Below are 115,343 nucleotides of genomic sequence, written 5' to 3'. Positions count from 1 at the left end.
GGCTGCGGGAGATCGACGAGCAGTACCGCGGGCACGTGCGCACGATCGCCTCCAATGTGCACGAGGTGGAGACCACGGTGCGCGAGGCCGATCTGGTGATCGGCGCGGTGCTGGTGCCGGGCGCGAAGGCGCCGACGCTGGTGCCCAATGAGCTGGTGGCACAGATGAAGCCGGGTTCGGTGCTGGTGGACATCGCCATCGATCAGGGCGGCTGCTTCGCCGACTCCCGCCCCACCACCCACGCCGAGCCGACCTACCGGGTGCACGATTCGGTGTTCTACTGCGTGGCCAACATGCCGGGCGCGGTGCCCAACACCTCGACGGTCGCGCTGACCAACGCCACCCTGCCCTACGTGCTGGAGCTGGCCGACAAGGGCTGGCGGGCGGCGGTCGAGGCCGACGCGGGGCTGGCCGCGGGCCTGAGCACCCACGCGGGCAAACTCCTCGCCGAATCGGTGGCGGCCGCACACGGCTACCCGCTCGGGCGCCTGGTCGCCGCCTAGGCCTGCGCGAGCGTGGTGCGCGGGCGCAGGTGCTCGAAGATCAGGATGGTCTCGGTGAACGACACCGCCGGGTGCGCGCTGAGATGCTCGAGCACGAAGCCGCGCAACTCGTCGGTGTCGGCGGTGGCGACGTGGATCAGATAGTCGTCGCCGCCGGCGATGAAGTAGACGTTGAGCACCTCGGGCAGCACCGACAGCTGCTGCCCGAACTCGGCCAGGTGCTTGCGCGAATTGCTTTGCAGCCGAACCGAAATCATCGCCTGTAGACCGCGCCCCAGGGCGGCCGGGTCGATCTCGGCGTGGAACCCGCGGATCACCCCGCGCTCGACCAGTGACCGCACCCGGCCCAGGCAGGTCGAGGGCGCGATCCCGGCCGCCGCCGCCAGCGCGTTGTTGGTGATCCGGCCGTCGCGCGCGAGATGGTCCAGCAGGACCCGATCGATCTCATCGATCGGCACCGGCGGGCGCGGCCGAGCGGGCGCGGACGGTAAGCCCGCCGCAGCCATCGCGCCGCGCCGCCGCTCCGTCTTGCCGTGTTCGCTCACGACGGTCACGCTACCGAAAAAGATTCGCCGATATGCGCGGACCTCGAATCATCGTCCGCAGAGGTCAGTCGATCCGATAGATATGCGCTATCGACGGCCTGCGGGGGTCGATCGTTCCGTCGCCCGGGACCCGGCAAACGGGTTAGGATCGGCGCGTGGACGACACCTACCGGCACACTGTCACGCCGCCCCCGGTCTGCTGACCGGGCGCATTCGCTGAGCTGACCCACGCCGATCTCCGGCGTCGTTTTCGTGCGCCCGTTTCGAATCCAATCCCTTTCGGAATTCGAGGACGGAAGTGCACGACTGTGTCCGATGATGTCTGTTCGATCGCTGAATTCACCCCTCGGTTCGGGGGCGCCGTGCCGATCCTGAGCGCGGCGGTCCTGTGGGGGACGACCGGTACCGCCAGTTGGCTGGCCCCGCCGAACGCGCCGTCGGCGGCCGTCGGCTGCTCCGGTCTGGTGCTGGGCGGGCTGTTGCTTTTCCTGGCCGGCCACCGCGGCGCGTTGCGGCGTCCACCCGCCGGATCGCCGCTCGTCCCGAACCGGCGACGGGGCGGGGCCGGTCCGGCGTATGCGCGCGGGGAGTGGCGGTTGCTGCTGCTCGGTGCGGTGGCCGTGGCCGGGTACCCGGTCACCTTCTATCCGGCGGTGGCACGCACGGGTGTCGCCGTCGCGACGGTCGTGGCACTGTGCAGCGCACCGGTTTTCGCCGGCGCGCTGGCCTGGGTGACCGGCCGGTCCCGGCCGTCGGCGCGCTGGGCGATCGCTACCGGCGCGGCGGTACTCGGCTGTGCCGCACTGGTTCTGGGGCCGATGCTGACCGGCGGCCCGGCCACCATCGATCCGTTCGGCCTCGCCCTCGCCGCGCTGGCCGGATTCACCTACGTGGTCTACTCGCTGATCGGCGGCGACCTCATCGTGCGCGGCCATCGGCCGGACAGCGTGCTGGGCGTGATGTTCGGCGTCGCGGCGCTGCTGGTGCTACCGGTGGTCCTGGCCGGCGACACCGCCTGGCTCGGCAGCGCGCGCGGCGCGGCGGTGGCGCTGCACCTGGCGGTGTTCACCACCTTCCTCGCCTATCTGCTGTTCGGCCAGGGTCTGCGCCACACCGGCGTGGCCGTGGCCACCACGCTGACCCTCGCCGAGCCCGCCGTCGCGGCGGTGCTCGGCGTCACGGTCGTGGGCGAACGCCTGCCGCTCGTCTCCTGGTGCGGCCTGGCGATTCTCGCCTCCGGACTGGTGCTGCTCAGTCTTTCGCCAGGGCGTCGCTAGCCGGTTCGGGGCCGGTCTGCTCGAGCTTGGAGTGGGTGCGCGAGTACCCGATGTAGACGACAAGGCCGACCACCAGCCAGGCCCCGAACCGCAGCCAGGTCTCGGCGGGCAGCGAGAGCATCAGCCACACCGAGGCGATCACGCCGATGATCGGGATCACCGGCATCAGCGGCAGCCGGAAGGTGCGCGGCGCGTCCGGCCGGCTGCGCCGCAGCACGATCACGGCGATGCACACCACCACGAACGCCATCAGGATGCCGATATTGGTGAGCTCGGCGACGACGTTGATCGGCAGCAGGCCCGCCAGGATCGCCGAGCCGATGCCGACGATCCAGGTGACGCGCGTCGGAACCTTGCGCTCCGGATGGGTTTTCGCGAACCACGCGGGCAGCAGGCCGTCGCGGCTCATGGCGAACCACACGCGGGTGACGCCGAGCATGAAGGTCAGCACCACGGTGATGATGCCGACGATCGCGCCGATCGCGATGATGTTCGCGACCCCGGGCATGCCGACGGCCTTGAACGCGGAGGAGAAGCCGCTCTCCGGGTCGATCTCGGTGTATTTCTGCATGCTGGTCAGCACGAGGGTCGCCAGCACGTACAGCACCATGGCGATCGCCAGCGAGTAGATGATCGCCTTGGGCAGGTGCTTCTTGCCGTCGACGGACTCCTCGGCGGCGGTGCTCATCGCGTCGTACCCGAAGACCGCGAAGAAAACCGTTGCGGCGCCGGTGAATACGGCCGCGGTGCCGAAGGGGAAGTACGGGGTGTAGTTGGCGCTGTCGATATGGAAGACGCCGAGCACGATGATCAGCAGCACGAGCGCCACCTTGATGCCCACGGCCACCGTCTCGAACCGGCCCACGCTGCGGATGCCGCGCGAGAGCAGCCACGCGGTGCCCAGGCAGAACAGCACGGCGAACACGTCGACCACGCGCCCGTCGCCGGTGCCCTGCGCGCCCAGCATCCAGGTGGGCAGGTCGATGTCGACCTGCTCGAGCAGGAACTTGAAGTACCCGGAGACGCCGATCGCGACCACCGCCGCCACCGCGACGTACTCCAGCAGCAGGTCCCAGCCGATGAACCAGCCGCCGATCTCACCCAGCGCCACATACCCGTAGGTGTAGGCGGAGCCGGCCTTGGGGATCATGCCCGCGAACTCGGCGTAGCAGAGCGCCGCCGCGGCGCTGGCGAGCCCGGCGATCAGGAACGAGATCAGCACCGCGGGCCCGGTCACCGAGTGCGCGACCGACCCGGCCAGCGCGAAGATGCCCGCGCCGATGATGCCGCCGACGCCGATCGCCGTCAGCTGCCAGAGACCGAGGTGTTTGGCGAGCCGCTCGTCGGCGGGTATCTCGTCCTCGACTTCGTGAATAGGCTTGCGGCGCAACATCTGACGGCGCATCTCCGCGTTGAACATGCGACTTCCTTTCCTCGCTGCGCCCGCCCGGGCCAGGTGTACGGCCCGAGCGGACGGCAGTACAGCGTGTGAGCTGAGCTCAGCTAAACCGACCGGCGGGTGTGGCGGGCGGGGAATCGGCGAAATTTCCGGGGGCCAGGGCGCGCAGGAAGAACGTCAGGTTGGCCGGTCGTTCGGCCAGCCTGCGCATGAAGTAGCCGTACCACTGGTCGCCGTAGGGCAGGTAGACCCGCACGCGGTGCCCGGCCTCGGCCAGCCGCCGCTGCTCCGGGTCCCGGATGCCGTAGAGCATCTGGAACTCGAACTCCCCGGCCGCGCGACCATGGTCCTGAGCGGCCTGGATCATGCGGGGATCGTGCGTGGCGACCATGGGGTAGCCGGGGCCGTCCAGCAGGATCTTCAGGCAGCGCAGATAGGACGCGTCGACCTCGGCCCGGTCCTGGAAGGCGACCGACGGCGGCTCCCGGTAGGCCCCCTTGCACAGCCGGATGCGCGAATCCGACAGTTCCCGGCAGTCGGTCTCGGTGCGCTTCAGATACGCCTGCAGCACCGTGCCGAGATCCGGGAAATCACCGCGCAGTGCCCGCACGATCGACAGCGTCGAGTCGGTGGTGGTGTGGTCCTCCGCGTCGATGGTGACGGCGACCCCGAGCGCGCTCGCGGCCGCGCAGATCGCACGGGCGTGCTCGAGGGCGACCCGGTGGCCGTCGCGCGGCAGCGCCTGGCCCAGGGCCGACAGTTTCAGCGACACCTCCAGCGGCTGCCCGGGACCGTCGAAGCTCGCGCGCAGGCGGCCCAGCTCCGCCAGCAACGCCAGGTAGTGCTCGACGGTCGAGCGGGCCCGGCCCAGGTCGGTGGTGTCCTCGCCGAGGTAGTCGATGCTGATCCGGCGACCCGAGAGCAGCAGCGGCGTGGCGGCCGCGATTGCCTGGGCCTCGGTGTCGCCCGCGACGAATCGCCGCACCAGCCGCCGGGTCGAGGACATCCGCCGCACGGTGCGTTCCAGTCGCGGGGAGCGGGCGGCCGCCAGCATGGCGGGCCGCAGGATTCCGGCGGCCATCACGACTCCTGGTGCGGGTAGCGGTGTTCGGCGGGCGGGACGAAGGTCTCCTTGATGGTGCGCGCGGAGGTCCAGCGCAGCAGGTTCAGCGGCGACCCGGCCTTGTCGTTGGTGCCCGAGGCCCGCGAACCGCCGAAGGGCTGCTGGCCGACGACCGCGCCGGTGGGCTTGTCGTTGATGTAGAAGTTGCCCGCGGCGAAGCGCAGCGCGTCGGTGGCGCGGGCGACCGCCGCCCGGTCGTCGGCGATGATCGAGCCGGTCAGCCCGTAGTTCGCGCCGCGGTCGACCAATTCCAGTGCGGCGTCGAAGGATCCGGCGACCGAGTCGTCGTAGACGTGCACGGCCAGGATCGGCCCGAAGTACTCGGTGTGGAACGCTTCGTCGCCGGGGTCGTCGCCGAGCAGCACCGTCGGTTCGACGAAATAGCCGACGCTGTCGTCGGCCTTGCCGCCGGCCGCGATCGTCAGGCCCGCGGTCGCCTTGGCGCGTTCCAGCGCGCCGGCATTGCGGTCGTAGGCGCGCCGATCGATCAGCGCCCCACCGAAATTCGTGAAATCGGTGACGTCGCCGTACCGCAGCTCCGCGACTCGCTCGATCAGCTCCGCGCCCATCCGCGCCCACACCGATTTCGGGATGAACGCGCGCGAGGCGGCCGAGCACTTCTGGCCCTGATAGTCGAAGGCGCCGCGGATCAGCGCGGTGGTCAGCACCCGCGGGTCGGCCGAGCTGTGCGCGATCACGAAATCCTTGCCGCCGGTCTCGCCGACGAGGCGCGGATAGCCGTGGTACTCGGTGAGATTCGCCGCGACCGAGCGCCAGAGATGCTGGAACGTCTTGGTGGACCCGGTGAAATGCACACCGGCCAGCCGCGGGTCGGCGAGCACCACGTCCGAAACCTTCGGTCCCGCACCGTGTACCAGGTTGATCACCCCCGGCGGCAGCCCGGCCGCCTCCAGCAGGCGCATCGTCCAGTAGGCCGCGACCGACTGGGTCAGCGCGGGTTTCCAGATCACCGTGTTGCCCATCAGCGCGGGCGCGGTCGGCAGATTGGCCGCGATCGCGGTGAAGTTGAACGGCGTGACCGCGTAGACGAAGCCCTCCAGCGGCCGATAGTCCAGCCGATTCCAGACGCCCGGCACCGAGATCGGCTGCTGGGCCAGGATGTCGCGCGCGAAGCCGACATTGAAGCGCCAGAAGTCGACCAGCTCGCAGGGCGCGTCGATCTCGGCCTGATAGGCCGTCTTGGACTGGCCCAGCATGGTGGCCGCGGCGATGGTTTCGCGCCACGGGCCGGCGAGCAGGTCGGCGGCGCGCAGGAAGATCGCGGCGCGATCCTCGAACGACAGCGCGCGCCACTCGGGCGCGGCCGCGGTCGCGGCGTCCACGGCGGCGCGGACATCGCGGGCCTTGGCCGCGGTGACGGTGCCGAGCACCGCCGCGTGCCGGTGCGGCTGCACCACGTCGATCACCGGTCCGTCGGTGCGCCGGTGCACGCCGCCGATCACATTGTTCACCTCGGTGCGTTCGGCGCCGAGTTCGTCGAGTTTCGCCCGCAGCCGGGCCCGTTCGGGGCTGCCCGGGGCGAAGGTGCCCACCGGTTCGTTGGCCGGCGGGGGAGTGGTCGCGATGGCGTCCATGAATACCTCCTGGATAGCGCGGTAGCACTGGTGGGCAGTCAACTCCGCGAACGGCTGCGAAGGATCGGCCGATCGGATAAAGATGGGAGTCGACTGTTGTCCGATCGGCCGAAGGTTGGCGCTGCCATGCGTGTCCTGCTCGACGGCGAGACCGACCTGTTCGGCTTGGCCCAGTTGGTGGCCCAGCACGCCGGCGGCATGGTCTCCATCGAGGATCCGGAATCCCACGTGCTGGCCTATTCGGCCTCCGACGAGGCCGCCGATCCGCTGCGGATCCGCTCCATCCTGGGCCGGGAGGGGCCCCGGGAATACCTGCGGGTGCTGCGCGAATGGGGTGTGTTCGACCGGCTGCACGGGGCCGACGAGGTCATCGATGTGCCCGCGCATCCGGAGCTGGACATCAAGCGGCGCTTGGTGATCAGCATCCGGCAGCCCGCGTCCGACACCGCCGTCGCACCCCGGCACCTGGGCTCGATCTGGTTGCAGCAGGGCGACCGGCCGTTCGCCGCGGACGCGCCCGAGGTCTTGCGCGGCGCGTCCGCGATCGCCGCGCGGATCATTTCGCGCGTGCTGGACGCGCCGTCGACCGAGGCGCTGATGGTGCAGCGCCTGTTCGGGGTGCGTGGGGAGGGTGTCGACATTCCGTCCGTCGCGGGAGCGTTGAATATTCCGGTGGGCGGGCCGGTGGCGGTGCTCGGCTTCGCCCCGAACCGGGAACTCGCGGAGCGTCGCCGCCCGTCCGGCGACACCGTCGGCGGCCTGATCCGCCTGCACGCCAGCGCGTTTCGGCGCGACGCCGTGACCATGGTCTTTCACTCGCGGGTCTATGTCCTGCTGCCCGGATTCCGATCGGAGAAGGCGGTGACCGGCTGGGCCGGGCAGGTGGTGGAGCGCTTCGAGGGCGAGCAGTCGATGCCGTTGCACGCGGCGATCGCGATCCCGGTCGCCGACCTCGGCGCGGTGGCGGCGGCGCGCGGCGAGGTGGACCGCGTGCTGGACAGCGCGCCGCCGCACCCGGGCACGGGCCGGGTCACCACCCTGGCCGAATCGCGGACGGCGGTGCTGCTCGGCGAGATTCTCGATCTGCTCGGCGCGCGCCCCGAACTACGTGACCCCCGGCTGACGGCCCTGGCCGAGCACGACAGCGCGCACGCGGCGAACCTGGTGGGCAGCGTCGAGGCGTATCTGCGCGCGCACGGCGACGTCCGCACCGCGGCGCAGGCGCTGCGGGTGCATCCGAATACGTTGCGCTACCGCATCCGTCGCGTCGAACACCTCACCGGCATGAGCCTGGCCGAACCCTCGGATCGGCTGCTGCTGGAACTGCAACTGGCCCTGGGCCGCCGCGAAAACCGTTGAGCGAAACCAGCGGACGCGCTATTGCGCGGCCTGCACGCCCCGCCCCTGCTCCCCGCGCCTGGCCAGCCAGGCGCGGGCGACACCGCGTCCGCCGACCCACAGGCGCTCGGCCTTGCCGACCCGGGCGCGATGGCCGAAGATCTCGAAATCGCGGTCTTCGATCACCTCCAGGATGCGGGCGTAGAGGGCCGAGGCGGTGGCGACGCACGGGCGCGATCGTGGTGCCAGGGTGTCGATTCCGGCCTGGGCCCGGTCGTAGATCGCGCGGGTGCGCGCGTGCTGTTCGGCCAGGGCGGCGCGCACGCGCGGCTCGGTGCGGCCCTCCCGGCTGCACCAGGACAGCAGTTCGCGGTCGACGCCGTGCGCGGCGAGTTCGTCGGCGGGCAGGTAGACGCGGTCGCGGGCCAGGTCTTCGTCGACGTCGCGCAGGAAGTTGGTGAGCTGGAACGCTTTTCCCAGCGCGGCCGCGTACGGCGCGGCTTCGGCGGCGGGTGCGGCGGTGCCGAGGATGGGGAGCAGTTGCAGTCCGATGACTTCGGCCGAACCGTAGACGTAGTGGTCCAGCGCGTCGCGGTCCGGGTAGTCGGTGACCGACAGATCCATGCGCATCGAGGTGAGGAACGCCTCGAACAGCGCGCGCGGAATCCGGTAGCGCTCGACGGTGTGGAGCGTCGCGGCGAGCACCGAATCGCCGCCGGTGTCGCCGGCCTCGAATTGCGCGGCCAGCATGGCCAGGCGCGCGCCGCGCTCGGCGACGCTCAGCGCCGGGTCGAAGCCGTCCAGGATGTCGTCGGCGCGCCGGGCGAAGCCGTAGAGGGCGTGCACGGCGGGGCGCTGATCGGGCGCGAGCAAGCGGGTCGCGAGGAAGAAGGTCTTGCCGTGGCGCGCGTTGAGTTCCCGGCATTCGCGATAGGAGGCTTGCAGGGCGGGGTCATCGATGCCCGCCGCGGCGAGTTCGGCGCGCGTCATCGGACCTGCCGTTCGGTCGCGGCGGGGGCGACGCGCCGGGGGCCGGTGATCCGGTCCGCGGCCAGCCGGCCGGAGATCAGCACCGGCGGGATGCCGACGCCGGGAATCGTGGATCCGCCCGCCAGCACCGCGTTGCCGACGCCGCGCACCAGATTGTTCGGCCGGAACGGGCCGGTCTGGACGAAGGTGTGGGCCAGCGCGAACGGACTGCCCGCCAGCATGCCTTGGCGGGCCCAGTCGGCGGGCGTCACCAGCCGCAGCAACTCGGCGCCGCGCAGCGCGTCGGGGCCGAGCCTGCGCCGCGCGGTGTCCAGGATCTGCGCGGCGTAGGCCGGACCCTGTGCGTCCCAATCGATGTCGCCGCGCGCCAGGTTCGGGGCGGGCGCGAGCAGATAGAGCAGGTCGCGTCCGGGCGGGGCGAGGGTGGGATCGGCGGCGGTCGGGCGGGTGAGCAGCAGCGAGGGATCGCTCATGACCTGCCCGCGATCGATGATCTCGCGGAAGACCGTCTGCCAGGCCGCGCCGAACAGCAGGGAGTGGTGCGGCAGCTCGCTGCCGCGCTCGCAGCTCAGGTGCAGGATGACCGCCGAGGGCGCGGGACGCACCGGCACCGGCCGCCGCGAGCGCCGGCCCAGCAGCTCCTGGCTGCGACGCAGCTCGGTGGTCAGAACGACGGCGTCGCAGGCGATCTCCTCGCCCTGCTCGGTACGCACCGCGTGCACGCGCCCACCGGAATTGACCAATTCCGACACCGCCGCGCCGTACCGGAAACGCACACCGGCCGATTCGGCGGCCGCCGCCATCGCGTCCGGGACCGCCCGCATTCCGCCGCGCGGGAAGTAGACCCCGGCCATCGTGTCCATGTAGGCGATCACGGCGTAGGCCGCCCGCGCGTGCTGCGGGGCGACGCCGGCGTAGAGCGACTGAAAGGTGAAGACGCGCCGCAGGTCCGGATCGGTGATGAACTGGGCGACCTTGCGGTCCCACGCGCGGAAACCGCCCAGCGCGATCAGCCGCGCCAGCGCGGGGGTGAGCAGCGAGAACGGCGAATCGAAGTTCGCGCCGATGAACTGCTCGTTCTCCGCCGCGTAGAGGTCGGTCAGCCAGGCGCGCAGGCGGCGATAGCCCTCCGCCTGGGCCGCACCCGCGAAATCGCCGACCCGCCTGGTCATCTCGTCGGCGTCGCTGTGGACCTCGAGGGTGCGGCCGTCGGCGAAGCGGGCCTGGTAGGCGGGCGCCACCGGGAGCAGCTCGAGCCGGTCGGCGGTCCGTTCGCCGACGGCGGCGAACGCCTCGTCGAGCAGGTCGGGCATGGTCAGCACGGTGGGCCCGGTGTCGATGCGGTATCCGTCGATGTCCAGGCGCCCCATCCGGCCGCCGGGCGTGCTCTCCCGCTCGACCACGGTGACCGACCGTCCCCGGCCCGCCAGGTGCAGGGCCGCGGACAAACCGGCCAATCCGGCACCCACCACCACGACATGATCGGTGCGGCCTGTCGTCGTGCGCATCAGTTCTCCCTCGTCACAGCTGTCGTGCGGTGCACAGCAGCGCCATATGTTCCAGTGCCGCACGGCGATCCGGTGGCAGGCCGGGTAGGTCCAGGGCCGCGATCGCCTCGGCGACCCGTTCGGCGATCATCGACTCGACGTGGTCGGGCGCGCCGGTGGCGGCGATCAGTTCGCGGCAGTGCGCGATGGCGGCGGCGTCCAGTTCCGGCTGTGTCGTCAACTCCGTGAGCCGGTCGCGGGTCGCGGGATCGGCCAGGTCGAACGCGGCGACCACCACGCTGGTCGCCTTGTGCTGGCCCAGGTCGCTGTCCTCGGGCTTGCCGGTGACCGTGGCCGAGCCGAAGATGCCCAGCAGGTCGTCGCGCAGTTGGAAGGCCTCGCCGACCAGGCTGCCGTAGCGGCCGAGCCCGGCGATGGTTTCGGCCGGGCAATCCGCCAGTGCGGCACCGATTTCCAGTGGTCGGCGCACCGTGTAGTTGCCCGATTTCGCCCGCGCGATTTCCAGCACCGTGTCCATGGTGGGCAGGTCGCGGGTGTCGTTGGTGAGATCGGCGAGCTGGCCCGCCGCCAGTTCGATGCGCATCCGGTCGTAGGGGGGCCAGAGCCGGGCCAGCGCCGCGGCCGCGACACCGCTCTCGCGCAGCATCTGCTCGGCCCACACCAGGCACATGTCACCGAGCAGGGTCGCCGCCGAGGCCCCGAAGCGGCTCGCCGATCCGGAGCGCCCGTTCTCGCGGTGCCGGGTGGACAGGCGCAGGTGCGCGGCGGCCTGGCCGCGGCGCAGCAGGCCGTCGTCCATCACGTCGTCCTGCAGCAGCGCGAACGCGTGCAGCAGTTCCAGGCTCGCGCAGGCCCGCAGCGCCGCCGCGTCCGGTTGCTCGCCGCACAGCCACCCCAGATACATGAAGGTGGAGCGCAGGCACTTGCCGCCCAGCGCGTATTGGCGCAGGACCTCGTCCGCGCCGGCGGCCGCCAGGTCCGCGCGGTGCGCCCGGTCCAGGAATCGCGCCACCTCGTCGAGGACCTGAGCGCGCAAATCCTCGTGCCAGCGGGCGAAATCGCGGGCGCCGGGCAGCCCGGCGGGTGTGTGCGGTGGTCCGAGCGAATCGAAAAGCGCTGTGCTCACGAGGTTCTCCGTTTCGGCCGGGCAATGTGCTGCACTCCGGACAGCGGTGGCGGTGCCCGTACCCACTCTACGGTAAACGATGCAGAAACGATGCACCATCGGAGCGGCGTCGGCGAGCGATTCTCGGCTCGACCGAGAAACCTGCGCCGAGATGCATCATTAGTGCACCGTTTGCGTGGTAGCGTCGATACACGCGGGCCGCGGGTCCGCGGCCGAGGGCGCGCCGAGCGGGAGACAGGTCATGACTTCGATTCGATACCCGCGGCGGCGGGGTTTGGCCGCATCCGCGTCCGTGTGATGACCGTCACCGGAGACAGCGATCCCGAGGGCCTCACCGAGTACACCGTGGGGGCGGTGGCGCAACGCCTGGGCATTCCGGTCGGCACGCTGCGCAGCTGGAACCGGCGCTACGGAATCGGTCCGACACAGCGCAATCCGGGGCGGCACCGGTACTACACGGTGCGCGATATCGACGAGGTCAGCCGCATGCTGGAGCTGATCCGGGCCGGGGCGGCTCCGGCCGGCGCGGCCCGGGCGGCGCGAGCGGCCCGCCGGCCCGCGCCCGTGCCCGGCGATGTCGCGGCGGTGGTCGCCGCCGCCGAGGCGATGAGCGTCGCCGGGCTGACCGAGCTGATCTCCACCCATGTCACGCACTACGGCGTCGCCGACACCTGGAACCGCCTGTGCCGTCCCGCTTTCGAGCACATCGTGCAACGCCAGGGTGACGGCGGCAGCTACGTCGAGGTCGAGCACCTGCTCTCCTGGGCCGTGACGACCAGCCTGCACCGCGCCAGCCCCGTGCTGGCCCGCCCGGACGAGCGGCCCGGCATCGTGCTGGCCTGCACCGAGGGCGAGCAGCATGTGCTCCCGCTGGAGGCTTTGCGGGCGGCGCTGGCCGAACGTGGTTGTCCCGCACTGTTCCTGGGCGCTTCGGTGCCGTGCGAGGCGCTGGTGCACGCGCTCGCGCGGCGGCGGCACCCGTCCCGGGTGGTGCTGTGGTCGCAGGCGGCGGCCACCGCGTCGCGGGCGACCGTGCTGGCCGCCGCGCCGTTCGGGGCCGACGTGCTGCTCGCCGGACCGGGCTGGAGCGGTGACCCCGCGTTCGCCGATCAGCGGCATCTGGCCTCGCTGGACGAGGCGCTCGAGGTGCTCGCGCCGGAATGATGCATCGTTTCTGCATCGGTTTAGGGCTAGGCTGGTCGCAGCCAACCAGGAGGAAGCCTCATGCCCCGGATCCGACTTCGCCCCCGTGTCACCGCCCCGGTCCTGCTCACCGTCGCCGCCGCCCTCGCCTCGGTCGCCCCGGCCGCGGCCGCGCCGCCCGCGCCCGTGCCGCGCCTGGAGCTGGCGCGCTATCTGGGTACCTGGCACCAGCTCGCCGCGGTGCCGCAGCCGTTCAACCTCGACTGCGCCCGGGACACGCGCGCCGAATACGCGCTGGACCCCGCGGGCGACGTCTCGGTGTTCAACAGCTGCACCACCTGGAGCGGAGGCCGCAACGAGATTCGCGGCACCGCGACGGTGAACGACCAGGACACGCTCGCGCAGCTGCACGTCAGTTTTCCGGGCGTCCCCACCCAGGATTCGCGCTACGGCGCGACCAACTACATCGTCACCGCGCTCGGCGACGAGTACTCCTGGGCGGTGGTGACCGACCCGCTGCGGCTGTCCGGCTTCGTGCTGTCGCGGACCCCGCGGCTCGACCCCGCGCAGTGGGGCGAGGTGCGCGCCGCCATCGCCCGCGCGGGCGGCAACGACTGCCTGTATCTGACCTCGCCGACCACCGGCGGACTGGATACCGTCGCCCCGCTCTGCACCACCTGAGCTGACCGCCGCCCGGCCTCAGCGGCCGGGCGGCTCGGTGGCCTCGCGCCCGAACAGATGCGCGAGCGCCGCCTCGAGATCCGGTGTGCGGAAACGATGCCCGGCGTCGGCGAGCCGCTCCGGCGCTATCCGCTGACTGGCGGTGGCGAGTTCGCGCGCGCCCTGGCTGCCGAGCAACAGCGCCGGGCCGAACGCGGGCACCGGCAGCAGCGCCGGGCGATGCAGGGTGCCGGCCAGGACGCGGGTGTATTCGGCATTGCGCACCGGGTGTGGAGCGACGGCGTTCACCGGGCCGGACAGCGAATCATCCCACAGCGCACGGTGATACACCTCGATCAGATCGTCGATCCCGATCCAGGACAACCACTGCCGGCCGTCGCCGATCCGGCCGCCGAGGCCGAGCGCGAACAGCGGGCGCAGCAGCCGCAGCGTGCCGCCCCGGGGTGACTGCACGACTCCGGTGCGGACCCGCACCACCCGGGTTCCGGCCTCGGCGGCGGGGCGGGTGGCGTCCTCCCAGCCCGCGACCACGTCGGCGAGGAAGCCGTCGCCGCGTGCGCTGGTCTCGGTGAGCAGTTCGTCGGCGCGGTCGTAGCCGTAATAGCCGATGGCGGAGGCGGAGACGAACGTGCGCAGCCCGGTGCGCGCCGCGAGTTCGGCCAGCGCGCGGGTGGGCGCGAGGCGGCTGTCGGTGATTTCGCGCCGGTGCTGCTCGGTGAACCGGCCGGCGATCGACGCGCCCGCCAGGTGGACCACGGCGTCGACGCCGTCGAGCAGATCGGGGGCGGGGTGGGCCGGATCCCACTGCCGCTCGTTCTCGGCGCGCGGGCGGTGCCGGACCAGCCGCAGCACGGTGTGCCCGCCGGTGCTCAGGAAGGCCGACAGGGCCGAGCCGACGAGACCCGAGGCGCCGGTGATCGCGATCGTCGCGTTCGTCCAGCCGTGCCGCGCGGCCAGCTGGTGCGCGGCCAGATCGGCGGCGAGCTGGCGGTAGCGGTAGGCGAAGGTGGCGTCGAGCAGGGCGGCGGGGACCGGGGTTTCGACCCGGTCGATGACGCGGGTGTGCTGGTCGTCCACCGCTTCGAATTCGTGGGTGTGCCGCCAGCGCATAGCCACCGCCGCGGGCAGCAAGGCCAGGCCGTCGCGCGCGACCTCGTCGGCGAAGCGGTGCGGTGGATCGAAGGCCCGCCGGTCGTGCCGGGCGACCCAGCGCAAGCCGCCGGGCAGCCGCAGCACGGCGCGGCCGTCGGCCAGCGAATCCGCCTCCCGCACCAGCGACATCGGCTGCCACGGCGGGGAGAGCCGGGTGAAGGCGCCCGGCCGGGCGAACCAGTCGAAGACCTCGGGCAGGGGTGCGGAAACGATGCTCGAACGTTCGATGCCCATGCCCCGAGCGTAGTCCGTCGAAGGGCCGGATGCGTCGTTCATGCATCGTTTGTCTGTCCGGGTGTCCCGCAAATGTCGCGTTCGCCCTTACCCGGGCAGTGGCGGGTCCGCGGGGGTGAGGCCCGCGGCTTTCGCGGCGGCGGCGAGCACGTCCTCGATCATGGCCGGGGTGAGGCGGCCGGTGAAGGTGTTCTGCTGGCTGACGTGGTAGCAGCCGAAGACGTGCAGCGGCGCGCGGTCGGCGGACCTGGGGGACAACGTGATCCGGACACCGTGGCCGAATTTCGGGCGCGGCCGGGGAATGGCCCAGCCCGCCGCATCGAGCACCGGCAGCAGCGCCTGCCAGCCGAAGCCGCCGAGGACCACGATCGAGCGCACCATGGGCGCGAGCAGATCGAGTTCGGTGTCGAGCCAGTGTCGGCAGCGGTCGCGTTCCTCCGGCAGTGGCTTGTTGTCCGGGGGTGCGCAGTGCACGGGCGCGGTGACGCGCGCGCCGAGCAGCCGCAAGCCGTCGTCGCGGTGCACCGCCGTCGGCTGATTCGCCAGCCCCACCGCGTGCATGGCGGCGTAGAGCACGTCGCCGCTGCGGTCGCCGGTGAACATGCGGCCGGTGCGATTGCCGCCGTGCGCGGCGGGCGCCAGCCCGACGATCAGCAGCCGGGCGTCGTCCGGCCCGAAGCCGGGAACGGGCCGCCCCCAATAGGTTTCGTCGCGGAAGGCGGCGCGCTTGTCCCGGGCGACCTGCTCCCGCCAGGCCACCAACCGCGGGCAGGCGCGGCACTCGGCGACGGCGGCATCCAGTTCGCTGATGGTTCGGCACATCCCCCGACTCAACCACGAGGCTGCGACATCGCGCAGCAGGTAGTTAGCCAAATGTTAGCCATCTGTCGGTCGGGGTACGGCATAGTGGGCATCGACCGCCGTCACGCCAGGAAACGGAGCTGAGATGCCGGAGCCGGACTACGCCGAACTGGACCAGCGTGCCGCCGCGGTGGCCGAGCAGGTGGTGCGCTGGCGGCGGCACCTGCACCAGCACCCGGAGCTGTCGAATCGGGAAAGCGCGACGGCGGCGCTCATCGCCGAGCACCTGCGATCGCTGGGGTTGGACGAGGTGCGCACGGGGATCGCCGGGCACGGCGTGGTGGGTGTGCTGCGCGGTGGCGCGGCGGGGGATCGGGTCGTCGCGCTGCGCGCGGACATCGATGCGCTGCCGGTGCCGGATCGGTGCGGAGCGGATTTCGCCTCGACCGTGGTCGACGAGAACTACCCCGGCGGTCCGTTCCCGGTCTCGCACGCCTGCGGGCACGACTGCCACACCGCGATGCTGCTGGGCGCGGCCACGGTGCTCGCCGGGGTCCGCGAAAGCCTGCCGGGCACCGTGCTTTTCGTCTTCCAGCCCGCCGAGGAGGGGCCGCCGGTGGACGAGCGGGGCGGCGCCGCGCAGATGCTGGCCGAGGGCGCGCTCGACGACCCGGAGCCGACGATGGCGTTCGGCTTCCACGTCACGCCCTATCCGAAGGGCTACATCGGCTATCGCGTGGGCAATCAATTCGGGGCGTCGTGCCTGGTGAAGATCGAGATCACTGGTCAGCAGGTGCACGGGTCGACGCCGTGGATGGGCATCGATCCGATGCCGCCCGCCGGGGCGGTGCTCACCGGCATCGGCCAGTTGTACCGGCAGATCAACGCTTTCGATCCGGTGACGGTCAGCATCGGCCACGTCGAGGACGTCGGCCGGTTCAACATCATCGGGCAGACGGTCACGCTCTGGGGCACCATCCGCTGCGCCGTCGAAGCCGACATGGCGGAGGTGCGGCAGCGGGTCGAGACGCTGGCCACCCATACCGCGCAGGCCTACAACTGTTCGGCCACCGTCGAATTCCTGCAGGATGTGCCCGCCGTGCACAACTCGGCCGCGTGGGTGACGGCCGGGCTGCCCACCTTCCGGCGGGTCGCCGGCGCGGAGCGGGTGCTGGAGACCGCGCCGACGCTGGGCTACGACGATGTCTCGGAGTTCGTCGGCAAGTACGGCGGGCTGTACGTCACCCTCGGCGTGCAGGACGCGGAGATCGGGCCGCAGGGGATGCCGCGCCCGGCGCCCGGCGGGCGCGGCATGGCGATGAACCACAATCCGGCTTTCTACGCCGACGACGACACCCTGGTGGTCGGCGTGCGGCTGCACGCCCATGTCGCCGTCGATCACCTCGCCGGGCGGCTCACGCCGCACGAGTGAAACGTGTTCTAGACAAAAATGCCGAACTGTCTTACCGTGACGACATGTCGTCAGGGTTGTCCAGCAGCGTCCGGTTCGAATTGCGGTCGGGGGTGACCTGGCGGGACCCGTGGCCGATGTATGCCGCTCTGCGCGACCACGATCCGGTGCACCACGTGGTCCCCGACGACGATCCGGGGTCCGACTACTTCGTGCTTTCGCGGTATGCGGACGTCTACGAGGCCGCGCGCGACTGCGCGACGTACTCCTCCGCCTCGGGCCTCACCGTCGACTATCGCGACCTGGAAAAGGTCGGGCTCGGCGAGAATCGGCCGTTCGTCTTCACCGATCCGCCCGAGCACACCGAGTTCCGCAAGCACGTGGCCAAAGGGTTCACGCCCCGGCAGGTGAGCGCCGTCGAACCGGCCGTGCGCGAGTTCGTGATCGAGCGGGTCGAGCGGCTGCGCGCCGCGGGCGGCGGCGATATCGTCACCGAGCTGTTCAAGCCGCTGCCGAGCATGGTGGTCGCGCACTATCTCGGTGTGCCCGAACAGGATCGGTCCAACTTCGACAGCTGGACCGAGTCGATCGTCGCCGCCTCGGCGCAAGGCAATGTCGCCGACGCGCAGGCGGCGGTCGGCGAGCTGCTGGGCTACTTCACCGGGCTGATCGAGCGCCGCCGCGCCGAACCAGGCGACGACACCGTCTCCCATCTCGTGGCCGCGGGCATGGGCGCGGACGGCGACTTCGCCGGCATCCTCGCCATCCTCGGTTTCGCCTTCACCATGATCACCGGCGGCAACGACACCACCACCGGAAACCTCGGCGGCGCAGTGCAATTGCTGCACCAGCGGCCCGATCAACGTCGCCTGCTCCTGGACGACCCGAGCCTGATCCCGGACGCCGTCGAGGAATTCCTGCGGCTCACCTCACCCGCCCAAGGGCTCGCGCGCACCGTGCGGCGCGACGTCGAACTGCACGACACGATCATTCCCGCCGGGCGGCGCGTGCTGCTGCTGTACGCCTCGGCCAATCGCGACGAACGCGAATTCGGCCCCGACGCGGGCGAACTCGACGTCCGGCGCCGGCCGCGCCAGATCCTGACCTTCAGCCACGGCAATCATCACTGCCTCGGCGCGGCCGCCGCGCGGCTGCAAGCCCGGGTGGCACTGGAGGAACTGCTGGCCCGATGCCCGGATTTCAGCGTCGATCTCGACGGGGTGCGTTGGTCGGAAGGCAATTACGTGCGCTGGCCCACGAACGTGCCGTTCCAGGTGCGGGGGTGAGCGCGGCCGTCGTCGAGGGAGAATGCGGGTTCCGGACATGAGCGGAAGAGTGGTGCGGCGGTGACGAGTTGGCTGCGGGACGAGCGGACCGACGCGGCGGTCGAGCGAATACTCGACGCGGCGGGCCATCTGTTCGCCGAACGCGGTGTCGCCGAAACCGGCATGGCGGAGGTCGCCCGGGCGGCGGGGTGCTCGCGGGCGACCGTCTACCGGTACTTCGACAACCGGCAGGCGCTACGGCAGGCGTTCGTGCACCGCGAGGCGCGCCGTCTCGGGGCCGCGGTCACCGAGCAGGTCGCGGCGGTGGCGGATCCGGCGGAACGGATCGTCGCCGCCATGCTCGCGGCCGTGCACGCGGTGCGCGCCGATCCGCTGCTGATCGCCTGGTTCACGCCGGCCAACGCCGGTTTCGCCGGCGATATCGGCCAGTCCTCCGCGGTCATCGAAGCCATGGCAGGCCACTTCCTCGGCGCACACGGCGCGGAGCCCCCACCGCTGGCCCGCTGGCTCACCCGCGTGATCGTCTCGCTGCTCACCGTTCCCGGCCGCGATGCCGACGAGGAACGCGCGATGCTCGAGGAGTTCGTCGCGCCGCTGCTCAGCCGGGTTTAGGTGATTCGGGCGGGTTACCGCCGGGGTGAACCGGACTGCGGCTGCGGCGCCTCTGTCGGTCGGGTGTAGGCCGTTGGGGCGGGTGGCTGCCGCCCCTGCGGCTTCCGCCAGGGTGATGCCTGCGCTGCGGCGCCTCTGTCGGTCGGGTGTAGGCCGTTCGGCAGGGTGGCTGCCGCCCCGCGGCTTCCGCGAGTCGCACTGAATCTGCCGCGAGCTCGATCCGTCAGCTGTTCGGAGGCGGCGGCTCGGCTGTGGGCGCGGACTGTCGGCCGTTCCGTGGGCGCCCGGTTTGCCTCGGCCGGTCAGCGTGCGGGTTGGCCGGGGGCTGGTGCGCGTCGGGATTCGCGCCGACGAGGACGGCGACGACCTGGCGCAGGCGGTCGACATCGCCGCGGATGCCGGCGGCGCGGTCGTTGTAGAGGAAGGCTTCGGCGAGGCGGACCAGGGAGTAGGCCAGCAGGGGGCGTTCCAGGGGTGGCTGGTAGCCGTCTTCGGCTTCGACGCGGGCGATCAGGTCTTCCACGGCGGCGATGGCTCTCGTCTGGACCGGGCCGTCACCCGCGGTGATGATGCGCAGGCCGGAGAGCGGCTCGTTCTCGAAATAGCGGCGGAAGGGTTCGTTGTCGGATTCCCAGCGGGCGACGCGGTCGAAGACTTCGAGCACGCGTTGCGCGCCGTGGCTGCGGCAGCGCGCGTCGGCCCGCGCGATCAAGCCCTCGTATTCTTGGACCAGCATGGCGCCCAGCAGGCCGTCGCGGGAACCGAACCAGCGGTAGATGGAGGCGCGGCTCAGGCCCAGTTCGGCGGCGATCGCCTGAACGTCGACGCGCTCGCCGGCCAGGAAGGCTCGGCGAGTCAGGTTGAGGACCTGCTCGCGGGTCGCGGATGCCGGACGGCCGGGCGAACGAGTGGACGGGGGGTTGCGCACCGGGTGAATAATACAGCTCGTAACGTATGTCTCGAACGACGCCCATTCACGTCAGGAGTCTCTATGACCCGCACAGCCATTGTCACCGGATCCGCGCGCGGTATCGGCGCGGCCACCGCGCGCCGGCTCGCCGCCGACGGTTTCGCGGTCGCGATCCTGGATCTCGACGAATCCGCATGCAAGCCCGTGGTCTCCGACATCGAGGCCGCCGGCGGCAAAGCCCTCGCCGTCGGCGTCGACGTCTCCGACGAGCAGTCGGTCGAGGTGGCCGTGCAGCGGGTCGCGAGCGAACTCGGCGCGCCCACCGTGCTGGTGAACAACGCGGGCATCCTGCGCGACAACCTGCTGTTCAAAATGTCTGCGCTGGACTGGGATTCGGTGCTCAATGTGCACCTGCGCGGCTCGTTCCTGATGAGCCGCGCCACCCAGAAGTACATGACCGAGGCCAAGTGGGGCCGCATCGTGAACCTGTCCAGCACCTCGGCGCTGGGCAACCGCGGCCAGGCCAACTACTCGGCGGCCAAGGCCGGTCTGCAGGGCTTCACCAAGACCCTCGCGATCGAGCTGGGCAAGTTCGGCGTCACCGTGAACGCGATCGCGCCCGGCTTCATCCAGACCGATATGACCGCCGCCACCGCCGAGCGGGTCGGCGTGCCGTTCGACCAGTTCATCGCCGGGGCCGCGAGCCAGATCCCGGTGCAGCGCGTGGGCCAGCCCGAGGACATCGCCAACACGGTGTCGTTCTTCGTGGGTGAGGCGGCCGGATTCGTCTCCGGCCAGGTCATCTACGTCGCCGGCGGACCGACCTGCTGACGCCATGCGAAGCTTCGACGGTATCGCCGAGCTGGAGCAGGCGGCGGGCACGCACCTGGGCTACAGCGAATGGCACACCATTACCCAGGAACAAGTGAATCTGTTCGCCGAGGCGACCGGCGACCACCAGTGGATCCACGTCGATCCGGTGCGGGCCGCCGAGGGGCCCTTCGGAACCACCATCGCGCACGGGTATCTGACATTGTCGCTGCTGCCGATGCTGGTCGCGGAGGTCTATCGGATCGACGGTCTGAAGATGGCCGTCAACTACGGCTCCGACAAGGTCCGGTTCCCGGCTGCGGTCCCGGTGGGCAGCCGGGTGCGCGCAGGCGTGGAACTGCTCGCGATCGAGCGCAAATCCGCCGGCGCACAGGTCTCGACGCGGGTCATCATCGAGATCGAGGGTGGCGCGAAACCGGCGTGCGTCGCGCAGCCGATCGCGGTGCTGATGGACTGAGCGCCCTGTGCTCGGCCGAGTCTCGGCCGGGCGCCGGTGCGACGATCCTGCCTGGCATCGCGCCGGTGCGTTCGCGAACAGTGATTCGTGGTCGCCCCGGCGCGATGCAGCGGCCGGAGCCTTGGTGACGGCGCGGCCGCGGCGGCCCCTCGCAACAGCTAACGGCTGGCGCCGACACGCTCGGCGTGGCCCGTGCCGGAACCACGCGGTGGTCAGCGGTGCCGCCGTGCTCGGCGCGGGCCCGCTGCCGGGACCACATAAGCCGCTGTCGGGACCACGCAGGTTGCTGGGACCACGCGGGGCTCTGGGGAATCACGCAGGCTGCTGTTGGGACGGCGCGTGCCGCTGTCGAGACCGCGCAAGCTGCTGTCGGGACCACGCGGGCTGCTGGGACCACGCGGGGCTCTGGGGAATCACGCAGGCTGCTGTTGGGACGGCGCGTGCCGCTGTCGAGACCACACAGGCTGCTGTCGGGACCACGCGGGCTGCTGGGACCACGCGGGGCTCTGGGGAATCACGCAGGCTGCTGCTGGGACGACGCTGCCGCTGTCGAGGCCACGCTGGACGCGCTGCGGCGAACAACCGTCTCGGCGCATGCCCAGCGGCTAGCATCAGGCGCACTGGATCAGCCGACGCAGCTCCATCGAGGTGCGCTGGCACCGCGCGACGAGGGACTCCGCCATGAGTGACCGGATCATCGACATACCCGCTCGGATCGGCCTGCTCGCGGCCGCCTGCGCCGCCGCCTCGGCGGTCGCGCTGCTGGCCGCGCCGAGTGCGGGTGCGACCGCGACGGGCGTCCGGGTGCTGCCCGACATCAACTTCGGCTCCTCGACCAACTACGGCACCGGGTGCAGTTACACGGTCCAGGCGTTCGTGACCGATCCGGTCGCCCCGGTCCAGTTCTACGACAACGGGATTCCGTTGCGCACGCTGCGCCCGTCCGGCGGCACCGTCCTGCTGAACTGGGTCCCCGCGACCCCGGGCGTGCACACGATCAGCGTCGTGCAGGCCCCGGACGATGTCGTCACCGCCGTCGTCGACGTGCGAGTCGGCACGGGCACCCACCTCGGCTACGCCTGCATCGTCTCCGGCGGCTGAGGCTAGCGCGGGCTCGCCGCCATCGCGTCGCGGACCGAAGTCTCTTCGCGCCCGAGGAATTTCGGGTCCGGTTCGGTCGCCATCTCCCACACCGCTTTGGTCGAGGCGATCTGGTCGCGCACCCAGCACTTGATCCACACGCCCTCGTGCGGCTGGCTGTGATCGGCCACCGCGTCGGTTTCGATTCCGGCCGCCCGGCACAGCGCCACCGTGCGCGGCACGCTGAAATCCTGGGTGACGGCGATGGCCCGGCGCACGCCGAAGATCTTGTAGGCCCGGGTGCAGGACTGGTAGGTGTCGAATCCGGCGTAGTCCAGCGCGATCTTGGCCGCTGGTACGCCCTTGCGCACCAGATACCGGCGCATGGCCTCCGGCTCGTCGTAGGTGCGCCTGCCGTTGTCCCCGGTCAGCAGAATCGCTTTCACCTTGCCGGTCTCCAGCAGCCGCTGGCCGATATCGAGCCGGGCCGCCAGGTACGGCGAGGGCTCGCCGTCGTCGTAGACCTGCGCGCCGAACACGATCGCCACATCGGTCGCGGGCACCGCCCCGGCGGTGTATTCGTGGCCGCCGGCCCGGAAGCGCACCCAGCCGATCGAAGCGAGCACGGTCAGCGCGCCGACCAGCACGACGATCGCCGACCATCGCAGTACTGCGCGCGGCTTGAGCTTTCCCTGCACCGCGCGTGGCTTGAGCTTTCCCTGCACCGCGCGTGGCTTGAGCTTTCCCTGCACCGCGCTCGGCTTGAGCTTTCGCAGCACCCCGCGCGGCTCGAGTTTTTCCTGCACCGCGCGTGGCTCGAGTTTTCGCAGCACCCCGCGCGGCTTGAGCTTTCCCAGCACCCCGCGCGGCTTGATCTCTTTCAACCCCACCCCGCAATAGTGCCCGAAGTTCGCGCCAGGCCGTCGTTTTCGGAAGTGCGGACAGCCCGCAGCGGCTGGTGCGGGCTGTCAGCGACTTCGGTGCTCGGGCGCTCGGGTGCTCAGACGCTCGGGACGAGACTCGCGAGCGCGTCGGCGGTGGCGGGGTGCCGCGCCAGCAGGGCGGTCAGCGCCGGATCGGCGGCGGGCCCCACCGTGGCCCAGGAACCCGGGTGCCCCAGCAACTCGGCCAGCGCGTCGCAGGTGTCGGGATGCGCGCGCAGCAGATCGCCGACCGGGCCGCCGGCAGCCACCGGCAGCGCCGCGACCGGCTTCGGCCCAGCGAGCCACGGCGGCACCCACGCGTCGATCGCGGGCAGCGTCGCCGGGAAGGTCCGGCCCGCCTCCCGGGTGAGCGCCGGGATGAGCTCGGCGGCTTGGCCTTTCAGCGTGGTGATCAGCTTCGGCAGCCAGGGCAGCAGCACGGCGTCGGGCAGTCGGCCGAACGCCTTGGACAGCACCTCCACGATGAACGGTTTCAAGGTCGGCACCGGATCCATGGCCTGGATGAACCCGGTCAGATAGTTCGGGAACGCCGGGACGACCAGGGGATTGGCCAGCATGTCGTCGCAGCGCGTCCGCAACTCGGCCAGTGTGAGCAAGCCCAGCTGGTAGCGCGTGGCCCAGAGCAGCGCCACCTTGGCCGGCGCCTCCGGATGCGACTGCAGCACGGCGAGTTCGAGCTGGGTGTGATCACAGCCCAGCGAGAGCGCCAGATTCTCCATGCCGAAGAGGAACCCGAGCATCGCCGCCACCGGCCGGACACCGGTGTCCTCGTCGGCGAAGGCCGTCGGCAGCAGGGTGCAGTAGTGCGCGTAGCCCGCCGTGACGAACCTGCCGCACCACTCCGGCAGACCGGCGTCGGTGGCGCGGAAGTAGTTGAGCAGCAACCGGATCCGGCGCAGCACCTCGGGCGCGTCGTCGACCGAACGTTCCGTGGCGAGCAACTCCACCGCGCGGGCGCCGAGTTCGTCGGCCAGCCGCGTCGAATCCAGATACAGCAGCGCGTCCGTCACCGCGGCGAGCGCCACCGCCGCGGTGGCGTCGGGATCTGCGACGGCGCGGCGCAGGCGCTGCTCCAGCACCTGCTCGAGCGTGACGCCCTCGTACCCGATCTGGACCAGATCGCGCTGATACTTGCCGATCGCGAGATCCCAGGATTCCTGGATCGAGCGCTCACCGAGCGCCCGCGCGCCCATGATCGGCCGGACCGCCTCGGCGGGCATGAGCCGGCGCAGAATCCACAGCAGGTCCGAGCAAGGTTGCAGATGCTGGTCGGTCTGCAGGTCGAGCAGGCAGCGCTGCACGGTGCGCTTGTTCAGATCCAGCCCGAGCGGCGCGAGCCGGTCCAGCACGTCCTGGGCCAGCGGCGGCAGCGCCGCGTAGCCGACCTGGCCGATCCGGTCGCCGCCGAGCAGGATCTCGCAGAGCCGGCGCACATCGCGCCGGCCCGGCGTGTGGTCCTTCTCGATACACGTGATGGCCGCGTCCTGGAAGTCGTACGGCGTCGGGCGAGCCCGATTACGCATGCCCGCCAGCAGGATCGAGGTCTCGAAGATGGCGATCGCGTCGGCCGTCGAGGCCAGGTAGCCGTTGCGCCGGGCCAGCCGGACGATGTCGACCGACCATTCCAGCAGTTCGGCCTCGTCCAGATTGTCCAGGCGCGGGGGACTGGACAGGAATCCGGAGAGCTTGTCGGTCTCGCCCGCGGGCGTGGCCGCGGGTAGCGGTTTCACCTTGCCACGCCGCGCGGGTGACTTGGCCTGCCCGTTCAGCTGGAACGGGCTGATCCCGTTGCGGCGCAGCCCCTTCGACCAGGTCGCCGCCGCGATCGACACCGAGCCCGCCGCCAGCCCGAACTGCGCCTCGATCGCGGAGTGGCTGGACGGGATCAGACCGTACTGCCAGACCGTGGCCGAGCGCGGACTGATCTCGAACGGCGCCCGCGATGCCAGCCCGAACTGCTCGACCCGGCTGGCAGCATGGAACGCGCCGCAGATGTAGAGGCACGCCGCCGGATCGGCGCCGGAGGCGGCGAGGTGCTCGCGCATGCGGGTCCACATGTAGCGTTCCCGATCCTCGTCGCGGTCCAGATCGCCGCGCCGCAGCCGGCGGAACAGGCTGCCGATCAACACCATCACCTGGCGGTAGGTGTCGTAATCGGCGCCGGCCAGCGGCTGTTCGACGTACTGATCCCACCACTCCGACCAGTGCCGGACCTTGCCGTGGTGCAGCAGGTGCTCTTCCAGTTCGGCGAAATGCGGGCGCATGTCACCGATTTCGATACCCACGGCGTCGCCGTGCAGTCCGGATTCCTCGTCCTCGACGGCGCTGGCCTCGGCCGGCTCGGCGGGCGTCCACTGGAAGACGTGATCGGTGGACCGATCCACCAGCACCAGCTCCACACCCGGCGTGTCGAGCGCGTAGGCGATGGCCTGGTACTCGGCCGAGGCCTCGGTGATCGGGGCGACCACCGACAGCGGCGCCCACTGCTTGGGGAATCCGTCCACCTCACCGGCCCAAGCCTGCACCGCCACCGGCAGCTTGCAGTTGCGCAGCTCGTCCAGGATCGGCCGCAGATCCTCGCACAGCTCCAGATAGATGACCCTGGGCTGCTTTTCGCGCAACCGGCGCGCCATCGCCAGCGCGGAGGCGGGTGAGTGGTGGCACACCGGGAAGATCTCCAGCTCCTCGCGCAGTGCGCGGTCGACATCGTCGACGATGCCGGTGAGGATGTCGGCGACCGGGGCGCCGGCCCCGGCGAACCGGGTCGCGGCGGAAGTGAGCTGGTCGCGGAGCGCGTCGAAGGGTGCGGTCACGAGAGCCTCGCGATCGCGTCCCGGCCGCCCTCGAGGAACTGCGTCCAGTCGCCGCCGCCGTTCTTGGAGCGCGGTTCGACCACGCCGTGCCAGAACTTGTTGAGAATGGCCAGATCCTCCGGCGCCCGCCGCGCCAGCGAGCCGACCAGCGAACTCGCCAGGGTGTTGGCCCGCAGCGTGCTGTCGCCGAAGAACTGGCTGTGCAGGATGGCGTCCTCGAGCACGCCGATCTGCTCGGCGGTGGACAGCGCCGACTCGAGTTTCTCGTCGTCGCTGCCGGCGGCCGCGGCCGCCGCGCGCAGGTCGGCGAAGGAATCCAGCAGGATGTCGAGCAGGGTGGGCGGCACCTCCAGCTCGATCTGATGCCGGCGCAGCAGTTCGGCGGTGCGGAATCGCACGATCTCGGCCTCGCTGCGCTTGTTCGTCACCACCGGGACGCGGACGAAGTTGAAGCGCCGCTTGAGCGCCGAGGACAGATCGTTCACACCGCGGTCCCGGCTGTTGGCTGTCGCGATGATGGAGAAGCCGGGCTTGGCGAAGACGATGTTGTCGTCGTCGAGTTCGGGAATGGAGACGTACTTCTCGGACAGGATCGAGATCAGCGCGTCCTGCACGTCGCTGGTGGAGCGGGTGAGCTCCTCGAAGCGCCCGATGACGCCGTGCTCCATCGCGGTCATGATCGGCGAGGGGATCATCGACTCGCGGGACTGGCCCTTGGCGATGACCATCGAGATATTCCACGAGTACTTGATGTGGTCCTCGGTAGTGCCGGCGGTGCCCTGCACGACCAGCGTGGAATTGCGGCTGATCGCCGCGGCGAGCAGTTCGGCCAGCCAGCTCTTGCCGGTGCCCGGATCGCCGATCAGCAGCAGGCCGCGATCCGAGGCCAGGGTGACGATGCTGCGCTCGACGAAACCGCGGTCGCCGAACCACTTCTGATCGACCTGGCGGTCCAGGCCGTCGGAGCGTTCGGAGCCGAGAATGAACAGCCGCACCATCTTCGGGCTCAGCCGCCACGCGAACGGCTTGGGGCCGTCGTCGATGGATTCCAGCCAGTCCAGTTCGTCGGCGTATTTGACTTCGGCGGGGGCGCGCAAGGTGTCGGACATGAGTGGTCTCCTAGTCGAGAAAGTTCTTGAGTTCGTGGACGAGTTTCTGGATGCGGCCCGAAATGACCGGGGTGCCCATGGCTTTGAAGCGCTCCCGGAACCACGGGTTGACGCTCTGGTGGCCGGAGCTGTTGACCGAGCCGACCGGGATGAACTTCACCCCGTTGCGGTGCACGGCCTGCATGGATTCGAACAGCGGCTGGGAGCGGTCGAACTCGTAGAAATCCGAGATCCAGACCAGCACGGTGTTCTTCGGGTCGGCGATCTTGGGCTGGGCCATCGCCATCGCGACCGGGCCGTCGTTGCCGCCGCCGAGTTTGGTGCGCAGCAGCACCTCGAAGGGATCGTGCACCCACGGCGTGAGATCGATGGCGCGGGTGTCGTAGGCGATGAGGTGCACGTCCACCTTCGGCAGCCCGGCGAAGATGGACGCCAGGATGGTGCAGTTCACCATCGAGTCGGTCATCGAGCCGGATTGGTCGACGACCACGATCATCCGCGCGGGCGTGGTGCGTTTGGCGGTCTGCCGGTAGAACAGCCGGTCGACGTAGAGGCGCTCGTCGTTCGGGTTCCAGTTGGGCAGGTTCTTCCAGATGGTGCGATCGATGTCGAGATTGCGCAGGATGCGTTTGGGTGGCACCGAGCGGTCCAGTGTGCCGGCGCTGGTCTGCTGGACCTGGGTGCGCAGCACCTCGGCGACCTGCTCGACGTAGCGCCGGATCAGCAGCTTGGCATTGGCCAGCGCGACGCCCGACAGATTGGCCTTGTCGCGCAGCAGCTGCTCGATCAGCGACATGCTCGGCGTGAGCTGCGCGGCCAGGCTCGGATCGGCGAGCACCTCGCGCAACCGCATCCGGGAGACCAGGTCACCCTCCAAACCCGCCAGCACCGTGCGCAATTCGCCGTTGCCCTCGTCGCTGAGCAGGCGCCGCAGATAGCCCGCGTCACGTTGCCAGCAGGCCAGCTGGGTGGCGCTGACATTGCCCGAGCCGGTCGCGAACACGTTGAGCAGGAGCTTGGACACCAGCGCGGCGCTGCGCACCTCCTCGGTGCCGACGGCGCTCGCGGCCTCTTCGCCCGGAAGCTCGGCCAGCGGGGCCGGTGGCGCTTCGTGCGTGGCGGGCGACTCGGACGCGGCGATCAGCGGAGGCGCGCCGGACTCCGGCGCGGCCGTGCCGCCCCCGGGCGACGCGGCTGGCTCGGCCGCGCTCGTGGCCGCGGTGGTACTCGGCTCCTCGGCCGCGCGCACGGCCTCGCCCAGCGACTCGAACTCGGCCTCCAGGTCCGGAAAGCGTTGCACGACAGTGTCGATCGAGACGCCGGGATCGAGCAGCGCGGCCGGTAGGCCGTGCTCGCCGACGATGGCGACGCTCGACGATTCGAGCGCTGCCTGCGGCTCGTTGTCGAAGATGCCCGCCAGCAGACGCCAGTAGAGGATCTGCCGCTGGGTCTCGGCGGCATCGGGTGCGCCCGGCGCCCGCCCGCTGCCCGCGGCATCGATGGAGGATGTCATTTGCGCAGCAGCCGTCCCGCTCGTTCCCGCAGCACCGTGACGGAATCACCCGATTTCGCCTGCGCCTTGACCACTTTCGGGTCGGTGGGCCCGCAAGCCCAGTCCCCGGCGTGTGCGTCGGTGACGACGCCCTTGACCGCCTTGCGCACCGCCAGCGGGCGCAGCGTCCAGTGCCCGGCCTCCCAGCGCAGCAGCCCCAGGCAGGCCGCCGAGCCGGTGAGCAGGCCCGGCGTGAGCGGACCCGAGCTCGGCAGCCGGTCGAGTTCGAGCGACAGCCGGTGACCGTCGAGTTCGAGCGCGCCGTCCTTGACCCGGTAGCCCTCCAGCAGGACCGGCTCGGCCAGATGCACCGGGTCGCGATCGAGCGGGGCGGCGGCGGAGCCGGTGGCCGCGGCGAGCTGAATGCGCGCGGTGGCGAACGGATCCGCGGCGCTGCCGAGGACGGCCCGCTCGTCCTGCCAGAGCAGATCGCCGCCCGCGGTGAGCGTCAGGTCGGTGACCTCGAGGGCGCGGTGTTCGGCGAGAGCCTGCAGCAACCGCGGGTGCGCGCCGAGCAGCTGCCAGATCGCCGGGCCGACGATGGTGTCGACCTTGGCGGCGGACACGCTGACCCGGACCCGGTGCACCGCGCCCCCGGCCGCCTCGAGCACTCCGTGCACCTGGGCCTGAACCGCCGTGCCGTGCTCGTGCAGATCGACGCCGAGGATCAACAGCCGCCCGGAAACCGGGGTGCCGACCACGGTTTCGGGGCCCCGCCAGGACAGCAGCAGCGCACGGGCCCACAGATCGGCCCAGCGCTTGGCCGGTACCCGGGCCATGGTCGCGACCGGACAGGACGCGCCCAGCTCGGCCGCGAGACCATCCAGCAGCACCGCGAGCCGGCGCTGCGCGGGCTCGGCCCAGAGCGCCTCGATGGTCTTGTCGGCCGCGGCGACCAGATCGTGGTCGACCCCGCGCCAGCCGGTGATCGCGAGTTCTTGCAGCCAGGAACGGCAGCCCGCCATCAGATTTCCCGGCTCGGTCGCGCCGGCGGCGCCGGCGACCCACTCGGCTCTGGGCCGCCCGAGGGCGCTGTCGACCTGCGCCGCGAGCGCGTCGTGCGCCGCGCCCAGCAGCGCCGCGCGGCCGGCGGCCAGCGCCGATAGCTCCTCCGGCCCGATCGAGCCGGTGCCGAGCTTGTCGACCGCGGCGGCCACCGGTGCGGCCAGCGGCGAACCGCCTACGGCGCCGGCCAATGCGGCGAGGGCGGCGGCCTGCTCGTCGCCGATGCGGGCGAAGCCGTGCACCAGGGCGGCGTCGAAGCCCGCTATCACCTCGAGCGCCTCGGGGACACCCGCCGGCTGGGCGAGGAGTTGCGCCAGTTGAGTCGCGAGCATCAGCGCGCCACCCCCGTGGCGGGGAACCACTGCAGCTCCGGAATCGGTGCGGCGCTGCCGGGCAGCTCCAGATAGGCCAGGTGGCGCAGGAAGCGGCTGAACACGGCCGCCGCCGGCGCGGGTTCGCGGGCACCGCGCAGCGCGGCCGTCAGCTCGCGGGCGGTAGCGGCCTCGACCCGCAGGAAACCCGCGACCCGGGCCACCCCGTATTGCAGGACCGCCTCGGCGATCAGCGCGTCGATGTGCTTGCACTGCCAGCCGCCGTTCAACCCGCCGCAGGGACGGTTGTTGTTGGTGCTGCAGCTGAGCCCGTGCGTCGCGGCCGAGATCGAGGACACGTAGACCCGTGCGATATCGGAGCCGCTGGACACCACGCCCTGCAACCGGCCCTCGGCCATTTCGACGAAGGGCACCTTCGCCAGCTTGCGCGGCGCGACGGTGGGCAACACACGCACCACCGCCGCTCGCTCCCACTCAGACTCGTCCATCCCCGGCCCTCCCGTTGCTTGTCATGGAGATCAATTTACGCCTGGGCACCGACAAGTTCGGGCGCCGGGAAACGTCTACCTATCTGGTCGTTTGGCTTGTCCGACAGAATGATTCGAGTTGTCGGAGGCTGCTGCTACGGTCCGCGCGGGGCGGGCTGCGCGGGACGCGGCAGAGGTATGTGAGCACCCGCCCGCCGGCGATCCCGGAGAACTTCCGGCAAATCGTGCGCGTCGGCGGCGTGCGGACCGCCCGGCGTGCTATCGAGGACGGATGACCCCGACGCGCTCCTCATACGATGTCGTGATCGTCGGCGGCGGCCACAACGGTCTCGTCGCCGCCGCCTACCTGGCCCGCGCCGGGCGCTCGGTGCTGGTGCTGGAGCAGGAGCCCACCACGGGTGGTGCGGCCGTCTCGGCGCGCCCGTTCCCGGGCGTCGAGGCGCGGCTGTCGCGGTACTCGTACCTGGTGAGTCTGCTGCCGCGCGAGATCATTCGCGACCTGGGCCTGCGCTTCGAGGTCCGGCGGCGGCGGATCTCCTCCTACACGCCGGTCGGCGCGGGCGGCCTGCTGGTCGACACCGGGTCCGACGAGCGCACCCGCGCCAGCTTCGCCCGCCTCACCGGCTCGGATCGGGATCATCGCGCGTGGCAGCGGTTCTACGCGAGCACCGGCCGGATGGCCGAGCGGGTCTTCCCGACGCTGACCCAGCCGCTGCCCACCCGCGCCGAACTGGCCCGCCGGATCGACGATCCGGCGCTGTGGGAGGCGATCTTCGAGCGTCCCCTCGGGGAGACCATCGAGGCCACCTTCACCGATGACACGGTGCGCGGCGTGGTGCTCACCGACGCGCTGATCGGCACCTTCACCCATGCCCACGACCCGTCGCTGCTGCAGAACCGCTGCTTCCTCTACCACGTCATCGGCGGCGGCACCGGCGACTGGGACGTGCCGATCGGCGGTATGGGCGCGCTGACCGACGCGCTGGCGAGCGCGGCGCGTTCCGCGGGCGCCGAGATCGTCACCGGATGCGCGGTGTCGGCGATCGAGACCGATGACACCACCACCGAAGTGCGGCACGAGCGCGGCGTCACCGGCGCCGGGCACGTGCTGGTGAACGCCGCGCCGTACGTGCTGAGTCGCCTGCTCGGGGAGCCCGAGCCGGTGAAACCCGAAGGCGCGCAACTGAAAGTGAACATGGTGCTGACCCGCCTGCCGCGCCTGCGCGACACCGGTGTGGACCCGCGCGACGCTTTCGCGGGCACCTTCCACATCGCCGAGTCCTACACCCAGCTGGAGCAGGCCTACCGGGAGGCCGCGGCCGGTCGGATCCCCGCCGCGCCACCCTCGGAAATCTATTGCCATACCCTGACGGATCCGTCCATCCTGTCCCCGGACGCGGCGGCGGCGGGCATGCACACGCTGACGCTGTTCGGATTGCACACGCCCGCAAGGCTGTTCGCCGTCGATCCGGAGCGCGCCAAAGACGCCGCCGCGAAAGCAACTCTCGCGCAACTGGATACGGTCCTGGCCGAACCCATCGCCGACTGCCTGGCGCTGGACGCCACCGGCAAACCCTGCCTGGAGGTCAAGTCCCCGGTCGATCTGGAACGCGATATCGGCCTGCCCGGCGGGCACATCTTCCATCGCGATCTCGCGTTCCCGTGCACCGAGCGGGAACCGGACGGCCCCGCCGGGCGCTGGGGCGTCGGCACCGGCCACAAGACCGTATTCCTCTGTGGCGCAGGCGCGGTGCGCGGTGGCGGCGTCAGCGGGATCGGGGGGCACAACGCGGCCATGGCGGTGCTCGAGTCCTAGTTCCGGGGCGACCGTTCTGAACTTTTTCCGGGATTCCCCGGCAACCCCGCATCGGATCGCCCACAGTCCGCGAAACCGGGTCCCGGGGGCCGCCGATCGGCAGTACAGTCACCGCGACGCAACTCTTCCTTTCTCCCGGGAGCCGGCATGGCCAACAAGCGCAAAGATCTGATTCGCACCGATATTCCGCACTCGGCACGGATCTGGAACTACTGGCTGGGCGGCCGGGACAACTACGAGGTCGATCGGATCGTCGGCGAGTCCTCGGTGCAGGGTTATCCGGACATCAAGACGATGGCGGTTCAATCGCGGCAGTTCCTGATCCGCTCGGTGCGCTACCTGGCGGCCGAGGCCGGGATCCGGCAGTTCATCGATATCGGCACCGGCCTGCCCACGATGGAGAACACGCACGAGGCCGCGCAGGCGGTCGCGCCGTCGTCCAAGATCGTTTATGTGGACAACGATCCGCTGGTGCTCGCGCACGCCCGGGCGCTGCTGGTGAACACGACCGACGAGGGCGTCACCACCTATATCGAGGCCGACTTCAACGAGCCGGAAACGATCATCGCCGACGCCCGCAACGTGCTGAACTTCAAGGAGCCCATCGCGGTGCTGTTCATGGGCGTGCTCGGCCACGCGCCCACCGACGACGACGCACGCCGCATCATCCGGACCATGATGGACGCGGTCGTCCCCGGCAGCTACCTCGCGCACAACGACGGCAGCGACGACGACGAGGGCTATGTGCGGCTCTGCCACAACTACGCCAAAACCGGTGGCGTCCCCTACCACCCGCGTTCGTCGAAGGTGATCGCCAGCTACTACGAGGGGCTGGAGCTGGTCGAGCCGGGGATCGTTCCGTTGAACTACTGGCGCACCGACGAGGAGGCCCAGGGCGTCCGGCCCGGCTCGGTGTGGGGCGGCGTCGGCCGGAAGCCCTGAACCTGCACACGATCTCCACATCCGCGCCCGCCGATCCGCACAGCCGCTTCCTAGGGTTTCGCCCATGGACAGAGTGCAGGTCGGCGCCGGGATCTCCGGTGATTTCACGCGGTGGACAAGCGAGTTCGAGGCCAAGGTGCGCGCGCGTGCCGCCGCCGGTGATCCCGATTGGGCGCGCGGGGCCCGGCTGCATCCCGCGGTGGTGCGCAGTGTGCAGCGATTCCAGGTGGGGGAGAGCGGGGACGGCGCGAATCTGATCGGCAAGGCGGATCGCGCGGGGGACCCGGAGTATTCGGCCGCCGTCCGGCTGTTCATCGACGAGGAACGCAATCACGCCCGGATGCTCGGATTGCTGCTGCGGTCCGCCGGCGCGGGCACCATTTCCGGGCACTGGTCCGACACCGTGTTCGTGTATTTGCGGCGGGCGCTCGGATTGCGGGTCGAACTGATGGTGCTGATGCTCGCGGAAGTCATTGCGCTCCGGTATTACCGGGCCCTGCGCGACGGGTGCGGTGACCCCCTGACCGCCCAGGTGGCGGGCCTGATTCTCGCCGACGAACAGCGGCACGTGCCGTTCCACTGCCAGCGATTGCGCGTCGCTTTCGCCGCGAGCTCCCGTCCGGCACGGCTTTTCGCCGTCGTGGTCTGGTGGCTGCTGCTGGCGGGTGTGACGGTGGTGGTGGCCGTCGATCACGGCGCCGCGCTGCGGCAATTCGGCGTCGGGCGCCTGGATTTCGCGCGCGGGGTGATCGCCCTGTTCGCTGTGATCGTGCCCACCGCGATCCCGCTCACCGATACGGTCCGAATGGCCTGATTAGGAATTTCTTAGGATTGCTGGATATTCTCTGGTTGTTAGCGCAGTAATCAAGAAGTGAGCGGGTAAGAGCGAGATGAGTTTTCGGCAGATCGTCGCCGGCGGCGCAACCCGGCGGATGCACAGCACATTCTGCTACCACCTCCGGGTCGCAGAGTCCGAAAAAGCGGTTCTGGAGCGCGTTTTGGGCGCCCACCGCACCAACACGCTGTCGCAGGCGTAGCGCCGGATCCGGGTGAACCGGATCCGCGGCGCGGGAGACGGCGCCCCGCCGGCGGGTGCGTCGCGGAATCGTGCGGCTCGACGCCGGAATCGATGGCGGCCTAGCGTCGTTACCGGCTCCGGCCGGGCTCGGCCGCGTCGAGCCGCCGAGCCGGAGTACGGCTCGGGCGCAATAGCCTGGGAGTAACTCTCTGAATTCGCGAGCTCGCGTCGCGCCGCTCAGGCCGGACGGCCGCCGATCCGGCGGGTGAGTTCGATTGCCGTGCAGCCGACCTCGGTGGCCAGCGCGGACCAGTCCGTCGCGCACGGCGTGCTCGCGCAGTGGTGGCGCAACGTGACGCTGATGGCCGCGATCGGGTGCCGGGCGTGGTCGAAGACCGGATGGGCCACCGAGGCGAAGCCCGGTGTGACATAGCCGTCTTCGCAGCACCAGCCGCGGCGGCGTTCGGTGGCCAGCAGGGTGCGCAGGGCGGCCAGAGAGGTCGGCCCGCGGTCGGTGCGGTGCACGAAGGCGCTCGCGGCGGGGAACAGGGCGCGCACGTGCGCCGCCGGAAGATGCGCCAGAATGGCGCGGCCCGAGGCGGTCAGGTGCGCGGGCAGGCGCACGCCGACCTCCGTCACCAGGGTTTCCGGCCGGGCGGGACGCTCCTTGATCAGATACAGCAGCTCGTTGCCGTGCAGCACGCCCAGATGGGCGTTGTGGCCCACGCGTTCGACCAACTCCCGCAGCAGCGGACCGGCCAGCCGCTCCAGCGGATCGTGGCGCAGGTAAGCCGAACCGAGTTCGAACGCGGCGATGCCGAGGCCGTAGCGGCGCTCGGCCGGTAGGCGGGTGACGAAGCGGGCCTGCTCGAGTTCGGCGAGCAGGTGGTAGGTCGTGGAACGCGGCAGCTCGAGTTCGCGGGCGATGGCGGCGGCCGAGATCGGACCCGCGCGAGTCGCGAGCAAACGCAGCACGGCCAGACCGCGGCGCAGCGCCGGGATATCGCTCATCCGGTCCTCCGACTGTCTGAAATACCAGACTGTATCCGGCGTGGCCTCATTCTGCCTGGGCCTTCGCCGCTGTGGAATGGGACGCATGCCGGATACCGCACAGGTGGAAGTGGATGGACCGCTGTCCAGGAAATGGGTTGTCGCCGTAGCTCGCGAAGGCGCGACGGTGCGCCTGAGCGAAGCCGCGGACAAGCGCCTGCGCGCGGCGCGCGAGCACGTGGACGCGCTCGCGGCGGGCACCGTGCCCACCTACGGTGTCTCCACGGGATTCGGCGCCCTGGCGACCCGGCACATCCCGCCGCGGAGCCGGGCCGCGCTGCAGCGCTCGCTGATCCGCTCGCACGCCGCGGGCGCGGGCCCGGCGGTCGAACGGGAAGTGGTGCGCGCGCTGATGCTGCTGCGCCTGCGCACCCTGGCCACCGGCCACACGGGGGTGCGCCCGGAGACCGCGCACGCCCTGGCCGCGCTGCTCAACGCGGGAATCGTGCCGGTGGTCCCGGAATTCGGTTCCCTGGGCTGCTCCGGAGATCTGGCCCCGCTGGCCGCGATCGGCCTGGCCCTGCTGGGGGAGGGCGAGGTCCTCGACGCGCAGGGCGTGCGGCGTCCGGCCGCGGAGGCCCTGCGAGCAAACGGCATCGAGGCGGTGGTGCTGGCCGAGAAGGAAGGTCTGGCGCTCACCAACGGCACCGACGGCATGCTCGGCATGCTGGTGCTGGCCCTGGCGGATCTGCACCGGCTGCTCGATGTCGCGGACCTCACCGCGGCCATGAGTGTGGAGGCGCTGCTCGGCACCGACCGGGTCTTCGCCGCGGATCTGCAAGCGCTGCGCCCGCACCCGGGGCAGGCCCGGTCCGCGGAACGGATCCGCGCCGCGCTGGCCGGGTCGGAGATCGTGGCGAGTCACCGCAGCCCGGACTGCAATCGGGTGCAGGACGCGTACTCCCTGCGCTGCGCGCCCCAGGTGCACGGCGCCGCCCGCGACACCGTCGCCTACGCCGAAACCGTCGCCGACCGCGAACTGGCCTCGGCCATCGACAATCCCGTCGTGCTGGCCGACGGCCGCCTGGAATCCAACGGCAACTTCCACGGCGCGCCGGTGGCCTACGTGCTGGACTTCCTGGCGGTGCCGATCGCCGACGTGGCGAGCATGGCCGAGCGGCGCACCGACCGGATGCTGGACACCGCGCGCTCGCACGGGCTGCCCGCGTTCCTGGCCGCGGACCCCGGCGTCGATTCCGGGCACATGATCGCCCAGTACACCCAGGCCGGGGTGGTCAGCGAGCTGAAGCGGCTGGCGGTGCCCGCCTCGGTGGATTCCATTCCGAGCAGCGCGATGCAGGAGGACCACGTCTCGATGGGCTGGTCGGCGGCGCGCAAACTGCGCCGGGCGGTGGACGGGCTGACCACCGTGCTGGCCATCGAATACCTCACCGCCGCACGGGCGCTGGACCTGCGCGCGCCGCTGCGGCCCGGCCCGGTCACCGCGGCAGCGGTCACGCTGCTGCGCACGGTGGTGCCCGGACCCGGGCCCGACCGCCATCTCGCGCCGGAGATCGCGGCCGCCGAGGAGTTGATTCGCTCGGGCGCGCTGAACGAGGTGCTCGCCCGCTCGTTCGCGGAGTCCGGCTCCGGCCGGTGAGCCCGAAGGCACCGGGGTTTCCGGTCGCCGAGGCACGCACTCGTCGCGCGCTAGTTCACGGGAAAACGCAGGATTCGGTCGTCGCCGTCGCGAACATCGCCGCGGCCGTCGGTGTTGGAGGTGGTGAGCCACAGCGCGCCGTCGGCGGCGACCTCGACCGTGCGGAGGCGACCATAGGTGTCCTGCAGCAACGCCTCGGGATCACCGAGGCGACCGTCGGAAAGCGGTACCGCCCACAGTCGTTCGCCCCGCAGCGCCGCCACGTACAGCGTGTCGCCCGCGATCGCGATGCCGGACGGGGAAGCGGCGGAGGTGGGCCAGGTGACCAGCGGGTCGGTGTAGCCCCGATCGGCCCCGCCCGCGCCTTCCACCGCGGGCCAGCCGTAGTCGCGCCCCGGCTCGATCAGGTTGATCTCGTCCAGCCGGTTCTGACCGAACTCCGCCGCGAACAGGCGGCCCGACCGATCCCAGGCCAGCCCTTGCACATTTCGATGCCCGCGGCTGTACACCGGCGAGCCCGCGGTCGGATTGCCGGGCGCGGGTTGCCCGTCCGGCGTCAGGCGGAGGATTTTGCCGTTGGGGCTCGCCGGATCCGGGGAGCGTTCGGTCCGCCCCGCGTCGCCGGTGCCGACGTAGAGCAGGCCGTCCGGGCCGAACGCGATCCGGCCGCCGTTGTGGTTGCCCGCCTTGGCGATACCGGCGAAGATCACCTCCTGCGGGCCGCCCGGCCGGAAACGCACGATGCGATTGTCTTCGGCGCCGGTGAAGTACGCGTACACCCAGCCGGTGGCGGCGTGATCACGCGCCACCGCCAGGCCGAGCAATCCGCCTTCGCCGCGCGCCTGCACCCCGGACACCTGGTGCACGGGTTCGGGCGCGCGGCCCGCCGCCACCCGCAGCACGCGCCCGGTGTCGCGCTCGGCGACCAGCGCCGCGCCGTCGGGCAGGAACGCCAGCCCCCACGGCACATCGATGCCGCGCGCGATCTCCTCGGGCGCCGCGAACCGCGGTACCGCGGCGGCCGTGCCGCTGACCGCGGGGCGATCGGATTCCGGTTCGCCCCCGCAGGCCGTCAGCGCGGCGCCGACCAGCAGCACCCCGACGATCGAACGCATCCGGCTTGTCGTGAACCCCATGGTTGGTCCTTACCCGATCGCACGGCCTGATCACCCAGTAGGACCGAACCTACCCGCGTTACAGGCCGCCGTTGGCGCTCAGCACGGCGAAAGCGGTGTCGGCGGCAGGCCAGAGCAGGTCGATCTCCGTGCGGACGGCCGGCGCCAGCGCCGGATCGCGCAGCGCGAGGCCGTTGCCGAAGATGACGACATTCGCGCCCGCGTCGGCCAGACGCAGCAGGGGACCGGTGGCCACACCGGCGCCGAGCACGGCGTCCAGGCCCTCGCCGACGAAGTAGAAGCGCCACAGCGGGCCGAGATCGCCGCCGTAGACCCGCTTGGTCAGATCGATGATGAGCGGACCCTGCTGGGCGATGGCGTCGACGATCCGGAAATAGTCGGCCGCGTTGTCCGCGGTGCTGCCCACGGCCGCGACGGCGTAGCTCAGGTCGACGGTGAGGTGCGCGTTGTACCCGGCCATGGCGACCCGCGCGGCGGACAGCTCGCACTGCCGCGCCAGCGCGAAGTAGTTCGCCCAGTGCGGCGCCACCGTCGCCCCGCTGAATTCGGCGTGCACGTTGTCCAGGAACCGCGAGAGCAGATCGAGGCTGATGCGGTGCGCCCATTCCGGATTCGCGAACGCACCCGGATCGCGCTGCAACGGCATCACCGCCGCGTACTCCACCCCGTTGAGTCCCAGCGCCAGCACCCCGCGCCGATCCCCGTGCCGCACCAGAATCTCGGTGATCTGCCGGTGATTGTCCACGGCCCGCTCCAGCCGCCGCATCGAGGAGCCGGTCAACGAGCTTGTGTCGGAAAGCTGTTCGATCGTCTCGATCTCGCCCGCACTCAGCGGCGTACCGCAGACGGTGTCGGCGACCTCCGCGCCCGCGGCGGGCGCGCCGGTGGCGAGCAGCGCGGCGAAGACCGGGAGCAGGACTGCGGCATGGAAGCGGGAAACAGCGGTCGGCATGAAAGCTCCGGTTCGTCAGGTCTGGCCGCGACATGGTGAATCGGACCGCGCTGTCCAAGCAGCGCAAGCCTATCCGAGAAGATCATGGTCCAGCCAAACCGGAAGCGGGTGCCGACCCGCCGGAGCGCTACGCCGGGCGCAGCGTCCCGGTCATGTTGCCCGCCAGCGCTTGCGTGCTGTATTGCAGTGAGCCGTCCGGGTTCAGCGTCACGGTGGTGTTGTGGCCGTCGTCCATACAGCCTCCGCCACTGGTGAGGCGAGCGGTCAGGGTGATCTGGGTTTCCCCGGCGCTGGCCAGCCGCTCGGCGCGGGTGCATCGCTGACCCGAGAGCTTGCCGGTGTTCGAGGACGTGCCGACCTCGTCGCCGACCTTGCCCTCGCGCAGCGTCAATTCGATCTCGAAGCTGACCAGTGCGTCGCTGGCGGTGCCCTTCCAGGTGCCCAGGAACGCCTTCGGCACGGACTGCCCGCTCGAGGTGGTGCTGGTCGACGACGAGGTGGTCGACGGACTGCTGCTGCGCTCGGTGGTGATCTCGGCCGTGGCCGTCGGCGAGAGCGGGGTGCCGGCGGTGTCGGAGTTGTTGTCGCGCAGTTGATTGCCGATCACGAAGGCACCGGCCGCGACCAGGATCGCCAGCACGAGCAGCCCCGCGATCAGGCCCACCCGGCGCTTGGGTTTCGGCTCGGCCGCGTGCCCCTGCCACTGCTGCTGCGGGGACAGCTGGGTCGGATCGGTGCGGCTCGTGTAGCGCTGTGCCGCATGCTGTTCCGAGAACGGGGCGGTCATGGGCCGGGATGGGCCGGGCGGCGGAGTGTGGTTGCCCGGCCAGTGGCCCTGGGCCGGGGTGTATCCGCCGGACCATTGGCCCTGGGGCGGGGTGTGGTCGGGGATCGGATCGGCGTGCCCGGAATCCAGGTCGAGCAGTTGCACGGCGCGTGTGCTGACCTCGTGCAGGACGGGGCCGGGCAGCCAGCCGCCGTTCGCGGGCACACCGAGGTGGCCCAGCTCGGCCAGGATCTGGCGCGGGGTCGGCCGGGCGGCCGGGTCCTTGGTGAGGCACGCGGCGATCAGGGGGCGCAGCCGTTCGGGCACGCCGTCGACCCGCGGCTCCTCGTAGACGATCCGCCACAGCATGTGGACGGCTTCGCCGCCGCCGAAGGGGCCCTGGCCGGTCGCGGCGAACACCAGCACGCCGCCGAGGGCGAACACGTCGCCTGCGGGACCGACGGCTTCACCGGTCACCTGTTCCGGGCACATGAAACCCGGTGAGCCGATGACCTTTCCGGTGGTGGTGAGCGCGGTGTCCTCGACGGCGCGGGCGATGCCGAAGTCGATCACCTTCGGGCCGTCCACGGCCAGCAGCACATTCGACGGTTTCAGGTCGCGGTGCACCACGCCCGCGTCGTGCACCGCGATCAGCGCCTCGGCCAGGCCACGCGCGAGCACGAGCAGGGTGTCCTCGCCGAAGGTGCCGAAGCGCTGGATGGCGTCGTCGAGGGGCAGCCCGGCCACATAGCCGGTGGCCAGCCACGGCGGGTTCGCGTCCACGTCGGCGTCGAGCACCGGCGCGGTGTAGCGGCCGCCGACGCGCTGCGCCGCGACCACCTCGCGTTCGAATCGGGCCAGGAACTCCCCGTTACCGACGAGATCGGGCCGGATCACCTTGACCGCGACGGTGCGCCCGCCCGCATTGCGGCCGAGATACACCTTGCCCATCCCGCCGGCTCCGAGCACGCCGAGAATCCGGTAGTCCCCGATGCGTCGCGGATCGTTCACGCCAAGCGGTTGCACAGGCGACAGGCTACCTATACCTACGGCTGCCAGGTGATGCGCCCGCCCTGGAAGTCCTGGGCTTTGCCATCCTCGTAGTCGTATTCGTCGCTGGTCGGGAGGCCGTAGCGACCGCTGTCGCCGCCGGCGCGGACCCAGTTGTCGCGGATCGAGCCCCAGACCGCATGCGCGCCGGTGGCGGCCGACCAGTAGACGACCCCGCCCGGGAACATGTTGTAGCGACTGCCCTTGGCGCCGGCGGCCTCGTCGGAGAGCGGGAAGCCCAGCGGGCCGTTCTCCCAGCCCAGCTGACCCCATTTGTCGCGGATGAAGCCGCCGATCTGGTGCGCGTCGGTGCCGACCGAGTAGTAGATGGAGCCGCCCTGGAACTGGACGAACTCGCCGTTGCCGGCCGGGGTCGCCGCCACGCTGGTCACGGGGTAGCGCAGTGCGCCGGTCTCGTAGCCGAGCGCGCCCCACTTGTTGCGGATCGGGCCCGCGAGGGCGTGCGCGCCGGTCTCACCGGTCCAATAGATGGCGGCGTTGTTGGCGAAGGTCTGGAATTTGCCGCCGGCGGCGGCGTCCGCCTCGGGCGCGGTGGGCTCGCCCAGCACGCCGGCGCCGCCCGCTCGATCGAACTCCACCTCGATCGCGCCGCCGACGTCGAACGGGCCGACGGGTCGCGCGCTCGCGGTGGCCGCGCCGATGGTCAGGGCCAGGCCCGTGGCGACCAGGGCGGTCGCGACGGTGCCGGTTGCGGGGCTGCGATCGGGGCGGGTGGTGCGACGGAACGATCTCAAGAGAACTCCTGGGCGGTAACCGTAGCGACTGCTTTCAGGTCGCTCGAAGGGTCAGCACTCGAATAGCCGATGGATTGCTGTCTGCCGGACATCCTGCGGGGCGGGCCGGTCCGGCCGGCACAGCGGGGGCCTTCGGTGTGAACGAGGGCACAGCTTCGCTGATGTGCCCGGGCCACCCTCTGAATCGGCCCCCGCCGGCGGACTGTTAGCAACCCTCAGAGCCGCGACTGCACCTCGGCGGCGATCAACTCCAGGTGATCGAGGTCCTGCAGATCCAGAACCTGCAGGTAGATCCGGGTGCTGCCGATCTCGGCGTAGCGCCCGATCTTGTCCAGCACCTCGGCGGGCGAACCGGCCAGGCCGTTGGTCTTCAACTCCTCGACCTCGCGCCCGATCGCGGCGGCCCGGCGCGCCACCTCGGCGTCGGTGCGGCCGACACACACCACCAGGCCGTTGGAGTACACCAGCTCGTCGGTGCGGCCGGCGGCCGCGGCCGCGGCGCGCACCCGGTCGAAGGCGGCGGCGCTGTCCTCGACCGAATGGAACGGCACGTTGAACTCGCTCGCGTACTGCGCGGCCAGCCGCGGTGTCCGCTTCGGCCCGGTGCCGCCGATGATGATCGGCAGCGGATCCTGCGCCGGCTTGGGCAGCGCCGGCGAATCGCTGAGCTGGTAGTGCTTGCCGTCGAAGTCGAAGGTGTCGCCCGGCTTGGTCGACCACAGACCGGTGACGATCGCCAGCTGCTCCTCGAGCCGCGCGAACTTGTCCGCGGGGAAGGGGATGCCGTAGGCGCTGTGCTCGGCGGCGAACCAGCCGCTGCCCAACCCCAATTCGACGCGCCCGCCGGACATCTGGTCGACCTGCGCCACCTGGATGGCCAACGGCCCGGGCAACCGGAAGGTGCCGGCGGTCACCAGCGTGCCGAGCCGGATCCGCTGGGTCTCGCGAGCCAGTCCGGCCAGTGTGATCCAGGCATCGGTCGGTCCGGGCAGACCGTCGGCGTCGCCCATCGCCAGGTAGTGGTCCGACCGGAAGAACGCGTCGAAACCCAAGTCCTCGGTAGCTTTCGCGACGGTCAGCAGGGTGTCGTAGGTCGCGCCCTGCTGCGGCTCGGTGAAGATACGCAGTTTCATGACACCCATCGTGCCCGAGGGAAATCGCGCGCGGGTAGCTCGGGCCTCAGGCCAGGCCCAGCCGCTCCCGGATCGTGGCAAGCCCGGCGCGGACGTAGACCGGCACCGCGCCGGGCGGTGCGCCCATCATCCGGGCCACCTCGGCATGACCCGCGCCGGTGTAGCCGTGCAGCACGACGGCTTCGCGCTCGCGGCCGGGCAGCGTCGCCAGCGCCGCGATCAGCATGTGCCGCACGGTGATCGTGTCCTCGAAGGACAGCTCCGCGCGCCGGGCCAGCGACTCGATCTCCTCGTCCTGGACCGGCTCGCGCCGAGTGCCGGTGCGGCCGCGGGTGTCTCGCACCAGTTTCCGCGCCCCGCGCCACAGGTGATCGCGCAGGTCGCCGGTCTCGGGGCGGCGGGCGTAGACGCGGATGAACGCGCCGCGCACGAGTTCCTCGGGATCGGGCGCGACCCGGGCCGCCCACTCGAGCATCGGCCGGCGCGTGGATTCGTAGACCTCGGTGAGGATTTCGTCGAACGGGTCCGGCCGGGCCGCGCCGTTGCGGGCGATCCGGACCAGTGTGCTGTCCGAGCGCGCGGCGTCCAGGAACAGCAGCGGCTCGCGGGCGCATTCCCGGAGTACCTCGCCGAGCAGCGCGGCGAAAGCGATCTCGGGCAGCACCGATTCGATGTCCGGATGCATGGCGAACCCCCTGGATGCGCGCGGAACTTCATTCCACTTTACGCAGCCGCGCGCCTGGTCATCCCAGGTTTACGGGTTGAGCCAGGCTGGTGCGGGGCAGTCGCCGGAGATCACCGGGATGCAGACGCCGGTCGCGTCGGAGAGCAGGAATCCGGTCCCGACGAGCAGGCAGGTGATCGAAATGGCCGCGAAGAACAGCACCCACAGCAGGCCGGGCAGCCGGGTGAGCCGGGCCAGCTGGTCGGCGTCGGAGTCGACGCCGCCGCGATTGTGCCAGCGTTGGCGGCGGCCGCGTTGCAACTCCAGGATGGGACGGGTGCCGGCGAGCAACAGGAACCACGCGCCCAGGTAGGCGAAGGCGGCTTGCAGGGTGTCGGTGCCGAACCAGGAGACCACGAAAGTCAGCGCGCCCAAACCGAACACGGTGAGCAGGCCGTAGATGTTGCGGACCTTGATCAGGACCGCGGCCAGCAGCACGATCGCCGTCCACAGCATCAGCGTGATCCGGTCCGCGCCCAGCAGCGCCGCGAAACCCAGGCCGAGCAGCGCGGGCGCGGGATAGCCCGCCATCGTCGTCAGGATCATGCCCAGGCCGTAGGGCTTGCCGCTGGAGACCGTGAGCCCCGAGGTGTCCGAATGCAGGGTGATGCTGTTCAGGCGGCGGCCGGTGAGCAGGGCCAGCAGCGCGTGGCCACCCTCGTGCGCGATGGTCACCACGTTGCGGGTGCGCCGCCAGACGGGGGAGTAGGCGACCAGCGCCAGCGCGATCAACCCGGTGACCACGACCAGCTGCCACGACGGCGGTGTCTGAGTCGTCTGGAGCCGATCGGCGATAGAAGCGCCCCGGTCGATCAATTCCGCACTGTCCACCGCCGCACCCTATCGACGCGGCCGAACAGCGTCCACTAGAGCGAGCGCGCCGCTCCCGACGCCGCGGCAGCCCGGGCGGCTTCGAGCACCCGCAGCGCGGCGACGGCGTCCCGCGGGTCGACGGGGACCGGGGCGCCGTGCAGCAGGGCGTCGGCGATGCCGGTGTAGAAGGCGAGATAGTCGCCCGCGAGGGTGGGGTAGGGCTGCGCGTCCGGATCCGCGCCGAGGGTGCCCCAGTCCGCGGAATCGACGGTGCCCCAGGAACTGTCGACCGGGCGGCGGCCTGCGCGCAGCGCCGCCTCCTGCGGGTCCAGCCCGTAGCCGAGGTAGCCGGACTCCGAGCCGAGGACCCGGAAGCGCGGGCCGAGTCGCGGCGCCACCGCGCTCATCCAGAGGTGGGAGCGGACGCCGGATTCGTGGGTGAGGGCGAGGAAGGCGTCGTCGTCGGTCCGGATTCCCGCACGGCGGCAGTCCAGTTCGCCGTATACCGAGCGGACGGGGCCGAACAGCGTCAGGGCTTGGTCCACCAGGTGCGGACCAAGATCGAGCAGGATCCCGGCGCCGTCGGCCGCGTCGCCGACTTCGCGCCAGCCGCCCTTGGGCACCGGACGCCAGCGCTCGAAACGGGATTCGAAGCGCCGCACCGTGCCCAGCCGGCCGGTGTCGATCAGTTGCCGCACGGTCAGGAAATCGCCGTCCCAGCGCCGGTTCTGGAAGACCGACAGCAGCACGCCCTGCCGTTCCGCCTGCGCGACAAGCGCTTCGGCGTCGGCGGCGGTCACCGCGAACGGCTTGTCCACCACCACGGGCACGCCCGCCGCCACCGCGCGCTGGGCCAGCGGCGCGTGCGTGCGGTTCGGCGTCGCGACCACCACCAGATCGATGCCGGACAGATCGGCGAACAGCGCGTCGGCGTCGGGCAGCACCCGCACCCCGGGATGCTCGCGTTCGGCCTGCGCGGCCCGCTCCGCGGAGCCGGTGACGACCGCGGCCACCCGCAGCCGTGGCTCGCTGGCGATCAGCGGCGCGTGGAACACCGATCCCGCCAGTCCGTACCCGATCACCGCGACTTCGAGGCTGCTCATCGGCTCGACGTTACCGGGCCGCGCGCCGGTTCCCCTGTCACCCGCCGGTGCCACCCGCGAACACCGCGACCGGATCGGGCAGGCCAGTAATCGGTGACTGGCTCTGTATTCGCGGGCCAGTTGTGGCGATTCTGGTGCCATGCTGGTTCGTCGGTTGGTCGCGCTCTACAGCGGGCTGTGGTTGTACGGGTTCTCGATGGCGGTGATGGTGCGGGCCGGGCTCGGGCTGGACCCGTGGGACGTCTTCCATCAGGGCGTGGCCGGGCACGTGCCGATCAGCTTCGGTGCCGTGACGGCGGTGACCGGCGTGGCGGTGCTGCTGCTCTGGATCCCGTTGCGGCAGAAGCCGGGGTTGGGGACCATCAGCAACGTCATCGTGATCGGCCTCTCGGTCGACGCCGGGCTGTGGCTGCTGCCGGACTGGGAGGCGCTGCCCGCGCGCGTGGGCGCGATGGTGCTCGCGGTGGTGCTCAACGCGGCGGCCACCGTCCTCTACATCGGCGCGGGCATGGGCCCCGGCCCGCGCGATGGCCTGATGACTGGCCTGGTCCGCCGCACCGGCTGGTCCGTGCGGCTGATCCGGACCACCATCGAGATCACGGTGCTGACCGTCGGGTTCCTGCTCGGCGGCAGCGTCGGGATCGGCACCCTGGTCTACGCCTTCGGCATCGGCCCGCTGATCCAGCTCATGATCCCGCTGGCGAACCGCCACCTGCCGGGATTTCAGGAACGCGCCGAGGCGTCGGAAACCGCCGCGCCGCAACCGGATCCGGCCGTCTGATCCAGGCTCGCTCCGGGCAGCATCAACGCGCCGAGCAGCAGACCGACCGCCGACGCCACGATCGGAGCGCCGGTCCACAACTCCGGGATCTCCGGCAGCCGGCCCACCGCCGCGGACGCGACACCGAGATACAGCGACCAGGTGAACAGCGGCACCGCCGCGGCGAAGGCCCAGAAGGCCCGGGGCCGCCCGGCCTCCGGCCGCAGCGCGCGGGCCAGCACGTCGGCGCCCATCGCGGCGACCAGCACCGACAGCAGCGTGCTCATATTGCGTCCGCCCGTTTCCGCGCCGCTCAGGACCAGCACGGGCACGGTGCACAGCGTGGCCGCGCCCGGCGGCAACCCCCAGCGCCGGGCGACGAACAGCAGCGGCAGCAGCAGCGCGGCATTGGTGACCAGCATGCGGACCGCCAGCGTCGCGGCGGAGTTGTTCTCGGTGCTGGACAAACCGGTGACGATCCAGTTCGCCCGCATCAGCAGGGCGTTGCCGTACTCCAGGAAGACCATGATCTCCGCGACGGCCAGCCCGATCCCGAGCAGCGCGGGCCACAGCCGCGCCAGGGTGTCCGGCGCCGGGTCGTGCCAGATCGAGCGGACCGGCGTGGTGACGATGACGCCCATCGCGACCGCCAGGCCGAGGTGGCTCGGGCTGAACAGGATGTCGATCGACTCCTCGATGCCGAACACGGTATGCCAGACCATGTCCGCGACCCCGCTCAGCCCGAAGACCACCAGCGCGAGCACCGTCGGCCCGTAACCGAGCGGTACCGCCGCCCACCCGCGCCGCCCGGCCCGCCGCTGCCGCCACACCAGCCACGCCACCCAGCCCGCGGTGGCGGCGAACCCGCTGTAGAACACCGCGTGCCACGGGGTGAAGAAGGTCTCCAGGCCGGGCCGGTTGGAGTGCGCCCAGGCATCGAGCACGAGCCCACTGATCAGCCACAGCGACACCAGGGCCATGACCCCGTCCTGAGCCCGCGTGGCGCGCGGTCGATCACTGCGGATTTCGGCGCTGCGGGCCGGCGCCGGCGAGCTGCTCCCCATGTCTCCGACCGTACCGAAAGCGTTTGTCGGCCGATGAATTTCGCTCCATGCCGACGCCCGCCGGGGATCAGCTACCGACCGGCGGAACCCGATCGCTCCGGCAGTGGCATGACCACCGGCTGTTTGCTTGCCGGTAGCGTACGGCGTGATTGAGGAAAGGATCCACCCATGACAGCCTCTGACCGTCAGCTACAAGCGGGCGCGGAGTCGACCGAATCGGCCGGACCGGCCGAGGAGGGCTACGCGCGGGGGCTCAACCCGCGCACGATCCAGATGATCGCGATCGGCGGCGCCATCGGCACCGGCCTGTTCTACGGCGCGGGCGGCGCGATCGAGCAGGCGGGCCCGGCGCTGATCCTGGCCTACCTGGTCGCGGGCCTGGCCATCTTCGTGATCATGCGGGCCCTGGGCGAACTGCTCACCTATAGACCGGTGTCGGGCAGTTTCGCCGAGTACGCGCACGAATTCCTGGGCCGCTTCGCCGGCTTCGTGACCGGCTGGTCCTACTGGGCGGTGTGGGTGGCGACCTGCATGGCCGAGATCACCGTCGCGGGCAAGTACGTGCAGTACTGGTTCGACATCGACGTCTGGATCACCGCCCTGGTGGTGCTCGCGATCATGTTCGCGGCCAACCTGATCTCGGTGCGACTGTTCGGTGAGGGCGAGTTCTGGTTCTCCACCATCAAGGTGACCGCGATCGTCGGCATGATCCTGCTCGGCATCGGCGTGCTCACCATCGGCTTCGGCCATGCCGCCAACCCGACGGTGACCAACCTGTGGGCCGACGGCGGCGTCTTCCCCAACGGCTTCGGGCAGTCGCTGCTGGTGTTGCAGATCGTGCTGTTCGCCTACGTCGGCGTCGAACTCGTCGGCGTCACCGCGGGCGAGGCCCGCGAGCCGCGCAAGACGTTGCGCAAGGCGATCAACACGCTGCCGTTCCGGATCGGGCTGTTCTATGTCGGCGCGCTCCTCGTGATCATGTCCGTGTCGAGCTGGCGCAATTTCCACGAGGGCAAGAGCCCGTTCGTGGAGGTCTTCCAGCAGATCGGCATTCCCGGCGCGGCCGGTCTGATCAATTTCGTACTGCTCACCGCGGCGCTGTCGTCCTGCAATTCCGGCATCTACTCGACCGGCCGCATGCTGCGCACGCTGTCGCTGCACGGCGAGGCGCCCGGGGCGCTGAACAAGCTCAGCTCGCGCGCGGTGCCCTACGTCGGCATCACCGCCTCGGCCGCGGTGATGGTGATCGGCGTGGTCGTCAACGTGATCTCGCCGGACAAGGCGTTCGCCTACATCACCTCGGTGAGCACGATCGGCATCATCTTCGTGTGGGGCATGATCCTGGTCTGCCACCTCGTCTACCGCGCCCGGGTGCGCCGGGGCCTGCTGCCGGCCAGCGACTATCGCCTGCCCGGTGCGCCGGTCACCACCTGGCTCGCGCTCGGGTTCCTCGGACTGGTCGTGGTGCTGCTGTTCTGCACTGAGAGCGGTCGCACCGCGATCGTGGTCGGCGCGGTCTGGGGCGTGCTGGTCTGCCTCGGCTATCTGGCGCTGACCAGGCTCGGCAAGCGGGTCGCGTAGCGCGACCGGTCGGGCCCGCGGCGTTTCCGGACGGAAATTCGGTGGACGCCGGTGCGAGGATCGCTGGTATGTCGCGAACCTTCGAAGAACTGGTGACCGAGGCCGCCGCGGTGCCCGTGGACGGCTGGGATTTCTCCTGGCTGGACGGCCGGGCTACCGAGCAGCGACCGTCCTGGGGTTACCAGCGCCTGATGAGCGCGCGCCTGGGCGAGGTCGAGGCCGCGCTGGACATCCAGACCGGCGGCGGTGAGGTCCTGGCGGGCGCGGCGCGGCTGCCGCGCACCATGGTGGCCACCGAATCGTGGCCGCCCAACGTCGCCAAGGCCACCGCGCTGCTGCATCCACTGGGCGCGGTGGTGGTCGCCGACGCCGACGAACCGCCGCTGCCGTTCGCGGACAACGCCTTCGATCTGGTGACGAGCCGGCATCCGGTGCAGGCGTGGTGGACCGAGATAGCGCGGGTGCTGCGTCCCGGCGGCAGCTACCTGTCCCAGCATGTCGGCCCGGCGAGCGTGTTCGAACTCGTCGAATACTTCCTGGGGCTGCAGCCGGAGGCACGCGCGAAGCGGCACCCGGAGGACGCGCGGCGGGCCGCCGAAGCCGCCGGGCTCGAGGTCGTCGACCTGCGCGCGGAGCAGCTGCGCACCGAGTTCCACGACGTCGGCGCGGTCGTCTACTTCCTGCGCAAGGTGATCTGGATGGTGCCGGGCTTCACTGTCGAGGGCTATCGCGAGCAGCTGCGCGCCCTGCACGAGCAGATCCAGGCGCGGGGACCGTTCGTCGCCACCACCGCCCGCTTCCTGATCGAGGCCCGCAAGCCGAACGCGGCGTAGCCGTTACCGCGCGTCGGCGCCCGGCCGGCCGGGCAGCATCAGCGCGGCCAGGATCATCACGACGGCCGCCGCGGTGACGCCGAGGAAGACCAGGTGCACCGCGTCGGCCAGGGCCGCCGGCGCGGGCCGGTTGGCGCCGTGCAGCTGGGAGTTGACTACGGCGCCGAACACCGCGACGCCGACCGCGCTGCCGATGGACCGGGCGAACATGGTGGTCGAGGTGACGACGCCGCGTTCGTGCCAGGGCGCGCTGGATTGCGCCGCGATGATCGACGGCGTCGACACCAGGCCCATGCCGAGCCCGATCAGGAAGCACGACCCGGCCAGCTGCCACACCGTGGACTCCACGCCGGCCAGCAGCAGCGAGGCCGCGCCGAGGATCGCGATACCGCTGCCGATCAGCGCGCTGTTGCGAAACCCGATGCGCAGGTACACCTTTCCGGCCAGCGTGCCGGTGATCGGCCAGCCGAGCGTCAGCGCGCCGACGGTCAGGCCCGCGATCAGCGCGCTGCTGCCGAGCACGCCCTGCGCGAAAGTCGGGACGTAGGAGGTCAATCCGAGCAGGACCGCGCCGACCAGCAGCGAGATCACGCTGGTGGCCACCAGCACGCGCCGGGTGAGAACCCACAGCGGCAGAATCGGATTCGCGGCCCGGCGCTCGACCACGGTGAAGACCGCGAGCGCGAGGACGCCGCCGCCGAAGACGCACAGGCTCGCCGGGGAGGTCCACGCCCAGGAGTGCCCGCCCTCGAGCAGTCCGAGAATCACCGCGCCCGCCCCCAGCGTGAGCAGCACCGCACCGGGGTAGTCGATGGCGCCGTGCCGCCGGCGCGGGGCGGCTTCCTTGAAGTGCCGCACGATCATCCACGCGGCCAGCGCGGAGAGCGGCAGATTCACCAGGAAGATCAGCCGCCAGCTCAGGTACTCCGAGAACAGCCCGCCCAGCAGCGGACCGAGCACCGAGGAGGTCGCCCAGACCGCGGCGAGATAGCCCTGCACCTTGGCCCGTTCGCTGAGCGTGTAGAGATCGCCGGCGATGGTCAGCGTCATCGGCTGCACCGCGCCCGCGCCCAGGCCCTGGATCGCGCGGAAGACGATCAGCCCGAGCATGCTGGTGGCCAGGCCGCACAGCAGCGAGCCGACGGCGAACACCGCGATACCGAACAGCAGCACCGGTTTCCGCCCGAAGGTGTCGGCGAGCTTGCCGTAGATCGGCACCGTCGCGGCCTGGGCCAGCAGATAGATCGAGAACAGCCACGGGAACTGGGCGAATCCGCCCAGGTTCTGCGTGATGGTGAGGATGGCGGTGGCGATGATGGTGGAATCCAGCGCGACCAGTCCGGTCGAGAGCATCAGGGCCCCGAGGACTGCCCCGCGCTCGGATCTGAGGCCGACGGAGGACTCCACGGTGTCGGTCGCCACCGGCGGCCCCTTTCGTTCGTTGGCCTAACTTCTTCCCAACGAACGTATCGTCCCCCCGGCTGTTCCCGTATGGAAGGTTGCTGGAACAGCTACGGCTTGCGGCCCACACCCGCCCAGTACCACGCCGATTCCGGGTCGGCGACGATCTGCGCGGTGCGCTCGGAGAGATCGGGCCGCCACGTCACCACCGGGACCACACCCGGTTCGACCAGTTCGGTGCCCGCGAACAGCGACTCCGTCTCGGCGCGGGTGCGCGGATGAAAGGTGATTCCGGCATCGGTGGCCGAATGCACGACGCGCGCCATCGCGCGCTCGTCGAAATCGGCGGTCGGGTGCGTGATCACCAGATAGCTGCCCGGGGCCGCGACCTCCAGCAGCTTGGCCACGATGCCGTGCGGGTCGTCCTCGTCCTCGAAATACATCAGCACCGCCACCAGCATGATGGCGATCGGTTTACTGAGATCCAGGGTGTCCGCGATAGCGGGATCGCTGAGGATGCTGTCCGGATCGTGGAGGTCGGCGTGGATGAACGCGGTCTTGCCCTGCGGCGAGCTCGACATCAATGCCCTGGCGTGTGCCAGCACGATCGGGTCGTTGTCGACATAGACCACGCGTCCGGCCGGGTCGGCCCGCTGCGCGACCTCGTGGGTGTTGCCCGCGGTCGGGATTCCGGTGCCGATGTCGAGGAACTGGGTGATCCCGGCCTCGCGCACCAGATAGCGCACCGACCGGCCCAGGAAGGCCCGATTGGCCTGCGCCATGGTCTGGATGGCGGGAATGTGGCCCGCGATCGCGTCGCCGAGCGCGCGATCGGCCGGATAGTTGTCTTTTCCGCCGAGCCAGTAGTCATAGACCCGCGCCTCGTGCGCGATGGTCGTGTCGATTCGTGCCGACAGTCCGGGAGTGCTCTGAATCGTTCGATCCGCCATCGAGATTCCTTCCTTGGGCGTTCGATCAGAATATGTTCAGCGAACCCCCAGCGGGCCGGTATCGCCCAAGCAAGACCCCCGAATTCGCGGTCATCGGGGTGAGGTGCGCAAACCTGCTGCCAAGGGGGCAAGACGGGTGCGGTGTGTCGGCTCTGCCTGCGGTTTTCCGTGTTGTTCAATGGGCCGAGAACAAGACCGCACGGTCGGCAAAATCTTCACCTCGGCATCCATTAAGGAGCATGACAGTGAGCCTGATCCTCTGCGCGCTACAAGACACCGTGATGGCCCAGGTCGTCGGCAATCCCGCCCCCGAAGCACCGCCGCTGGCCGACAAGCTGATGCAGATGGGCCGCTACTTCACCTGGCTGGTCCAGCTCTCCGGAATCACCGCCATCACCTACGGCGGCGGCCGCTTCGCCTGGGAGAAGTGGAACGGCGGCGGCCTGCAGTCGCCCAAGATGATCGCCAGCGCCATGGCCGGCGGCGCCGTCGCCACCAGCGCGGGCACCATCATGAACTCGGTGATCTGAGCTAGCCGAGAAACACCCTGATCGGAGGCGGTTCTTCTCTCAACCCACCGCCTCCGTCCCGTCTGTGTCCCGTCTGCGGTCGGGAACAGCCTCGTTCGACTGCGGGTACCGGGTAGGGGTAGAAGTTGTTGTCGGCTGCGAAGATCGCGTCAATAGCGCTTCGAGTACGGGCATCCTGGTCCGGCCATAGATGGGTGTAGATCCTCAAAGTTGTGGCCGCATTCGCGTGGCCCATTCGATGCTGCACTGTCTTGACCGACGCTCCGGCCTCGATGAGGGCGGAGGCATAGAAGTGCCGCAAATCGTGCCAGGTGAATCCCTTGGACACGCCAGAGTTGCGGACGGCCCGACGAAACGATTGTCCCATCACGTCGGCGCGCCACGGATTATTCGCCGTGGTTCGAAATCAGCTCATTCTGATTCTCGCGTTCGACGAGGTCCAAGTGCGCCCGGAGGGCTCGGAAGGCCTCCTTGGGTAGCGGTACGATTCGCCTGCTGGTTCTGGTCTTCAAGCGTGCTGTAGGCGGCTGCCCCGGAAAGGGGCTGGCCTGCTGCCTGACGTGAATCTCGCATCGGTCGAAATCGATGTCCCGTACCCGAAATCCAGCCACTTCGCTCGGACGCAGATTAGCCTGTGCGGACACCAACATCATGCAGGCAACTTGCCGATTCGTGCTCTTCAGCAGCGCCCATACCTGGTCGACGCTGAGCAGTTCAGGTGTGGGCTGGTTGTCATAGGGGGCCGTCGTCGGTGGCGTCGACTGGAAATCCACCGCCCACACCCGATTCGGCGCCTCCGCGGCGACCGGGCCAGCGGTGGAGGCGCCCAGCCTTTTGCGGCGACGCCGCTGCGGCACTCGTAGGCCCTCGTCGCGCCAGAGGCGTTGAATCTTCTTGTGGTTGACCATCCAGCCGTCGGCGCGGGCGTCGTGGTAGGCGCGGCGGAATCCCTGCCGGGGATGGTCGCGGGCCCACGATCGTAGCCGATCCCGCAGTGCTGCATGGGGATCGGCGGTCGTGTGCCTGGCCGGAGGATGGCGTTGGGTGCTGCGATGCTGCCCGGTGACCCGGCAGGCGAATCGCTCGCTCATATCGAGCACGCGCATCAGATGCGCCACGGCCGCCCGCCGGCGTTCCGGGTCTAGAAGTTCCCTTGGCGATCTCCTTCAACGCCGCCTTCTCCGACTCCGCTTCCGCGAGAAGCCGTTTCAGGGTCGAGTTTTCGCGTTCGAGGTCCTTCAACCTCTTCGCGTCGTCGGCCTTGAGCCCTCCGAACTGGTTGCGCCAGCGGTAGTAGGTCGCTTCGGTGACCTGCAGGGTCCGGCACACATCGGCGATGTCCTTGCCCTCGCCCAGCAGCCGATCGGCCTCGCCCAGCTTGCGCACGACCTGTTCAGGGGTGTGCCTCTTGCGTGTCGCCATGGTCTTCGAGCCTTCCTGCCCACTTCGTGGGCCGCAAGGCTCTCACAGTCCCCGGACCGAAATCACGGGGTCAGGTCAATGCGTCTTGGGGCGGAGGACCTTCGATCATTCGTCGCGTACCAAGTCTGGACGTGCCCTGGCTAGGCTACGATCACTGAACCGAAGCAAGTCGCGGTACTGCGATGTGAGCTCGGTGGGGCACGGATGCGTCGGCCTGCCGCGATCGACACAATGGAGACGAAGGATCGGCTCATGCAGGTATCTGTCGCCGGCAACTTGAGGTCTCGAGCGCGCGACTCTCATTTCGATATCTTCCTCTCCTACAGTCGCGCGGTCGACAGTAAGTTGGCTCCTGAACTACAGCGATGTCTCGCTCGCCTGGCTAAGCCGTGGAATAAGGCGCGCGCGCTGCGGGTGTTCCGGGATAAGACCGACCTCGGTGCCGCCCCAAGCTTGACTATGGAGATCGAGAACGCGCTGCAGGGGTCGCGTTACTTTCTACTCCTCGCCTCACCTGAATCAGCCGCCTCGAAATGGGTTGGGCGAGAGATCCAATATTGGCAGCAGCACAAAGACTCGGAAAAGTTCCTTATCGCAGTGACCGACGGTGTCATCGAATGGGACGAAATACGCGGCGACTTCGACTGGTCGACGACCACCGCTATCCCGAGCTTCCTGGCCGGATATTTCGCCTCCGAACCGATCTGGGAAGACCTTCGTTTCGCGCGGGGAAATGATCAGTTGTCACTACGCCATAGCGAATTCCGCCGTGCTAGTGCTTCTTTGGCTGCACCCGCACGCAATATGTCGAAGGAGCAGCTCGACAGCGATGACGTCCGTCAGTACCGAACGCTAACCAGGCTGCGAAACGCCGCGATTGTCGGGCTCGTCGCGCTCTTGGCGGTCGCAATCGCCACCGGTATCGGATTCTTGATACAACGCAACGATGCGCGCCATCAAAGGGATCTCGTCGTAGTGCGCCAGTTGCTCACCGAGTCAAGCAATTTGGCGAACAGCAATCCTGAATTGGCTAGGCTCCTCGCTGTTGCCGCTACTGAACTCGACCCGGCAACGGAGTCCGGGAGCACGCGGGCTGCGCTTCGCAAAGCACTTCTGAACCCGCTTCGACACGTGATCCGGCACGAGCAGCTTATGGCATCGGACCTCAGCCCGGACGGTCGTACCCTCGCGACCGGCAGCAACGATGGAACAATCCGATTGACAGATGTCTCGACGGGACGAAAAATCCGTGAATTCAGCGCATCGGCCAGCGTAAACTTCGCGCTTGCATTCAGTCCTGACGGCCGAAAGATCGCCGCGGGTAGTGTCACCAATACGGCCAGCGTATGGGACGCCTCCACGGGAAATCTGCTGTACACTTTAAATAGTGGAGGGCTGGGAAATTTCTACAGAGTAGTGTTCAGTCCCGACGGATCAACGCTGGCAACAAGTACGGGGAACAATACTGTGATCCTGTGGGACGTCGAATCCGGCATGCAGCGCACAATACTCGACGACAGCAAATCCGTTGAGTTCAGCCCGGACGGAACGATAATTGCGACCGGCAGCGAAGGCGGGCTTGCCCGGTTGTGGAAAACCGGGAACGGACAAAAACTCGCAGAGTTCACTGGCGACGCCGTCCCGGTGAACGCTCTCATATTCAGTCCAGACAACAAAATTCTGGCGGTCGGCGTGCTAGGCCCGATTGTGCGTCTCTGGGACACGCGCACTCATCAACTCATCCACGCGCTCGACAACGGATCGGTGGCCTGGGGGCATACGTTCAGTCCCGACAGTCAGACGCTCGTCACCGGAGCCGGCGACGAAAAAGCTGTCCGGTTCTGGGACACCGCATCCGGTGAGGTGCGAGCCACCCTCACAGGCGAGACCGTCGCCTTCGGTGGAAGAACAACCGCTGCGACCGGAGGCGCCGACGGACATGTCCGTCTGTGGGACACCGCAACCGGACAACGGCTCGGCGACTTCGCAGGTCATACAGGACCCGTCAAGACCGTCGCGTTCACTGCCGACGGCACCACGCTCGCATCCACGAGCGACGACGACACAGTCAGACTATGGCAGCCGATCATCAGACGACCAACCGCACTCCATGGCGCGGCGGTCGACGCCATCACCGAGCATCTGCGTCAGGGTAAGTCCTTGAGACCCACCTTGAGCCCGGACGGGCATACGCTCGCGACTAGCGGCCGACCCGCCCGCCTATGGGATACCGCCACCGGCCGGCTTCGAGTAGCAATAACGACTCGCCATGTAGGCGATGTACGAGCAGAACTCTTCAGCGCGGAGAGCGAAATTCTTGCCACCACCGATTACGACAGTGACTGGGTTCAAATATGGGATCTCAAGTCGAAGAAGCTCTTAATCGATATTCCGACAGGACGAGCCGGTGCCCTGGGACTCGATGCTTTCACCGAGAGCGCCGCAGTGATCGCAACATCGGGACAAAACTCAATCCGCTTGTGGGACACTGCTACCGGAGAGCTTATAAACGAATATCCAGCTGCGCCCAACTCGCGAGCTATATTCAGTCCTGACGGAACGACCCTCATGACGATCAAGAACGGAAATCGCGAACTACAATTTTGGGACACCCTGTCCGGAACGTTGCGGAGAACGCTGCCGGGGCAATCCTGCCTCCGACGCATCGAAGCGATCAGTCCCGACGGAACGACCCTGGCAACCTCCGACGGTCGCGTTATCTGTGTGTGGGATCTGTCTTCTGGTGGCTCGAAACTCCTGACCGGCCCCGCCAACACAGTCTTCGGCGTCACATTCAGTCACGATTCCGCGATCCTCGCCACCGGCGATCACGATCACTTCGTGCATCTCTGGGATGTCCGAACTGGGCAATCCCTCACCGAGCATCTCGCCGGCCATCAGAAGTCCGTACGCGACGTGGCGCTAAGTCCCGACGGCAGAACACTTCTGGCGGTCGATGACGAAGCAACGATCCTCTCCTGGGATATCAGCGCGTTGGCGGGAGACCTTATAGCCAATGCTTGCGCACAGGCCGGACGTTCCCTCACCGCCCAGGAGCGCGACTTCTATCTACCCGGCTATGAGCTTCGTGGATGCCGGACCTGAGTATTGCCGCGTCGAAGCGCAGAGCGCCTGGCGAATTGGGCACGGCTGCAATGCGATTGCTGCTCCACTCGTTCCAGTCCGCGTGCAATCATGAGGCGACACACGGTGTCCCTTCCATATTGCACCCCGCTACACTCCACCCGGCACTGACAAGTCGGTGGAGCATGAATGGGTACCGGGATTGCAGACCTGGCCACCGATGCGTTTCTGACCCAGGTGTGAACCGTTACGGGTTGGGGGCCGCATCTTCCTAGTGGAAGATGGTCGACATGATGGCGAAGCGTTACCCGCCCGAGGTTCGCAAGAAGGCCGTTCGCCTGGTCTTGGAACGCCTCGATGAGTTCGAGTCCCCGTATTCCGCCGCTCGTGCGATCGGCCTGCGGTCGATGTGCACTATGAGACGTTGCGGGTGTGAGTGAAGAAGGCCCGGGCCGAGGGGTCTCGGCCGGGCAAGGAATCGACGGCGGGTGGACTGGCTGCGGCCGAGCGTGAGGCGCTGGACAAGCTCCGCAAGGATGGTGCGCTTGGTACGCACAGAATCCAGTTCGCGCCAGAGACTTACCGCAAAGCACGCCGCCGGCCCGCTTCAGCACGCGACATCGCCTATGCGTATATGGAGAACGCTCTGCGTGACCTGGCAGGCAGCCCGGAGCAGATGGTATGGGCGCCGCAAGATGACGCGCTATCTGCGCCGTCCCGGCCACCGGGTGGCCTTCGGCACCGTCGACCGGATCATGCGCGAACTAGGAATGAACGGTGTCGTGCGAGGCTGTAGACATCGGGCCACGATCCCGGAGAAGGGCGGGATCTGTGCTGGTGACAAGCTCAACAGAGACTTCTCCGCCACCGCACCGAATCTGGTGTGGGTCGATTTCACCTACTTCTCGGCCTGGACCGGGTGGGCCTATGTTGCATTCATCTTCGACGCCTACTCTCGGGCGATCGTGGGCTGGACCACCGCCGCCACGAAAACCTCAGCGCTTGTGTCCAAAGCGCTGAACCTGGCTTTTTGGCGATCGAACTGGGATCTATCGTAACGATCTGCTCGCCGCAGTACTCGCGCTCGATGACGCGCTGGCAACCTCCTACGGTACGACAGAGGCGAATCGACACTGGCTATGATCTTGCGTCTACGCAAGAAGTCGGATGCTCATCCCGAATACCGGGACACGTTGGAGAACGCGCTGCGCGTCGCGGGAGAAGAGACCAGCTCCGAAGCTATCACGACAGCCCGAACCCTCGCACCCACATGGCTTCCCCGTCGAGCCCGTCCGGAGTGTCGGCGGCGATGCACGGAGTCCTCGAAGAACAAGCGACTTCCGCGACGCGATATTCATACCGCCACAGTCTTTTCGAGTACTGCTATACCCGAGCGACGGCGCCGCATCTCTGCCAGGATCGCCCTGTGGATCAGACCCTGCGCGCGACGACGGCCAAGCCCTCCACACCACAACGGATAGATGTCCTGTATCGCACGGAAGATCTCGCCGAGATCCGAGACCTACTGGACGCGCTGGAGGCCGAAGGGCTCCGAGTCGCCGAACCGGTGGACGCCCCTCCTGACGATGTTCCGCTCGTCGTTCTCATCACCGAGGCGATGGTGTGTGAGACCGACGACAACACCTTACGCACGCGGGCACAGCCTTACCGCGACGTACTTCCGGTTTCGTTTCTTCACAGTGCCGCACCGTTTTTCGAGGAACTGAGTCAGGTCCTGGTCCGCAGGGTCGGTGTGAGCGCTACCGCGCGCCGTATAGCGACCGTCGCGCTGCACGGCGGCCAGGACATCGTCGCGTGGAATCGACTCACCGACGACGCGATCAAATGGAGCGAGTCACGCGCGACCGCGAGCACCTCGCTGCTGCGGGACTCGACACTGCCAGACGCGCTACGGCTGTTGCAGTCCACTCCGGCCGAGGCCTCGCCGCATATGGCGACCGTGCGCGCATACGTCGCCGAGAGTTCGATGGCTTTGGCGAAACGTCGACGGCGATGGGGAACAACGATAGCCTGCGTCGCCACGGCGCTGGTCGTCCTCATCGCCTTCGCCGCGATTCGCACGGTCGACGCGCAGCGTGCGCGCACCGCGGCCGAGCGTGCCGACGCGATCGCCACCGCGGATCGGCTGAGCCGTGATGCATTACGGCTCATCGGTGCCGACCCGGACCTGCCGAGTATTCTGATCGACCGGGCAATCGGCTACGCCGACACCGACGTCGTTCGAGGTGCGGCGGCCGCAGTCGCATCGGCGACCTGGCCGCACACCTCCCACCGCCTCGACTACATCCCCCGCGACGTCGACGCCGCGCAGACCTCGGACCGCATTGCGGTCACGGCCTACTACGACACCACTGTCCGGGTATACGAATCGGCGGGTGGACGACTGCTCGGCACCTTCGACTATCACGAAGACGGTGAACGCGGCGGTGGCGACGGCCGCATGAGCCCCAACGGCTCGATGCTCGCGACAACCGAACGCCTGCCCGGCCCGATCAAGGTCTTCGACGTCGATTCCGGGGCCCGTCTCGCGGAGCCGGATCGATGGCGCACACCCGATGATCGGATGCTCGGATGGTGGGACGACGCCCAACTGCTGGTGGCTCGCGGACCAAGGCTTCTGCGGGTCGACGTGAAAACCGGTGCTGTGCAGAAACTCCTAACTGTAGCCGACGGCGCCGCTGTCAAGAGCGCGAGTCGCAGCCCGAACGGCGACCATCTCGCGGTCGCCACCGATGCCTCGGTTCTGTTCGTTGATGGGCGCACCTTCGCGATCCGTGGCGCGGTCGAAGCGCAAGGTGTGACTGAGTTCCAGATGAACGACGACGGCGACCATGTACTGGCTGTGCCGGACGGAGGTGACCTGACCGTACTCACGCTGGGGGAGACCGCCGAGGAAAGTTCCTCTGACGGCTATGGACTCCCCGCACGGGAAATCATCACCCTCGACGAGCTTTTCGCTGCAGTCGGTCACCAAGCGGGCGAGTTGAGCATCGTGTCACCCACGCACGGGAATCGGAATTACACCCAACTTATTCGCGCGCACACCGCAGGGCAGGTACGGGTGGACAGACTGCGCAACGGACAGGTGGTGACCGTGGCGCTGGATCAGTTCCTCCGGGTATGGGACGCACCTGATTCGGATCAACTCGGCAAGCCGACCGCCGCGGGCATAGTCGACCCGAGCGTGAGGATGACCGATGCTTTCGTCGACATCGACCCGATCGCTTCCGCACGAAACCAGATTCGGCATACCGCCGACGATCGATACGCGGTGACCCTGGTGCCGGGATACGCGCGAGTCTTCGAGCGTTTGACGTTGTCCGGATCCGAGAAGCGTTACTTCTTCTCAGGGCTAACCACCGATGTATTCCTCTCCGACAACGGCAAGTACATCGTCGTGGTGGGTGAGGATCGTGTTCGGGTCTATTCCTTCGACGATCGAGAGCAGTTCTGGGGTGATGCCGGGAAAAGGGAACTCCGGGGCCAACCCCTCCCCATGGCGATCGGTGCGGGCAAAGCCGGATTGGCGGCGATCAGCGAGGACGGCGCGACGGTCGTGATCGCGGACGAAAAAACCGTGTCAGCGTGGCACATGCCGAATTCCACCGTGGACAGCCACGATTACGACCCCGCGAGCGCGCCGGTCGTCCTTGGTGCGGCACCGGACGGGAAGGTGACGGTTGTGACCGCCAACGGTAAAATCCGTGACGGCCTCGGTACCGAGCAGAATGTGCCGGGCCCGATCGAGTTGGGCTCCGGCGACCGCACGATCGCGGCAGGTGAATACCTCGACCAGGCTCATCTAATGCTGGTGACAATGGGAGGCGAGTTGGTCGAACTGCGCGACGGACGGACCCGAATCGTTGGTGCGATCGGTAGGCAGATGAAACCGTTCGCCGTTCGCAGCGCGCCGGACGATGGACTCGTCTCCGTCATGACGCACTCCGGAGTAATGGTTCTCGACATCCGACGAGGCACTGTGGTGTTCGGTGAACCCGCTCGCGGACGCGCACTCGTCACAGATGTCGCCTTCACCGAGAATGCGGCCGGCCTGGTGTTCGTCACCGAGATCGGCACGGTCCGCACACTCGACTTCGCTGACCGACCGTCTACCGGCATCCGTCTCCCACGCGCGGCGACCGCCGAAGAATTCAGGGCATTCAGCCTGAACGGAGGACAGGGGAATGGCTGATATCGCTATCTCGTACTCTCATGCGGATCGGGAGACGGCCGAAGCGGCCTCCGAGGAATTGCGTACGGCGGGCTATTCGGTGTGGATGGACGAATCCGGCGAATACTCTCGCACCGCCGAAGCCGTCAATCTACCGGTGGGACAGCAGCATTGGAAGGTGATCCAGAACGAATTCGCAGCCGCGGATCTGGTGATCGTTCTCGATACGCCAAGATGGCGCGCTTCGGAGTACTGCCGGAAGGAATTCGAGTTTCTGCTGGAGTGGGGCAAGTGGACCGCTTTCCACGTCCCGGGATCGGGCCCGGTCACCGCACACGCCTCAGAACTCGTGGCACGTCGCCGCGTCACCGGCGCGCACGCCAGAATCGTCGCCTTGGCGCGATCGAACGATATCCATTCGAGGTCGCTGGTCGAGAGGCTACTTCGTCACTCCGAGGCCGAGGACGCCGAAATCGTCCTGTCCGCCGACGCGCCCGCCGCCGGTATCTCGGTCGATGAGACGCTAAAAAACACTGCGGTCGCCGTCATGCACCATGCCCGCCGTGCACGACGACGGCTGTGGCAGGGCGCGACCACGGCGACCGCGATCTTGGCGGTACTCGCGGTCGTCGGTTCGATCGCCTGGACCATCGCGGCCGCCCAGCGCGATGCCGCCACCCGGTCGGCGAATTTCTCCCAGTCACTGAATCTGGCATCCAGATCGCTCGACGAAGTCGACTCGGGTCGGGCACTCGGACTCGCGAACGAGGCCGTCGCCCATTCCGGCACTCCAGCGGCCGTCGAAGCGCTCGAGATCGCGACCGCCAACGATCGCAGGCTACGCACGTTCGCCGTCGATCGTCGCGAATACGTCGGAGCGGCTTGGGCACCGGACGCGCCAGTCATCGTCGCATACTCGCGCACGGCACTGCAGCAGTTCGATGCCCGAACGGGGCGACAGCTCGGCTCGATCACTCTCGACGAGGACACCAGGATCAAGTCGATCGCCGTGTCGGCCTCCGGTCACACCGTCGCCTTCACTGATGGCAATCTGAATATCGCCGACTTCGCCTCTGGGACGACTCGACAGATCATCGGCAACGTCGAGTTGGTCGCCACCGGAGATGGGACTGATATCTGGTACTCGACCCCGTGGGATGGCGGCGCACTGCTGAATCGCGCGGCATTCGCCGACATCGACGATACCGTCGAGTTTCGACTTCCCGCCAGGCCGACGGCCATGACGATCGACGCGCGACAACGGATACTCGACTACACCGACGGCCGAGGGAAACTGCACACCGCGAAGTACACCGACAGCGGCATCCAGGAGACCGCGGTTACTGAAATCGTGCCGGAGACCGAGATGGAGTCGACGTCTTCGGGAGCGAGCGTCACTCGTTGCGGTGACAACGTCTTCGGGTTGATCCCGAAGAAGACAATATGGGAAGCGAGTTTCGCGGCGACCGCGACAGGCGTCACCGTCGACCGGGCCGCGTTCGGACTCAACCGCCACATATGCAATTCCGATTCCTCGGCATGGGCGACAGGGCCCGCCATGACCGATCTGATGACCTTCGCGGGCGCGAAACGGCCCTACATCCCGTGGGGCGCCAATCGGTACGTCACCGCGCTGGACACGACCGGTTCGCGCGCGGCAGTCGTCACACCCGATGGCTGGCTCTACATCATGCCCGGTGCGCGCATCGAGTACGGAGATGCGGGGGAGATCCACGCGCTGGTGAAGATCGGCCGAAATGAATTCGGAATCCGAGCCGACGGCGACGTCGTCGATCTTTCCAACAATGCAGTGACCGGCCACGTCGAAAGCACGACACTGCTCTCCCCAATGGCCTCCGCAATCGGTGATACCGCCGTCATCGGCGCCGACAATGGAATCTTGCGGGTCGACGGGAACGGGGCGACGACACTGGCCGTTCCGATGGACGGTATGACTATCCGAGGGACGCGCGCAGGTTCGGATGCAAATACCTTCGTCATCACAGCTACGAACGCGGTAACTTTGCTCGGCACCGATGGCGCGGTGCGCACGATCCGCGCCGACTGGCTCGCGGACGACAACCACCTGATAGATGGCGACATCTCCCCAGACGGCGGCACCGTCGTCGTGACCACGACCGCAGGGCAAGTCGCCCTGATCGACGTGAAATCGCCTTCGAGACCTAGGTTCTGGGGTGAACGCATGCCACCTGGATCGGTAACGTTCGCTGCGTTCACTCCGGCCACCGGAAAGATCCTCGTTACCGGCGCCGATGGCATCGCGCGCCTGATGAACTCGGACTTCGCGGTGCAGGCGACCGCGTTCGTCGGCGACGCTCCCAAACAGGCCGAGATATTCGGCCCAGTCACGGTGGTCACTTCACCGCGCAATGGAATTGCCGTCTACGACACCGAGACTCTCGCGCTCCGCGACCGGATTCCGCCCACTGTGACAAGCATCACCTCCGTAATGTTCGACTCCACGACCAGTTCATTGCTCGGATTACGTCCACACGATTCGACGGAGGAAAAAGACGCGAGTCGCGTGTATATACCACTTCCCACGCTGTAGGGCGCATCACCTCACCACCGTCTCCGGGCCGCCCGGCGGCGAAATACCGAAGTGAAGGAGCACCTATCGGAGTTCGGTTCCTAGTCGTCGCCAGCGGATGAGTACGGCGGCGAGGCCGAAGAATCCGTGCAATAAGCGGGACGCTCGGGTCATACGCTGAGCGATCAGCAACTTTATCTGACTGCCTGGGGCCTGGATCGGCGATCCGAACCGCTGTGCCGGAGTCCACGAAAGTCGCTGTAGTGAAGGTGGTCTGATAAATTCGAAATCGGCGGAGGCGATAATCGCCGAGCCATGGACGCCGGAGTAGCCGCTAGCTGGGCGTGCGCTGCAACCTGCATCCACCGATAACCGGCTCTCACACCCGGTGGACCGAATCACGGGATCCCGTCAATTGGAATCGGGTGCTGGCCTGCTGATGGTCGGCGCCCTTTATCGTTGAACGGCCATTCTTGTGCGTTCGTGAGATCCGCGGCAAGTAGCTATCGCCACAAATTAATGGGCGCGTTGGTGTGCGACACGCCGAGCCTGGCAATTCTCTACGCCGCCCGTAGGGGGCTACTCGTCGGAGAGCGTGAGCGGTTGGCCTAGCTTATATCCCCTATGTGGGTATCGTAGCTGTTCCGTCTCCATCGCGTGACTCAAGCGGAACTGCTACGAACCGACAGGTAGCGTTGCGGAGAAATGAGTCGCTCTTCCCATAGGTAGCGGGTAAGAAATGGTCTCTGATCAGGCTCTATTCGGACCGCACGCCATCATGACTCGGTGATCTGAGCTAGCCGAGAACACCCTGATCGGAGGCGGTTCTTCTCTCAGCTCACCGCCTCCGTACCGGTCTGTGACCCGTCTGAGGTCGGGAACAGCCTCGCTCCCTAGCGGGATACCGGGTGTGGGTAGGTGTTCCGTCGGCTGCGAGGATCCCGTCCCCGCGGCCCGATCACCGCCGTCCACGAAGCGTCCGACTTCCGGCAGGGAGATCCCTAACTAGAGATGTGCTCCGTATGCGCGGACTCAAAGGCCGTATCGGGCAAGGAACTCTTCGCGGATCCGGTCGAATAGTTGTTGGTATGCCATCCCGTAGGTGGCGGCGGTCGCCGACAACGTGGAGAACATGGCGGTTACGGGGTCGGGATCGGTGGACCCGGTATAGGCAGACAGCGCCATATGTTGCACAACGTGCTGGGGGCTGCCGGGGAGTCCATCGGCCAAGGTGAGTGTTATCGCAGGGTCGGTGTCGACGCGGTTCCGCAGCAGCGAGCCGTTGCCGAAATCCGCCGGCGGTTCACGATTGTCGTCCAAGGCGTCGAGCGCTTCGGCGAAGTCGGGGACTCGGTCCACACCGGCTTTTTCGAATGCGCGCCGCACGCACCATCGAGCCAGTGCCTGCTGGGTGTCGGGCGGTAGCGCGTCGAGTTCGTCGACGAGCTCTCGATCCAATCCGCCTATGCCGAACGCCGAGATCGCGTAGCGGGGGTTGCTGGGTGGACGTCCGCCCCAGTTCCGGATGGTGTCGTGTGCACGGGTGGCTTCGGGGCTGTCGTGTGCGACGCGCTGTACCGATCCGTCCGCGGCGAAGACGGTGACGGTGGTGGGGTCCGGTTGCGGGATGGTTTTCGCAGGCGAGGAGTGGGCGGCATCGGTTGTGCGGAGCACAGTGATACAGGTGCTGGCCGCTTGGCCCGGTGCGGGCCATAAACGCAGCCAGTATGTTTCGGTGGGCTCGGCGACTTCCAACGCCCAGGCGCGGTCGCGTCCGCGGGCGTGCGCGCGCACCTGGTAGCGGCCCGGCGGGAGCGGGTCGAACCCCTCGACGGGAACGCCGTCGAGTGTGAGGACCTGCAAGGGCCCCGTGGATTCGATAGCGGTTTCCTCGACGGTCTCCCAGTCATCGATCGATTCGGCGGCTGGAGCGGTGTCGTCGAGTTCGAGGGTCAGGGTGGCGGGTCCGTAGGCGATACCCGTTGCGATGGTGAGGAACTCGAGACCGGTCGACAGCAATGCCCCTTCGTGCTCGATGTCGAGGGTGTCGGTGGTGGGGTTAGCGAGAACGAATTGTTGATGATCGACCTGGACCGTCCCGGTGGCGCGCATTGTTACCCCTTCACAGAGAACTTGTCGCCGTCGGGGACGTCAAGGGAGTGGGGCTCAGCCCCAGTGCATGCGGGGAAGACTGGTTGAAGTGCCGCACAACCGCGAATCGGCAGGGGCATCGCTGCCCGCGGCTCAACTGTTTCCACTCTGTTTCTGCGCGGTCGCTCCGATCGCGCGCAGTTGCTCCGGTTCCACAGTTCGCAAGACCGCCAGGCACGCGGTGACGGCGACGTCGCAGGCGGCGTCGATGTCGGCGTCGGCGACGATGACGGCGCGGTAGGCGACGTCGAGGCTGATGCTGAGCAGCATTGTGGCGAGGGTGTCCGCGCCGTCGTGGATCGGTGTCCCCCGGGCGGCGTAGTTGGCTCGCAGCCGCTCGGCGATGCGGGGTTCGAGGGCGGCCGAGAGTCGTCTGCCGGGGTGCGCGTCGGCGTATCTGTTGTCGAGCAGCACACGAAATCCCTGCGGGTGGCGGCGGGCGTACGCGAAGAGGGACTCGACGGAATACCGAGCCCGCTGGCCGTATCGCATCGTCTCGCCGTGGTCGTAGATCTCGAACATCCAAGTGGTGAGCGCCGCGAGTTCTCGCTCGATCACGGCGTCGATCAGCGCGTCGCGGGAACCGAAGTGGGCGTACAGCGTTACCCGTGAGGTGTCGGCGCGCTGGGCGATCGTGTCCATGGTTGCGCGTGCCACGCCGACCTCGGCGAGCACGGCGCACGCCGCGTCCAGCAGTTCGGTATCGGTGGGCCGGTTACGGGTGCTGCGGCGGCGCGCGGGCGTCGTCCGCGGTCCGCTCTGCCCGGTTCCGGTCACGCTCCCCTCCCATATGCGTTGCTGTCCGTTGTCCGGCGTCCGACGCGGGGATGGGCTCAGGTGGCAGCCGAGCCCCCGGTGGACTCCTGGGTGGTACCGAAGTACGCCGCCTCGACCATATCGCGGCGCTTCCCGAGTTCGGCCGCCGAACCCGAGATGACCGCTCGGCCGTGATGCAGAACGACAGCCGAGTCGGCGATCGAGAAAGCCAGTTCGATGTGCTGCTCGACCAGGACGACGGCCATGTGCTGGTCGTCGGCGATCTCGCGCAACCGTGGCAGCAGGCCCTCGACCGCGATCGGCGACAGTCCGAGACTCAGTTCGTCGACGAGCAGGATCCTGGGCGCGCACAGCAGTGCTTTGGCCAATGCGAGCATCTGTTGTTCACCGCCGGACAGCGTGCCGCAGCGTCGGGCACGCATCGATCGCAAGGCGGGAAAGTAGTCGAAGACGTCATCGACCGCTGGGCCGTTCTTGCGCCGGGCCAGGCGGAGATTGTCCTCGACGGAGAGCCGATGGAACACGCCGCGGCTGTCCGGGACCAGAATGACGCCGCGGCGCGCGTTGCGCTCGACGCGATGGTCCAGGGCAGCGCCGAGTGCGTCGATGGTGCCCGAGATCAGGGGCAGGGCTCCGACGCACGCGAGCAGCGTGGTGGTTTTTCCCGCGCCGTTCGGTCCCAGCAGCGCGAGTATCTCGCCGGGCCGCACGCCCGCATGCAGATCCCGCACCGCGGGAACACCGCCGTATCCGACGGTGACCGCTTCGATGCTGAGCGCGAGATCTGTTCGGGCAAGCGGCTTTTCGGAGGTCACGGGGGTGCTCATTCGGTCTCTCCTGCCGATCGGGCGAGGGGGGTGCCCGCGCTACCGGTTCGTGCGCTACCCAAGTAGGCGGCGATCACCCGAGGGTTTTCCCGGACAGCGGCCGGTTCGCCCGCGGCGATGACCGCGCCGAAGTCCAGCACGTAGAGGCGCTCGCAGGTTTCGAGCACCAGGGCCATGTCGTGATCGATGAGCAGCACGCCGATACCGGAGGCCGCGATGCGCTGCAGGTGAATTCCGAATTCGCGGCTCTCGTGCGTGTCCAGGCCCGCGGCGGGTTCGTCGAGCAATACCACCTTGGTGCCGCCGACGAGCGCACGTGCCACGCCGACGAGCTTCTGCTGGCCGAGAGTCAATTCGTGGGGCCGGCAGCCCGCGACGCCCGGCACGCCGACCAGTTCCAGCGCGGCGTCGATGGCACCGCGCGGTGGTCTCGAGCTGCCGACTATATCGGTCAGCAGCGAACGCAGGCCGGTCGGTTGCAGGGCGACGGCCAGGTTCTGCTCGACTGTCAGATCGCCGAAAAGCTCGCCCGCCTGCCAGGTCCGGGCGAGTCCGCATCGGCGTCGCCGATGCGGGCCGAGGCGGTCGAGTGCGGTGCCGGCGAGTGTGACGTGTCCGGTGTAGGGGGTGAACCCCGTGACGGCGTCGACGAACGTTGTTTTACCCGCCCCGTTGGGGCCGATCAGGCCCACGATCTCGCCGGACCTGACCGCGACATCGATGCCGGTGTTGGCGGCGACGCCGCCGTAGCGCACCGAGAGGCCGGTGGTATTCAGCAGAGGCTGCTCAGACATGGGCGGTGGCCTTTCCCGCGTCGGTGACGGGCTCGTCCGCCGGTGGGCGCCGTGCGCCCCTCGAACGGAGATGCTCGAGCGCCGCGGCGGCGGCGCCGGTGATGCCGACCGGGTTGAGCACGGCCATCAGCAGCAGTACGCCCGCAGCGATGAGGTCGTAATACTCGCCGAGTTCCAGTGTCTGGTTGAGAAATACGTAGCCCACACCCAGCGGGCCGACCGCGCCCGCGGCGAAAGCGCCGGATACCGAGGTGATGCCACCGACATAGGTCATCGCCAGCAGGGTCAAGCCGATCATCACGGTGAAGGATCCCGCGGAGAGCTGACCTCGGCTGTAACCGATCAGGCACCCGCCGACGCCGGCGAGGAAAGCCGAGACGGCGAAGCCGAGTAATTTCGTTGCCGCGACATCGATTCCGACCGACGCCGCCGCGCGCTCGTTGGACCGCACCGCGAGCATGGCGCGGCCGGTCGTTCCCGACATGACGCGCATCACCGCGAGCGTGCAGACCGCGACGATCAGCAGAACCAGCAGGGCGAAGCGAAGGGTGACGAGATCGGTGCCCTCGCGGACACCGAGGTCGACTCCGAACAGACTCGGGTCGGCGATGAGGTTGCCCTGCGCGGGCGTCAACGACGGATTGTTGAACACGAAGCTCTGGATGGCGAGTGCGGCGGCCAGCGTCACCACCGCCAATTGGGCGCCGCGGATGCGCAGCGCGGGCACCCCGACAAGAATCCCCAGGGCTGTGGCCGTCGCGGCAGCCATGATGACGCCCACCGGGAACGGGATGTGCAATCCGTCGGACAGTTTCGACAGCGCGAAGCCCGCGGTGCCCGCGAAAGCCATACTGGCAAGGGAGATCTGACCCAGGTAGCCGGTGAGCAGCACCAGCGACAGCGCGATCAACGACAGGATGATCGAGGTGACCACACCGAACCGCCAGGTGCCGGTGGTGGCGAGGAGGGCGGCCACGGCGATCGCGAGCGTCAGCAGCACCGGCACGATCCGAATGCGCGGAATCCGGACTGCGGGCATCTTCACCGCGCCGAGCGCGCCGCGCGCCGGAATCCGTCCGCCCAGCAGGAACAGCGCGACGACGACGATGACGAACGGTACTGCGTCGCCGAGTCCGGCTTGCGCCCAGTTCGGCCACCAGTCCTTGGTGTCGACCCAGAGGATGACCGCCTGGAACGACCCCAGCGCCAGACCGGCCGCGCACGCGACGCCGAAGGATGACAACCGGCCGACCAGTGCCGCGGCCAATGCCGGTATGACGTAGAAGGTGTAGCTCGTCTCGTTCAATCCGATGGTGTAGGAGGCGAGTACACCGATCAGTCCGCACGCGGCGCCGGTCAGCGTCCAGATGATGCCGGCGAGCCGGTCGGGTGCGTATCCGGTCAGTCGTGCCGCGAGCTCGTCCTCGGAGGCGGCGCGAGTCGCGATGCCCGTGGTGGTGCGGGTGAAGTACACCCAGAGCCCCAGCGCGACGGCGATCGCTGTTCCGGCCAGGATCAAGTCGGAAACATTGATCAGAGCGCCCGCCACGGTCACGGTGTTCTCGGGGAGTATCGGTGTGGCGAAAAGGTTTTCGGTGTCGAATCGCAGACCGACCAGGGCCTGGATGAAGAGCATCAATCCGACCGAAGCGACGACCTGCGCCAGGACCGGCGCGTGGCGCAACGGCCGGAAGACGATCAGATGTGCCAGCACCGCCCACATCGCCGCCGAGGCGACTCCCAGTGTGACGGCCAAGGCGATCGGCGTCGGATCTGCCGTGCTACCGAGGGCGATGCTGCCGACGGGCAGGACGAAGGTCCCGTCCGTCCGCAGGGTGGCCACGACGTAGACAGCCCATAGGGCGAACGCCCCTTGCGCGAAATTGATGATTCCCGTCGCGGCGTGTACTCCGACCAGCGAGGTAGCCAGGACCGCGTAGACCGCGCCGGTAGACAGGCCTAGAAAGACGAACTGTAAGAACTGACCCATGTGCCTATTTCTCTGGATTTGCGAGGAGTCGGGGGCGGGCCGCCGAAAGGGGCGGACGGCCCGCCGGCGCCGTCGTCGGGTCGGTTACGCCGCGCCCGGAATGAGTTTCAGCACTTCGGGACTCGGCACGATGAAGCCTCCGGAGACCGGTGCCTGCTTCTTGTCGCCGGTGACTTCGAACAGCAGCATGTCCGTGGTGCAGTTCGGCGAGGTCGATTTGCCGCAGTTCAATTTCGGGCCGAGGAAGCTCTGGTAGTCGGTCAGACCTTTGAGGGCGGACACGATAGCGGGGCCGGTCAACTCCGCCGGACGGGTCGCCGTCAAGGCTTGGGCGAGGTCGACGAAGGTGGCGAAGGTGCCGTAGGCGTAGAACCCGGCGGTACCACCGGCAGCGCCGATGAACTGCTCCGCCGTCCTCAGGTTGGACTTGGCCGGCTCAGGCGCTGCATCGACGGCGGGCGGCAGCCACACCGGCGAGTACGTCTGGGCGCCGACGGCCTGTGCGCCCATGGCCTCGACGAACTCCGTGCACGCCGCGAGAAACACTGTGCCCGTGTATTTCACGGACTTCAGTGCCTGAGCGAGCTTGTTGCAGGTGTTGTCGTTGGGTGCGGTCATCAGCCCGCCGGCCGCGGGGGAACCGTCGGCGATCGTGGAGGCCAGTGCGGTGAAATTGGGTCCCGCCGGCGGGTAGTAGGCGCTCTTGACGTCGATGCCCAGCTGCTTTCCCAGCGGGGCCAGCAGGGCGTCGAATACTTGATGGGCTTGGGGCAGGTCCGAGTTGACCAGGGTCAGTGAGGTCTTGCCCGCCGCCTTGAGCGACTGGAGGAAGCCCACCAGGAACGCCGCGGGCGGCGGACCGAAGAACACCCGGTTCTCGGTGACCGCGCCGGTAGCGGTGTTGAACGGGATCTGGCCGACCAGCGGGATGGCGGCCGAGGTCAAAATCGGCATGGCCGCGGAGGATTCGGCGTTGTAGCCGTCGACCGCTACGGCGACCCCCGCTTGCACGAACTGGTTGGCACAGGAGATCGTGGATTCGGGGGAGGTGTTGTCGATACCGCAATCGATGACTTCGATGGGCCGCCCGTTGATCCCGCCGATCTGATTGTTGATGTATTCGACTGCCGCTTTCCGGCCCGTGGTCACGCCGGGCTGGGTCGCCGGCCCCTTGGACGGATTGAACAGGCCGACCTTGACGGGTGCCCCCGTCGCCTTGATCCCCTGAGCGGTGGCGGTGCTGCCGCCCGCCGCCGACTCGTTGTCGTCGCCGCACGAAACTACGGAGAACGCGCAGACGGCGGCCACTGCCGCCGCTGCGATTCGACCGATTCTGCTACCCATGTGAATGCCTTTCCAGGCCGAATGTCCCGGCGATGGGCGCCGGGTCCACTTCGTCGAGCTCAAATTTCGGCGCCCGCATCGCGTGTGATTCGATGACCGGCGACCCCATCAAGATTGTGATCTGGGCCACCAGAAACTAACTCAGCCTTACACGGCTGTCAAGCTGATCTTCGGATCGTTTTCAAGGCATAGTGCGAGGTGAGGATGGTGAGAGGTCGACTGTCGGCGGCGGGGTGCGCCGATGGATCCAGCTGTCGAGCGCATCTCGCGCGCGGGGGCGATCGTCTGGACGCAAACGCCTGGCAACGTGCGCGCGTATCGCACGGCGCGGGGGTCGTGAGCGCCAGATAAGTTACCGAGAATTCTCTCCCCGCGAGCGCGACGTAGTGGGGGCGATGAATCGAGGAGGCCCCGCCCTCCGGTCGGCTTCTCCTGCCGAATGTTTGGATACGACGTATCCTGATGCGAAACATCGCCGGTGAGTCCTGAAAGCTCTTGCCGAAGAGTGCTATTCGACGGCAGGAGCTTGCCCATGACCGCCGCCTCGTCTCCGGAGCCGGTCGCGGCTGCCACGGATTCGGTCGAGATCACCGTGTCCGCCGGTCGCCCCGCACGGGTCGTCGACCTGGCGAAATCGGCGCCGCTGGGCTGGTGGCCCGCCGTCGTCGTCGGCCTGGTCGCGTTCATCGATCGGCTGGAGCTCAACCTGATCGCAGGGGCGCTGCCCGCGATCCAGGACCACTTCGGGTTCGGTGACACCGCCGCGGGCGCGATACCGACCGCCGCGAGTATCGCGGGCGCGGTGCTGCTGTTGCCCGCCGGGCGGCTGGCCGATCGGGCGCCGCGCGTGGTCACCATCGCGGTCGTCGTGCTGGTGTGGTCGCTGTGCTCGGTGCTGAGCGGGCTGGCGACTACCTTCGTGCTGTTCTTCCTCGTGCGCGTGCTGATCGGCGCGGCCGGTCAGCTCTACAACCCGCCCGCCTCCAGCCTGCTCGCCGACTACTATCCCGCCCGCAGCCGCGGCAAGGCCTACGGGTTCGAGCGCGCGGGCTATTACCTGGGCCTGCCGACCGGTGTCATTCTCGGCGGCGCGCTCGCCGAGGCGCTCGGCTGGCGCATGGTGTTCTTCGTCGCGGCGGTGCCCGGCCTGCTGGTCGCGGCGCTGGTACTGACCGTGCGAGAACCGTTGCGGGGCTTGGGGGATCGCCTCGACCGCGGCCGGATCGACAAAGGGCCGACCACCACCGGCGTGCCCGGCCGTCCCGCCTCGCTGTTCCGGGAGGCGCGGGAACTGCTCGGGATCAGGACGCTGGCCGGAGTCATCGTCGGCCAGGCCCTGCTCTCCCTCGGCATCGGCGGCGTGTTCTATTGGCTCCCGACCCTGCTCGAGCGGACCGAGAATCTCGGCTACGACACCGCTTCCGGCCTCGCGGGCGCGGTCGGCGGCACCGGCATCGTCGTGGGGATCATCGCGGGCAGCCGGTTGGGCGACCGCGCGCACACCCGCCGGCCCGGCGGGCGGATCGGCGTCGCCACCGGCTTCCTGCTGACCGGCGCGCTCGCGCTCGCGGGCGCGCTGCTGATCCCCGGCGTGCCCGCTCGGGTCACGCTGATCGCCCTGGCCTGCGCCGGATTCGCCGGCGCCATCCCGAATCTGACCGCGGTCTCGGCCGACGTGGTGCCCGCCCGCCGCCGCGGGATGGGCTTCGCCCTGCTCACCTTCCTGGTCACGCTCGGTGGCGCGTTCGGCCCGTTCCTCGTCGGGCTGACCTCCGACCTGGTGGACGCCGCCGGGTACGGCGGCGAGCCACTGGTCCCGGCGATGCTCGTTCTGGTGCCGGCGATCTTCGTGTCGGTGCTGGTCCTGCTGCGCGTGGGCGGCCGATACGAGGCCGACGCGCGCGCGGCGGTCTAGGGGTTCATCGCGTAGGCGTCGGCGTGCCCGCGCACCTCGTCCCACAGGCGCGCCGAGCGCTGCTCGTCGGTCTCCGGCTTGCGGATCACCGCCAGCGCCCAATGCTGCTGCGCCACCGTGGAAGACGGCTTGCCGAACACGTCCAGGGCGTAGCGCGAGAAGTCGCGAACGAAGGTCTCGAAGATCGAGTCGACGATGTCCTCGGTGGCGCCGGTGAGCGCGGCCTGCTCCAGGATGAGCTGGCCGTAGGGGAGCAGGGTGAACAATTCGCCCACGGCGAGCTGGTAGTCGAGGTCGGCGAGCTGGGCTTCGGTCGCGGGGGCCTCGGTCGCGAACCCGGTGAACCGCTCGGCCTGTTCGACGAACAGCGCGACATTCGGCAGGTGGCGATACTTGTCGTAGGCGAGCCGCCAGTCGGCGAAGCGGACCTTGCCCAGCCCGGCGGCGCCCGGCTGCCGGAACAGCGATTCGTCGTCGCCCGGATCGCGGCGCACCGGCACCGGGGGCAGCGGAACCGGATCGAACAGGAAGCTCGCCATGAACTTCAGGGTGAGCGCCATGTTGACGTGCGCGGTGCCCTCCAGCCGCGGCATCGAATCGATCGTCCCGCGCGCCGTGGCGAAGTAGGTGTCCTTCTCGAAACCCTTGGCGGAGATGACATCCGAGAGTTCGCGGTACACGCGCTCGGCCTCGCGGGTCACCTTCATCTTGCCGATCGAGTTGAACAGGACGAAGCGGCGATCCTCCGGGGTGGAGCAGCGCATGTAATCGATCGCGCGTTCGTGGTAGAGCCGCATGGCGTGCATGCGCACGTAGGCGTCGCACAGGATCTGGCGGACCTGCCCGAAGTCGGTGACCGGGTGCCCGAAGAGGATCTTGCCGGCGGCCTGGTTGATGGTCTCGTAGAAGCAGTGCTGCACGATGCCGAGCGCGACCATGCCGATATTGAACTTGCCGCAGTTCACCGCGGCGAGCGCGGCGTCGAAAGCCTTTCTGCCGGTGTGCAAGACGTCCTCGGCGGTGACGGGATAATCCGCCAGGTCGTAGGCGCTGACGAAGTTCTGGCCGTGGATGATGTTCTTGACCAGCCGGTAGTTCGGGTGCCTGCTGTCGACGAGGAACCAGACGTAGGCGTCGGGGCCCTCGAGGTCGGTGCGGCGGCCGATGGTCGGCACCAGCCGGGCCACGTTGCCGTTGCCGATGTAGTACTTGCTGCCGGTCGCGGTGAAGCCGCCGGCGCCGTCCGGGGTGAGCAGCATGTCGGTGGCGTAGATGTCGGCGCCGTGGGCCTGTTCGGACAGGCCGAAGCCGAGGATGCCGCCGCGGTCGAGTTCCTCGGCCGCGCGGGCGTGGGCCTTGCCGTTCTCGCTCTGCCAGATCGTGGCCAGGCCGAGGGTCGACACGCCCCAGGCGTACCAGTACTGCGAGCCGTAGAAACCGGTGATCTCGTTGAACCGGGAGATGAACGCGGTGTCCCACCGCTTGTCGGAATCGTTGCCCGCGTGGGCTTTCGGAGTCGCCAGGTAGGCCAGCACGCGCGACTCGGCCAGGAACTCCATCCAGTCCTCGTACCACTCTGCCCGATGTGCGTCCGCGGTCAGGGCCTGCTTGCCTTTGGTTTCGAAGAAGTCCACGACCGAGCGCAGCAGGGCCTGGGTCCGGGGATCGAATTCCGCGAACGTCTCCGTCTTCGGGTTGAGCAGTGCCATTCCAGCGCCGCCTCTCGTGTTGTGGGCGGGCTGCGCACGCCGCGGCTCCAGCCCGGTCGGCTGAGAAGGTGTGGGCGCAAGTCTCTCAGAGGGTTTGGTGGGCGTCAACGCCTAAGTTGATGACCATTCTCGGATTGATCAACCGATGGATACGCTGTAACGCGACGATTACTAGGTTTGCTGGGATCGAAAGTTAACAGCTGATCATTGGAGCATGAGCAATGTCGGCCAAGTGGTCGAGCAGGTGGCTCGGGCAGGCTGTGGCGGCGGCAGAATTTCCTGTGGTGCCAGTGCGAGATTCCGGGTTCCGGCTTGTGCGATGCGGGCCTATCGTTCGGGAGGGGAGTCGCGAGCACCGAGGAGTATTCCGTGAATTCCATTGGCCCACAGACCGGCAGCGAGCGTCACGCGGCCGCGCGCCGGTTCGTCGAACTGCATCGCCGAGGCTGTTTCCTGCTGCCCAACGCGTGGGACGCGGGCAGTGCCCGGCTGCTGGAATCGGTGGGGTTCCCCGCCGTGGCCACCACCAGCGCCGGCATCGCCTTCTCCCTCGCCCGCCCCGACCATGAGACGGCCTCCGCCCGGGTCGGGCGCGAGACCATGCTCGCCCGGGTCGGTGAGATCATCGACGCGGTGGCGGTCCCGGTGAGCGCGGACCTCGAGGACGGTTACGGGGAGTCCCCGGACGCGGTCGCGTCGACGATCGCCGCGGTGCTGGCGGCCGGGGCGGCCGGCGGCAATATCGAAGACTTCACCGGCGACCCGGCCCGGCCGCTGTCCGACCTGGAACCGGCGGCCGACCGCATCCGCGCGGCGCGCGCCGTAATCGATAGCGGCAGCGCCCCTTTCGTTCTCGTCGGCCGGACCGACGCGCTGCTCGTCGGCGGCTCCCTCGACGACTGTGTGCGCCGCGCCAACGCCTACCTCGCGGCGGGCGCCGACTGCGCCTTCGTCCCCGGCGCCTCCGACGCCCGGACCATCGCGACGCTGGTGCGCGAACTCGACGGCCCGCTCAACGTGGTCATGGGCTTGACCGGTGGCGCGCTGTCGCTGAAAGAACTCGAGGCCCTGGGCGTGCGGCGAGTCACCGTGGGCGGCAGCCTCGCCCGCACCATGTACCACCACCTGCGCCGCGCGGCCCGCGAACTCGCCGACTTCGGCACCTTCACCTACGCCGACGACCAGATCAGCCAGGCCGACCTCAACGACCTGTTCCGCCGGTAAGCCGCGAGCCGCCGACAGTCGGCACGGCGGATTCGCGCCGGGCGCCCGCGTGGATCGACGGGTGCCCGGCGCGCCGGCGAAGACCGCTCAGGCGGCGGCGCGGCGTTGTAGCGCCAGGCCGACGATCGTCATCGCCAGGGCGGCGACCAGGAGCACGGCGAGAGTCCAGGCCAGGGTGGCGAACCCGTGCGGTGCGGCGGCGGCTGCCACGAGGGGGCCCGCGGTGGCGCCGACGTAGAAGCTGAACATGGCGACCGACATCGCGGCGGCGCGGGATTCGCCGCCCAACTCGCCCGCGCTCTGCAGCACGGCCGGGCCGACGATGCCGAGCCCGCCGACCATGACGGCGAGCAGGATGGCCAGCACCGCCAGATGCCCGCCCTCGAAGGTGGCGGCGACCATGGCGACGGCCGCGATCAGCACGCCGAGCGCGATCTGGCTGTGCTTGGTCAGGCGGGCCAGCGGCACCGCGAGCAACGGCAGGATCAGCATCACCGGCAGCGCGCCGGCGCGCAGGGTGAGCAGTTCGGCGGAATCCTCGACCACGCCGGTCAATTCGAGACCGGTGTAGATGCCGACCATGACCGCCATGGCCATCGCCCCGGCCACCAGCATCGGCACCAGCGACAGCAGCCGGAACACCGCGGGAATCGCGGCGTAGCTGTGCCGCAGCGGCAGATCGGCGCCAGTGGGTGCGTCCGGGAGCATCACCCGGCGCAGCGTGAGCGCGAGCAGCGCGAACAGGACGGCCGAAGCCAGGAAGACAGTGCGCCACGGGAACGCCGCCACCACCGCCTGCGACACGATCTGCGCGATGACCGTCGCCGCGAGGAACGAGGTGGCGATGGACATGGTCACCACCGCCCGGTGCGCGGGCGTGATCCGGGTGGCCACATAGGCCATGATCGCCGGCGGGATCGAGCCGACGACCAGCCCCTGCACCAACCGCAGTCCGACCGCGACGGGTGCGCTGAACGCCAAGCCGGTCAACAGTGTGACCACCGCTGCCGCGAGCATGCCGGTCATCAGGACCCTGCGGTGCCCGTAGCGATCCGAGAGCGGGCCGAACAGCACGAACCCGCCCGCATAGCCGAAGGCGAAGGCGCTGATGATCCAGGTCATCACGACCGAGCCCGCGTTCCAGTCGGCTTTCATGGCGGTGAACAGCGGAATCGGCACATACATCTGCCCGGTGGCGACCAGCGCGGAGAGCACGAACACGGGCAGGGTGCGCGCCGTGTGCGTACGGGGCGGGGCGCTGCGGGTGGCCGGGGTTCCCGCGGCGGGAAGGGTCGGCGTTGTCATGGGCAAGACGGTAGGTCCGGATCGATTCTGTTGTCAACCAAATAGTTGGTTTGAAAGCTGGTAGGCTCGCGGCATGACGGCCTCGATCAAGCGTGGTGACGCCACCAAGCAGGCGCTGTTACGCGCCGCCCGTGACGAATTCGCGCAGTACGGCCTGGCCGGCGCGCGCGTGGACCGCATCGCCGAGGCGGCGGGGGTGAACAAGGAGCGCATCTACGGCCTGTTCGGCAGCAAGGACAAGCTGTTCGACATCATCCTGATCGACACCATGGGTGAGTTCGTCGAGGTGGTGCAGCCCATGTCCGAGACCGATCCCGGCCGCTACGTCGCGAAACTGTTCGACTACCACAACAACAACCCCCAGCTCCTGCGCCTGTTGCTGTGGGAGGGCCTGCACCGCGGCGTCGACGCGCACGACGTCGACGGGTGGCGCGCCGCGCACTACGAGCGCAAATTCGACAGCGCCATCGAGCAATTCGGCATCGACGCCGAACACGCGGGCCGCCTGCTGCTGGCCCTGTGCGGCATCTCCAACTGGAGTCTCGCCGTCCCGCAGACCACCCGCCTGCTACTGGGCGAGGCCGCCGAGGACAAAGACGCGACCCGGGCGTTCATCCAGGAATTCGCCCGAGCCGCCATGCGGAACTTCCCCCCGCCCAAGCCGGTCAAACCATTGACCACCGACGGCAACGCCGTCGACCGTGCCGCCCAGCGTCTGCGCGAAGCCCAGGCCGCCGCCGACGCCGCCCGCGACGAACTCGCCGCCGCCCTCCGTACAGCCCACGCCGGCGGCACGAGCGCCAACCAGCTCGCGCGCCAGGTATCGGGCACCCTCTCCCGCCCGGTGGTCCTCAAACTGCTGGCCGACTGAACGAGTCTTTCGAAGCGGGCTGTTCGTTCGGCTGAGAGTTCGAATAGCACTGTGGTGCAGCGTTTTTGATGGACGACGCACTTCGAATACGAGAGATTGCCGCAATCGTCCGGTTCGCTGCTAGCTTCACCGGGTGCGTGGTGAATACTGTTCGGTCGCTTCTCGGGTTGTCCGGGCGTTGTGCGTGGTCCTCGCCGCGACAGCCGCGGTCACCGGCTGCACCGCCGACCCGAAGAGAGCCGACCCGACCGGAGTGCCGCCGGGCCTGGACGCGTTCTACGCGCAATCCGTCGACTGGGTGCCGTGCGGCAGCGGGCACACCGAGGGCTGGTTCGCCGAACCGCTGACCGGCAGGCAGTGTGCGCAGGTACGCGCGCCCCTGGACTATCGCGCCGCGCGCGGCCGGTCGATCCACGAGGTCGAAACCGTGCTGCTGGCGGTGTCGCGCCGCCTGGCGACCGGCGCGAAGCGGGGTGCGTTGATCGCGATCAGCGGCGGCCCCGGCGGCACCGGGCTGGAGCTGGTCGACTGGCCCTATCCACGCGAAGTCCTGGCCGGATTCGACATCATTTCCTACGACCCACGCGGCGTCGGCCGGTCGACGCCCTCGATCCGATGCGCCGGCGCGGTGGATTCCGACATCGATCTCGACGATACCGAAGCGACGGAGGCGGCCGAGCGCGCAGAGGTCGCCGCCTGCGTGCGTGACACCGGGCTCGAGGTGCTGCGCCACATCGGTTCCGACGAGGCGACCAACGATGTCGACCTGCTGCGCGGTGTGCTGGGCGAGGAGCGGATCAATCTGCTCGCCTACTCCTACGGCACCCAGATCGCCGCCATGTACGCCCTGCGCTTCCCGGGCAATTACCGCGCCGCCGTGCTCGATGGCGTCGTCGACCTCGCCGAGCGCCCGCACGAGATGTTCCTCGGCCAGGTGCGCGGCTACCAGGCCACCTTCGACCGGTTGGCCGCCTTCTGCACCGGCGAGTACCGACAGCGCGGCCTCGATTGCCCGCTCGGCGCGGATCCCGCCACCGCCGAATCCGCCTTTCACGCACTGTTGCGCGAGGTGGACGCCGACCCGGTGCCCGTGTCCGAGGGCGAGGACGTCACCGCGAGCACCGTGCTGCAAGCCACCTACACCGGCTTGCTGTGGCGGTCGTCCTGGGAGGATTACCTGGAAGCGCTGAACGAACTCCGGGATGGCGACGCGACCACGATCCGCCGCCTCGCCGACTTCCAGGACAGCGGCGGCGACAACGCGATCACCGCCATCACCTGCACCGACATCGCCGACCCGACGACCGACCGCGCCGCCAGGCACCACGAGGCCGCCGCCCTGTACGACGCCGCCACCTTCGACGACTACGACACCCGCCCCGCGCAGTTCCCGCTGATGGACTGCGACCTGTGGCCGTTTCCCGGCCAGGTCGTCCCCGGCAAAATCCTGCCTGTCACGCCGGCCCGCAGCCCAGCCGCGCCCCGTCTGCTGTTCGTCGGCACCCGCCACGACCCCACCACCCCGATCGGCAATGCCGAGCGCATGGCGCGTTACCTGACCAGCCCGCTGCTCATCCGCGAGGCCGACGGCCACACCTTCGTCTTCAGCGACGAGAACGACTGCGGCGACGACGAGGTCGTGCGCTATCTGCTGGATCCGGCCTCGGGCCGCGACTGGGTCTGTAGCTGACCGGGGTGCTCGCGGTTGCCGCGTGTTGGCGGGGGTTTCGCCGGTGGCTCTGATAGGCATGGACGCGGTCCCGAAGACTCGCTGAGCTCCACACTGCGAACCAGGAGTGGTAGTGGTCGCGACACATCCCGGCTGGACGGCGCTCGACCTGGCGATCCGACTGGTCGTAGGCGGATTTCTGATCGCCCGCGGAGTCGGTGTGCTGGGGTCGGTGCCGGTCTGGCGACAGGTTTGGCTGGCTGTGCATCAGCTCGCGCCCGCCCCGCTGGTCCGCCCGATCGCGGTGGGCCTGCCGGTGGCGGAGACGGTCGCGGGGATTCTGCTGGTGCTCGGGGCCTTCGGCCGGTCCGGGTCGATCGCCGCCGGGCTCGTGCTCGCCGCCTCGACGCTGGGCATCCAGGCGGCGCGGGCGCGGGGGCTCACGCTGGCCGGTGGTGAGCTCAACCGGCTCCAGCCGTTGCTGTCGGCCCGCACCCAGCTGCGCAACCTCGTCTTCCTGACCGCCCTCGCCGTTCTCGCCACGCGGCAGGCGCCCGCCCTGGCTGTCGCTGGTCAGGACGGCTGGACCCAGATCGGGGCGATAGCCGCCCTGGCCGCGACAGCCGGCACGGCGACCGTCGTGCTGCGCCGTGCGCAGCGCCGGCGATACCCGCTCGCGCCGGCCTGCGCCTGACGAAAGGGATCCGAATGTACAACCGCCGCAGCATGTTCCGACTATCCGCCGGCACGGCGCTGGCCGCCTTCACGGTCGCGGTCTTCCCGGAATTCGCCAGAGCCGAGGCCGGCCGCGACGCCGGCGAACGCGGGGGACTCCGGCATGTCAACGAGAGGCCATACGGAAGCGGATATGAACGCAACTACGGATACGGCGCGTACGGTCGCTGATCGCCTCGCCCGCTGGCGGTCCGCGCCGATCACACTGGTCGGAGATTTTCCCGGTGGCGGTTTCGGCAACGACCAGCTCGCGCGTGAACTGCATCGCGCCGGCGCCCGCGTCAGCGTGGCCCCGCTCGCCCTCGAGCGTTCCACGTGCTCGGCGGAACTGCTCGGACTGCTCGCCGACTCGTCCGCGCGCGTCGACGGCCCGGTCCTCTACTCCGGCTGGCTCGGCCGCCCGGAGCTCGATTGCCTGCGGGGCGCTGACCTGTTCGTGCGCACGACGTGCGAAAGCTCCCGGGTCGCACCGAGCTGGGCCGGGCAGCTGGCCCGCGCCCGCGCGGTGCTGACACCGAACGCCTACGCCGCCGACGCCCTGCGCGCGAGCGGTGTCACCGCGCCGATCTACCTGGTCCCCGACGCAGTGGACACCGCGGCCTTCCCGTATCGCGAACGCGCCGCGCGCCCGGGGCTCACCACCTTGATCGTGGGAATCATCCACCCGGACAACAACTATCGCGAGGCCATCGCCGCCTGGCAGGACGCCTTCCGCGACGACCCCGACGCCCGCCTGGTCATCAAATCCTGGCAGGGCTGGCCGGACTGCCATATCGCCGGTGACCCGCGCATTCACCTGGACACGTTGCGGGGGCCCACGGCCGCCACTGCGGCCTGGTACGCCGAGGCCGATGTCCTGCTGGCGCTGGGCAACGAGGGCTTCGGCACCGGCATGCTCGAGGCGATGGCGTCCGGAATGTGCGTGATCGCGCTGGACTCGGAGGGACAATCCGGGGTCTGCCGGGACGCGGGCGACCTGGTGCTCCCGATCGCGCCCGCCACCTGGCGGCCTTATGTGCATCCCTACGGCGGGCCGTCCCTGGGCGTGGTCGCGGTGCCCGAGGTGCGCGACGTCGCCGCGAAGCTGCGGTGGGTTGCCCGGCATCGCGCCGAAGCCGCCGAGCAGGGGCGGGCCGCATCGAAATGGGTTCGCGCGCATCGCGATAGCGCCGATCGCGGCCCCGAGGTGCTCGCGGCGCTGGCCGAGCACAGCCGGGGCGTGCGGCCACCGGCCGGGCGTCCGCCGCAACCCGTGTCCGCACGGAGCCGCCGGTGCCCGCGGCCGCGCCCGTCGCCCAGCCGGACGGCCCGCCGCTGTGGAGCTACCGGCCGCCCGGCCGCGCGGCGCTGGGCGTCGTCACCCTGTGGAGCCCGGAGATCGAATCCTGGGCGTTGCCGCACGCGCAGGACAAGCACGCCTTCTGCCGCCGGCACGGGCACGCCTTCTACGGCTACACCGAGGTGTTCACCGACGGCCGCGCACCGCACTGGTCGAAGATCCCGGCGGTGGAGCGCCACCTCGCCGACCACGATTGGCTGTATTGGATCGACGCCGACGCCGCGTTCACCAACCTCGATTTCGACCTGCGCGCACTCTGTGACGACGAGTACGACTTCATCGTCACCCACGACGAACTCGGCCTGAACTCGGGCAGCTTCCTCATCCGCGACAACGACACCACCCGCCGATTCCTGCGACTGGCCTGGGCCCAGAACGTCACCGACCTGTTCTACGAACAGACGGCGATGGCCCGCGCCATCGCGCTGCTGCCCGAGTTGCGCGTCAAGGTGCTCGAAAAGCGTGTGATGAACAGCTTCTGGAACGAACACCGCCCCGGCGACTTCATCTTCCACGCGGCGGGCCAGCCGACCGATGCCAAGATCGATCTGCTGGACGCGTTCCGCCGGCACCGCCCGGCCCCGGTCGAATGAGGACTTGCGTTGGAGTGCGCTCCAGCTTTTAGGGTCGTCCCATGACCACACCTCAGCAGAACGATCGATACGAGCGCGGCCTGGCGCTGCTGCGGCAGATCGGCGGCCCGGAGGGGACCGCGGCGGTGGACAGTCTCGCGGATATCGCGCCCGACCTGGGCCGGATCACCGTCGAGTTCGGCTACGGCGACATTCTGTCCCGGCCGGGCCTGACGCTGCGCGAGCGTCAGCTGGCCACGGTCGGCGCGCTGGCCGCGCTCGGAAACGCCGCACCGCAGTTGCGGTGGCACATCAACGGGGCGCTCAATGTCGGGTGCACGCGCACCGAGATCGTCGAGGTGATGATGCACACCGGCGTCTACGCCGGGTTCCCGGCGGCGCTGAACGGGCTGGCGGCGGCCAAGGAGGTCTTCGCGACTCGCACCGACCTGCCGGAGGAGCCGGTCGCCGTCGCGCCCGCCGGCGGCGACCGGTTCGAGCGTGGCAGCGCGGCGCTCACCGAGATCGACGGCCACGCCGGCGAGCAGGTGGTCGCGTCGTTGCGTGACATCGCCCCGGACTTCGCCCGCTACCTCATCGAATTTCCCTTCGGCGACATCTACACCCGCCCGGGACTGGACCTGAAGACGCGCGAGCTGGTCACGATCGCCATGTGCACCGCGCTGGGTGTCGCGCCGCAGCTCGGCGTCCACCTGCACGGTGCGCTGAACGTCGGCGCCACCGAGAACGAGGTGGTCGAGGTGCTGATCCAGATGGCGGGCTATGCCGGATTCCCGGCCGCGCTCAACGGAATCGCGGTCGCGCGCACCGTCTTCGCCGAGCGAAACGCCTGAGTCGCCGCCGGGGGAGCGTGTTTCAATACGGGCTGCCGATGACGATGGAGGGGATGGTGGACGTGGATTCGTTCTTCGCGGTCCGGGACGACGGATTTCAGGCGCACGGGTTCGGGGTCAGTCAATGGTCGGCGCAGCAGGTCAACGGCCCGGCGGTCTGCGGCCTGCTGGCCCGCCAGCTCGAGACGCACTGTCCCGCTGCGGGATTCGTGCCCGCGCGGTTGACGGTCGACATGGTGCGTCCGGTATTGACCGAACCGATCGTGGTGCGGAGCCGCGTCGTGCGCGAGGGCAACCGGGTCGTGGTGGCCGACGCGGCGATCGATCAGCAGGGCAAGCTGCGGGCGCGGGCGACGGCGGTGTTCCTCGCCGCGGCCGCCCCGCCGCCGGGTGCGGTGTGGCAGCCGCGGTCGCCGATGCCCGCGCCCGGCGTGCGGTTGACGGCGCCGCTGGGCGAGGCCCCGCTGCTCAAGTGCGGCGATTCGGAATGGGCCGACATCCGGTCGGCGGGCCCGAATCCGGAGCGTAAAGTGCTGTGGCAGAACCTGATCCCGCTGATCGAGGGGGAGGCGCTCACGCCGTTCCAGCGTGCGGCGGCCATGGGTGACGCCACCAACTACGTCTGCCACTGGGGTTCGGCGGGCATCGGCTACATCAACAGCGACATGACCCTGACCCTGGCGCGGCTGCCGGAGGGGCCGGAACTCGGATTGCAGGCCCAGGACCAGGTCGCCAGCGACGGGATCGCGGTCGGCACCGCGACGCTCTACGACCGGTCCGGGCGGCTGGGCACCTGTGTGGTGACGGCCGTCGCGAACGCCGGGCGGCAAGTCGCGTCCGTCGGCTCATAGGCGGCGATGCTCGCCCGCCCCGGGCGGGAAGAAGCCGATCTCGACGAAGAAGTCGAAGTAGCGGGCGAGGACGGCGGCGTCCACGCCCGGGACCCGGGCCACCGGCACTCGCACCGGAGCGTGGTCGGGGGTGGCGCGCTGTTCGGCGGCGTAGTTGGTGCTCAAAGCCGCCGCCCGCGAGAGTGATTCGTCGCCGGAGTCGAGGCGTTCGGCGGCGGCGGAGGTCAGCGTCTCCGGAAAGAGCTCGGGCCGCACCAGAGTCAGGTGGTAGCCGCGCCGGAGCGCCTCGTCGAGGATCGCGCGCAAGGGCAGCGCGGTCTCCGGGGCCAGATCCAGCACCGTCCCCGGCGGCTGCGCGGCACCCGCGATCGCCGCCGCGACGTGATCGACCGGCAGCATGGCGATCTCGCCCTCGGTCAGCTCGGGCGCCGTGCCGGTGACGAGCATGGACCGCAGCATCGTCCACCAGGCGTCGTCGGTGCCGGCCGCGCCGGTCCGGGAATCGCCGGTGATCAGGCCGGGCCGGTAGATCGTGGTGGGAACGCCGCGCTGGGCGGCGGCGCGCACCAGGCGCTCGGCGACCCATTTGGTCAGCGCGTAGCCGGGCAGGCCCGCGGGCAGCTCCGGGGTCGGCGGGGCGGAACTCGTGGACACGAAGTGCACCGGTGTCACCCGGCTCGTGGTGGCCAGCCGCAGCACCTCGCTGGTGCCGGACACGTTCGCGGCCCGCATCCGCTCGTAGGGCTCGAGATGGTTGACGAGCGCGCCGTTGTGGTAGATCGCGTCGAGCTGTCCCGCGAGTTCCTGGAAACGCCGCGCGGTGAGTCCGAGTCGCGGCTGCGCGAGATCGCCGGGGACGGCGACGATCCGGTGCTCGGCGTCGGACAGGTCGATCCGGTAGCGGTGCGCGGCGGCCAGCACCCGCGCCCGGGCGGCGTCCTCGTTACCGGCGCGGACCAGGCAGTAGACGGTCGCCGAGGTTCGCGCGAGCAGCGCACGCAGCAGGAACGCGCCGAGGAAACCGGTTGCGCCGGTGAGCAACACGGCCGCGGGTGCGCCCACGCGCGGGGGCGGGCAGCCCAGCGCGGTGATGGATTCGTCCAAGCGGGTATCGGCGAGCGGGTCGGGTCCCGCGGTCTCGGCCGTGCCCTCCCGGACCGCGGTGGCGAGGTGACGCACCCGCGGATGCGCGAACAGGTGGCGTAGGGGAACCTCGACCGCGAGGCGTTCGGCCAGCGCCGCGCGCACCCGGACCGCCGAGAGCGAGGTGCCGCCCAGGCTGAAGAAGTCGTCGTCGCGGCCCACCCGGTCCGCGCCGAGCACGGTGGCGAAGACCTCGGCCACGATCCGCTCGTCCTCGGTGACCGGCGCGCGATAGGCGTGGCCGGGCAGGTCCGGGTCGGGCAGCGCGGCCCGGTCGAGCTTGCCGGTCGCACCGAGCGGGAACTCGGCCACCACCACCAGGTGCGCCGGGATCAGGTAGCCCGGCAGCCGGTCGCGCAGTGCGGCCAGGATCTCGGCGGTGTCCAGCGCCCGCGCGCCGGTCACGTACCCGATCAACTGTTCGCCGCGCACGGCGACGGCCGCGCCCCGCACCCCCGCCTGGGCGCGCAGGGCGGCTTCGATCTCGCCGGGTTCGATCCGCAGGCCGCGCAGCTTCAGCTGGGCGTCGGTGCGCCCGAGGTACTCCAGCTCGCCGGAGCGGTTGCGCCGCACCAGATCACCGGTGCGGTACAGGCGCGTCCCGGACGGGCCGTGCGGGTCGGCGACGAACCGTTCCGCGGTGCGCGCGCCCTGCCGCAGGTAGCCGCGCGCCAGCTGTACGCCGGAGAGATACAGTTCGCCGGGCGTGCCCGGCGGCACCGGGCGCAGCCGCTCGTCCAGGACGTAGGCGCCGCAGTTCCAGTGCGGGCGGCCGATCGGCACCGGGCCCGCGCCGTGCTCGGTCACGTCCGCACCCGTGAGCGAGACCGTCGCCTCGGTCGGCCCGTACAGATTGTGCAGTCGCGCCGGAACGGCCGCGGTCCAGCGGGCGATCGTCGCGGGCGGCAGCGGTTCGCCGCCCACCCAGACCGTGCGCAGCGACGAAAGGTCTTGCGGCGCGGCGGCATCCAGCAGGGCGGCCAGCAGCGAGGGTACCGTCGCCGTGGCCGTCGCCCGATGCCGGGCGATCAGCTCCGCCACCTCGGCCGGGTCGGCGGTGCCGGCGAGCACCAGGTGCGCGCCGACGCTCAGCGGCGCGGCGTAGCCGATCAGGGACGCGTCGAAGGTGAACGGAATCGATTGCAGCACAGTGTCGTTCGCGTGCAGCCCGTACTCGGCCGCGAGGAAGCCGCTGTGGTTCGCGATCGCCGCGTGCGGGACGCCGACGGCTTTGGGGCGGCCGGTCGAGCCGGAGGTGAAGATGACGTAGGCCAGGTCCTGCTCGCGCAGCGGCCGCAGCCGATCGGCATCGGTCACCGGCGCGGGCGAGAACGCCTCGAGGGCGCCGGAACTCGCCAGTTCGTCGAGCCGCACGACCGGCCGATCGCGGATGTCGACGCCCGCGGCCAGCACGCACAGCGGGTCCGCGCTCGCGAGCAGATCGGCGACGCGAGCGGCGGGCTGCTCCGGATCGATCGGCACGTACGCCGCTCCGGCCTGCACGATCGCGTACATGCCGACCACCAGGTCCAGCGACGGGCGCACCGCGAGACCCACCGTCGCGCCGGGGCCGACACCCAGTTCGATCAGCTTGCGGGCCAGGCGATTCACCCGCGCGGACAACGCCCCGTAGGTCAGTGATCCCGCCGCGCAGCTCACCGCCGGTGCGGCGGGGGAGCGCAGGGCGTGCGCTCGGAATCCGTCGAGCAGCAACCGGTGCGGGACGGGACGCGATGCTCCGCACGCCGAAAGCCGCTGTGCGGCTTGCTCGGAATCGTTCAGCAGAGGCAGATCTCCGACCGGCCGCTGTGGTTCGGCGATGGCGGCGCGCAACAACCCGGTCAGGCGGGCGCTCAATTCGTCGACGGTGGCCGGGTCGAACAGATCCGTCGCGTATCGCCAGGAACAGGACAGTCCGGCTTCCGGGTGCGGAACCACGGTCAGTTGCAGGTCCACCGGGCTGACCGGGTCCCCGAGCGGCATCGGCTCGAGGCTCAGCTCGGGCAGGCGCAGTGCCTGGCTCTGGAAGTTCTGGAACGCCAGCGCCACCTGGAACAACGGATGGTGGGCTCGGCTGCGCGGCGGATCGAGTGCGGCGACCACCTGGTCGAAGGGGATCTCGGCGTGGGCGAAAGCGTCCAGGTCGACCGCGCGGACCTGGTCGACCAGATCGGCGAAACTCGCACCGCCGTCGACGCGCGTGCGCAGGACGAGCGTATTGACGAACATGCCGACCAGGTCGTCCAGCGCCGGCTCACCTCGTCCGGCCACCGGCGTCCCGATCGCGATGTCCGCAGTGCCCGAGAGCCGGGCCAGCAGGACCGCCAGGGCAGCGTGCAGCACCATGAAGAGGGTGGCGTCGCGATCCTGGGCGAACTGCTCCAGGGCGCGGCGGAGCTCCGCGTCGAGCTGGAAGTCCTGGGCCGCACCACGATTGGTCGCCACCGGCGGTCGCGGCCGGTCGGTCGGCAGGTCGAGCGCCACCGGCAGTCCCGCGAGCGCCGTCTCCCAATGCCGGAGCTGAGTGGCCAGCAGGGATTCGGGATCGTCTGCCGCGCCGAGCATTTCGTGCTGCCAGCGCGCGAAATCGGCGTATTGCACCGGGAGCGGCGGCCATGCCGGAGCCGCGCCATGGGTCCGCGACCGGTAGGCGACCATCAGGTCGCGGGTGAGCGGCGCCAGCGCCGAGCCGTCCGCGGCGATGTGGTGGAGCACCAGCGCCAGCACGAAGTCGTCGGCGCCGAGCCGGAAGAGCCGGGCGCGCAAGGGCAATTCGGTGGTCACCTCGAACCCGTTGCCCAGGAAGGCGGTCAGTTCCCCGGGCAGTGCGCTCGCGGTGGTGGCGACCGGCGTCAGAGCGACCGGCCGGGCGGGCAGGACGAGCTGGTAGCCGTTCCCGTCGTGCTCCGGATAGATCGTGCGCAGCGCCTCGTGGCGCTCCAGCACATCACTGAGCGCCGCGGTGAGGGCATCGATCTCCAGCCGGCCGGAAAGCCGCAGTGCGACAGGGATATTGTGCGCGGGCGAGGCCGGATCCAAGCGCGACAGGAGCCACATCCGCCGCTGCGCCGGGGCCAGCGGGATCCGCGGTCCGTGCGGCTGGGCGGTCAGCGGCGGGACTCGCGTGGTCGTGGTCGCCGCGACGGCGGCTGCCAACGCCGCGACCGTCGGGTGCTCGAAGACCATGCGGGCCGTCACGCGTGTCCCGAAGGCGGCCTGTGCTCGTCCGGCCACGCGTGTCGCGAGCAGTGAGTGGCCGCCGAGTTCGAAGAAGTCGGCGTCCGCGCCGACCCGCGCGAGGCCCAGGAGGTCGGCGAAGATTCCGGCCACGGTCCGCTCGGCCGCCGTCGCCGGCGCACGGTGCACCGGTGCGGTGAACACGGGTTCGGGCAGCGCCGCGTGGTCGATCTTGCCCACCGGCGTCCGCGGGAAACCGTCGATCGCCATGACCGCCGCGGGCACCGCGTGCCGCGGCAATTCCCGCCGGGCCTGCCGCAGTACCGCGCCGGCATCGAATTCCACCCCGGGCGTGGGCACCACATACGAGACGAGGCCGTCCACGCCGCTGGGCAGCCGCCGCACCACCGTCGCGGCGAACGCGACCGAGGTCGACCCGGCCAGTACCGCGTCGACCTCGCCGAGCTCGATCCGGAAGCCGCGGATCTTGACCTGCGCGTCGGTACGCCCGAGATAGGCCAACTGCGGCGTGCCGTCGCCGCCGGTGACCCAGCGCACCAGATCCCCGGTGCGATAACGGCGTTCACCGCCCGGCTGCGCGACGAACCGCGCGGCCGTCAGGCCGGGCCGCCCGTGATAGCCGCGCGCCAGCCCCGGGCCCGCCAGATAGAGTTCCCCCGCCACGCCCTCCGCGACCGGCGACAACCGGGCATCGAGCACCGCGGCTCGTCGCCCGGCGACCGGACGGCCGATCGTGACCGGGTCCCCGGGACGCAGCGCCCCGCTGATGGTGGCGGCCACCGTGGCCTCGGTCGGCCCGTACAGATCGAAGAACGACCGCCCGGCCGCCCAGCGCGTCACCAGCTCCGGCGGGCAGGCCTCGCCGCCCACGATCAGCGCACGCAACTCGGGCAGGTCGGTCTCCTCGAGGCCCGCCAGCACCGCCGGGGTGAGGAAGGCGTGCGTGACCCGTTCGTCCCACAGCAGCTCGGCCAGCTCGGTCCCGCCGTAGCAGTCGGCCGGAGCGATCACCATGGTCGACCCGGCGCCGAGCGCGAGCAGCAGCTCCAGGATCGAGGCGTCGAAACTCGGGGAGGCGAAGTGCAGCGTCCGCGCCGACGCGGTCACCCCGAACCGCCGCACCTGCTCCGCGCACAGCTCCGAGAGCCCCGCATGCGTGACCGCCACCCCTTTCGGCCGGCCCGTCGACCCGGAGGTGTAGATCACATAGGCGACCTCTTCGGCCGCCAGTCGCCGCACCCGCTCCCGGAAGTGCATCGGCTCGTCGGACACCAACCCCGTCAGCTCCGTGCACCCGGCCGAATCCAGCTCCAGCCACGGCAGGTCCCCGGCCGATTCGACGCGCGCCGTGGACACACCCAGCCCGAGCGTCGCCCCGCTGTCCTCGATCATGAACGCGACCCGCTCCGCTGGATAGCGCGGATCGACCGGGACGAACGCCGCCCCCGTCTGGGCCACCGCCCACAGCGCGATCACCGAATCGATCGAGCGCGGCAGCGCCAGCACCACCCGGTCCCCGGGCCCCACGCCCCGGCCGATCAGCACGCGTGCCAGCCGCGCCGCGCGCGCGTTCAACGCCGCGTAGGTCAGCTCGCGACCCTGGAACCGGATCGCGCAGGCCTCGGGATCGAGCGCCACGGCCTGCGCCAGCAGCTGCGGCAAGGTCCGAACCCGCGCGCTCGCCGCGCGCGGCGCACGGACCCGGCGGTCCGGGAGAATTTCGGCGGTCACCGACTTCAACCCTTTCCGATCCGATCCGTCGATTACACCGCAACGCTACCAGGGCAACTACCTGGCAATTCTCGGTCGGGAGCGCTCTCGGCGTCTCGCCTTTCGGGCTCGACGGCGCTGTAATGCTTTGTCTTGGAGTGTGTTTCATGTTCAAGACGCGTGTGACCCGTCCTGTTCGGGTGTATTGATCCCACCGCGGAGCGCGTGTGAGTGTGGCGACAAATCCCGGAGGAACGGTCGGGTGGGCCGATAGTGATGCCGACAGCAATTTGCTAGAAATTCGCTATCTGATGGCAGTATCGGACGCATGCGCGCCGAAACCAGCACTCTGCTCGCCCGCTCCGACGACGGTCGCTCCTTCGTGGTGGCCGATGCCGCGGGGAGCGCGTTCGTCGCGGGCTCGCTGATCACGGTGGTCGCGGAGGGACGCTCCCAGCTGGCGCTGGTGGAGGAGCGATCGGAGACGACGCCGGTGCGGTTGCGGGGACGATTGATCGGTGAGCTGACCCCGGACGGCATCAATACCCGGGTCAGCCATCCGGTGCGTGAGGGCCGGGTCGAGGCGGCCGATCTGGCGACGGTGGCGACGCTGCACGAGACCACGGGGGCCGTGCTCGAGGTGGGTGCGCGCCTGACCGCGCCGGGCGGACCGGCGCGACTGCTGCCCAAGCGCTTCAACCGGCACACCTTCTGGTGCGGGCAGAGCGGATCGGGCAAGACCTACGCGCTCGGCGTGGCGCTCGAACAGCTCATCGCGCACACCGCGTTGCCGATCGTGGTGTTCGATCCGAACGCCGATTTCGTCCGGCTCGGCGAACTCGCGCCCGACGCGAGCGGGCCGACCGCGGAAGCGTTGCGGCGCCGCGACATTCGGGTGCTCCGGCCGAACGCCGCGCCCGGCGCGCAGCTGCGCGCCCGCCTGCTCGGGATGCCGCTGGCCTCCAAGGCCGCGGTCCTGCAGATCGATCCGATCGCCGACCGGGAGGAATTCAACGAACTCATCCACCTGGGCGCGGAACTGGCCGACGTCGACATCGACGAGCTGCTGACGCGGCTGCGCACCTCCGACGTGCCGGGCCGGCGACGCCTGGCGCTGCGGGTGGAGAACCTGGGTCTGCCGGACTGGACGGTGTGGGCGCGCAGCGCGCCGGCGGTCACCGACATCGTCGCCGAGCGGCCCGACGTCACCGTGCTCGATCTCGGCGGCTTCGCGACGCCGGAGCAGCATCTGGTGGTGGCGCTGTCGCTGCTCGACGATCTGTGGGCCCGGCGCGAGGAGCGCCGTCCCGTGCTGCTGGTCATCGATGAAGCGCACAACCTGGCCTCGCCCCGGCTGGATTCCCCGCTCGCCGTCGCGGTGCGGGAGCGGCTGATCCAGATCGCGGCCGAGGGCCGCAAGTTCGGGCTGTGGCTGCTGCTCTCGACGCAGCGGCCCTCGAAGATCCACCCCGGCATCATCTCCCAGTGCGACAACCTCGCCCTGATGAAGATGACCTCACCCACCGACCTGGCCGAGCTCGGCACCTACTTCGGGTACGCGCCGACCGCGCTGCTGGAGCGCTCGCCCTGGTTCCGGCAGGGCGAGGCGCTGTTCGCGGGCGGTTTCGTGCCCGCGCCGACCCTGGTGCAGGTGCGCCGCAGGCTGACCCGCGAGGGCGGCGGCGACGTGGACGTGCCGCTGCGCTGAAACACGGCCGCGCCGATCGGCCGCCGGTAGCGATCTGCCAGCTACTTTAGGAGCTCCGGCTGCCCGCCGGACAGGCCGACCACGAGGGGTATCGGTGCTCCGACTTCGCGTTCTCTGCCCCGGCTCGACGACACCCGCCGTGCTCGCGCTGCTGGCCGCGGAGGCGGGCGCGACCCATGTCGTGGTGACCGGCGGCGCGGCCGTGCGGCCGGCGGGGGATCTGGTGGAGGCCGACATCGCGCGGGCGGCCATGAACCGTGTGCTCGACGGGCTGGCCGCGCTGGGTGTGCCGCCGGCGGGCGCGCTCAGTTTCGGGCCGATCGACACCGAGATTCCCGCGCGGCCCGCGGGCCGGGACGCCGTGGTCTGGTGTTCGCTGCTGCAACAGGCCCGCCGGAATGCGACCGCCACGCCGACGTTCTTCGCGTTCCTGGTGATCTCGGTGCTGCTCGCCGCCGTCGGCGTCGCGACCGCGTCCCCGTTGACCATCGTCGGCGCGATGGTCGTGGGACCGGAGTTCAGGCCGCTGTCGGCGCTGGCGATCGGGCTGTACCGCCGCGACCGCACGCTGGTGCGCGACGCGACGCGCCTGGTCCTGGCGGCCTTCGGTGCGGCCATGCTGGTCACGGCCCTCGCGACCCTGATCTGGGTGCGCCTGGGCTGGATCTCCATCGAGGACGTGGAGAACGCGCGCAATCTCGACTTCATCTATCAGGTCGGGCCGTTCTCCCTGGTGATCGCGCTGCTCGCCGGTGCCGCGGGCATGCTGGCCGTGGTCACCTCGAATTCGGCCACCCTGGTCGGCGTCTTCATCTCGGTGACCACCGTCCCGGCCGCCGGCCTGGCCGTGACCGCCGCGGTCGCCGGGAAGTGGCATGTCACCGCGGGTTCGCTGGGCCAGCTGGCGATCAACATGATCGGCATCGTGGTCGCGGGCATCCTGGTGCTGCTCCTGCGTCCTCGGGCCGAGGAACGGAAGGCCCGCGTATAGCGGCTCTACTCGTCCCGCAGGCGCCGGCGCGCCGCGACCGCGAGCTCGGCGGCGGTGTCGCGCAGGGCTTCCGCGAGCGGATGCTCGGCGGCGGTGCGGTGGGCGAGCAGGATCGGGCGGGTCGCGCGGGGATCGTCGAGACGGATGATCGACAGCGTGGGCGGCAGGGCGGTGACGGCCAGGCCGGGGACGATCGTGACGCCGAGCCCGGCGGCGACCAGGCCGAGTTTGGTCACCCAGTCCCGGGCGACGTAGGCGATGTCGGGTTGCCAGTCGTCGGCGGTCCAGGCCCCGAGCAGGGTGCTGTGCCGATCTTCGCTGCCGGTGATCCAGCGCTCCGCGCGCAGCTGTGCGATCGGCACGCTGTCGCGCCCGGCGAGCCGGTGCGTGGGGTGCACCGCGACGAACAGCGGGTCGTCCGGCAGGGAAGCGCATCGGACATCGCCGGGCAGCTCCGGCGCCCCGGACAGTACGGCCAGATCGATGCGGCGGCGGGCCAGCGCGGTGCGCAGCACGGGCGTGGTGCCTTCGCGCAGCACGATCTCCAGACCCGGATAACTGTGCGCCACAGCCGCTATGGCGCGCGGCACCAGCGCGGCGGTCGCGGTCGAGAAGGCGCCGATCCGGATCCGCCCGGCGGGGCGGCGCAGGTCGCGCAGTTCGTCGCGGGTGGTGTCGAGGGTGTCGAGCACGGTGTCGGCCCGGCGCAGCACGACGCGCCCGGCTTCGGTGAGGCGCACGCCCCGGGGCAGGCGCTCGAACAGCGGCCGCCCGGCGGCCTGCTCCATCAGCGAGATCTGGCGCGAGACCGCCGATTGCGTGTAGTCCAGCCGTTGCGCCGCCAGCGAGAACGACCCGGCGCGCGCCGCCTCCCGCACCACTCGCAGTCCGAGCACCGTGAATTCAGCCATGCGTCAATGTGATACCACCCATGCCGAACACGCGCTGGTCGCATGGCAGCGGCGGACCTAGCGTCGAGAGCATGAGCACCGAAACCAACAGAGCGTTGATCCGGGACGTCTTCGAGCAGTTGTCGCGGGGCGCCACCCGCGCGCTCGGCGACGCGCTGGCCGAGGAATGCCGCTGGGTCTTCCCCGGCGGCTGGTCGTGGGCGGGGACCTGGGAGCCCAGGACCGAGGTCGTGGGCGGACTGCTGCGGCCCCTGATGGCTCAGCTCGGCGGCGCCTACCGGATGGAGGCGGAGCTGATCCTGGCCGACGGCGACCGTGTGGCCGTGCAGGCCCGCGGCTACGGCGTCACCGTGCGCGGCGACCGTTATCACCAGACCTACTGCTTCCTGTTCCGGCTCGCGCGCGGCCGCGTCGTCGAGGTCGTGGAGCACTGCGACACCGCGCTGGTCGAGCGGGTGCTGGACCCGATCCGACGGTAGGAGTCGTTGCCCGCCAAGGAGTTTGCGATGCTGTAGCATTGCGAGCGTCCGGGTTCGGTGTTAGGCTACGGATCGTCAGGCGGCGAGCTCGACTCTGGTTTTATCTTGAGATAATCGGAGGGGACGCAAGATCGAATTCGAGCTGCATCGAATCGTCCTTGACGGGCCGCGCAATTGGCTCGATTCACCGTCGAATTCCAATTGCGTGCCCTATCTTTTTCGGCTATTTCGATATTTCTGTCCGGGACGATCGAGCTGTCGGCCGTTCAGGCGCAAACTCGTCCTGTCGGGTGATGCTGCGCGGAACACGCAGGGCCGCAAGTTTGTCGGGGTTGCGGATGGCGTAGCAGCTGGTGACCATGCCCTCGCTCGCCTCGATCACGCACACCGCCTCGAGGTGTTCGCCGCGGTAGATCGCGAGAGCGGGGCCCTGGTTGCAGGTCACCGTCTCGACGCGCAGCTCGGCGACCCGCTCGCGCATGCGGAACAGGGCGATCATGATCCGGGCCACCCGCCGCGCGCCGGTCGCGTGCGCCGAGATCGCCGACGCCTTGCCGCCGCTGTCGGTGGTCCAGGTGGCGTCGGGGGTGAGCAGGGCCAGCAGGCCGTCCATGTCGCCGGTGCTCGCCGCCGCCAGGAACCGGTCGGTCAGTTCCGCGGTCGCGGCCGCGTCGACGGGTGCGAACCGGCCCCGCCGCGCGTGCACGTGTGAGCGGGCGCGGTGCGCCAGCTGGCGCACCGCGGGCACGGATTTGCCGACCGCCGTGGCGATGTCGCCGTAGCCGAAGCCGAAGACCTCGTGCAGCACGAACACCGCGCGCTCGTCGGGTGTGAGCGTCTCCAGCAGCACCAGCATCCCCATCGACACCGACTCGGCCAGCACCACGTCGGCCAGCGCGTCGGTCTCGGTGAGCAGCAGCGGCTCGGGCAGCCACGGCCCGACATAGTCCTCGCGCCGCCGCGCGCCCGCGCGCAAGGCGTTGAGCGCCTGCCGGGTCACCAGTTGGGCGAGGTAGGCCTTGGTGTCGCGCACGGTGGCCAGGTCCACCCGGGCCCAGCGCAGGAAGCTGTCCTGCAGGACATCGTCGGATTCGGTGGCCGAGCCCAGGATTTCGTAGGCGACGGTGAACAGCAGCGGCCGCAGCAGCGTGAACCGCTCGGCATGCTCGTCGATCGCGGTCACCGCGGCACCGGGGTGGCCGCGGGCCGGGTGCCGGGGCCCTTCAGCGCCCGCATCGCACCGGGCTTGCGGGCTTCCCGCCGGATGCCGGACACCGAGAACTTGCAGGCCAGCTCCTTGACGAACGCCCCGGCCCGCCCGCCGAGGTAGGCGTTGCGCGCGGTGTCGTCGCGGTGGGCGAACTGGATGGTGCCGGTGCGGCGGCCCAGACTGATGCCGGTGCCGACGAATCCGATGCTGAGTGGCGCCGGGGCGGTGCCCGCGATCCGGGCCAGCACGGTGTCCGCGGCCTGCGCGCCGAGCGGGCCCGCGGCCTGGCAGCTCATTCGCAGCGCCTGTCCGGAGGGTGCGGCGGCGTCCCCGGCGGCCACGATGCGGTCGTCGTCGATGCTGGTCAGCGATTCATCGGTGCGGAGGCGGCCGAGTTCGTCGGTGTGCAATCCGCTGCGGGCGGCCAGATCCGGCACGCCGAACCCGGCGGTCCAGATGGTGAGCGCGCCGGGCAGGACGGTGCCGTCGGCGAGTTCGACGGCCTGCGGCCGGACCGCCGCGACCCGGGCGTGGTCGAGCACCTCGACGCCGTGCCCGGTCAGCCACTTCGCCACCGCGCGGCGGGCGGGCGCCGCGATCGAGGGGGCGAGCTGTCCGCCGCCGAGCAGGGTCACCGAGTAGCCCTGCTCGGCCAGTTCGGCGGCGGTCTCGATGCCGGTGGGCCCCGCGCCGACGACGGTGATCCGCTGGTCCGGCCGCACCTGCGCCAGCGCGGCGCGCAGGCGTTGCGCGTACTCGTATTCCCCGATGGGGTAGGCGTATTCGACGGCTCCGGGCACGGACGCGGGCGTGGCCGCCGTGCTGCCGATCGCGTAGATGACGTAGTCGTAGTCCAGCGTGCGCCCGGAGGCCAGTTCGATGCCGCGGGCGGCGGTGTCGAGCCGGATCGCGCTGTCCACGACCAGGCGGACGCGAGCGCCGAGCACGGTGTCGAAGTCGTGCACGGCCGCGGCGGTGCCGGCCACGAACTGGTGCAGCCGCACGCGTTCGACGAATTCGGGGCGCGGGTTGACCAGGGTGATGTCGATACCAGGCCGGGCTTGCAGGCGGTTGGCGGCCAGGGCGCCGGCGTAACCGCCGCCCAGGACGACGACCTTGGTGCGGGTGTCAGCAGTCATGCCCATGAGACAACCGCCGTCCCGCCGATGTGACAGCAGGTGACGCGGATCACCACACTTGAATTGTCAAGTGCGAGTCCCGGTGTCCGCGTCCCAGAAAGAATCGCGGCGGCGAATTCCCTAACATTCTTTTATGGAAAGACTGTCCGGATACGACGCCACCTTCCTTTTCTTCGAAACCCCCACACAGCATCAGCACTTCGTCGGCATGACGATTCTGAATCCCGATACCGAGGGCGCGGACTACTCCTTCGAAAACTTCAGAGCGGAGCTGCGGCGCCGCCTCCCACTTGTGCCACAGTTTCGTCGGCGGGTGTATCGGGTGCCCGGCAACCTGGGCCGCCCGGTCTGGTCCGACGACCCGGACTTCGATCTGGACAACCACCTTCGCCGCGTCCAGGCGCCCAGCCCGTGCGGGGAGCGCGAACTCGCCGAGCTGATCGCGACGGCCGCGGGCACGCCGATGCCCCGGGATCGGCCGCTGTGGGAATGGCAACTGGTCGAAGGGCTCGACGACGGCCGGATCGCCCTCATCCAGAAGTATCAGCACGCGATGATGGACGGCGCCACCGGCATCGAGATCCGGGCGAACACCTGCGAGCTGGAACCGGGTGTGCAGCGCGAGGTCCCACCCGACACCTGGGTACCCGCCCCCGCGCCGACCGCGCGGCAGCTGCTGCTCACCACGCTGCGCGCCATGCCCGCGAAACTGCGGCTGTTCGCGCTGCTGGCCGCCTCGGTACGGATCCTCGCCGGCGGCCTGGTGCGACGGCTGCGCACCCCGCGCGCGCAGCGGATCTCGATGAAAGCGCCACGCGCGCCGTGGAATCGCGCCATCTCCGCCGAGCGCGCCGTCTCGTTCGTCAAAACCGATCTGGCCGAGGTGAAGGAGATCAAGAACGCCTTCGGCGTCAAGGTCAACGACGTCGTGCTCACGATCGCGGGCGGCGCGTTGCGCCGCTACCTGGACAAGCACGACGCGCTGCCCGATCTCTCGCTGGTCGCGATGGTGCCGATCAGCGGGCACGATGTCAGTCAGCTCACCGAGGTGATCAACCGCAACGGGATCATGCGCGCCACCCTCGGCACCGACATCGCCGATCCGGCGGAGCGGCTGCGCCGCATCGCCGCCGACACCCGGCGCGCCAAATCGGCTTACGTCGGCGTCGATTTCCTGTTGAACTGGGCCGAGTACTTTCCCGCCAACATCCTGCACGGTGTGACGCGGATCGTCTCCGCCCTGCGGCTGGCCGACCGCGTCTCGATGTCGGGCCCGGCCAACCTGACGGTCTCCAACGTACCCGGCTGGTTCGCCCCGCTCTACATGTTCGGGCTGCGGATCGAGGCGAGCTATCCGTTCGCGCAGGTCATGGAGGGCAACGGCTTGCTCGCGGCGGCGCTGTCCAACAGCGGCGACATGGATTGGGGTTTCATCGCCTGCCGGGAACTGATGCCCGACATCGCCGATCTCGCCGAGGCGGTGCCGGTCGAACTCGCCGAGCTGCTGGCAGCGGCCCGGGCACTGAACTGACACGCCGGGGGAAACCCCGGGAAATCGGGGGCAATGTATTGCCTTTCGGCCCGACCCGGCCGGTCGTACAGTGCTGTTATGCCCGATCACGCGGACGACGACCACCTGCTCTCGCTCGCCGCGCAGCTGTGTTTCGCCCTGTACTCCACCTCGCGGTCGATGACGGCGGCCTACCGGCCGCACCTGGACGCGATGGCGATCACCTATCCGCAGTACCTGGCGCTGCTCGCGCTGTGGGAGCGGCCCGGGATCACGATGAAGGAGCTGGGCGAGCACCTGCGCCTGGACTACGGCACGGTCTCGCCGCTGATCCAGCGCCTGACCGAGCACGGGCTGGTCGAGAGCGTGCGCAACCCGCGGGATCGGCGGGCGGTCCAATTGCGCGCCACCGCAGCGGGTCTGGCGTTACAGGAGCCGGCCCGGAAAATGATCGAGGCGGTTTTCGTCGATATCGGCTGGCCGGCGACGGAGTTGGTGCGGCTTCGCGACCAGGTCACAGCGCTGGGACGGCGTCTGGACGAGGTGGTCGGCGAGCGGGCCCAATCTTAGCGGCCGGTAAGGGTGGGCAGATTCACCGATTTCTGTGAGTTAGCCGACGCCTTCGGTGGTACTCCGGGGGTGTGGATACCCGGCGCCGACGTGAAGGGAGTGGTCCTCGGATGACAGCGAGGCATGTTCCCGTGCCCGAGCCGCTGCCCTCCAAGGACCAGTTGCTGGCCGCCTTACGCGGCCACTATCTATTGGGTCCGCTCTGCGCCGAGGCCTTCGAGCTGGCCGAACTGCACCGGCAGCGCCGGGACGCGCCGGAGCGGTCGGCGGAGTTCGAAACCAGCCGTGTCGAATTGATCGAGCGCATCGACGACTGGGCGGCCGCGGCGTTGCCCACGCCACACCCCGGAGCCCGCACCACCCCCGACCGGCTGGGCCTGGTGATCGACCGGATGGCCGACGCCTCGGAGTACGCTTTCCGATTGCTGATGACCATCGACCCGGGCAGCCACGAGATGCACGCGGCCTGGACCAGGCTCGCCGAACTCGAGATCGCCTACGGCGAACTGTCGGCCGGGCTGCTCTCCGGCCACCGGCGACTACCCAATGGCCGCCCGCACATCTCGCAGAACTGAGCCGGACGCCGAGACTGCCGCACGGAAGCTTTCGGCGGCCGAGCGCGGTGCGAAATCGCGCACCGCGCTCGGCTCCGCGTCTCAGCTGCCGGTCGGCTGCGGCGCGAGGAGGGAGCGGCGCGCGTAGGCCCGCACGTCGGCGTCGGTGTCCTCGGCGGCGCGGCGCAGGGCGTCCTGCACCAGGTCGTGTTCGGGCCAGGTGGCCAGGGCGAGCACCACGGCCTTGCGCACGTCCAGGTGCGGATCCTCGAGCGCGCCGGTGAGGATCGGCACCGCCGCGTCCGGGTCCGCGCCCGCCAGCCCGCGGGCGGCGCCCACCCGCACCTGCCACGCCGAATCCCGCAGCGCGGTAGTCAGTTCGGCGCGGTCGGGAGCGGCGGAGCCGAGCGAGCCGAAGGCGGCGAGGGCGGCGGCGCGCACCAGCGGATCCCGGTCGGCGGCGAGGGTGCGCACCGCCTCGTGCCCGCCGCCGCCGATCGCCGAGAGCCCGTGCGCGACAACGATGCGGACCTCGCGGTTGGCGTCCCCGGCGGCCGCGGCCACACCGGTGCGGTCGTCCAGCGACACCAGGGCCCGCACCGCCTCGATGCGGACACGGTGGTCGGGATCGGCGAGCGCCGCGGTGAACTGCTGGGCGGCACCGGCTTTCAGGGCGCGCAGCAGGTCCACGACCGTGGCGCGCACCAGCGGGTCGGCCGAGCCGAGGTGGTCGGCCAGCCCCGCCGCCGAGGGCAGCACCTCGACGAGTTCGCGCAACCCCTCGGTCGCGGTGCGCCGCACCGCGGGGGACCGATCACCCAGCGCGGCCACCAGAACCGGCGCGAAGTCCTCAGGCGTGTTCTCGGTCAGCACCGAGATCGCGGCGACCCGCACCTGGGCGTCGTCGTCGGACAGGTACTCCGAAAGCTCTTCCAGCGCCGGCGCATCGAGCGCCAGCAGGCTGACCAGGCGCGGCGACGGCGGTGCGGCGGGCGGTGCGGGGACCGCCGGGGTCTCGGCGACCTGCGGCGCGCGCTGCCCCACCAGCTCGGGCTGCTCGACCGCGATCACGGTGTCGTCGGCGCTGGGCAGGTCGTCCAGCCCCGGTACCGGCACCAGATACGGGGCGACCGGTCGTTTGCGGAATTCCATTTCGCCGTCGGCGTTCTTGCGCAGATTCAGGTGGTAGCGCCACTGCTGATCGTCGCGGTCGGGCAGGTCGGCCCGATCGTGGTACAGGCCCCACCGCGATTCGGTGCGGGTCAGCGAGCTGCGCGCCGCCATTTCGGCGCAGTCGCGGATGAACGAGACCTCGGCCGCGCGCATCAGCTCGTGCGGCGTGCGCGCGCCGATCCCGGCGACATCGTCGCGCATCCGCTCGAAGGTCTCCACCGCGATCGAGAGCTTGGCCGCCGTCTTCGGTGGCGCGACATAGTCGTTGACGAAGCGGCGCAGTTTGTATTCGACCTGCGGCTGCGGCGGCCCGTCGGGCTGGCGCAGCGGCCGGTAGATCAGTTCGTGCGCGGCGGCGAGCTGGTCCTGCGGAAGATCCACGGGCGCGGGCACTTCCGTCCGCGTGCCCGCCGCGTGCGCACCGGCCAGATCGCCGAAGACGAACGCCCCGATCATGTAGTTGTGCGGTACGCACGCCAGATCGCCCGCGGCGTACAGGCCGGGCACCGTCGTGCGGGCGTGCTCGTCCACCCACACGCCGGACGCGGAATGCCCGCCGCACAAACCGATTTCGGAGATATGCATCTCGATGTCGTGGGTCCGGTAGTCGTGGCCGCGATTGGCGTGGAAGGTGCCGCGGGTGGGCCGCTCGGTGGTGTGCAGAATGCCCTCGAGCGTGTCCAGGGTCTCCTCGGGCAGATGCGAGACCTTGAGATAGATGGGGCCGCGCGCGGATTCGATCTCGCGCTTGACCTCCGCCATCATCTGCCCGGACCAGTAATCGGAGTCGACGAACCGCTCGCCGTGCGCGTTGACCTGATAGCCGCCGAACGGATTGGCGACATAGGCGCAGGCGGGGCCGTTGTAATCCTTGATCAGCGGGTTGATCTGGAAGCACTCGATCCCGGAGAGCTCGGCCCCGGCGTGGTAGGCCATCGCGTAGCCGTCGCCCGCGTTGGTCGGATTCTCGTAGGTGCCGTAGAGATAGCCCGAGGCGGGCAGGCCGAGACGCCCGCACGGCCCGGTGGCCAGGATGACGGCCTTCGCGCCGACGGCGACGAATTCGCCGGTGCGCGTATGCAACGCGGCGGCGCCCACGGCGCGCCCGCCTTCGGTCAGCACCCGCACCGGCATCAGCCGGTTCTCGATCTGGATCTTCTCGCGCATCTTGCGCTGGCGCAGCACGCGATACAGCGCCTTCTTGACGTCCTTGCCCTCGGGCATCGGCAGCACATAGGACCCGGAGCGGTGCACGCGGCGCACCGCGTACTCGCCGTACTCGTCCTTTTCGAACTTCACGCCGTAGCGCTCGAGCCGCTGCACCATGGCGAAACCCCGGGTGGCGGTCTGATAGACGGTGCGCTGGTCGACGATGCCGTCGTTGGCGCGGGTGATCTCGGCGACGTAGTCCTCCGGTTCGGCCTTGCCCGGGATGACGGCGTTGTTCACGCCGTCCATGCCCATGGCCAGGGCGCCGGAATGGCGCACGTGCGCTTTCTCCAGCAGCAGCACGGACGCGCCGGCCTCGGCGGCGGTGAGCGCGGCCATGGTGCCGGCCGTGCCGCCGCCGATCACCAGGACATCGCAGTCCAGGCGCGTGGTCTCGGTCAGGTCGGGAATTCGCATCGGTGACAACACCATTCGGGTCAGAGGGCGGCGAGCTCGGACTGACCGAGCGCGGTGATGATCTCGGCGCGCGCGGCGGAGCGGTCGACACCCGAGGTACGGGGACGCGGTACTTCCAGCAGGGCGCGCAGCGGCTGGCCGGCGCGGCCGAGCACGGCCACCCGATCGCCCAGCAGCAGCGCCTCGTCGACGTCGTGGGTGACGAACAGGACGGTGCTCGGGTGCGTCTGCCAGGTCTGGACCAGCAGGCGCTGCATGGTGGCACGGGTCTGGGTGTCCAGCGCGCCGAACGGCTCGTCCATCATCACCGCGCGCGGCGCCCCGGCCAGGCCGCGCGCGAGCTGCACCCGCTGACGCATGCCGCCGGAGAGGCTCTTGGGCAGGAACTCGGCGAAGCCGGTCAGTCCGACCTCCTCGATCCACTGCTCGGCCCGCGCGCGGCGCCCGGCCCGGGGCTCGCCGCGCAACTTGAGGGCCAGTTCGATGTTCGAGCGCACGGTGCGCCAGGGGAGCAGGGCATTGTCCTGGAAGACCACCGCCCGGTCGCGGTCGGTGCCGGCGATCGCGACGTCGTCGGCGAGCACGCGCCCGGCGTCGGGGCGCAGCAGTCCGGCCAGCGCGCGCAGCACCGTGGACTTGCCGCAGCCGGAGGGGCCGGTGAGGATGAGGATCTCACCCGGGCGCACGTCCAGGCTCAGATCGGTGATCACCGGCGCGCCGCCGTAGGACAGGTGCACCCGGTCCAGGCGCAGATGTGTTCCGACGCCGGTCATTTCGCGACCTCCTGGACACGCGGCAGCCAGCGGGTGGCGTGTCGGCCGATCAGTTCCACGGCGGCGGAGGTGGTGTAGCCGAGCACGCCGATGGTGATGATGCCGACGAAGACGCCGGGGTAGTCGACAATGGTGTAGGCCTGCCAGGTCCGGTACCCGACGCCGAGCCGGCCCGAGATCATCTCCGCCGACACCACGCAGATCCAGGCCACGCCGATGCCGACGGACAAGCCGCCGAACACGCCGGGCAGGCTGCCGGGCAGCACGACGCGCCACAGCACGTCCCAGCGGCTGCCGCCCAGCGTGCGCACCGAGTCCTCCCACAGCGTGGGCAGGGCGCGCACCGCGTGCCGGGTGGAGACCATGACCGGGAAGTAGGCGGCGATGAAGGTGATGAACACGATGCCGGACTCGTCGCTGGGGAACAGCAGGATCGCGACCGGCACGATGGCGATGGCCGGGATCGGGCGGGCCAGTTCGGTGAGCGGGCCGACGATATCGGCGAACCAGCGCGAACGGCCCAGCGCCACACCGGTGCTCACCCCGAGCGCCGCCGCCAGCCCGAACCCGGTGAGGATGCGGATCAGCGATTGGCCGAGATCGAGGTAAAAGGTCTGGGTGCCCAGCTGGGCGCGGAACGCCCGCACGATCTCGGTGACCGTCGGCAAGGTGTCGAAGCGCACCCACAGCCGCAGGTCGTTGGCGGTCACGAACTGCCACAGCGCGATCGCGGCCAGCACCGCGGCCACCCGCACGATCCGCGACCGCCACAGCGCGCCGCCCGAACGCGGCCGGATTTCGGCGGCAGGCGGTTCGGCGGCCGGGGGCGCGGCCGGGTCCAGGACGGCGGTGCTGGTCATACCCGCACCTCCGTGACGGCCTGCTCGAAGCTCACCGATGCGGCGGCGGGGTGCTGGGCCAGGTAGCGCCCGGCCGCGGCGGCGGTGGTGAAGGGCAGGTAGGTCTCGCCGTCGCGCACCCACACGGCCTTGTCCGCGAACCAGCGGGTGCCCAGCTCGGCGTCGGGCACGTAGGCCACGCGCACGGTCTTGCCCTGGGCGCGGGCCTGTTTGATCGCGCGCAGCAGGCTGGTCGGATCAGTGGCCGGCTGGGTGGCGTCCTGGCCCGCGAACCAGAGCTCGCTCGCCAGCGCCGGATTGTCCACTGCCTTGTTTCCCACGGGGTCGGTGCCCTCGACCAGCGACGGGTTGGCGGTGGCGGCCAGGGCGGCGTCGTAGTCCAGGCCGCGCTCGGCGAAGGCCTTGCGGATCGCGGTGTCGTCGACGAACCGATCGATGTCGAGTTCGGCGAAGTCGCCGATCGACTTCAGGTAGGTGACATCGCTCTTCAGCGTCTCCACCAGCCGCGATTTGATCGTGGTGTCGAAGGAGGTGCCGCCGGGGCCGTTGTAGAGGTACACGACCTCGGCTGGGAGGCCCGAATTGTCGGCCACGATCTGGGCTGCCTCGAGGGGCTTGTCGTTGAGGAACTGGGTGGCGTCCAGTTGCGCCTGCAGGAAGGCATCGAGCACCTCCGGGTGCTGGGCCGAGTAGTCGCGGCGGGCCACCACCGCATGAAAGGTCGGTACGTTCAGTTCCGCGCCGTCGTAGAGCAGCTTGGCCTTGTTCTGGAACACCAGCAGGCCGGGCCAGGCCACGAACTGCGAAAGGCCCTGTACCTGACCGGATTCCAGCGCCGACGCGCCGATCTGCGGCTGCTGGTTCAACACCTCGACGCCGGATCTGGGATCGATGCCCGCGCGGGTCAGCGCCTGCACCAGCGTGCCGTGCCCGGCCGAGCCGACGCTGGCCGACACCTTCTGCCCGGCCAGATCGGTGAGGGTGCGCGCGGGGGAGCCGGGCGCGACCACCACCATGTTCAGCGCACCCTTGGGGTTGTACCCGGTGACCGACACCAGCGCGGTCTTCGCGCGCTCGCTCGCCTGGGTGCGCGAACCGTTGATCAGCACCGGATAGTCGCCCATGGACCCGATGTCGATCTTCTCCGCCACCATCTGCGCGGTGATCGGCGCGCCGGTGTCGTAGTCCTGCCACTCCACCTGGTACTTCTTGCCGCCCGGCCGGTTCAGCCGTTGTTCCAGAAAGCCCTTGGCGCGCAACAGGGTTCCCGCGGTGACGGTATTGATGGTCTTGGACTGGTAGCCGATGACGACCCGCACGGTGTCGCCGGCGGCGGCCTGCTCCAGCGAGCACCCGCCCAGGGCCAGCGCGGCGGCGAGCAGGACGGGCACGAAACGTGTTCTCTTCATGGGACTTTCCGATGTTTCAGCGCAGCAGATAGGGCATGTTGACGGTGACGGCGCCGGTGGGGCAGCGCGCCGCGCAGGGGCCGCAGTACCAGCACTCGTCGACGTGCATGAAGGCCTTCCCGTTCTCGGGATTGATGGCCAGGGAGTCGAGCGGGCAGATCTCCACGCAGAGGGTGCAGCCCTCGATGCACAGGGATTCGTCGATCGTGACCGGGATATCGGCACGCTGGTCGGCGAGCGCCATCAGATGACCTTCCATTCGGGGGTTGCGCGGGTCAGATTGCCGCGCATGGTGATTCGATCGCCGCGCATCCGGATGAACTCCAGGTCCACGGGGGTGCCGTCGTCGAGGCGGGTGAGCCGCTCCAGCATCAGCAGCGGCGCGTTCGCGGGCACGTCCAGGGTGGCGGCGGTGTGCGGGTCGGCGGCGACGGCCTCGAGCGAGAGGTCCGCCGAGCCGAGGCGCTGCCCGCTGATCTGCTCGAGCAGCACGAAGATGTCGGTGGTCGCCAGGTCGTGGTCGAGCACCCGGTCGCCGATCTCGGGCGTGAGGTAGGTCAGGTCCAGGCTCAGCGGGAGATCGGCGAGGTAGCGCAGGCGTTCCAGGTAGACCACGCGCGCACCGGGTTCCAGGCCGAGCCGGCGGGCGACCGCGGGCGGCGCGCCGATCCGCAGGGCGGCGCGCACCTCATTGCGGACGGTGCCGTGGCCCTGGAAGGTTTCCTGCAGGCCGAGCAGCGCGTCCAGGCCGTGCTCGTATTTCCGGGCGGCGACGCGGGTGCCGAGTTTGGGCACGCGGTCGATCAGGCCCTCGTCCTTGAGCAGGGTGAGGGCTTCGCGCACGGTGTTGCGCGAGGCGTCGTGCTCGGCGGCCAGGTCCTGCTCGCTCGGGAGCGCCTCGCCGAAGGCGCCCGCGTGAATCTGGTGCCGCACCAGATCGGCTACCCGGCGCGCTTGGTCGGCGCGGAGCCGGCGGACCGGCGCGGGGGCCTTCTCCTCGCCCTGTGAGTCTCTGACCTGCATGAACAGTGACGATAGTGGCGTCTTCGGCGGCCTCTGGCCGACCTCGCGGCGGGATTCGTCCCAGCACTTTCATTGCGCCGGTCGGCTCCGGGCCTCACCTGGGCGGATACCGGCGCGCACGGCGTTTACGCCACCTCGGCCGGCGCCGCGGCAGTTCGGATCACGGGGATTCGAATGCCGGAATCCCCGTGCCGCGGCGTTCTAGAACCAGGAGTCGCGCATCTCCAGGGTGGTGCGATCGCCGGCCGCCAGCAGATCCAGCTGCGGGCCGGTCTTGGGCAGCTCGTAGGCGAAGAAGTAGCGGGCGGCGGCGCGCTTGCCCTCGTAGAAGTCGCCCGCGCGCCCCTCGGCGGCGAGCAGCTGCTCCAGCCAGATCCAGGCCACGACGTGGTGGCCGAAGGTCTCCAGGTAGACCGTGGCCTGGGCCAGCGCGGCGGCCGGGTCGGCGAACATCACAGCGGTGACGCCGAGCAGCCGCTGCCACGAGGTGTCCAGCTGAGCCCCGAAATCCGCTGCCGCGCCACCGGTTTCGGCGGCGCGCCGGGTGGTCTCGGCGATCCGCTCGGTGAGCAGGCGCAGGCTGGCGCCCTCGTGCTGGATCACCTTGCGGCCCAGCAGGTCCAGGCCCTGGATCCCGTGCGTGCCCTCGTGGATCGGGTTCAGGCGGTTGTCGCGGTAGTGCTGCTCGACATCGTATTCGCGGGTATAGCCGTAGCCGCCGTGCACCTGGATGGCGAGATTGTTGGCCTCCAGGCACCACTGCGAGGGCCAGCTCTTGGCGACGCCGGTGAGGATCTCCAGCAGCAGGGTGTGCTCGCGCTTGCGCTCGGCGTCGGTGGCGGTACGGGCCAGATCGACCAGGCGGTTGCAGTACAGCAGCAGGGCCAGCGCGCCCTCGGCATAGGATTTCTGGGCCAGCAGCATGCGCTTGACGTCGGCGTGCTCGATGATCGGAAGCTGCGGCGCCGTCGGGTCTTTCGCGGTCACGTCGCGGCCCTGATGGCGCTGGCGGGCGTAGTCCAGCGATTTCAGGTAGCCGGTGTAGCCCAGCGCGGTGGCGCCCAGGCCGACGCCCAGGCGGGCCTCGTTCATCATGTGGAACATGTAGGACAGCCCGCGGTGCGGCTCGCCGACCAGGTAGCCGATCGCGCCGGGTGCGCCCTCCGGGGCGTGCTTGCCCTCGCCGAAATTCAGCACGGTGTTGGTGGTGCCGTGATAGCCCATCTTGTGGTTCAGCCCGGCCAGCGCCACGTCGTTGCGCTCGCCCACCGAGCCGTCCTCGGCGACAAGGTATTTCGGCACCACGAACAGCGAGATGCCCTTGGTGCCCGCCGGCCCGCCCGGAATCTTGGCCAGCACCAGGTGCACGATGTTCTCGGTGAGCTCGTGATCGCCGCCGGAGATCCACATCTTGGATCCGAACAGGCGGTAGCGGCCGTCGGGCTGCGGCTCGGCCCGGGTGACGATGTCGGCCAGCGAAGACCCGGCCTGCGGCTCGGACAGGCACATGGTGCCGGTGAACCGGCCCTCCAGCATCGGCCGCACGAACCGCCGCACCTGCTCGGGGGTGCCGTGCGCGGCGAGCAGGTTGGCATTGCCGACGGTGAGGAAGAGGTATCCGGTGGTGCCCACGTTCGCCGCCTGGAAGAAGCCGAACCCGGCCGCCTCCACCGTCGCGGGCAGTTGCAGGCCGCCGATCTCGGCGTCCATGGCCGCGCCGATCAGATTCGCCTTGGTGAACGCCTCGACCGCCGTCTTCACCTCGGGGATGAGGGTGACGCGCTCGCCGTCGAAGCTGGGTTCGCTGGCATCGGCCAGTTTGTTGTGCGGCGCGAAGTACTGGGTCGCGAGATTTTCGCAGAGTTCGAGGAAGCCGTCGAAGGTCTCGCGGGAGTGTTCCTCGAAGCGGGGGAGCTCGGTCAGCTCCTGCACCCGCAGCCACTCGTAGAGCAGGAACTCCAGGTCACGGCGGGCCAGCAACATCGAACGCACGGCAATCCTCTCGCACTGTATCCAGCCCCGGCACGGGCCTAATTTGATACGTTACTACGGCCGTGTCGCCAATGGGGGTGGGGATCCCCAGCCGCGTCAGCGCGGGCCGTAGGTGTTGAGGAATACGGTCGGGCCCTCCAGGTCGCCGCGCGCGGAGAGGTCGGTGACGGCCGCGAAAGCCTTGGCCGTGTAGACGGTTTCGAGGTGCAGGCCGACCATACCGGCCCGGTCGCGGGCGGCGATCGCGGACAGGGTCTCGTGGCCGTAGCCGGGCCCGAGCCAGTCGCGCAGCATCGTCACGTCCTCGGGGCGCAGGCCCACCGGCTCGAATCGCGCCCCGCGCTCGCGCAGCACCTCCTCGGCCTGGCCCGCCAGCTTCACGATGTGCTTGGCCTCCAGCGGGAGGGTGTCGTTGACGACGATTCCCAGCACCCGGGTGCGCAGGCCCGCCAGGCGCAGTCCGAGCGCCAGGCCCGCGGCGGTGCCGCCGGACCCGACGGCGGTGACGATGTGCGCCGGTTCGGGCAGCGCGCCCGCCCGCACCTGGGCGGCCAGCTCGAACGCGGCCTCGACATAGCCCAGGGCGCCGATCGGTGACGAGCCGCCGACCGGCAGGTAGTAGGGGAGCTTGCGCCCGGAGGCGTGGCGCAGCAGCAGCCATGGCGCGGTGAGGACGGTGCGGACCTTGGAGTGCGTGTGATGAAGCGTCGCCCCGGAGGCCTCGAGACGTTCCAGCTGTGCGCGCACATGGTCGTCGACGGGCTGATCGACCAACGCCAGCGCGATGTCGAGGCCGTGCTCGCGACCGTAGAGCGCGGCCGCGAGCCCCCAGTTGGTGCCGGTGCCGCCGACGGTGACGATGGTGCGGGTGCCGCGGCGCTGGGCATCGGGCAGTAGCCACTCCAGCTTGCGAATCTTGTTGCCGCCCCAGCCGCCGGAGCCGTAGAAACTCTCGTCCTTGCACCACACGGGCGTTCTGATGCCGAGGGGCAGTTCGCGGACCGGAGTCGGGGTGTCGCCGAGCCGGAGAAACGGGAGCTCGGCCGCGACCTCGGGAAAGTGCTGGTGCAGTAGCGAATCCGTCAACATTCCTCCTGTGTGCCTCGTCGCTGAGAATCTATACGACGAGCCCGCGGCGACTTCAGCTGAGCGACCCGCTCGGGGCACCCGGGCGAGGTGGCGGAATGCGGTGCGCGTTCGCCTAATACAATGTGTCCTGCAACGTATTTGTTTTCGGTGAATCGGCCCGGGTACGCTCCGGCTGTGACCTCCAATGGATCCTCGAGTACCAGGTCGGCGGCAGGTCGTCCGCGCGACGCGCAGATCGATCGGGCGGTGCTGACGGCGACCCGTGAGCTGCTCGCGGAGGTCGGCTACCAGGAGACGTCGATCGCGGCCGTGGCCCGGCGCGCGCACGTCGGCACCGCGCCGATCTATCGGCGCTGGTCCGGCAAGGAGGCGCTGATCGAAGAGGCCGTATTCGGTTCCGAGGAGGTCTGGCTACCCGCCGAAACCGCCGACCTGCACGCGGATCTGACCGAGTGGGCGCGGCTGTTCGTGCGCCGCATCGCCGAACCCTCCACGCGCGCGGCCATTCCCGGGCTCATCTCCGCGTATCACGCCGCGCCCGAGCGCTACCGGGAGTTGCACGACCGTGCCGACCTGCCCGCCCGCCGGGCCCTGTGCGAACGGATCCGCGCTGCCCTGCCCGCCGATGCCGACGAATCGGCCACGGCGGACCTGGTTTTCGAGATCCTCGTCGCGCGCACCCTGGTCCGCGGCCTGATGCACGGCTACGACGATCTCGACGCCTTCTGCGCGCGCACCGCCGACGCGCTGGTGGCGTTGATCCGCACGCCCGTCTGAGTTCGGCGGCGCGCCGGGCGGGTGCCCGCGCTCGGCGACGGTGGGTGACATAGCGTGCAGCTATGACGCCTACGCGAACGTTGCTGCTCGGAGCGATGACGATGACGGTGATCGCCGGGGCCGGTGGGCTCGCGACCGCCGACGCGTGCAAGGTGACCGCGATCGGGATCAGCGAATACCACTGCACCGCCGACCACGACCGGCAGTACTACCAGGATTGGCGGCGCGCGGAGCAGCTCGATTCCCACGAGTGGCTGCCGCCGGAGCGCTGGAATCCGCCCAGCACCAACGCCAAGATGAAAGACACCAGGAGTCCCGCCGACGCCGCCCGCGTCGAGATGTTCGGCTCCGTGGAACCCACCGACGCCACCACCGCCGCCAGCTGTGAGAGCCGCCGCCAGGAATGGCGGCAGCTGCTGTCCCGCTACACCTACCACGGGCGCGGCAAACTCCTGGTCGAGTACAAAGACGATCAGAAGCTCCAGGAACTCCCGGACAAGAAGCTGGCGCTCTACCGCGAGGTGGTCTGCGCCGAGCAGTCCCGTCGCTGATTCGGCTAGCCGTATCGCGTGGTCCCGCATTTCGTCTCGGGTATCAGTCGTCGGTGTCCAGGAGTCCGTGCCGATGGGCGATGGCCGCGGCTTCGGTGCGGGTGGCGGCGGCGAGTTTGGTGAGAATGCGGGAGACGTGCACGCCCGCGGTGTTGGGGCTGATGAACAGTTCGGCGGCGATCCCGCGGTTGCTCGAGCCCTGGGCGATCAGGCGCAGGACGTCGAGTTCGCGGGCGGTGAGGCCGAATGTTCGCGGAGCCGCCGGGCGGGCCACCGGCGCGGCGGGATCGAGGGTGAGGCCCGCGCGGGCGGCGGTGGTGTGGATCGCCTCGGTCAGCGGTCGCGCGTCGAGTTCGGCGGCGAGGGTCGCTGCCGCGCGCAGGGATTCGGCCGCGGCCGGGCGGTCGCCGGCGGTGAGTTCGGCGCGGGCGCGAGCCAGGAGTGCGCGGGAACGATCGTGGGGTTGCGGCACGCGATGCCAGGCCTCGACGGCGGCGGTCCAGTCGGCGGGGGTGCGGGCGGTGCAGGTGGAGCGGTACGCAAGATCCAGCGGGGTCGTCGCCGGAAGCGGCCGCGCGAACGGCGCCGGATCCAGGGGCAGGTCCGGAATGTGCGCGGCCTGGCCGAGCAGGGCCCAGACTTCGCTGGGGTACTTGGCGGCGTCCTCCGTGCGCAGGGCCGCCTCCAGCAGCTGCGCGGCGTCGGCCGGTGCGTCCGCCAGTGCCAGGCGCACCCCCGCCAGCTCCAGCCGGTACTGCCCGACCCACGCGGACCGACCGAGTAGCTCCTCGGCCGTCGCCGCGGCCGCCGCGGCGTTCTCGAACTCGCCGCGCCCCAGCGCGATCCGGGCCCGGCACAGGTGCAGGGCCGCGGCGGCCAACGGAGGCAGCTGATCGGCCAGGGTGTCCACGATGAGCTCCTCGGCCTGCGCCCAGGCGCCCAGTGCGACGAGTGCCTGCGCCCATTTCACCACGAGAATCGGGCCGCTCTCGGCGATCCGGAACGTGGCGTTGGCGGTGCGCAAGCCCTGTTGGATGACCTCGATCGCCGCATGGTGCGCACCCGCATCGACCAGCGCCGCCGATTCCCACGTGATCACCGACAGCAGCGTCTGCGCGTCCCGTGCCGCCGCCCGCGCCCGCGCGAAGTGCCCGACCGCCGCCGCCGAATCGGCCTCGGACAGCCCGAGATAGGCGTGGGCGCGCGCCACCAGCTCGGTATGGCGCCGGTCGGGCACGCTCGCCGCCTCGGCCGAGTCGACGGGGGAGTCCGCCGGGTGCAGCCGATCGGCGACCTCCAGCGCGGCCAGGGCGTGCGCGTGGGCTGCGGTGGAGTCGCCCGCGAACGCCGCGGTGGCGGCGAGTTCGGTGTAGATTTCGCCGCGCAGCAGGGTCGGGGGATCGTCGGGGAGCAGGTCCAGCGCGCGGTACAGATCGTCGCGGCCGCCGGTGCCGCGTTGATTGCGCAACTGGCCGCGCTGACGGTGCAGCCGGGCGGCGCGCACGGGCTCGGCGGCCGGATCGAGCAGGGCGAGGGCGTGATCGGCGGCGTCGATGCCGCGGGCGACCGTGCCGGTGTGGCAGCAGGCGTCCACGAGGTGTTCGAGTACGAGCAGCTGGGTGAGCCGCGGCCCCCAGTAGGCGGCGGCCGCCGCGTCGAGCTCGAGGGTGTCGGGATCGGCGAGCCTGTCCCAGATCTCGAGTATCGCTTCCAGGTGGTGGAGTCGCTCGGGATGCGCCCCGGCGTGCGCGGCGCGCATTGTTGCACGCAGTGCAGACGTGATCGCTGTGCCGAAATCGCCTGCCGCGCGGGCGTGCCCGGCCAGCACCGCGTCGATCCGTTCCGGGGGCACGAGCAGCGGTTGCTCGCGCAGCACCCGGGTGAGCCCGGCGTGCAACCGTTTCCGCTCGATCGGCAGCAGGTCCTGGTAGACGGCCTCCCGGATCAGCACGTGCCGGAATTCGTACCCGGTGTCGGTGGGTGTGAGCAGCTGATGGTCGATCGCCTCGCGCAGCGCGCCGCGCAGCCGCCCGGCGGGCAGGTCGGTGGCCGCCGCGAGCACCTCGTGTGCCACGGGCGAGCCGGCGACCGCGGCCAGCTGCAGCACCGCGCGCGCGTCGGCGGCCAGGTCGGCCTGGGCGGCGAGCAGCAGATCGGTCAGCTCGGCAGGCGTGTCTTCGGGCGACTCGCTCAGCGCCGCCACGAAAAGCGGGTTGCCCGCGCTGCGTTCGAAGACGCGCGCGATCACGCCCGGCTCCGGTTCGCGCCCGCGCAGCGCGGCCAGCTGCCGCCCCACCTCGTGCTTGGTGAACGGCGCGGGCGCGACCACCAGCACCGCCGGGGTGCGCCGCAGTTCGGCGACGAGCCGGCGCAGCGGGGCCGAGCCGGAGGGCCGGTAGGTGCCCACGATCAGCACGCGCGGTTCGGCGAGATTGGCGATCAGGAACGCCAGCAGCTCACGGCTGGAATCGTCGGCCCAGTGCAGGTCCTCCAGAATCAGCAGGATCGGACGCTCCAGGCTTTCGAGCAGCGTGAGCATTTCGCCGAACTGGCGCAGCCGATCGGGATCCCCGTCGTCGGGTTCGGTGGCGAGCTCGGGCAGCCACCGCGCCAGCGCGGGGCGCGGCGGCAACAGCGACCGCAGCCGATCGATCCCCACCTCCCGCGACAGCGTGCGCAGCACCGCGAGGAACGGCGCGAACGGAACTCCGGCATTGCCGAATTCGGGACAGCGCCCGAGCGGCACCAGCGCTCGCGCGGCCTGGCGATCGATGAACTCGGCGACCAGCCGCGATTTGCCGATCCCGGCCTCACCGGCCACGAAAACCGCCCGTACCCCAGGTGTTTCCGCCGCCCGCAGCAGCGCGCCCAGCTCGTTCCCGCGACCCACGAACACGCTGCCCGCCGAAACGTTCACCACGCGTTGATCATCCCCGGCCGCGACCGGATCGCCAACCTTTGCGGACACGGGACCGGCGGGATTCGAACCCGCGGAGGCTTCGGGGCAGGTTCGCCTCTGGCCTCGATCGGCGGGCCGGGAACCTCCGGTCCCGCCGACTGCGTTGGGCCGCTCTGCCACGGCCCCGCGTCCTGCCGGGGTCGCGCGTCCCCGGGTGCGGCGAGCCTAACGGGACCACTACGCGACCGGCCATCGATTTACGGACGGAAATAACGAGTTCTCGTGATGTGGCGACCCCCGCTTTACTCGAAGTATTACCGGCATGAGCGACAACGCGAACGACATCCGCCCCTTCCGCATCGACATCCCGGCCGCCGATCTCGAGGACCTGCGCGACCGGCTGGCCCGGACCCGCTGGATCGACGAGGCCCCCGGCGCCGGGTGGGAGCGCGGCGTGCCGACCTCCTACCTGAGGGAGCTGGCCGGCTACTGGGCCGAGAAATTCGATTGGCGGGCAGTGGAAGCCGAGCTGAACGCCTACCCGCAGTTCAGTACCACCATCGACGGCCAGAATGTGCACTTCCTGCACGTGCGGTCGGAGCGCCCGGACGCGACCCCGCTGCTGCTGATCCACGGCTGGCCGAGTTCGATCGTGGACTTCCTCGATCTGATCGGCCCGCTGACCGATCCGCAGGAGGACGGCGTTCCCGCCTTCCACCTGGTGATTCCGTCGCTGCCCGGGTACGGCTTCTCCGGCCCGCTGACCGAGCTCGGCTGGAACGACGAGCGGGTCGCGGCGGCCTTCGCCGAGCTGATGGCCCGCCTGGGATACGACCGCTACGGCGTGCAGGGCGGCGACCACGGCGCGTTCCTGGCACCGGTGCTGGGTCGTGCCGACGCCGAGCACGTGCTGGGCGTGCACGTGAACGCGCTGGTGACCTTCCCGATCGGCGAGCCCGCCGATTTCGCGGCGCTCACCGACGCCGAGCAGCAGCGCCTGGCCGCGATGAAACGGTTCCAGGACGACGGCGCCGCCTACATGAACCTGAAGGGCTCGCGCCCGCACACGATCGCCCAGCTGCTCGCGGATTCCCCGGCGGGACAACTGGGTTGGATCGTGGAGAAGTACCGCGAATGGACCGATCAGAGCCGTGAGCTGGAAGACGCCGTCGACCGGGACCGCATGCTGGCCAACGTCAGCGTCTACTGGCTGACCGGCACCGCCCGCAGTGTGGCGGGCTACTACTACGAGCGCTTCCACGACGCGGGCATGTTCGTCCCGAAAGCGAAAGGCACCGTGCCGACCGGTGTCGCGGTCTTCAAGGACGGCGACTACGCCATCCGCCGGTTCGCCGAGAAGGCGCACAACATCACCCATTGGTCGGAGTTCTTCTCCGGCGGCCATTTTCCGGCCCTGGAGGAACCGGCCCTTTTGACCGGTGACATCCGGCAATTCTTCGGCTCGCTGAGCTGAGCGAAACTCCCGGGGACGGACAGCTACCGGCTGTCCGTCCCTTTTCCGGTTCGCGTATCTCAGGTGAAAAGCAAATCGATGATCATCACCGAGCCGGCGCCGCCGCTGCCGCCGCCGACCGAGCCGGCGTTGGCGATCTGGCGGGTACCGACCACGATCTGCTGGCCCGCCCCGGG

At 69.7% G+C, this 115,343-nt stretch carries 93 protein-coding genes, 1 tRNA gene and 2 pseudogenes (2 of these 96 running past the window's edge); 42 read left to right on the top strand and 54 right to left on the bottom strand.

Features of this window, described 5'->3' with window-relative positions:
• Positions 1 to 503, top strand: partial view of an alanine dehydrogenase gene (gene ald, locus AB0I43_RS30055; RefSeq protein ID WP_356977310.1) — the final stretch only. It extends 607 nt beyond the left edge of the window; only the last 503 of its 1,110 coding nucleotides appear in the window; the start codon falls outside the window, past its left edge; its stop codon occupies positions 501 to 503.
• On the opposite strand, the gene AB0I43_RS30050 is transcribed toward ald, so the two are convergent.
• Positions 500 to 1,009, bottom strand: a complete 510-nt coding sequence (locus AB0I43_RS30050; protein ID WP_356977346.1) for an Lrp/AsnC family transcriptional regulator — start codon at positions 1,007 to 1,009, stop codon at positions 500 to 502. The two genes, ald and AB0I43_RS30050, sit on opposite strands and share 4 nt — an antisense overlap.
• 401 nt (positions 1,010 to 1,410) lie before the next feature.
• Here AB0I43_RS30050 and AB0I43_RS30045 point away from each other — a divergent pair, with 401 nt between their 5' ends.
• Positions 1,411 to 2,325 (top strand): EamA family transporter, encoded by a 915-nt coding sequence (locus AB0I43_RS30045; RefSeq protein WP_356977309.1) that lies wholly within the window; start codon positions 1,411 to 1,413, stop codon positions 2,323 to 2,325.
• On the opposite strand, the gene AB0I43_RS30040 is transcribed toward AB0I43_RS30045, so the two are convergent.
• From AB0I43_RS30040 to pruA, 3 genes are all read right to left on the bottom strand, one after another.
• Positions 2,300 to 3,745, bottom strand: coding sequence for an amino acid permease (locus tag AB0I43_RS30040; RefSeq protein WP_357433035.1), 1,446 nt, complete (start codon positions 3,743 to 3,745; stop codon positions 2,300 to 2,302). The genes AB0I43_RS30045 and AB0I43_RS30040 overlap by 26 nt on opposite strands.
• Positions 3,746 to 3,824: 79 nt before the next feature.
• Entirely contained in the window at positions 3,825 to 4,805 is a 981-nt protein-coding gene (locus AB0I43_RS30035) for a proline dehydrogenase family protein (protein WP_356977305.1), read from the bottom strand.
• A complete protein-coding gene (gene pruA / locus AB0I43_RS30030; RefSeq protein ID WP_356977303.1) occupies positions 4,805 to 6,442 on the bottom strand; it encodes an L-glutamate gamma-semialdehyde dehydrogenase in 1,638 nt (545 codons plus the stop codon). The genes AB0I43_RS30035 and pruA overlap by 1 nt, the downstream gene beginning before the upstream one ends.
• Before the next feature lie 126 nt (positions 6,443 to 6,568).
• On the opposite strand from pruA, the gene AB0I43_RS30025 reads away from it, so the two are divergent.
• Entirely contained in the window at positions 6,569 to 7,801 is a 1,233-nt protein-coding gene (locus AB0I43_RS30025; RefSeq protein ID WP_356977301.1) for a helix-turn-helix domain-containing protein, read from the top strand.
• 18 nt (positions 7,802 to 7,819) lie between these two features.
• Here AB0I43_RS30025 and AB0I43_RS30020 read toward each other — a convergent pair whose 3' ends face one another.
• Genes AB0I43_RS30020 through AB0I43_RS30010 form a run of 3 tightly spaced genes read right to left on the bottom strand, consistent with a single transcriptional unit; the run spans position 7,820 to position 11,353 of the window.
• Complete coding sequence (locus tag AB0I43_RS30020) at positions 7,820 to 8,770, bottom strand: phytoene/squalene synthase family protein (protein ID WP_356977298.1); 951 nt, start codon at positions 8,768 to 8,770, stop codon at positions 7,820 to 7,822.
• Positions 8,767 to 10,278 carry a phytoene desaturase family protein gene (crtI, locus tag AB0I43_RS30015; RefSeq protein WP_356977296.1) on the bottom strand — a complete coding sequence of 504 codons (1,512 nt, stop codon included), beginning with the start codon at positions 10,276 to 10,278 and terminating at the stop codon, positions 8,767 to 8,769. Before crtI ends, AB0I43_RS30020 begins: the two co-directional genes overlap by 4 nt.
• A gap of 13 nt (positions 10,279 to 10,291) precedes the next feature.
• Complete coding sequence (locus AB0I43_RS30010; protein ID WP_356977344.1) at positions 10,292 to 11,353, bottom strand: polyprenyl synthetase family protein; 1,062 nt, start codon at positions 11,351 to 11,353, stop codon at positions 10,292 to 10,294.
• Positions 11,354 to 11,701: 348 nt separating this feature from the next.
• On the opposite strand from AB0I43_RS30010, the gene AB0I43_RS30005 reads away from it, so the two are divergent.
• Together AB0I43_RS30005 and AB0I43_RS30000 are read left to right on the top strand one after the other, a co-directional pair.
• Positions 11,702 to 12,568 carry a MerR family transcriptional regulator gene (locus tag AB0I43_RS30005; RefSeq protein ID WP_356977294.1) on the top strand — a complete coding sequence of 289 codons (867 nt, stop codon included), beginning with the start codon at positions 11,702 to 11,704 and terminating at the stop codon, positions 12,566 to 12,568.
• A gap of 60 nt (positions 12,569 to 12,628) precedes the next feature.
• Positions 12,629 to 13,228, top strand: coding sequence for a lipocalin family protein (locus tag AB0I43_RS30000; protein WP_356977292.1), 600 nt, complete (start codon positions 12,629 to 12,631; stop codon positions 13,226 to 13,228).
• A gap of 18 nt (positions 13,229 to 13,246) precedes the next feature.
• On the opposite strand, the gene AB0I43_RS29995 is transcribed toward AB0I43_RS30000, so the two are convergent.
• A complete protein-coding gene (locus AB0I43_RS29995; RefSeq protein ID WP_357433034.1) occupies positions 13,247 to 14,614 on the bottom strand; it encodes a TIGR01777 family oxidoreductase in 1,368 nt (455 codons plus the stop codon).
• 87 nt (positions 14,615 to 14,701) lie between these two features.
• Positions 14,702 to 15,436 carry a uracil-DNA glycosylase gene (locus AB0I43_RS29990; RefSeq protein ID WP_356977288.1) on the bottom strand — a complete coding sequence of 245 codons (735 nt, stop codon included), beginning with the start codon at positions 15,434 to 15,436 and terminating at the stop codon, positions 14,702 to 14,704.
• Between the two features lie 124 nt (positions 15,437 to 15,560).
• Here AB0I43_RS29990 and AB0I43_RS29985 point away from each other — a divergent pair, with 124 nt between their 5' ends.
• From AB0I43_RS29985 to AB0I43_RS29975, 3 genes are read left to right on the top strand one after another with little or no spacing between them, the layout of a single operon-like run.
• Positions 15,561 to 16,847, top strand: coding sequence for an amidohydrolase (locus tag AB0I43_RS29985; protein ID WP_356977286.1), 1,287 nt, complete (start codon positions 15,561 to 15,563; stop codon positions 16,845 to 16,847).
• 44 nt (positions 16,848 to 16,891) lie between these two features.
• Positions 16,892 to 18,112: a cytochrome P450 gene (locus tag AB0I43_RS29980; protein WP_356977284.1), complete on the top strand. Its 1,221-nt coding sequence runs from the start codon at positions 16,892 to 16,894 to the stop codon at positions 18,110 to 18,112.
• Between the two features lie 60 nt (positions 18,113 to 18,172).
• Positions 18,173 to 18,724, top strand: coding sequence for a helix-turn-helix domain-containing protein (locus AB0I43_RS29975; RefSeq protein ID WP_357433033.1), 552 nt, complete (start codon positions 18,173 to 18,175; stop codon positions 18,722 to 18,724).
• Positions 18,725 to 18,947: 223 nt separating this feature from the next.
• Here the strand turns inward: AB0I43_RS29975 and AB0I43_RS29970 are convergent, their stop codons facing one another.
• Positions 18,948 to 19,652 carry a QsdR family transcriptional regulator gene (locus AB0I43_RS29970; protein WP_357433032.1) on the bottom strand — a complete coding sequence of 235 codons (705 nt, stop codon included), beginning with the start codon at positions 19,650 to 19,652 and terminating at the stop codon, positions 18,948 to 18,950.
• 63 nt (positions 19,653 to 19,715) lie between these two features.
• Here AB0I43_RS29970 and fabG point away from each other — a divergent pair, with 63 nt between their 5' ends.
• The 3 genes from fabG (at position 19,716) to AB0I43_RS29955 (ending at position 22,023) form a co-directional block, all read left to right on the top strand.
• Positions 19,716 to 20,465: a 3-oxoacyl-ACP reductase FabG gene (fabG, locus tag AB0I43_RS29965; protein ID WP_357433031.1), complete on the top strand. Its 750-nt coding sequence runs from the start codon at positions 19,716 to 19,718 to the stop codon at positions 20,463 to 20,465.
• Positions 20,466 to 20,469: 4 nt separating this feature from the next.
• Entirely contained in the window at positions 20,470 to 20,922 is a 453-nt protein-coding gene (locus AB0I43_RS29960; RefSeq protein ID WP_357433030.1) for a MaoC family dehydratase, read from the top strand.
• Positions 20,923 to 21,603: 681 nt separating this feature from the next.
• Positions 21,604 to 22,023 carry a hypothetical protein gene (locus AB0I43_RS29955; RefSeq protein ID WP_357433029.1) on the top strand — a complete coding sequence of 140 codons (420 nt, stop codon included), beginning with the start codon at positions 21,604 to 21,606 and terminating at the stop codon, positions 22,021 to 22,023.
• A gap of 2 nt (positions 22,024 to 22,025) precedes the next feature.
• Here AB0I43_RS29955 and AB0I43_RS29950 read toward each other — a convergent pair whose 3' ends face one another.
• The 6 genes from AB0I43_RS29950 to AB0I43_RS29925 form a co-directional block, all read right to left on the bottom strand.
• Positions 22,026 to 22,892 (bottom strand): ElyC/SanA/YdcF family protein, encoded by an 867-nt coding sequence (locus AB0I43_RS29950; protein WP_357433028.1) that lies wholly within the window; start codon positions 22,890 to 22,892, stop codon positions 22,026 to 22,028.
• A 110-nt stretch (positions 22,893 to 23,002) separates the two neighbouring features.
• Entirely contained in the window at positions 23,003 to 25,759 is a 2,757-nt protein-coding gene (locus AB0I43_RS29945; protein WP_357433027.1) for a DUF5682 family protein, read from the bottom strand.
• Positions 25,756 to 26,868, bottom strand: coding sequence for an AAA family ATPase (locus tag AB0I43_RS29940; protein WP_357433026.1), 1,113 nt, complete (start codon positions 26,866 to 26,868; stop codon positions 25,756 to 25,758). The genes AB0I43_RS29945 and AB0I43_RS29940 overlap by 4 nt, the downstream gene beginning before the upstream one ends.
• Positions 26,869 to 26,878: 10 nt before the next feature.
• Positions 26,879 to 28,381 (bottom strand): VWA domain-containing protein, encoded by a 1,503-nt coding sequence (locus AB0I43_RS29935; protein ID WP_357433025.1) that lies wholly within the window; start codon positions 28,379 to 28,381, stop codon positions 26,879 to 26,881.
• The gene (locus AB0I43_RS29930; protein WP_357433024.1) at positions 28,378 to 29,757 is read right to left on the bottom strand and encodes a hypothetical protein; all 1,380 of its coding nucleotides are present in this window, start codon (positions 29,755 to 29,757) and stop codon (positions 28,378 to 28,380) included. Before AB0I43_RS29930 ends, AB0I43_RS29935 begins: the two co-directional genes overlap by 4 nt.
• The gene (locus tag AB0I43_RS29925; protein WP_357433023.1) at positions 29,757 to 30,245 is read right to left on the bottom strand and encodes a hypothetical protein; all 489 of its coding nucleotides are present in this window, start codon (positions 30,243 to 30,245) and stop codon (positions 29,757 to 29,759) included. The genes AB0I43_RS29930 and AB0I43_RS29925 overlap by 1 nt, the downstream gene beginning before the upstream one ends.
• 271 nt (positions 30,246 to 30,516) lie before the next feature.
• Here AB0I43_RS29925 and AB0I43_RS29920 point away from each other — a divergent pair, with 271 nt between their 5' ends.
• The 4 genes from AB0I43_RS29920 to AB0I43_RS29905 all read left to right on the top strand — a co-directional run bounded on the left by AB0I43_RS29920 (position 30,517) and on the right by AB0I43_RS29905 (position 34,040).
• Positions 30,517 to 32,061 (top strand): NAD(P)/FAD-dependent oxidoreductase, encoded by a 1,545-nt coding sequence (locus tag AB0I43_RS29920; RefSeq protein WP_357433022.1) that lies wholly within the window; start codon positions 30,517 to 30,519, stop codon positions 32,059 to 32,061.
• Positions 32,062 to 32,208: 147 nt separating this feature from the next.
• A complete protein-coding gene (locus AB0I43_RS29915) occupies positions 32,209 to 33,003 on the top strand; it encodes an SAM-dependent methyltransferase (protein WP_356977258.1) in 795 nt (264 codons plus the stop codon).
• A gap of 64 nt (positions 33,004 to 33,067) precedes the next feature.
• On the top strand, positions 33,068 to 33,817 hold the full coding sequence (locus tag AB0I43_RS29910) for a ferritin-like domain-containing protein (RefSeq protein ID WP_357433021.1): 750 nt from the start codon (positions 33,068 to 33,070) through the stop codon (positions 33,815 to 33,817).
• A 76-nt stretch (positions 33,818 to 33,893) separates the two neighbouring features.
• A complete protein-coding gene (locus AB0I43_RS29905) occupies positions 33,894 to 34,040 on the top strand; it encodes a hypothetical protein (protein WP_357433020.1) in 147 nt (48 codons plus the stop codon).
• 218 nt (positions 34,041 to 34,258) lie between these two features.
• Here the strand turns inward: AB0I43_RS29905 and AB0I43_RS29900 are convergent, their stop codons facing one another.
• Positions 34,259 to 35,032: an IclR family transcriptional regulator gene (locus AB0I43_RS29900; RefSeq protein WP_357433019.1), complete on the bottom strand. Its 774-nt coding sequence runs from the start codon at positions 35,030 to 35,032 to the stop codon at positions 34,259 to 34,261.
• Positions 35,033 to 35,117: 85 nt separating this feature from the next.
• Here AB0I43_RS29900 and hutH point away from each other — a divergent pair, with 85 nt between their 5' ends.
• On the top strand, positions 35,118 to 36,671 hold the full coding sequence (gene hutH, locus AB0I43_RS29895; protein ID WP_357433018.1) for a histidine ammonia-lyase: 1,554 nt from the start codon (positions 35,118 to 35,120) through the stop codon (positions 36,669 to 36,671).
• Positions 36,672 to 36,721: 50 nt separating this feature from the next.
• On the opposite strand, the gene AB0I43_RS29890 is transcribed toward hutH, so the two are convergent.
• From AB0I43_RS29890 to AB0I43_RS29855, 8 genes are all read right to left on the bottom strand, one after another.
• Positions 36,722 to 37,807 (bottom strand): PQQ-dependent sugar dehydrogenase, encoded by a 1,086-nt coding sequence (locus AB0I43_RS29890; RefSeq protein WP_357433017.1) that lies wholly within the window; start codon positions 37,805 to 37,807, stop codon positions 36,722 to 36,724.
• 58 nt (positions 37,808 to 37,865) lie between these two features.
• A complete protein-coding gene (locus AB0I43_RS29885; RefSeq protein ID WP_357433016.1) occupies positions 37,866 to 38,759 on the bottom strand; it encodes a DUF5995 family protein in 894 nt (297 codons plus the stop codon).
• Between the two features lie 127 nt (positions 38,760 to 38,886).
• Positions 38,887 to 40,551, bottom strand: a complete 1,665-nt coding sequence (locus AB0I43_RS29880) for a protein kinase (RefSeq protein ID WP_357433015.1) — start codon at positions 40,549 to 40,551, stop codon at positions 38,887 to 38,889.
• Between the two features lie 20 nt (positions 40,552 to 40,571).
• Entirely contained in the window at positions 40,572 to 41,330 is a 759-nt protein-coding gene (locus tag AB0I43_RS29875; RefSeq protein WP_357433014.1) for a hypothetical protein, read from the bottom strand.
• A 215-nt stretch (positions 41,331 to 41,545) separates the two neighbouring features.
• A complete protein-coding gene (locus AB0I43_RS29870; protein WP_357433013.1) occupies positions 41,546 to 42,463 on the bottom strand; it encodes an LLM class F420-dependent oxidoreductase in 918 nt (305 codons plus the stop codon).
• A gap of 46 nt (positions 42,464 to 42,509) precedes the next feature.
• The gene (locus AB0I43_RS29865) at positions 42,510 to 43,148 is read right to left on the bottom strand and encodes a sigma factor-like helix-turn-helix DNA-binding protein (protein WP_357433012.1); all 639 of its coding nucleotides are present in this window, start codon (positions 43,146 to 43,148) and stop codon (positions 42,510 to 42,512) included.
• Positions 43,149 to 43,217: 69 nt separating this feature from the next.
• The gene (locus tag AB0I43_RS29860; RefSeq protein WP_356977242.1) at positions 43,218 to 44,018 is read right to left on the bottom strand and encodes a M50 family metallopeptidase; all 801 of its coding nucleotides are present in this window, start codon (positions 44,016 to 44,018) and stop codon (positions 43,218 to 43,220) included.
• Between the two features lie 35 nt (positions 44,019 to 44,053).
• Positions 44,054 to 45,103, bottom strand: a complete 1,050-nt coding sequence (locus AB0I43_RS29855) for a Gfo/Idh/MocA family oxidoreductase (protein WP_357433011.1) — start codon at positions 45,101 to 45,103, stop codon at positions 44,054 to 44,056.
• 139 nt (positions 45,104 to 45,242) lie between these two features.
• On the opposite strand from AB0I43_RS29855, the gene AB0I43_RS29850 reads away from it, so the two are divergent.
• Entirely contained in the window at positions 45,243 to 45,884 is a 642-nt protein-coding gene (locus tag AB0I43_RS29850) for a hypothetical protein (protein WP_356977239.1), read from the top strand.
• On the opposite strand, the gene AB0I43_RS29845 is transcribed toward AB0I43_RS29850, so the two are convergent.
• Positions 45,827 to 46,927 carry a hypothetical protein gene (locus AB0I43_RS29845; protein ID WP_357433010.1) on the bottom strand — a complete coding sequence of 367 codons (1,101 nt, stop codon included), beginning with the start codon at positions 46,925 to 46,927 and terminating at the stop codon, positions 45,827 to 45,829. The genes AB0I43_RS29850 and AB0I43_RS29845 overlap by 58 nt on opposite strands.
• A gap of 168 nt (positions 46,928 to 47,095) precedes the next feature.
• On the opposite strand from AB0I43_RS29845, the gene AB0I43_RS29840 reads away from it, so the two are divergent.
• Entirely contained in the window at positions 47,096 to 48,508 is a 1,413-nt protein-coding gene (locus tag AB0I43_RS29840; protein ID WP_357433009.1) for an amino acid permease, read from the top strand.
• 68 nt (positions 48,509 to 48,576) lie between these two features.
• Positions 48,577 to 49,341 (top strand): class I SAM-dependent methyltransferase, encoded by a 765-nt coding sequence (locus AB0I43_RS29835; protein ID WP_357433008.1) that lies wholly within the window; start codon positions 48,577 to 48,579, stop codon positions 49,339 to 49,341.
• A gap of 3 nt (positions 49,342 to 49,344) precedes the next feature.
• On the opposite strand, the gene AB0I43_RS29830 is transcribed toward AB0I43_RS29835, so the two are convergent.
• Entirely contained in the window at positions 49,345 to 50,763 is a 1,419-nt protein-coding gene (locus tag AB0I43_RS29830) for an MDR family MFS transporter (RefSeq protein WP_357433007.1), read from the bottom strand.
• Between the two features lie 89 nt (positions 50,764 to 50,852).
• The gene (locus tag AB0I43_RS29825) at positions 50,853 to 51,692 is read right to left on the bottom strand and encodes an SAM-dependent methyltransferase (protein ID WP_357433006.1); all 840 of its coding nucleotides are present in this window, start codon (positions 51,690 to 51,692) and stop codon (positions 50,853 to 50,855) included.
• Between the two features lie 245 nt (positions 51,693 to 51,937).
• Here AB0I43_RS29825 and AB0I43_RS29820 point away from each other — a divergent pair, with 245 nt between their 5' ends.
• Positions 51,938 to 52,222 (top strand): hypothetical protein, encoded by a 285-nt coding sequence (locus AB0I43_RS29820; protein ID WP_356977229.1) that lies wholly within the window; start codon positions 51,938 to 51,940, stop codon positions 52,220 to 52,222.
• A 1-nt stretch (position 52,223) separates the two neighbouring features.
• Here AB0I43_RS29820 and AB0I43_RS29815 read toward each other — a convergent pair whose 3' ends face one another.
• From AB0I43_RS29815 to AB0I43_RS29805, 3 genes and pseudogenes are all read right to left on the bottom strand, one after another.
• On the bottom strand, positions 52,224 to 52,589 hold the full coding sequence (locus AB0I43_RS29815; RefSeq protein WP_357433043.1) for a tyrosine-type recombinase/integrase: 366 nt from the start codon (positions 52,587 to 52,589) through the stop codon (positions 52,224 to 52,226).
• Between the two features lie 19 nt (positions 52,590 to 52,608).
• Entirely contained in the window at positions 52,609 to 52,995 is a 387-nt protein-coding gene (locus AB0I43_RS29810) for a tyrosine-type recombinase/integrase (protein ID WP_357433042.1), read from the bottom strand.
• Positions 52,984 to 53,644: pseudogene (locus AB0I43_RS29805) on the bottom strand (transposase); the annotation flags it as partial. The pseudogene AB0I43_RS29805 and the gene AB0I43_RS29810, both read right to left, overlap by 12 nt.
• A gap of 252 nt (positions 53,645 to 53,896) precedes the next feature.
• Here AB0I43_RS29805 and AB0I43_RS29800 point away from each other — a divergent pair.
• The 4 genes from AB0I43_RS29800 (at position 53,897) to AB0I43_RS29785 (ending at position 63,492) form a co-directional block, all read left to right on the top strand.
• Positions 53,897 to 56,749: a TIR domain-containing protein gene (locus tag AB0I43_RS29800; protein WP_357433005.1), complete on the top strand. Its 2,853-nt coding sequence runs from the start codon at positions 53,897 to 53,899 to the stop codon at positions 56,747 to 56,749.
• A 629-nt stretch (positions 56,750 to 57,378) separates the two neighbouring features.
• Positions 57,379 to 57,786, top strand: coding sequence for a DDE-type integrase/transposase/recombinase (locus tag AB0I43_RS29795; RefSeq protein WP_357433004.1), 408 nt, complete (start codon positions 57,379 to 57,381; stop codon positions 57,784 to 57,786).
• Positions 57,787 to 58,154: 368 nt separating this feature from the next.
• Positions 58,155 to 60,941, top strand: coding sequence for a WD40 repeat domain-containing protein (locus AB0I43_RS29790; RefSeq protein ID WP_357433003.1), 2,787 nt, complete (start codon positions 58,155 to 58,157; stop codon positions 60,939 to 60,941).
• The gene (locus AB0I43_RS29785; protein ID WP_357433002.1) at positions 60,934 to 63,492 is read left to right on the top strand and encodes a toll/interleukin-1 receptor domain-containing protein; all 2,559 of its coding nucleotides are present in this window, start codon (positions 60,934 to 60,936) and stop codon (positions 63,490 to 63,492) included. The genes AB0I43_RS29790 and AB0I43_RS29785 overlap by 8 nt, the downstream gene beginning before the upstream one ends.
• A 1,011-nt stretch (positions 63,493 to 64,503) precedes the next feature.
• Here AB0I43_RS29785 and AB0I43_RS29780 read toward each other — a convergent pair.
• From AB0I43_RS29780 to AB0I43_RS29755, 6 genes are all read right to left on the bottom strand, one after another.
• A complete protein-coding gene (locus AB0I43_RS29780; protein WP_357433001.1) occupies positions 64,504 to 65,583 on the bottom strand; it encodes a hypothetical protein in 1,080 nt (359 codons plus the stop codon).
• Between the two features lie 132 nt (positions 65,584 to 65,715).
• Positions 65,716 to 66,399: a TetR/AcrR family transcriptional regulator gene (locus AB0I43_RS29775; RefSeq protein ID WP_357433000.1), complete on the bottom strand. Its 684-nt coding sequence runs from the start codon at positions 66,397 to 66,399 to the stop codon at positions 65,716 to 65,718.
• A 56-nt stretch (positions 66,400 to 66,455) separates the two neighbouring features.
• Positions 66,456 to 67,226, bottom strand: coding sequence for an ATP-binding cassette domain-containing protein (locus AB0I43_RS29770; protein WP_357432999.1), 771 nt, complete (start codon positions 67,224 to 67,226; stop codon positions 66,456 to 66,458).
• Positions 67,223 to 68,020, bottom strand: coding sequence for an ATP-binding cassette domain-containing protein (locus AB0I43_RS29765; protein ID WP_357432998.1), 798 nt, complete (start codon positions 68,018 to 68,020; stop codon positions 67,223 to 67,225). The genes AB0I43_RS29770 and AB0I43_RS29765 overlap by 4 nt, the downstream gene beginning before the upstream one ends.
• Positions 68,013 to 70,010, bottom strand: coding sequence for an ABC transporter permease (locus AB0I43_RS29760; RefSeq protein ID WP_357432997.1), 1,998 nt, complete (start codon positions 70,008 to 70,010; stop codon positions 68,013 to 68,015). The genes AB0I43_RS29765 and AB0I43_RS29760 overlap by 8 nt, the downstream gene beginning before the upstream one ends.
• A gap of 84 nt (positions 70,011 to 70,094) precedes the next feature.
• Complete coding sequence (locus tag AB0I43_RS29755; RefSeq protein WP_357432996.1) at positions 70,095 to 71,354, bottom strand: ABC transporter substrate-binding protein; 1,260 nt, start codon at positions 71,352 to 71,354, stop codon at positions 70,095 to 70,097.
• 532 nt (positions 71,355 to 71,886) lie between these two features.
• Here AB0I43_RS29755 and AB0I43_RS29750 point away from each other — a divergent pair.
• Positions 71,887 to 73,269: an MFS transporter gene (locus AB0I43_RS29750; RefSeq protein ID WP_357432995.1), complete on the top strand. Its 1,383-nt coding sequence runs from the start codon at positions 71,887 to 71,889 to the stop codon at positions 73,267 to 73,269.
• Here the strand turns inward: AB0I43_RS29750 and AB0I43_RS29745 are convergent.
• Positions 73,266 to 74,978 carry an acyl-CoA dehydrogenase family protein gene (locus AB0I43_RS29745; protein ID WP_357432994.1) on the bottom strand — a complete coding sequence of 571 codons (1,713 nt, stop codon included), beginning with the start codon at positions 74,976 to 74,978 and terminating at the stop codon, positions 73,266 to 73,268. The two genes, AB0I43_RS29750 and AB0I43_RS29745, sit on opposite strands and share 4 nt — an antisense overlap.
• A 369-nt stretch (positions 74,979 to 75,347) precedes the next feature.
• Here AB0I43_RS29745 and AB0I43_RS29740 point away from each other — a divergent pair, with 369 nt between their 5' ends.
• Positions 75,348 to 76,202, top strand: coding sequence for an isocitrate lyase/phosphoenolpyruvate mutase family protein (locus AB0I43_RS29740; protein ID WP_356977218.1), 855 nt, complete (start codon positions 75,348 to 75,350; stop codon positions 76,200 to 76,202).
• 87 nt (positions 76,203 to 76,289) lie between these two features.
• Here AB0I43_RS29740 and AB0I43_RS29735 read toward each other — a convergent pair whose 3' ends face one another.
• Positions 76,290 to 77,507, bottom strand: coding sequence for an MFS transporter (locus tag AB0I43_RS29735; protein ID WP_357432993.1), 1,218 nt, complete (start codon positions 77,505 to 77,507; stop codon positions 76,290 to 76,292).
• A 73-nt stretch (positions 77,508 to 77,580) separates the two neighbouring features.
• On the opposite strand from AB0I43_RS29735, the gene AB0I43_RS29730 reads away from it, so the two are divergent.
• From AB0I43_RS29730 to AB0I43_RS29700, 7 genes and pseudogenes are all read left to right on the top strand, one after another.
• Positions 77,581 to 78,378, top strand: coding sequence for a TetR/AcrR family transcriptional regulator (locus AB0I43_RS29730; RefSeq protein WP_356977214.1), 798 nt, complete (start codon positions 77,581 to 77,583; stop codon positions 78,376 to 78,378).
• A gap of 184 nt (positions 78,379 to 78,562) precedes the next feature.
• The gene (locus AB0I43_RS29725; protein WP_356977212.1) at positions 78,563 to 80,068 is read left to right on the top strand and encodes an alpha/beta fold hydrolase; all 1,506 of its coding nucleotides are present in this window, start codon (positions 78,563 to 78,565) and stop codon (positions 80,066 to 80,068) included.
• Positions 80,069 to 80,180: 112 nt separating this feature from the next.
• Positions 80,181 to 80,741, top strand: coding sequence for a MauE/DoxX family redox-associated membrane protein (locus AB0I43_RS29720; RefSeq protein ID WP_356977210.1), 561 nt, complete (start codon positions 80,181 to 80,183; stop codon positions 80,739 to 80,741).
• Between the two features lie 144 nt (positions 80,742 to 80,885).
• A pseudogene (locus tag AB0I43_RS29715) lies at positions 80,886 to 81,743 on the top strand (glycosyltransferase); the annotation flags it as partial.
• A 311-nt stretch (positions 81,744 to 82,054) separates the two neighbouring features.
• Positions 82,055 to 82,714, top strand: coding sequence for a hypothetical protein (locus tag AB0I43_RS29710; RefSeq protein ID WP_357432992.1), 660 nt, complete (start codon positions 82,055 to 82,057; stop codon positions 82,712 to 82,714).
• A gap of 41 nt (positions 82,715 to 82,755) precedes the next feature.
• Positions 82,756 to 83,547: a carboxymuconolactone decarboxylase family protein gene (locus AB0I43_RS29705; RefSeq protein ID WP_356977206.1), complete on the top strand. Its 792-nt coding sequence runs from the start codon at positions 82,756 to 82,758 to the stop codon at positions 83,545 to 83,547.
• Between the two features lie 38 nt (positions 83,548 to 83,585).
• The gene (locus tag AB0I43_RS29700) at positions 83,586 to 84,398 is read left to right on the top strand and encodes an acyl-CoA thioesterase domain-containing protein (RefSeq protein ID WP_356977204.1); all 813 of its coding nucleotides are present in this window, start codon (positions 83,586 to 83,588) and stop codon (positions 84,396 to 84,398) included.
• Here the strand turns inward: AB0I43_RS29700 and AB0I43_RS29695 are convergent.
• On the bottom strand, positions 84,393 to 90,470 hold the full coding sequence (locus tag AB0I43_RS29695) for an amino acid adenylation domain-containing protein (RefSeq protein ID WP_357432991.1): 6,078 nt from the start codon (positions 90,468 to 90,470) through the stop codon (positions 84,393 to 84,395). The two genes, AB0I43_RS29700 and AB0I43_RS29695, sit on opposite strands and share 6 nt — an antisense overlap.
• 307 nt (positions 90,471 to 90,777) lie before the next feature.
• Here AB0I43_RS29695 and AB0I43_RS29690 point away from each other — a divergent pair, with 307 nt between their 5' ends.
• A complete protein-coding gene (locus AB0I43_RS29690) occupies positions 90,778 to 92,157 on the top strand; it encodes an ATP-binding protein (RefSeq protein WP_356977200.1) in 1,380 nt (459 codons plus the stop codon).
• 94 nt (positions 92,158 to 92,251) lie between these two features.
• Positions 92,252 to 93,148, top strand: coding sequence for a DUF389 domain-containing protein (locus tag AB0I43_RS29685; RefSeq protein WP_356977198.1), 897 nt, complete (start codon positions 92,252 to 92,254; stop codon positions 93,146 to 93,148).
• Positions 93,149 to 93,153: 5 nt separating this feature from the next.
• Here AB0I43_RS29685 and AB0I43_RS29680 read toward each other — a convergent pair whose 3' ends face one another.
• Positions 93,154 to 94,059: a LysR family transcriptional regulator gene (locus AB0I43_RS29680; RefSeq protein WP_356977197.1), complete on the bottom strand. Its 906-nt coding sequence runs from the start codon at positions 94,057 to 94,059 to the stop codon at positions 93,154 to 93,156.
• A 71-nt stretch (positions 94,060 to 94,130) separates the two neighbouring features.
• Between AB0I43_RS29680 and AB0I43_RS29675 the strand changes: the two genes are divergently transcribed.
• Positions 94,131 to 94,538, top strand: a complete 408-nt coding sequence (locus tag AB0I43_RS29675; RefSeq protein WP_356977196.1) for a nuclear transport factor 2 family protein — start codon at positions 94,131 to 94,133, stop codon at positions 94,536 to 94,538.
• A 223-nt stretch (positions 94,539 to 94,761) separates the two neighbouring features.
• On the opposite strand, the gene sigJ is transcribed toward AB0I43_RS29675, so the two are convergent.
• Positions 94,762 to 95,721, bottom strand: a complete 960-nt coding sequence (gene sigJ / locus AB0I43_RS29670; RefSeq protein WP_356977195.1) for an RNA polymerase sigma factor SigJ — start codon at positions 95,719 to 95,721, stop codon at positions 94,762 to 94,764.
• Entirely contained in the window at positions 95,718 to 96,887 is a 1,170-nt protein-coding gene (locus tag AB0I43_RS29665) for an FAD-dependent oxidoreductase (RefSeq protein WP_356977193.1), read from the bottom strand. The genes sigJ and AB0I43_RS29665 overlap by 4 nt, the downstream gene beginning before the upstream one ends.
• 133 nt (positions 96,888 to 97,020) lie before the next feature.
• Here AB0I43_RS29665 and AB0I43_RS29660 point away from each other — a divergent pair, with 133 nt between their 5' ends.
• The 3 genes from AB0I43_RS29660 to AB0I43_RS29650 all read left to right on the top strand — a co-directional run bounded on the left by AB0I43_RS29660 (position 97,021) and on the right by AB0I43_RS29650 (position 99,542).
• Positions 97,021 to 98,418, top strand: coding sequence for a wax ester/triacylglycerol synthase family O-acyltransferase (locus AB0I43_RS29660; protein WP_356977191.1), 1,398 nt, complete (start codon positions 97,021 to 97,023; stop codon positions 98,416 to 98,418).
• Positions 98,419 to 98,496: 78 nt separating this feature from the next.
• A complete protein-coding gene (locus AB0I43_RS29655; RefSeq protein ID WP_356977189.1) occupies positions 98,497 to 98,967 on the top strand; it encodes a MarR family transcriptional regulator in 471 nt (156 codons plus the stop codon).
• 110 nt (positions 98,968 to 99,077) lie between these two features.
• A complete protein-coding gene (locus tag AB0I43_RS29650) occupies positions 99,078 to 99,542 on the top strand; it encodes a hypothetical protein (protein ID WP_356977187.1) in 465 nt (154 codons plus the stop codon).
• Between the two features lie 81 nt (positions 99,543 to 99,623).
• Here the strand turns inward: AB0I43_RS29650 and AB0I43_RS29645 are convergent, their stop codons facing one another.
• The 8 genes from AB0I43_RS29645 to AB0I43_RS29610 all read right to left on the bottom strand — a co-directional run bounded on the left by AB0I43_RS29645 (position 99,624) and on the right by AB0I43_RS29610 (position 109,463).
• On the bottom strand, positions 99,624 to 102,320 hold the full coding sequence (locus AB0I43_RS29645) for a fumarate reductase/succinate dehydrogenase flavoprotein subunit (protein WP_356977185.1): 2,697 nt from the start codon (positions 102,318 to 102,320) through the stop codon (positions 99,624 to 99,626).
• Between the two features lie 20 nt (positions 102,321 to 102,340).
• Positions 102,341 to 103,093: an ABC transporter ATP-binding protein gene (locus AB0I43_RS29640; protein WP_356977184.1), complete on the bottom strand. Its 753-nt coding sequence runs from the start codon at positions 103,091 to 103,093 to the stop codon at positions 102,341 to 102,343.
• The gene (locus AB0I43_RS29635; protein WP_356977182.1) at positions 103,090 to 103,953 is read right to left on the bottom strand and encodes an ABC transporter permease; all 864 of its coding nucleotides are present in this window, start codon (positions 103,951 to 103,953) and stop codon (positions 103,090 to 103,092) included. Before AB0I43_RS29635 ends, AB0I43_RS29640 begins: the two co-directional genes overlap by 4 nt.
• The gene (locus tag AB0I43_RS29630; protein ID WP_357432990.1) at positions 103,950 to 105,362 is read right to left on the bottom strand and encodes an ABC transporter substrate-binding protein; all 1,413 of its coding nucleotides are present in this window, start codon (positions 105,360 to 105,362) and stop codon (positions 103,950 to 103,952) included. The genes AB0I43_RS29635 and AB0I43_RS29630 overlap by 4 nt, the downstream gene beginning before the upstream one ends.
• A 16-nt stretch (positions 105,363 to 105,378) precedes the next feature.
• Complete coding sequence (locus AB0I43_RS29625; RefSeq protein ID WP_356977178.1) at positions 105,379 to 105,606, bottom strand: ferredoxin family protein; 228 nt, start codon at positions 105,604 to 105,606, stop codon at positions 105,379 to 105,381.
• Positions 105,606 to 106,385: a GntR family transcriptional regulator gene (locus AB0I43_RS29620; RefSeq protein ID WP_356977176.1), complete on the bottom strand. Its 780-nt coding sequence runs from the start codon at positions 106,383 to 106,385 to the stop codon at positions 105,606 to 105,608. The genes AB0I43_RS29625 and AB0I43_RS29620 overlap by 1 nt, the downstream gene beginning before the upstream one ends.
• 201 nt (positions 106,386 to 106,586) lie before the next feature.
• Positions 106,587 to 108,377 carry an acyl-CoA dehydrogenase gene (locus AB0I43_RS29615; RefSeq protein ID WP_356977175.1) on the bottom strand — a complete coding sequence of 597 codons (1,791 nt, stop codon included), beginning with the start codon at positions 108,375 to 108,377 and terminating at the stop codon, positions 106,587 to 106,589.
• Between the two features lie 96 nt (positions 108,378 to 108,473).
• Positions 108,474 to 109,463: a pyridoxal-phosphate dependent enzyme gene (locus tag AB0I43_RS29610; protein ID WP_356977173.1), complete on the bottom strand. Its 990-nt coding sequence runs from the start codon at positions 109,461 to 109,463 to the stop codon at positions 108,474 to 108,476.
• Positions 109,464 to 109,640: 177 nt separating this feature from the next.
• On the opposite strand from AB0I43_RS29610, the gene AB0I43_RS29605 reads away from it, so the two are divergent.
• Entirely contained in the window at positions 109,641 to 110,243 is a 603-nt protein-coding gene (locus AB0I43_RS29605) for a TetR/AcrR family transcriptional regulator (protein ID WP_356977172.1), read from the top strand.
• A 62-nt stretch (positions 110,244 to 110,305) separates the two neighbouring features.
• Positions 110,306 to 110,794 (top strand): hypothetical protein, encoded by a 489-nt coding sequence (locus tag AB0I43_RS29600; protein WP_356977170.1) that lies wholly within the window; start codon positions 110,306 to 110,308, stop codon positions 110,792 to 110,794.
• Positions 110,795 to 110,837: 43 nt separating this feature from the next.
• Here the strand turns inward: AB0I43_RS29600 and AB0I43_RS29595 are convergent, their stop codons facing one another.
• Positions 110,838 to 113,714 carry an AAA family ATPase gene (locus AB0I43_RS29595; protein ID WP_356977168.1) on the bottom strand — a complete coding sequence of 959 codons (2,877 nt, stop codon included), beginning with the start codon at positions 113,712 to 113,714 and terminating at the stop codon, positions 110,838 to 110,840.
• Between the two features lie 47 nt (positions 113,715 to 113,761).
• Positions 113,762 to 113,879: transfer RNA gene (locus tag AB0I43_RS29590), tRNA-Pro, on the bottom strand.
• A gap of 136 nt (positions 113,880 to 114,015) precedes the next feature.
• Here AB0I43_RS29590 and AB0I43_RS29585 point away from each other — a divergent pair.
• Positions 114,016 to 115,167, top strand: a complete 1,152-nt coding sequence (locus tag AB0I43_RS29585) for an epoxide hydrolase family protein (RefSeq protein WP_356977166.1) — start codon at positions 114,016 to 114,018, stop codon at positions 115,165 to 115,167.
• A 59-nt stretch (positions 115,168 to 115,226) separates the two neighbouring features.
• Here the strand turns inward: AB0I43_RS29585 and AB0I43_RS29580 are convergent, their stop codons facing one another.
• Positions 115,227 to 115,343, bottom strand: partial view of a hypothetical protein gene (locus AB0I43_RS29580; protein WP_356977164.1) — the end only. The gene runs 411 nt beyond the window's last position; 117 of the gene's 528 nt are visible here — the last part of the coding sequence; the start codon falls outside the window, past its right edge; it ends in the stop codon at positions 115,227 to 115,229.

Source organism: Nocardia sp. NPDC050435 (genome assembly GCF_040655395.1).
In the GTDB taxonomy this organism is placed as follows: domain Bacteria; phylum Actinomycetota; class Actinomycetes; order Mycobacteriales; family Mycobacteriaceae; genus Nocardia.
Note: the sequence above shows the minus strand (reverse complement) of the source record. Positions and strands in the feature narration are given on the sequence as shown.

Excerpts from the sequence above, each read along its gene's own strand:
- AB0I43_RS29675 (WP_356977196.1), top strand. The coding sequence starts at position 94,131 with ATGAGCACCGAAACCAACAGAGCGTTGATCCGGGACGTCTTCGAGCAG.
- AB0I43_RS29630 (WP_357432990.1), bottom strand. The coding sequence starts at position 105,362 with ATGAAGAGAACACGTTTCGTGCCCGTCCTGCTCGCCGCCGCGCTGGCC.
- AB0I43_RS29905 (WP_357433020.1), top strand. The coding sequence starts at position 33,894 with ATGAGTTTTCGGCAGATCGTCGCCGGCGGCGCAACCCGGCGGATGCAC.
- AB0I43_RS29585 (WP_356977166.1), top strand. The coding sequence starts at position 114,016 with ATGAGCGACAACGCGAACGACATCCGCCCCTTCCGCATCGACATCCCG.
- AB0I43_RS30005 (WP_356977294.1), top strand. The coding sequence starts at position 11,702 with ATGACCGTCACCGGAGACAGCGATCCCGAGGGCCTCACCGAGTACACC.
- AB0I43_RS30050 (WP_356977346.1), bottom strand. The coding sequence starts at position 1,009 with ATGGCTGCGGCGGGCTTACCGTCCGCGCCCGCTCGGCCGCGCCCGCCG.
- AB0I43_RS29920 (WP_357433022.1), top strand. The coding sequence starts at position 30,517 with ATGACCCCGACGCGCTCCTCATACGATGTCGTGATCGTCGGCGGCGGC.
- AB0I43_RS29990 (WP_356977288.1), bottom strand. The coding sequence starts at position 15,436 with ATGTGCCGAACCATCAGCGAACTGGATGCCGCCGTCGCCGAGTGCCGC.
- AB0I43_RS29755 (WP_357432996.1), bottom strand. The coding sequence starts at position 71,354 with ATGGGTAGCAGAATCGGTCGAATCGCAGCGGCGGCAGTGGCCGCCGTC.
- AB0I43_RS29935 (WP_357433025.1), bottom strand. The coding sequence starts at position 28,381 with ATGACATCCTCCATCGATGCCGCGGGCAGCGGGCGGGCGCCGGGCGCA.
- AB0I43_RS29855 (WP_357433011.1), bottom strand. The coding sequence starts at position 45,103 with ATGAGCAGCCTCGAAGTCGCGGTGATCGGGTACGGACTGGCGGGATCG.
- AB0I43_RS29665 (WP_356977193.1), bottom strand. The coding sequence starts at position 96,887 with ATGACTGCTGACACCCGCACCAAGGTCGTCGTCCTGGGCGGCGGTTAC.
- AB0I43_RS29735 (WP_357432993.1), bottom strand. The coding sequence starts at position 77,507 with ATGACAACGCCGACCCTTCCCGCCGCGGGAACCCCGGCCACCCGCAGC.
- AB0I43_RS29815 (WP_357433043.1), bottom strand. The coding sequence starts at position 52,589 with ATGGGACAATCGTTTCGTCGGGCCGTCCGCAACTCTGGCGTGTCCAAG.
- AB0I43_RS29620 (WP_356977176.1), bottom strand. The coding sequence starts at position 106,385 with ATGCAGGTCAGAGACTCACAGGGCGAGGAGAAGGCCCCCGCGCCGGTC.
- AB0I43_RS29745 (WP_357432994.1), bottom strand. The coding sequence starts at position 74,978 with ATGGCACTGCTCAACCCGAAGACGGAGACGTTCGCGGAATTCGATCCC.
- AB0I43_RS29835 (WP_357433008.1), top strand. The coding sequence starts at position 48,577 with ATGTCGCGAACCTTCGAAGAACTGGTGACCGAGGCCGCCGCGGTGCCC.
- fabG (WP_357433031.1), top strand. The coding sequence starts at position 19,716 with ATGACCCGCACAGCCATTGTCACCGGATCCGCGCGCGGTATCGGCGCG.
- AB0I43_RS29770 (WP_357432999.1), bottom strand. The coding sequence starts at position 67,226 with ATGAGCACCCCCGTGACCTCCGAAAAGCCGCTTGCCCGAACAGATCTC.
- AB0I43_RS29650 (WP_356977187.1), top strand. The coding sequence starts at position 99,078 with ATGACAGCGAGGCATGTTCCCGTGCCCGAGCCGCTGCCCTCCAAGGAC.
- AB0I43_RS30000 (WP_356977292.1), top strand. The coding sequence starts at position 12,629 with ATGCCCCGGATCCGACTTCGCCCCCGTGTCACCGCCCCGGTCCTGCTC.
- AB0I43_RS29655 (WP_356977189.1), top strand. The coding sequence starts at position 98,497 with ATGCCCGATCACGCGGACGACGACCACCTGCTCTCGCTCGCCGCGCAG.
- AB0I43_RS29680 (WP_356977197.1), bottom strand. The coding sequence starts at position 94,059 with ATGGCTGAATTCACGGTGCTCGGACTGCGAGTGGTGCGGGAGGCGGCG.
- AB0I43_RS29900 (WP_357433019.1), bottom strand. The coding sequence starts at position 35,032 with ATGAGCGATATCCCGGCGCTGCGCCGCGGTCTGGCCGTGCTGCGTTTG.
- AB0I43_RS29700 (WP_356977204.1), top strand. The coding sequence starts at position 83,586 with ATGACGATGGAGGGGATGGTGGACGTGGATTCGTTCTTCGCGGTCCGG.
- AB0I43_RS29750 (WP_357432995.1), top strand. The coding sequence starts at position 71,887 with ATGACCGCCGCCTCGTCTCCGGAGCCGGTCGCGGCTGCCACGGATTCG.
- AB0I43_RS29705 (WP_356977206.1), top strand. The coding sequence starts at position 82,756 with ATGACCACACCTCAGCAGAACGATCGATACGAGCGCGGCCTGGCGCTG.
- AB0I43_RS29850 (WP_356977239.1), top strand. The coding sequence starts at position 45,243 with ATGCTGGTTCGTCGGTTGGTCGCGCTCTACAGCGGGCTGTGGTTGTAC.
- AB0I43_RS29625 (WP_356977178.1), bottom strand. The coding sequence starts at position 105,606 with ATGGCGCTCGCCGACCAGCGTGCCGATATCCCGGTCACGATCGACGAA.
- AB0I43_RS29890 (WP_357433017.1), bottom strand. The coding sequence starts at position 37,807 with ATGGGGTTCACGACAAGCCGGATGCGTTCGATCGTCGGGGTGCTGCTG.
- AB0I43_RS29760 (WP_357432997.1), bottom strand. The coding sequence starts at position 70,010 with ATGGGTCAGTTCTTACAGTTCGTCTTTCTAGGCCTGTCTACCGGCGCG.
- AB0I43_RS29840 (WP_357433009.1), top strand. The coding sequence starts at position 47,096 with ATGACAGCCTCTGACCGTCAGCTACAAGCGGGCGCGGAGTCGACCGAA.
- AB0I43_RS29660 (WP_356977191.1), top strand. The coding sequence starts at position 97,021 with ATGGAAAGACTGTCCGGATACGACGCCACCTTCCTTTTCTTCGAAACC.
- AB0I43_RS29785 (WP_357433002.1), top strand. The coding sequence starts at position 60,934 with ATGGCTGATATCGCTATCTCGTACTCTCATGCGGATCGGGAGACGGCC.
- AB0I43_RS29600 (WP_356977170.1), top strand. The coding sequence starts at position 110,306 with ATGACGCCTACGCGAACGTTGCTGCTCGGAGCGATGACGATGACGGTG.
- AB0I43_RS29800 (WP_357433005.1), top strand. The coding sequence starts at position 53,897 with ATGCAGGTATCTGTCGCCGGCAACTTGAGGTCTCGAGCGCGCGACTCT.
- AB0I43_RS29690 (WP_356977200.1), top strand. The coding sequence starts at position 90,778 with ATGCGCGCCGAAACCAGCACTCTGCTCGCCCGCTCCGACGACGGTCGC.
- AB0I43_RS29635 (WP_356977182.1), bottom strand. The coding sequence starts at position 103,953 with ATGACCAGCACCGCCGTCCTGGACCCGGCCGCGCCCCCGGCCGCCGAA.
- AB0I43_RS29640 (WP_356977184.1), bottom strand. The coding sequence starts at position 103,093 with ATGACCGGCGTCGGAACACATCTGCGCCTGGACCGGGTGCACCTGTCC.
- AB0I43_RS29825 (WP_357433006.1), bottom strand. The coding sequence starts at position 51,692 with ATGGCGGATCGAACGATTCAGAGCACTCCCGGACTGTCGGCACGAATC.
- AB0I43_RS29645 (WP_356977185.1), bottom strand. The coding sequence starts at position 102,320 with ATGCGAATTCCCGACCTGACCGAGACCACGCGCCTGGACTGCGATGTC.
- AB0I43_RS29995 (WP_357433034.1), bottom strand. The coding sequence starts at position 14,614 with ATGGGCATCGAACGTTCGAGCATCGTTTCCGCACCCCTGCCCGAGGTC.
- AB0I43_RS29730 (WP_356977214.1), top strand. The coding sequence starts at position 77,581 with ATGACGGCCTCGATCAAGCGTGGTGACGCCACCAAGCAGGCGCTGTTA.
- AB0I43_RS29870 (WP_357433013.1), bottom strand. The coding sequence starts at position 42,463 with ATGAAACTGCGTATCTTCACCGAGCCGCAGCAGGGCGCGACCTACGAC.
- AB0I43_RS29780 (WP_357433001.1), bottom strand. The coding sequence starts at position 65,583 with ATGCGCGCCACCGGGACGGTCCAGGTCGATCATCAACAATTCGTTCTC.
- AB0I43_RS29985 (WP_356977286.1), top strand. The coding sequence starts at position 15,561 with ATGCCGGAGCCGGACTACGCCGAACTGGACCAGCGTGCCGCCGCGGTG.
- crtI (WP_356977296.1), bottom strand. The coding sequence starts at position 10,278 with ATGCGCACGACGACAGGCCGCACCGATCATGTCGTGGTGGTGGGTGCC.
- AB0I43_RS29925 (WP_357433023.1), bottom strand. The coding sequence starts at position 30,245 with ATGGACGAGTCTGAGTGGGAGCGAGCGGCGGTGGTGCGTGTGTTGCCC.
- AB0I43_RS29930 (WP_357433024.1), bottom strand. The coding sequence starts at position 29,757 with ATGCTCGCGACTCAACTGGCGCAACTCCTCGCCCAGCCGGCGGGTGTC.
- hutH (WP_357433018.1), top strand. The coding sequence starts at position 35,118 with ATGCCGGATACCGCACAGGTGGAAGTGGATGGACCGCTGTCCAGGAAA.
- AB0I43_RS29845 (WP_357433010.1), bottom strand. The coding sequence starts at position 46,927 with ATGGGGAGCAGCTCGCCGGCGCCGGCCCGCAGCGCCGAAATCCGCAGT.
- AB0I43_RS30040 (WP_357433035.1), bottom strand. The coding sequence starts at position 3,745 with ATGTTCAACGCGGAGATGCGCCGTCAGATGTTGCGCCGCAAGCCTATT.
- AB0I43_RS29940 (WP_357433026.1), bottom strand. The coding sequence starts at position 26,868 with ATGTCCGACACCTTGCGCGCCCCCGCCGAAGTCAAATACGCCGACGAA.
- AB0I43_RS29980 (WP_356977284.1), top strand. The coding sequence starts at position 16,892 with ATGTCGTCAGGGTTGTCCAGCAGCGTCCGGTTCGAATTGCGGTCGGGG.
- AB0I43_RS30025 (WP_356977301.1), top strand. The coding sequence starts at position 6,569 with ATGCGTGTCCTGCTCGACGGCGAGACCGACCTGTTCGGCTTGGCCCAG.
- AB0I43_RS29865 (WP_357433012.1), bottom strand. The coding sequence starts at position 43,148 with ATGCATCCGGACATCGAATCGGTGCTGCCCGAGATCGCTTTCGCCGCG.
- AB0I43_RS29910 (WP_357433021.1), top strand. The coding sequence starts at position 33,068 with ATGGACAGAGTGCAGGTCGGCGCCGGGATCTCCGGTGATTTCACGCGG.
- AB0I43_RS30020 (WP_356977298.1), bottom strand. The coding sequence starts at position 8,770 with ATGACGCGCGCCGAACTCGCCGCGGCGGGCATCGATGACCCCGCCCTG.
- AB0I43_RS30035 (WP_356977305.1), bottom strand. The coding sequence starts at position 4,805 with ATGGCCGCCGGAATCCTGCGGCCCGCCATGCTGGCGGCCGCCCGCTCC.
- AB0I43_RS29915 (WP_356977258.1), top strand. The coding sequence starts at position 32,209 with ATGGCCAACAAGCGCAAAGATCTGATTCGCACCGATATTCCGCACTCG.
- AB0I43_RS29765 (WP_357432998.1), bottom strand. The coding sequence starts at position 68,020 with ATGTCTGAGCAGCCTCTGCTGAATACCACCGGCCTCTCGGTGCGCTAC.
- AB0I43_RS29960 (WP_357433030.1), top strand. The coding sequence starts at position 20,470 with ATGCGAAGCTTCGACGGTATCGCCGAGCTGGAGCAGGCGGCGGGCACG.
- pruA (WP_356977303.1), bottom strand. The coding sequence starts at position 6,442 with ATGGACGCCATCGCGACCACTCCCCCGCCGGCCAACGAACCGGTGGGC.
- AB0I43_RS29885 (WP_357433016.1), bottom strand. The coding sequence starts at position 38,759 with ATGCCGACCGCTGTTTCCCGCTTCCATGCCGCAGTCCTGCTCCCGGTC.
- AB0I43_RS29955 (WP_357433029.1), top strand. The coding sequence starts at position 21,604 with ATGAGTGACCGGATCATCGACATACCCGCTCGGATCGGCCTGCTCGCG.